This window comes from Streptomyces sp. NPDC093089 (assembly GCF_044754405.1).
Classification (GTDB): domain Bacteria; phylum Actinomycetota; class Actinomycetes; order Streptomycetales; family Streptomycetaceae; genus Streptomyces.
In genome coordinates this window covers 1-111,497 of sequence record NZ_JBIVPA010000019.1, presented here as the reverse complement: position 1 = coordinate 111,497, position 111,497 = coordinate 1, and the positions used below count along the sequence as shown (strand labels likewise).

The 111,497-nt window shown below is 72.3% G+C and carries 108 protein-coding genes, 2 tRNA genes, 1 pseudogene and 1 riboswitch (1 of these 112 running past the window's edge); of the genes and pseudogenes, 61 read left to right on the top strand and 50 right to left on the bottom strand.

Features of this window, described 5'->3' with window-relative positions; all coding sequences use genetic code 11:
- The 4 genes in view from ACIQFX_RS34710 to ACIQFX_RS34695 are tightly spaced (at most 35 nt apart) and all read left to right on the top strand, a layout consistent with a single transcriptional unit that may run on beyond the window.
- Nucleotides 1–74, top strand: the final stretch of a protein-coding gene (locus ACIQFX_RS34710; protein WP_402471528.1) for a UvrD-helicase domain-containing protein. The gene continues 3,484 nt to the left of window position 1, outside the view; 74 of the gene's 3,558 nt are visible here — the last part of the coding sequence; its start codon lies off the left edge, out of view; the stop codon is at nt 72–74.
- Nucleotides 75–84: 10 nt separating this feature from the next.
- Nucleotides 85–1,497 carry a dipeptidase gene (locus ACIQFX_RS34705; RefSeq protein ID WP_402471526.1) on the top strand — a complete coding sequence of 471 codons (1,413 nt, stop codon included), beginning with the start codon at nt 85–87 and terminating at the stop codon, nt 1,495–1,497.
- A 35-nt stretch (nt 1,498–1,532) separates the two neighbouring features.
- Nucleotides 1,533–2,480: an NAD(+) diphosphatase gene (nudC, locus tag ACIQFX_RS34700; RefSeq protein WP_402471523.1), complete on the top strand. Its 948-nt coding sequence runs from the start codon at nt 1,533–1,535 to the stop codon at nt 2,478–2,480.
- 23 nt (nt 2,481–2,503) lie between these two features.
- Complete coding sequence (locus ACIQFX_RS34695) at nt 2,504–3,274, top strand: class I SAM-dependent methyltransferase (protein ID WP_402471520.1); 771 nt, start codon at nt 2,504–2,506, stop codon at nt 3,272–3,274.
- A gap of 181 nt (nt 3,275–3,455) precedes the next feature.
- On the opposite strand, the gene ACIQFX_RS34690 is transcribed toward ACIQFX_RS34695, so the two are convergent.
- On the bottom strand, nt 3,456–3,698 hold the full coding sequence (locus ACIQFX_RS34690; protein WP_367822419.1) for a mycoredoxin: 243 nt from the start codon (nt 3,696–3,698) through the stop codon (nt 3,456–3,458).
- A 147-nt stretch (nt 3,699–3,845) separates the two neighbouring features.
- Here ACIQFX_RS34690 and ACIQFX_RS34685 point away from each other — a divergent pair, with 147 nt between their 5' ends.
- From ACIQFX_RS34685 to ACIQFX_RS34665, 5 genes are all read left to right on the top strand, one after another.
- Nucleotides 3,846–6,026, top strand: coding sequence for an ATP-dependent DNA helicase UvrD2 (locus ACIQFX_RS34685; protein ID WP_402471518.1), 2,181 nt, complete (start codon nt 3,846–3,848; stop codon nt 6,024–6,026).
- Nucleotides 6,027–6,196: 170 nt separating this feature from the next.
- Entirely contained in the window at nt 6,197–6,562 is a 366-nt protein-coding gene (locus ACIQFX_RS34680; protein WP_402471515.1) for a hypothetical protein, read from the top strand.
- A 171-nt stretch (nt 6,563–6,733) separates the two neighbouring features.
- A complete protein-coding gene (locus ACIQFX_RS34675; RefSeq protein ID WP_376490482.1) occupies nt 6,734–7,111 on the top strand; it encodes a WhiB family transcriptional regulator in 378 nt (125 codons plus the stop codon).
- Nucleotides 7,108–7,431, top strand: coding sequence for a hypothetical protein (locus tag ACIQFX_RS34670; protein ID WP_402471512.1), 324 nt, complete (start codon nt 7,108–7,110; stop codon nt 7,429–7,431). Before ACIQFX_RS34675 ends, ACIQFX_RS34670 begins: the two co-directional genes overlap by 4 nt.
- A gap of 193 nt (nt 7,432–7,624) precedes the next feature.
- A complete protein-coding gene (locus ACIQFX_RS34665) occupies nt 7,625–7,807 on the top strand; it encodes a hypothetical protein (protein ID WP_376490793.1) in 183 nt (60 codons plus the stop codon).
- Between the two features lie 443 nt (nt 7,808–8,250).
- Here ACIQFX_RS34665 and ACIQFX_RS34660 read toward each other — a convergent pair whose 3' ends face one another.
- Genes ACIQFX_RS34660 through ACIQFX_RS34650 form a run of 3 tightly spaced genes read right to left on the bottom strand, consistent with a single transcriptional unit; the run spans nt 8,251 to nt 10,842 of the window.
- Entirely contained in the window at nt 8,251–9,600 is a 1,350-nt protein-coding gene (locus ACIQFX_RS34660) for an ABC1 kinase family protein (RefSeq protein WP_402471509.1), read from the bottom strand.
- Between the two features lie 41 nt (nt 9,601–9,641).
- On the bottom strand, nt 9,642–10,124 hold the full coding sequence (locus ACIQFX_RS34655; RefSeq protein WP_402471507.1) for a TOMM precursor leader peptide-binding protein: 483 nt from the start codon (nt 10,122–10,124) through the stop codon (nt 9,642–9,644).
- Nucleotides 10,125–10,158: 34 nt separating this feature from the next.
- Complete coding sequence (locus tag ACIQFX_RS34650; RefSeq protein ID WP_402471504.1) at nt 10,159–10,842, bottom strand: ThiF family adenylyltransferase; 684 nt, start codon at nt 10,840–10,842, stop codon at nt 10,159–10,161.
- Nucleotides 10,843–11,061: 219 nt separating this feature from the next.
- Between ACIQFX_RS34650 and ACIQFX_RS34645 the strand changes: the two genes are divergently transcribed.
- From ACIQFX_RS34645 to ACIQFX_RS34630, 4 genes are all read left to right on the top strand, one after another.
- A complete protein-coding gene (locus tag ACIQFX_RS34645) occupies nt 11,062–11,637 on the top strand; it encodes a M48 family metallopeptidase (RefSeq protein ID WP_402471502.1) in 576 nt (191 codons plus the stop codon).
- Between the two features lie 186 nt (nt 11,638–11,823).
- A complete protein-coding gene (locus ACIQFX_RS34640) occupies nt 11,824–13,479 on the top strand; it encodes a TerD family protein (RefSeq protein WP_402471500.1) in 1,656 nt (551 codons plus the stop codon).
- A 14-nt stretch (nt 13,480–13,493) separates the two neighbouring features.
- Nucleotides 13,494–14,174 carry an AIM24 family protein gene (locus tag ACIQFX_RS34635; RefSeq protein ID WP_402471498.1) on the top strand — a complete coding sequence of 227 codons (681 nt, stop codon included), beginning with the start codon at nt 13,494–13,496 and terminating at the stop codon, nt 14,172–14,174.
- Nucleotides 14,175–14,193: 19 nt separating this feature from the next.
- Nucleotides 14,194–14,949 carry an AIM24 family protein gene (locus tag ACIQFX_RS34630; protein ID WP_402471496.1) on the top strand — a complete coding sequence of 252 codons (756 nt, stop codon included), beginning with the start codon at nt 14,194–14,196 and terminating at the stop codon, nt 14,947–14,949.
- Nucleotides 14,950–15,010: 61 nt separating this feature from the next.
- Here the strand turns inward: ACIQFX_RS34630 and ACIQFX_RS34625 are convergent, their stop codons facing one another.
- Together ACIQFX_RS34625 and ACIQFX_RS34620 are read right to left on the bottom strand one after the other, a co-directional pair.
- On the bottom strand, nt 15,011–15,535 hold the full coding sequence (locus ACIQFX_RS34625) for an NUDIX hydrolase (RefSeq protein WP_402471494.1): 525 nt from the start codon (nt 15,533–15,535) through the stop codon (nt 15,011–15,013).
- A complete protein-coding gene (locus tag ACIQFX_RS34620; RefSeq protein WP_402471492.1) occupies nt 15,532–16,968 on the bottom strand; it encodes a zinc-dependent metalloprotease in 1,437 nt (478 codons plus the stop codon). The genes ACIQFX_RS34625 and ACIQFX_RS34620 overlap by 4 nt, the downstream gene beginning before the upstream one ends.
- 212 nt (nt 16,969–17,180) lie before the next feature.
- On the opposite strand from ACIQFX_RS34620, the gene ACIQFX_RS34615 reads away from it, so the two are divergent.
- The 4 genes from ACIQFX_RS34615 (at nt 17,181) to ACIQFX_RS34600 (ending at nt 20,355) form a co-directional block, all read left to right on the top strand.
- Complete coding sequence (locus tag ACIQFX_RS34615; protein ID WP_402471489.1) at nt 17,181–18,290, top strand: SDR family oxidoreductase; 1,110 nt, start codon at nt 17,181–17,183, stop codon at nt 18,288–18,290.
- Nucleotides 18,291–18,368: 78 nt separating this feature from the next.
- Nucleotides 18,369–18,830 carry a molybdenum cofactor biosynthesis protein MoaE gene (locus ACIQFX_RS34610; protein WP_367827776.1) on the top strand — a complete coding sequence of 154 codons (462 nt, stop codon included), beginning with the start codon at nt 18,369–18,371 and terminating at the stop codon, nt 18,828–18,830.
- Between the two features lie 139 nt (nt 18,831–18,969).
- Nucleotides 18,970–19,200: a hypothetical protein gene (locus ACIQFX_RS34605; protein ID WP_402471485.1), complete on the top strand. Its 231-nt coding sequence runs from the start codon at nt 18,970–18,972 to the stop codon at nt 19,198–19,200.
- A 66-nt stretch (nt 19,201–19,266) separates the two neighbouring features.
- Entirely contained in the window at nt 19,267–20,355 is a 1,089-nt protein-coding gene (locus ACIQFX_RS34600) for a PDZ domain-containing protein (RefSeq protein WP_402471483.1), read from the top strand.
- Nucleotides 20,356–20,419: 64 nt separating this feature from the next.
- On the opposite strand, the gene ACIQFX_RS34595 is transcribed toward ACIQFX_RS34600, so the two are convergent.
- Entirely contained in the window at nt 20,420–20,971 is a 552-nt protein-coding gene (locus ACIQFX_RS34595; RefSeq protein ID WP_402471481.1) for a PPA1309 family protein, read from the bottom strand.
- Between the two features lie 135 nt (nt 20,972–21,106).
- On the opposite strand from ACIQFX_RS34595, the gene ACIQFX_RS34590 reads away from it, so the two are divergent.
- The 4 genes from ACIQFX_RS34590 to ACIQFX_RS34575 all read left to right on the top strand — a co-directional run bounded on the left by ACIQFX_RS34590 (nt 21,107) and on the right by ACIQFX_RS34575 (nt 26,439).
- Nucleotides 21,107–24,013, top strand: a complete 2,907-nt coding sequence (locus ACIQFX_RS34590) for a UPF0182 family protein (protein ID WP_402471621.1) — start codon at nt 21,107–21,109, stop codon at nt 24,011–24,013.
- 44 nt (nt 24,014–24,057) lie between these two features.
- Nucleotides 24,058–24,131, top strand: a tRNA-Met gene (locus tag ACIQFX_RS34585).
- A 204-nt stretch (nt 24,132–24,335) separates the two neighbouring features.
- Nucleotides 24,336–26,306 (top strand): sel1 repeat family protein, encoded by a 1,971-nt coding sequence (locus tag ACIQFX_RS34580; RefSeq protein WP_402471478.1) that lies wholly within the window; start codon nt 24,336–24,338, stop codon nt 26,304–26,306.
- Nucleotides 26,307–26,365: 59 nt separating this feature from the next.
- A tRNA-Met gene (locus ACIQFX_RS34575) sits at nt 26,366–26,439 on the top strand.
- A gap of 183 nt (nt 26,440–26,622) precedes the next feature.
- Here the strand turns inward: ACIQFX_RS34575 and ACIQFX_RS34570 are convergent.
- Nucleotides 26,623–27,042, bottom strand: coding sequence for a Fur family transcriptional regulator (locus ACIQFX_RS34570; protein ID WP_150266252.1), 420 nt, complete (start codon nt 27,040–27,042; stop codon nt 26,623–26,625).
- A 151-nt stretch (nt 27,043–27,193) separates the two neighbouring features.
- Here ACIQFX_RS34570 and ACIQFX_RS34565 point away from each other — a divergent pair, with 151 nt between their 5' ends.
- Nucleotides 27,194–28,663 carry a catalase gene (locus ACIQFX_RS34565; protein WP_402471474.1) on the top strand — a complete coding sequence of 490 codons (1,470 nt, stop codon included), beginning with the start codon at nt 27,194–27,196 and terminating at the stop codon, nt 28,661–28,663.
- An 80-nt stretch (nt 28,664–28,743) separates the two neighbouring features.
- Here the strand turns inward: ACIQFX_RS34565 and ACIQFX_RS34560 are convergent, their stop codons facing one another.
- Both ACIQFX_RS34560 and hisN read right to left on the bottom strand, forming a co-directional pair.
- A complete protein-coding gene (locus tag ACIQFX_RS34560) occupies nt 28,744–29,133 on the bottom strand; it encodes a cyclic nucleotide-binding/CBS domain-containing protein (protein WP_402471473.1) in 390 nt (129 codons plus the stop codon).
- Nucleotides 29,134–29,271: 138 nt separating this feature from the next.
- The gene (hisN, locus tag ACIQFX_RS34555) at nt 29,272–30,081 is read right to left on the bottom strand and encodes a histidinol-phosphatase (RefSeq protein ID WP_376487620.1); all 810 of its coding nucleotides are present in this window, start codon (nt 30,079–30,081) and stop codon (nt 29,272–29,274) included.
- A gap of 139 nt (nt 30,082–30,220) precedes the next feature.
- Between hisN and ACIQFX_RS34550 the strand changes: the two genes are divergently transcribed.
- On the top strand, nt 30,221–30,895 hold the full coding sequence (locus tag ACIQFX_RS34550) for a TetR/AcrR family transcriptional regulator (RefSeq protein ID WP_402471618.1): 675 nt from the start codon (nt 30,221–30,223) through the stop codon (nt 30,893–30,895).
- Here the strand turns inward: ACIQFX_RS34550 and ACIQFX_RS34545 are convergent.
- The 4 genes from ACIQFX_RS34545 to ACIQFX_RS34530 all read right to left on the bottom strand — a co-directional run bounded on the left by ACIQFX_RS34545 (nt 30,787) and on the right by ACIQFX_RS34530 (nt 34,258).
- Entirely contained in the window at nt 30,787–31,110 is a 324-nt protein-coding gene (locus tag ACIQFX_RS34545; protein WP_402471470.1) for a DMT family transporter, read from the bottom strand. The genes ACIQFX_RS34550 and ACIQFX_RS34545 overlap by 109 nt on opposite strands.
- Before the next feature lie 92 nt (nt 31,111–31,202).
- On the bottom strand, nt 31,203–32,216 hold the full coding sequence (rsgA, locus tag ACIQFX_RS34540) for a ribosome small subunit-dependent GTPase A (RefSeq protein WP_402471468.1): 1,014 nt from the start codon (nt 32,214–32,216) through the stop codon (nt 31,203–31,205).
- Between the two features lie 3 nt (nt 32,217–32,219).
- Nucleotides 32,220–33,551 carry a 3-phosphoshikimate 1-carboxyvinyltransferase gene (gene aroA, locus ACIQFX_RS34535; protein WP_402471465.1) on the bottom strand — a complete coding sequence of 444 codons (1,332 nt, stop codon included), beginning with the start codon at nt 33,549–33,551 and terminating at the stop codon, nt 32,220–32,222.
- Nucleotides 33,552–33,571: 20 nt separating this feature from the next.
- Entirely contained in the window at nt 33,572–34,258 is a 687-nt protein-coding gene (locus ACIQFX_RS34530; protein WP_402471463.1) for a M50 family metallopeptidase, read from the bottom strand.
- Between the two features lie 49 nt (nt 34,259–34,307).
- On the opposite strand from ACIQFX_RS34530, the gene ACIQFX_RS34525 reads away from it, so the two are divergent.
- The 8 genes from ACIQFX_RS34525 to def all read left to right on the top strand — a co-directional run bounded on the left by ACIQFX_RS34525 (nt 34,308) and on the right by def (nt 41,636).
- Complete coding sequence (locus ACIQFX_RS34525) at nt 34,308–35,123, top strand: SOS response-associated peptidase (protein WP_402471460.1); 816 nt, start codon at nt 34,308–34,310, stop codon at nt 35,121–35,123.
- 62 nt (nt 35,124–35,185) lie between these two features.
- On the top strand, nt 35,186–35,836 hold the full coding sequence (locus ACIQFX_RS34520; protein ID WP_402471458.1) for an alpha/beta family hydrolase: 651 nt from the start codon (nt 35,186–35,188) through the stop codon (nt 35,834–35,836).
- Between the two features lie 251 nt (nt 35,837–36,087).
- Entirely contained in the window at nt 36,088–36,744 is a 657-nt protein-coding gene (locus ACIQFX_RS34515) for a sigma-70 family RNA polymerase sigma factor (protein WP_352186978.1), read from the top strand.
- Nucleotides 36,741–37,058 carry a mycothiol system anti-sigma-R factor gene (rsrA, locus tag ACIQFX_RS34510; RefSeq protein WP_376487610.1) on the top strand — a complete coding sequence of 106 codons (318 nt, stop codon included), beginning with the start codon at nt 36,741–36,743 and terminating at the stop codon, nt 37,056–37,058. Before ACIQFX_RS34515 ends, rsrA begins: the two co-directional genes overlap by 4 nt.
- A 148-nt stretch (nt 37,059–37,206) precedes the next feature.
- On the top strand, nt 37,207–38,586 hold the full coding sequence (locus ACIQFX_RS34505; protein WP_402471617.1) for an HD-GYP domain-containing protein: 1,380 nt from the start codon (nt 37,207–37,209) through the stop codon (nt 38,584–38,586).
- A complete protein-coding gene (locus ACIQFX_RS34500) occupies nt 38,583–39,872 on the top strand; it encodes an HD-GYP domain-containing protein (RefSeq protein ID WP_402471455.1) in 1,290 nt (429 codons plus the stop codon). Before ACIQFX_RS34505 ends, ACIQFX_RS34500 begins: the two co-directional genes overlap by 4 nt.
- A 79-nt stretch (nt 39,873–39,951) precedes the next feature.
- Nucleotides 39,952–40,932: a tetratricopeptide repeat protein gene (locus ACIQFX_RS34495; protein WP_367827445.1), complete on the top strand. Its 981-nt coding sequence runs from the start codon at nt 39,952–39,954 to the stop codon at nt 40,930–40,932.
- 68 nt (nt 40,933–41,000) lie between these two features.
- A complete protein-coding gene (gene def, locus ACIQFX_RS34490; RefSeq protein ID WP_376487607.1) occupies nt 41,001–41,636 on the top strand; it encodes a peptide deformylase in 636 nt (211 codons plus the stop codon).
- A gap of 68 nt (nt 41,637–41,704) precedes the next feature.
- On the opposite strand, the gene ACIQFX_RS34485 is transcribed toward def, so the two are convergent.
- From ACIQFX_RS34485 to ACIQFX_RS34460, 6 genes are all read right to left on the bottom strand, one after another.
- Complete coding sequence (locus ACIQFX_RS34485; protein WP_402471452.1) at nt 41,705–42,721, bottom strand: ribonucleotide-diphosphate reductase subunit beta; 1,017 nt, start codon at nt 42,719–42,721, stop codon at nt 41,705–41,707.
- The gene (locus ACIQFX_RS34480) at nt 42,721–45,099 is read right to left on the bottom strand and encodes a ribonucleoside-diphosphate reductase subunit alpha (protein ID WP_402471450.1); all 2,379 of its coding nucleotides are present in this window, start codon (nt 45,097–45,099) and stop codon (nt 42,721–42,723) included. The genes ACIQFX_RS34485 and ACIQFX_RS34480 overlap by 1 nt, the downstream gene beginning before the upstream one ends.
- 130 nt (nt 45,100–45,229) lie before the next feature.
- A riboswitch (cobalamin riboswitch) is annotated at nt 45,230–45,394 on the bottom strand.
- A gap of 13 nt (nt 45,395–45,407) precedes the next feature.
- Nucleotides 45,408–45,908 (bottom strand): GNAT family N-acetyltransferase, encoded by a 501-nt coding sequence (locus ACIQFX_RS34475; protein WP_402471448.1) that lies wholly within the window; start codon nt 45,906–45,908, stop codon nt 45,408–45,410.
- Between the two features lie 74 nt (nt 45,909–45,982).
- Nucleotides 45,983–47,611, bottom strand: coding sequence for a monocarboxylate uptake permease MctP (mctP, locus tag ACIQFX_RS34470; protein WP_402471445.1), 1,629 nt, complete (start codon nt 47,609–47,611; stop codon nt 45,983–45,985).
- Complete coding sequence (locus ACIQFX_RS34465; RefSeq protein WP_402471443.1) at nt 47,608–47,862, bottom strand: DUF3311 domain-containing protein; 255 nt, start codon at nt 47,860–47,862, stop codon at nt 47,608–47,610. The genes mctP and ACIQFX_RS34465 overlap by 4 nt, the downstream gene beginning before the upstream one ends.
- A 261-nt stretch (nt 47,863–48,123) precedes the next feature.
- Nucleotides 48,124–48,888: a GntR family transcriptional regulator gene (locus tag ACIQFX_RS34460; RefSeq protein WP_402471615.1), complete on the bottom strand. Its 765-nt coding sequence runs from the start codon at nt 48,886–48,888 to the stop codon at nt 48,124–48,126.
- Nucleotides 48,889–49,340: 452 nt separating this feature from the next.
- Between ACIQFX_RS34460 and ACIQFX_RS34455 the strand changes: the two genes are divergently transcribed.
- The 4 genes from ACIQFX_RS34455 to ACIQFX_RS34440 all read left to right on the top strand — a co-directional run bounded on the left by ACIQFX_RS34455 (nt 49,341) and on the right by ACIQFX_RS34440 (nt 54,100).
- A complete protein-coding gene (locus tag ACIQFX_RS34455) occupies nt 49,341–50,618 on the top strand; it encodes an extracellular solute-binding protein (RefSeq protein WP_402471440.1) in 1,278 nt (425 codons plus the stop codon).
- Between the two features lie 75 nt (nt 50,619–50,693).
- The gene (locus ACIQFX_RS34450) at nt 50,694–51,686 is read left to right on the top strand and encodes a carbohydrate ABC transporter permease (RefSeq protein ID WP_402471439.1); all 993 of its coding nucleotides are present in this window, start codon (nt 50,694–50,696) and stop codon (nt 51,684–51,686) included.
- Complete coding sequence (locus ACIQFX_RS34445; protein WP_402471436.1) at nt 51,683–52,561, top strand: carbohydrate ABC transporter permease; 879 nt, start codon at nt 51,683–51,685, stop codon at nt 52,559–52,561. Before ACIQFX_RS34450 ends, ACIQFX_RS34445 begins: the two co-directional genes overlap by 4 nt.
- 9 nt (nt 52,562–52,570) lie before the next feature.
- Entirely contained in the window at nt 52,571–54,100 is a 1,530-nt protein-coding gene (locus ACIQFX_RS34440; protein ID WP_402471435.1) for a glycoside hydrolase family 3 protein, read from the top strand.
- A gap of 87 nt (nt 54,101–54,187) precedes the next feature.
- Here the strand turns inward: ACIQFX_RS34440 and nagB are convergent, their stop codons facing one another.
- On the bottom strand, nt 54,188–54,973 hold the full coding sequence (gene nagB / locus ACIQFX_RS34435) for a glucosamine-6-phosphate deaminase (RefSeq protein ID WP_402471612.1): 786 nt from the start codon (nt 54,971–54,973) through the stop codon (nt 54,188–54,190).
- Between the two features lie 671 nt (nt 54,974–55,644).
- Here nagB and ACIQFX_RS34430 point away from each other — a divergent pair.
- On the top strand, nt 55,645–57,111 hold the full coding sequence (locus tag ACIQFX_RS34430) for a sensor histidine kinase (RefSeq protein WP_402471433.1): 1,467 nt from the start codon (nt 55,645–55,647) through the stop codon (nt 57,109–57,111).
- A 150-nt stretch (nt 57,112–57,261) separates the two neighbouring features.
- Here ACIQFX_RS34430 and ACIQFX_RS34425 read toward each other — a convergent pair whose 3' ends face one another.
- Nucleotides 57,262–57,519: a WhiB family transcriptional regulator gene (locus ACIQFX_RS34425; protein ID WP_003953983.1), complete on the bottom strand. Its 258-nt coding sequence runs from the start codon at nt 57,517–57,519 to the stop codon at nt 57,262–57,264.
- Nucleotides 57,520–57,835: 316 nt separating this feature from the next.
- On the bottom strand, nt 57,836–58,804 hold the full coding sequence (locus ACIQFX_RS34420; protein WP_402471431.1) for a diacylglycerol/lipid kinase family protein: 969 nt from the start codon (nt 58,802–58,804) through the stop codon (nt 57,836–57,838).
- A gap of 300 nt (nt 58,805–59,104) precedes the next feature.
- Between ACIQFX_RS34420 and ACIQFX_RS34415 the strand changes: the two genes are divergently transcribed.
- On the top strand, nt 59,105–59,524 hold the full coding sequence (locus ACIQFX_RS34415) for a hypothetical protein (protein WP_402471429.1): 420 nt from the start codon (nt 59,105–59,107) through the stop codon (nt 59,522–59,524).
- An 11-nt stretch (nt 59,525–59,535) separates the two neighbouring features.
- Here the strand turns inward: ACIQFX_RS34415 and ACIQFX_RS34410 are convergent, their stop codons facing one another.
- The 3 genes from ACIQFX_RS34410 to ACIQFX_RS34400 form a co-directional block, all read right to left on the bottom strand.
- Entirely contained in the window at nt 59,536–60,555 is a 1,020-nt protein-coding gene (locus ACIQFX_RS34410; RefSeq protein WP_402471426.1) for an RNA polymerase sigma factor SigF, read from the bottom strand.
- Complete coding sequence (locus ACIQFX_RS34405) at nt 60,552–60,965, bottom strand: anti-sigma regulatory factor (RefSeq protein WP_019889334.1); 414 nt, start codon at nt 60,963–60,965, stop codon at nt 60,552–60,554. The genes ACIQFX_RS34410 and ACIQFX_RS34405 overlap by 4 nt, the downstream gene beginning before the upstream one ends.
- Before the next feature lie 374 nt (nt 60,966–61,339).
- A complete protein-coding gene (locus ACIQFX_RS34400; protein WP_402471424.1) occupies nt 61,340–61,600 on the bottom strand; it encodes a UBP-type zinc finger domain-containing protein in 261 nt (86 codons plus the stop codon).
- Between the two features lie 39 nt (nt 61,601–61,639).
- Here ACIQFX_RS34400 and ACIQFX_RS34395 point away from each other — a divergent pair, with 39 nt between their 5' ends.
- The gene (locus tag ACIQFX_RS34395; RefSeq protein WP_402471421.1) at nt 61,640–63,232 is read left to right on the top strand and encodes a Na+/H+ antiporter; all 1,593 of its coding nucleotides are present in this window, start codon (nt 61,640–61,642) and stop codon (nt 63,230–63,232) included.
- A gap of 151 nt (nt 63,233–63,383) precedes the next feature.
- On the opposite strand, the gene ACIQFX_RS34390 is transcribed toward ACIQFX_RS34395, so the two are convergent.
- Together ACIQFX_RS34390 and ACIQFX_RS34385 are read right to left on the bottom strand one after the other, a co-directional pair.
- Nucleotides 63,384–64,274: a 1-aminocyclopropane-1-carboxylate deaminase/D-cysteine desulfhydrase gene (locus ACIQFX_RS34390; RefSeq protein WP_402471419.1), complete on the bottom strand. Its 891-nt coding sequence runs from the start codon at nt 64,272–64,274 to the stop codon at nt 63,384–63,386.
- A gap of 65 nt (nt 64,275–64,339) precedes the next feature.
- Nucleotides 64,340–64,930, bottom strand: coding sequence for an N-acetylmuramoyl-L-alanine amidase (locus ACIQFX_RS34385; protein WP_402471417.1), 591 nt, complete (start codon nt 64,928–64,930; stop codon nt 64,340–64,342).
- Between the two features lie 253 nt (nt 64,931–65,183).
- Between ACIQFX_RS34385 and ACIQFX_RS34380 the strand changes: the two genes are divergently transcribed.
- Nucleotides 65,184–66,599 (top strand): family 2B encapsulin nanocompartment shell protein, encoded by a 1,416-nt coding sequence (locus ACIQFX_RS34380; protein WP_402471414.1) that lies wholly within the window; start codon nt 65,184–65,186, stop codon nt 66,597–66,599.
- A 91-nt stretch (nt 66,600–66,690) separates the two neighbouring features.
- Nucleotides 66,691–67,734, top strand: a complete 1,044-nt coding sequence (locus ACIQFX_RS34375) for a family 2 encapsulin nanocompartment cargo protein polyprenyl transferase (RefSeq protein ID WP_376487627.1) — start codon at nt 66,691–66,693, stop codon at nt 67,732–67,734.
- Nucleotides 67,735–67,794: 60 nt separating this feature from the next.
- Here the strand turns inward: ACIQFX_RS34375 and ACIQFX_RS34370 are convergent, their stop codons facing one another.
- A complete protein-coding gene (locus tag ACIQFX_RS34370) occupies nt 67,795–68,370 on the bottom strand; it encodes a TetR/AcrR family transcriptional regulator (protein WP_402471412.1) in 576 nt (191 codons plus the stop codon).
- Nucleotides 68,371–68,496: 126 nt separating this feature from the next.
- Here ACIQFX_RS34370 and ACIQFX_RS34365 point away from each other — a divergent pair, with 126 nt between their 5' ends.
- From ACIQFX_RS34365 to ACIQFX_RS34355, 3 genes are all read left to right on the top strand, one after another.
- Nucleotides 68,497–69,078, top strand: a complete 582-nt coding sequence (locus tag ACIQFX_RS34365; RefSeq protein WP_402471410.1) for a dihydrofolate reductase family protein — start codon at nt 68,497–68,499, stop codon at nt 69,076–69,078.
- 90 nt (nt 69,079–69,168) lie between these two features.
- A complete protein-coding gene (locus tag ACIQFX_RS34360) occupies nt 69,169–69,408 on the top strand; it encodes a hypothetical protein (RefSeq protein ID WP_402471408.1) in 240 nt (79 codons plus the stop codon).
- A gap of 42 nt (nt 69,409–69,450) precedes the next feature.
- On the top strand, nt 69,451–69,885 hold the full coding sequence (locus tag ACIQFX_RS34355; RefSeq protein WP_402471405.1) for a DUF6304 family protein: 435 nt from the start codon (nt 69,451–69,453) through the stop codon (nt 69,883–69,885).
- 86 nt (nt 69,886–69,971) lie between these two features.
- Here ACIQFX_RS34355 and snpA read toward each other — a convergent pair whose 3' ends face one another.
- A complete protein-coding gene (gene snpA / locus ACIQFX_RS34350) occupies nt 69,972–70,622 on the bottom strand; it encodes a snapalysin (protein ID WP_402471403.1) in 651 nt (216 codons plus the stop codon).
- Between the two features lie 185 nt (nt 70,623–70,807).
- Between snpA and ACIQFX_RS34345 the strand changes: the two genes are divergently transcribed.
- Both ACIQFX_RS34345 and ACIQFX_RS34340 read left to right on the top strand, forming a co-directional pair.
- Nucleotides 70,808–71,776 carry a LysR substrate-binding domain-containing protein gene (locus ACIQFX_RS34345; protein ID WP_402471401.1) on the top strand — a complete coding sequence of 323 codons (969 nt, stop codon included), beginning with the start codon at nt 70,808–70,810 and terminating at the stop codon, nt 71,774–71,776.
- Nucleotides 71,773–72,339, top strand: a complete 567-nt coding sequence (locus tag ACIQFX_RS34340; protein ID WP_402471399.1) for a GNAT family N-acetyltransferase — start codon at nt 71,773–71,775, stop codon at nt 72,337–72,339. The genes ACIQFX_RS34345 and ACIQFX_RS34340 overlap by 4 nt, the downstream gene beginning before the upstream one ends.
- Here the strand turns inward: ACIQFX_RS34340 and ACIQFX_RS34335 are convergent.
- Complete coding sequence (locus ACIQFX_RS34335) at nt 72,336–72,599, bottom strand: TetR-like C-terminal domain-containing protein (RefSeq protein ID WP_402471610.1); 264 nt, start codon at nt 72,597–72,599, stop codon at nt 72,336–72,338. The genes ACIQFX_RS34340 and ACIQFX_RS34335 overlap by 4 nt on opposite strands.
- 53 nt (nt 72,600–72,652) lie before the next feature.
- Nucleotides 72,653–73,048, bottom strand: a complete 396-nt coding sequence (gene sodN / locus ACIQFX_RS34330; RefSeq protein ID WP_017236240.1) for a superoxide dismutase, Ni — start codon at nt 73,046–73,048, stop codon at nt 72,653–72,655.
- 162 nt (nt 73,049–73,210) lie between these two features.
- Between sodN and sodX the strand changes: the two genes are divergently transcribed.
- Nucleotides 73,211–73,645 (top strand): nickel-type superoxide dismutase maturation protease, encoded by a 435-nt coding sequence (gene sodX, locus ACIQFX_RS34325; RefSeq protein WP_402471396.1) that lies wholly within the window; start codon nt 73,211–73,213, stop codon nt 73,643–73,645.
- Here sodX and ACIQFX_RS34320 read toward each other — a convergent pair.
- The gene (locus tag ACIQFX_RS34320) at nt 73,549–74,178 is read right to left on the bottom strand and encodes a CGNR zinc finger domain-containing protein (RefSeq protein ID WP_402471393.1); all 630 of its coding nucleotides are present in this window, start codon (nt 74,176–74,178) and stop codon (nt 73,549–73,551) included. The genes sodX and ACIQFX_RS34320 overlap by 97 nt on opposite strands.
- Before the next feature lie 97 nt (nt 74,179–74,275).
- Here ACIQFX_RS34320 and ACIQFX_RS34315 point away from each other — a divergent pair, with 97 nt between their 5' ends.
- Nucleotides 74,276–75,025: a class I SAM-dependent methyltransferase gene (locus ACIQFX_RS34315; RefSeq protein ID WP_402471391.1), complete on the top strand. Its 750-nt coding sequence runs from the start codon at nt 74,276–74,278 to the stop codon at nt 75,023–75,025.
- Between the two features lie 244 nt (nt 75,026–75,269).
- Here ACIQFX_RS34315 and ACIQFX_RS34310 read toward each other — a convergent pair whose 3' ends face one another.
- Genes ACIQFX_RS34310 through ACIQFX_RS34300 form a run of 3 tightly spaced genes read right to left on the bottom strand, consistent with a single transcriptional unit; the run spans nt 75,270 to nt 77,991 of the window.
- Nucleotides 75,270–76,031: an amino acid ABC transporter ATP-binding protein gene (locus ACIQFX_RS34310; protein ID WP_402471388.1), complete on the bottom strand. Its 762-nt coding sequence runs from the start codon at nt 76,029–76,031 to the stop codon at nt 75,270–75,272.
- Nucleotides 76,028–76,984 (bottom strand): amino acid ABC transporter permease, encoded by a 957-nt coding sequence (locus ACIQFX_RS34305; protein WP_402471385.1) that lies wholly within the window; start codon nt 76,982–76,984, stop codon nt 76,028–76,030. Before ACIQFX_RS34305 ends, ACIQFX_RS34310 begins: the two co-directional genes overlap by 4 nt.
- Nucleotides 76,985–77,013: 29 nt before the next feature.
- Complete coding sequence (locus tag ACIQFX_RS34300) at nt 77,014–77,991, bottom strand: ABC transporter substrate-binding protein (RefSeq protein WP_402471383.1); 978 nt, start codon at nt 77,989–77,991, stop codon at nt 77,014–77,016.
- A gap of 536 nt (nt 77,992–78,527) precedes the next feature.
- Between ACIQFX_RS34300 and ACIQFX_RS34295 the strand changes: the two genes are divergently transcribed.
- The 3 genes from ACIQFX_RS34295 (at nt 78,528) to ACIQFX_RS34285 (ending at nt 82,321) form a co-directional block, all read left to right on the top strand.
- The gene (locus ACIQFX_RS34295) at nt 78,528–79,739 is read left to right on the top strand and encodes an NADP-dependent malic enzyme (protein WP_402471380.1); all 1,212 of its coding nucleotides are present in this window, start codon (nt 78,528–78,530) and stop codon (nt 79,737–79,739) included.
- A 140-nt stretch (nt 79,740–79,879) separates the two neighbouring features.
- Nucleotides 79,880–80,845, top strand: a complete 966-nt coding sequence (locus tag ACIQFX_RS34290) for a zinc-binding dehydrogenase (protein ID WP_402471378.1) — start codon at nt 79,880–79,882, stop codon at nt 80,843–80,845.
- Nucleotides 80,846–80,923: 78 nt separating this feature from the next.
- Nucleotides 80,924–82,321, top strand: coding sequence for a cellulase family glycosylhydrolase (locus ACIQFX_RS34285; protein WP_402471376.1), 1,398 nt, complete (start codon nt 80,924–80,926; stop codon nt 82,319–82,321).
- Nucleotides 82,322–82,357: 36 nt separating this feature from the next.
- Here ACIQFX_RS34285 and ACIQFX_RS34280 read toward each other — a convergent pair whose 3' ends face one another.
- A complete protein-coding gene (locus tag ACIQFX_RS34280) occupies nt 82,358–83,257 on the bottom strand; it encodes a PadR family transcriptional regulator (protein ID WP_402471375.1) in 900 nt (299 codons plus the stop codon).
- 1 nt (nt 83,258) lies between these two features.
- Complete coding sequence (locus ACIQFX_RS34275; RefSeq protein WP_402471373.1) at nt 83,259–84,134, bottom strand: DUF4097 family beta strand repeat-containing protein; 876 nt, start codon at nt 84,132–84,134, stop codon at nt 83,259–83,261.
- Between the two features lie 149 nt (nt 84,135–84,283).
- On the opposite strand from ACIQFX_RS34275, the gene ACIQFX_RS34270 reads away from it, so the two are divergent.
- On the top strand, nt 84,284–85,135 hold the full coding sequence (locus ACIQFX_RS34270; RefSeq protein ID WP_402471371.1) for a hypothetical protein: 852 nt from the start codon (nt 84,284–84,286) through the stop codon (nt 85,133–85,135).
- Between the two features lie 43 nt (nt 85,136–85,178).
- On the opposite strand, the gene ACIQFX_RS34265 is transcribed toward ACIQFX_RS34270, so the two are convergent.
- From ACIQFX_RS34265 to ACIQFX_RS34235, 7 genes are all read right to left on the bottom strand, one after another.
- Nucleotides 85,179–85,361, bottom strand: a complete 183-nt coding sequence (locus ACIQFX_RS34265; RefSeq protein ID WP_019075209.1) for a DUF6104 family protein — start codon at nt 85,359–85,361, stop codon at nt 85,179–85,181.
- A 90-nt stretch (nt 85,362–85,451) separates the two neighbouring features.
- Nucleotides 85,452–89,225, bottom strand: coding sequence for a multifunctional oxoglutarate decarboxylase/oxoglutarate dehydrogenase thiamine pyrophosphate-binding subunit/dihydrolipoyllysine-residue succinyltransferase subunit (locus ACIQFX_RS34260; RefSeq protein ID WP_402471368.1), 3,774 nt, complete (start codon nt 89,223–89,225; stop codon nt 85,452–85,454).
- A 331-nt stretch (nt 89,226–89,556) separates the two neighbouring features.
- Nucleotides 89,557–90,648 (bottom strand): ATP-binding protein, encoded by a 1,092-nt coding sequence (locus tag ACIQFX_RS34255; protein WP_402471366.1) that lies wholly within the window; start codon nt 90,646–90,648, stop codon nt 89,557–89,559.
- 26 nt (nt 90,649–90,674) lie between these two features.
- Nucleotides 90,675–91,412, bottom strand: a complete 738-nt coding sequence (locus tag ACIQFX_RS34250; protein ID WP_402471365.1) for a response regulator transcription factor — start codon at nt 91,410–91,412, stop codon at nt 90,675–90,677.
- An 85-nt stretch (nt 91,413–91,497) separates the two neighbouring features.
- Nucleotides 91,498–92,169 (bottom strand): spermidine synthase, encoded by a 672-nt coding sequence (locus ACIQFX_RS34245; RefSeq protein WP_402471364.1) that lies wholly within the window; start codon nt 92,167–92,169, stop codon nt 91,498–91,500.
- A gap of 220 nt (nt 92,170–92,389) precedes the next feature.
- Nucleotides 92,390–93,466, bottom strand: coding sequence for a 5'/3'-nucleotidase SurE (surE, locus tag ACIQFX_RS34240; RefSeq protein ID WP_402471362.1), 1,077 nt, complete (start codon nt 93,464–93,466; stop codon nt 92,390–92,392).
- A gap of 276 nt (nt 93,467–93,742) precedes the next feature.
- Nucleotides 93,743–95,095 carry a glycoside hydrolase family 3 protein gene (locus ACIQFX_RS34235; RefSeq protein WP_402471359.1) on the bottom strand — a complete coding sequence of 451 codons (1,353 nt, stop codon included), beginning with the start codon at nt 95,093–95,095 and terminating at the stop codon, nt 93,743–93,745.
- Here ACIQFX_RS34235 and ACIQFX_RS34230 point away from each other — a divergent pair.
- Nucleotides 95,049–95,705 (top strand): TetR/AcrR family transcriptional regulator, encoded by a 657-nt coding sequence (locus tag ACIQFX_RS34230; RefSeq protein WP_402471357.1) that lies wholly within the window; start codon nt 95,049–95,051, stop codon nt 95,703–95,705. The genes ACIQFX_RS34235 and ACIQFX_RS34230 overlap by 47 nt on opposite strands.
- A 58-nt stretch (nt 95,706–95,763) precedes the next feature.
- Here ACIQFX_RS34230 and ACIQFX_RS34225 read toward each other — a convergent pair whose 3' ends face one another.
- A complete protein-coding gene (locus ACIQFX_RS34225) occupies nt 95,764–96,429 on the bottom strand; it encodes a hypothetical protein (RefSeq protein ID WP_402471354.1) in 666 nt (221 codons plus the stop codon).
- Between the two features lie 160 nt (nt 96,430–96,589).
- Nucleotides 96,590–97,228, bottom strand: a complete 639-nt coding sequence (locus ACIQFX_RS34220) for a GNAT family N-acetyltransferase (protein ID WP_402471352.1) — start codon at nt 97,226–97,228, stop codon at nt 96,590–96,592.
- A gap of 130 nt (nt 97,229–97,358) precedes the next feature.
- Between ACIQFX_RS34220 and lon the strand changes: the two genes are divergently transcribed.
- Both lon and ACIQFX_RS34210 read left to right on the top strand, forming a co-directional pair.
- Entirely contained in the window at nt 97,359–99,770 is a 2,412-nt protein-coding gene (lon, locus tag ACIQFX_RS34215) for an endopeptidase La (RefSeq protein WP_402471349.1), read from the top strand.
- 111 nt (nt 99,771–99,881) lie between these two features.
- The gene (locus tag ACIQFX_RS34210) at nt 99,882–100,466 is read left to right on the top strand and encodes a DUF4240 domain-containing protein (protein WP_402471346.1); all 585 of its coding nucleotides are present in this window, start codon (nt 99,882–99,884) and stop codon (nt 100,464–100,466) included.
- A gap of 91 nt (nt 100,467–100,557) precedes the next feature.
- On the opposite strand, the gene ACIQFX_RS34205 is transcribed toward ACIQFX_RS34210, so the two are convergent.
- Both ACIQFX_RS34205 and ACIQFX_RS34200 read right to left on the bottom strand, forming a co-directional pair.
- A complete protein-coding gene (locus ACIQFX_RS34205; protein WP_402471343.1) occupies nt 100,558–101,439 on the bottom strand; it encodes a lytic polysaccharide monooxygenase in 882 nt (293 codons plus the stop codon).
- Between the two features lie 207 nt (nt 101,440–101,646).
- The gene (locus ACIQFX_RS34200) at nt 101,647–102,480 is read right to left on the bottom strand and encodes a lysozyme (RefSeq protein WP_402471342.1); all 834 of its coding nucleotides are present in this window, start codon (nt 102,478–102,480) and stop codon (nt 101,647–101,649) included.
- Nucleotides 102,481–102,961: 481 nt separating this feature from the next.
- On the opposite strand from ACIQFX_RS34200, the gene ACIQFX_RS34195 reads away from it, so the two are divergent.
- Nucleotides 102,962–103,426 (top strand): MarR family winged helix-turn-helix transcriptional regulator, encoded by a 465-nt coding sequence (locus ACIQFX_RS34195; RefSeq protein WP_402471607.1) that lies wholly within the window; start codon nt 102,962–102,964, stop codon nt 103,424–103,426.
- Between the two features lie 91 nt (nt 103,427–103,517).
- Here the strand turns inward: ACIQFX_RS34195 and ACIQFX_RS34190 are convergent.
- Nucleotides 103,518–104,297: pseudogene (locus ACIQFX_RS34190) on the bottom strand (hypothetical protein); the annotation flags it as partial.
- Nucleotides 104,298–104,668: 371 nt separating this feature from the next.
- Between ACIQFX_RS34190 and ACIQFX_RS34185 the strand changes: the two are divergent.
- The 6 genes from ACIQFX_RS34185 (at nt 104,669) to ACIQFX_RS34160 (ending at nt 111,407) form a co-directional block, all read left to right on the top strand.
- Complete coding sequence (locus ACIQFX_RS34185) at nt 104,669–107,779, top strand: nitrate- and nitrite sensing domain-containing protein (RefSeq protein WP_402471340.1); 3,111 nt, start codon at nt 104,669–104,671, stop codon at nt 107,777–107,779.
- Nucleotides 107,776–108,267 (top strand): roadblock/LC7 domain-containing protein, encoded by a 492-nt coding sequence (locus tag ACIQFX_RS34180; RefSeq protein WP_402471338.1) that lies wholly within the window; start codon nt 107,776–107,778, stop codon nt 108,265–108,267. The genes ACIQFX_RS34185 and ACIQFX_RS34180 overlap by 4 nt, the downstream gene beginning before the upstream one ends.
- A complete protein-coding gene (locus ACIQFX_RS34175) occupies nt 108,264–108,686 on the top strand; it encodes a DUF742 domain-containing protein (RefSeq protein WP_376488911.1) in 423 nt (140 codons plus the stop codon). The genes ACIQFX_RS34180 and ACIQFX_RS34175 overlap by 4 nt, the downstream gene beginning before the upstream one ends.
- A 61-nt stretch (nt 108,687–108,747) precedes the next feature.
- Complete coding sequence (locus ACIQFX_RS34170; RefSeq protein WP_402471605.1) at nt 108,748–109,380, top strand: GTP-binding protein; 633 nt, start codon at nt 108,748–108,750, stop codon at nt 109,378–109,380.
- Nucleotides 109,381–109,417: 37 nt separating this feature from the next.
- Nucleotides 109,418–110,653 (top strand): styrene monooxygenase/indole monooxygenase family protein, encoded by a 1,236-nt coding sequence (locus ACIQFX_RS34165; RefSeq protein ID WP_402471335.1) that lies wholly within the window; start codon nt 109,418–109,420, stop codon nt 110,651–110,653.
- A gap of 178 nt (nt 110,654–110,831) precedes the next feature.
- Nucleotides 110,832–111,407, top strand: a complete 576-nt coding sequence (locus ACIQFX_RS34160) for a hypothetical protein (RefSeq protein WP_402471334.1) — start codon at nt 110,832–110,834, stop codon at nt 111,405–111,407.
- Nucleotides 111,408–111,497: the final 90 nt, after the last annotated feature.

Genomic DNA, 111,497 nt, shown 5'->3' with positions numbered 1-111,497 from the left:
GTCCCACCCGCCTGCCGGGCCGGGCCGAGCTGGAGGCCATCCTGCTGGGCGGGGCACCCCCGGACGCCGGATAGGCTCGGAGGCATGAGCGAGACCCCGGACAGCGCCGTCCACGCCGTACGCACGTACATCGACCAGCACCGTGCCGCCTTCCTCGACGACCTTGCCGAGTGGCTGCGCATCCCCTCGGTGTCGGCCCGGCCGGACCGGGCCGGGGACGTGCGGCGCAGCGCCGAGTGGCTCGCCGCCAAGCTCACGGAGACCGGCTTCACCACCGTCGAGGTGTGGGAGACCGACGGCGCCCCGGCGGTCTTCGCCGAGTGGCCCTCCGACGACCCGGACGCCCCGACCGTCCTCGTCTACGGCCACCACGACGTCCAGCCCGCGGCCCGCGAGGACGGCTGGCACACGGACCCCTTCGAGCCGACCGTGGTCGACGGCCGGATGTACGCGCGCGGGGCGGCCGACGACAAGGGCCAGGTGTTCTTCCACACACTCGGCGTCCGCGCCCACCTCGCCGTCACCGGCCGCACGGCCCCCGCCGTCAACCTGAAGCTGATCGTCGAGGGCGAGGAGGAGTCGGGCTCCCCGCACTTCCGCGCCCTGGTCGAGGAGCGCGCCGAGCGCCTCGCCGCCGACGCCGTGATCGTCTCCGACACCGGCATGTGGTCCGAGACGACCCCCACCGTGTGCACCGGCATGCGCGGGGTCGCCGACTGCGAGATCGAGCTGTACGGCCCCGACCAGGACATCCACTCCGGTTCCTTCGGCGGCGCCGTCCCGAACCCGGCCACCGTCGCGGGCCGGATCGTCGCCGCCCTCCACGACGAGCACGAGCACGTGGCGATCCCCGGCTTCTACGACGGGGTGACCGAGCTCTCCGACGCCGAGCGGGCCCTCGTCGCCGAGCTGCCCTTCGACGAGGCGGCCTGGCTGCGCACGGCCAAGTCCCACGGAACCCTCGGCGAAGCCGGCTTCTCCACCCTGGAGCGGGTCTGGGCCCGCCCCACCGCCGAGGTCAACGGCATCGGCGGCGGCTACCAGGGCCCCGGCGGCAAGACGATCGTCCCCGCCTCCGCCCACCTCAAGCTGTCCTTCCGGCTGGTCGCCGGCCAGGACCCGGCCAAGATCGAGCTCGCCGTACGGGACTGGCTCGCCGGACTCGTCCCGGCCGGCATCCGGTACGAGATCGTCTTCGGCGCCCCGACCCGCCCCTGCCTCACCCCCCTCGGCCACCCCGCCCTCAAGGCGGTCGCCGGGGCCATGAGCCGGGCCTTCGACGGCGCCAAGGTCCGCTACACCCGCGAGGGCGGGTCCGGACCGGCCGCCGACCTCCAGGACGTCCTGGAGGCACCCGTCCTGTTCCTCGGCATCTCCGTCCCGTCCGACGGCTGGCACGCCCCCAACGAGAAGATCGAGCTCGATCTCCTCATGAAGGGCGTCGAGACGACCGCTCACCTGTGGGGCGACCTGCCCGCCGCCCTCACCGAGCGCTGAACCCACACACCGATCCGGGGGAGTTGGAAGCACCTGTGAGCACCCTGAAGAACGCGTCCGCGGACCGCCCGATCTCGCTCACCGCCCCGAGCGGGATCGACCGGGCGGCCCACCACCGCCTCGACGAGGCGTGGCTCGCGGCGGCCTGGAGCCACCCCACGACCCGGGTCTTCGTGGTCTCCGGCGGCCAGGTGCTGATCGACGACCGGCCCGACGGCACGACCGAGCTGGTCATGACGCCGGCGTTCGAGGCCCCCGTCACCGAGACCCACCGCTACTTCCTGGGCACCGACGCCGACGGCGTCTCCTACTTCGCGCTCCAGAAGGACTCCCTGCCCGGCCGCATGGACCAGTCCGCCCGCCCCGCCGGGCTGCGTGAGGCCGGACTGCTGCTGTCGGACCGGGACGCGGGCCTGATGGTGCACGCCGTCGCCCTGGAGAACTGGCAGCGCCTCCACCGCTTCTGCTCGCGCTGCGGCGAGCGCACGGTCATCGCCGCCGCCGGCCACATCCGCCGCTGCCAGGCCTGCGGCGCCGAGCACTACCCGCGCACCGACCCCGCGGTGATCATGCTCGTCACCGACGACCAGGACCGGGCGCTGCTCGGCCGCCAGGTCCACTGGCCCGAGGGCCGCTTCTCCACGCTCGCCGGCTTCGTCGAGCCCGGCGAGTCCATCGAGCAGTCGGTCGTCCGCGAGGTCCTGGAGGAGGCCGGCGTCACGGTCGGCGAGGTCGAGTACATCGCCAGCCAGCCCTGGCCGTTCCCGTCCAGCCTGATGCTGGGCTTCTTCGCCCGGGCCACCTCCTCGGAGATCACCGTGGACGGCGAGGAGATACACGAGGCGCGCTGGTTCTCCCGCGACGACCTGGCCGCCGCCTTCGAGTCGGGCGAGGTGGTGCCCCCGTACGGCATCTCGATCGCGTCCCGGCTCATCGAGCGCTGGTACGGCAAGCCGCTGCCCAAGCCCGGTGACGTGGTCTGACCCCCTCTGGCACGATGCCGCTCATGACACGGGACAGGGCGTACGACGACGACCGGCTGGCGGGCGCGTACCAGCGGGGCAACGAGATGCCCGAGGCGTCGCTCCGTGACTGGACCCGGCTGATCGGGTCCTTCACGGACCGGCCGGCCCCCGCGATCGTGGACGTCGGCGCCGGCACCGGCGTCTTCTGCGCCGCCGCCGCCCGCTGGCTCGCGCCGTCGACGGTGGTCGGCGTCGACCCCTCCGCGGCGATGCTCGCCCAGGCCGTGCGCCACCACGGCCACCCCGGGGTGCGCTATCTGCGCGGCGACGCCGAGGCGCTGCCCCTCCGCTCCGGCGCGTTCGACCTCGCGCTGCTGTCCCGGGTGGTCCACCACCTGCCCGACCGTCCCCGCGCGGCCCGCGAACTGGCCCGGGTGCTGCGGCCCGGGGGAGTGGTGGTCGTCCGCACCACCTTCCGGGAGCGCCTGGACGCCCTGGTCTACGACTACTGGCCGCGGCTGCGCGAGCTCGACCGGGACCGCTTCCCCTCGGCGGACGGCCTCGCCGGGGACTTCGCCGGCGCCGGCTTCACGGTGCTGAAGGTCACGTCCTTCGCCCGCCCGGTCACCGAGGACCTGCGCACCTACCACGCGCGGCTGACCGCCCGCCCGCAGTCGAAATTCGGCCGCCTCAGCCCGGCGGAGTTCGAGGACGGACTCGACCACCTCGCCGCCGACGCCCGCCGCGAACGCGCCACCGGCCCGGTCCCCGTCGACGAGCGCTACGACCTGATGGTCCTGACCGCTCCCTGACCTCAGACCTCAGACCTCAGACCGCACGCCGACGGCCGGCCGCCCGCCGACGGTCCGCCGCGCCCCACCGGTCCACCGCGCCCCGACGACGACGAACCCCCGGCCGGGCGGTCGCCGGCCGGGGGTTCGGGTGCCCTGATCCGCTGTGTGGGATCCGGGTGTGCGCGGGGGGCAGCCCCGCTCAGACGCCGATCTTCTGCTTGACCTGCGCGAGCGACGGGTTCGTCAGCGTCGAGCCGTCCGGGAAGAGGACGGTCGGGACGGTCTGGTTGCCGCCGTTGGCCTTCTCGACGAACGTGGCCGAATCAGGGTCCTGCTCGATGTTGATCTCGGTGTACGCGATGCCCTCGCGGTCCATCTGGCTCTTCAGCCGACGGCAGTAGCCGCACCACGTGGTGCTGTACATCGTCACAGTGCCCTGCATGGCGAGGCGCTCCTCTTGTTCGCTGACGGGTGCCGAGAAGAAGAACGTACGCCCCCGCCCGCCCATTCCCGGAATTCGTATGATCGGAGCCACCTGCCTGTGGACGGTCCTCCGCACCGACCCCGCCGAACCTGGCAGCATGGCGGAGTGACAGCAGCAACGCACTCCACTCTCTTCCCGCAGGTCCCGGAGACGGCAGACGCGGTGCTCGACGGGCTCGACCCGGAGCAGCGCGAGGTCGCGCTGGCCCTGAGCGGTCCGGTGTGCGTCCTCGCGGGCGCCGGCACGGGCAAGACGCGGGCCATCACCCACCGGATCGCGTACGGGGTGCGAGCGGGCATACTCCAGCCCGCCAGCGTGCTGGCCGTCACCTTCACCAACCGGGCCGCGGGCGAGATGCGCGGGCGCCTCCGGGAGCTCGGCGCCGGCGGCGTCCAGGCCCGCACCTTCCACTCCGCGGCCCTCCGCCAGCTCCAGTTCTTCTGGCCGAAAGCAGTCGGTGGCGAGCTGCCCCGGCTCCTGGAGCGGAAGGTCCAGCTCGTCGCCGAGGCCGCCGCCCGCTGCCGCGTGCGCCTCGACCGGAACGAGCTCAGGGACGTCACCGGCGAGATCGAGTGGGCCAAGGTCACCCAGACCGTCCCCGCCGACTACCCCGCCGTCGTCGCCAAGTCCGTCAGGGACGCCCCCCGCGACCCGGCCGAGATCGGCCAGATCTATGCCATGTACGAGCAGCTGAAGCGCGACCGCTCGGTGATCGACTTCGAGGACGTGCTGCTGCTCACCGTCGGCATCCTCCAGGACCGGCACGACATCGCCGACCAGATCCGCCGCCAGTACCAGCACTTCGTGGTCGACGAGTACCAGGACGTCTCCCCGCTCCAGCAGCGCCTGCTCGACCTCTGGCTCGGCGACCGCGACAACCTCTGCGTCGTCGGCGACGCCAGCCAGACCATCTACTCCTTCACCGGCGCCACCCCCGACCACCTGCTGAACTTCCGCACCCGCCACCCCGGGGCCACGGTGGTCAAACTCGTCCGCGACTACCGCTCCACCCCGCAGGTCGTCCACCTGGCGAACGGCCTGCTCGGCCAGGCCCGCGGCCGGGCCGCCGAGCACCGCCTGGAGCTGATCTCCCAGCGCGACCCCGGCCCCGAACCGGCCTACACGGAGTACGCCGACGAGCCCGCCGAGGCCGAGGGCACCGCCCGCCGCATCCGCGACCTCATCGCCGCCGGCGTCCCCGCCGGCGAGATCGCCGTCCTCTACCGGATCAACGCCCAGTCCGAGGTGTACGAGCAGGCCCTCGCCGACGCCGGAGTGCCCTACCAGCTCCGCGGCGCCGAGCGCTTCTTCGAGCGCCAGGAGGTGCGGGAGGCGGGCGTCGCCCTGCGCGGCGCCGCCCGCGCCGGACGCAACGACTCCCTCCTCGACGACGCCGAGGACCTCCCCGCGCAGGTCAGGGCCGTGCTCTCCACCAAGGGCTGGACCGACAGGCCGCCCGCGGGCTCCGGCGCCGTCCGCGACCGCTGGGAGTCGCTGGCCGCCCTCGTCCGGCTCGCCGAGGACTTCGCCCGCGCCAGGCCCGGCGCCACCCTCTCCGACCTCGTCGCCGAACTCGACGAGCGGGCCGCCGCCCAGCACGCCCCGACCGTCCAGGGCGTCACCCTCGCCTCGCTCCACGCGGCGAAGGGCCTCGAATGGGACGCCGTCTTCCTGGTCGGCCTCACCGAGGGCATGATGCCGATCACGTACGCCAAGACCGACGAGCAGGTCGAGGAGGAGCGCCGCCTGCTGTACGTCGGCGTCACCCGCGCCCGGCTCCACCTCACGCTCTCCTGGGCGCTCTCCCGCTCCCCGGGCGGCCGGGCCTCCCGCCGCGCCAGCCGCTTCCTCAAGGGGCTGCGCCCCGGCTCCGGGACGCTCGGCTCCGCCTCCACCGCGGGCGGCGGCGGCATCGAGCGGGGCGCCGGCACCGGGCGGCGCAAGGTGCGCGGCCCCGTGCTCTGCCGGGTCTGCGGCGCGACCCTCACCGAAGCGGGCGCCATGAAACTCATGCGCTGCGAGGACTGCCCCTCGGACATGGACGAGGGCCTGTACGAGCGGCTGCGCGACTGGCGCGCCGAGCAGGCGCGGGAGCTGGCCCAGCCCGCCTACTGCGTCTTCACCGACAAGACGCTCATGGCCATCGCCGAGCGGGTGCCCGCCACCGACGGGGAGCTCGCCTCGATCTCCGGCGTCGGCGTCCGCAAGTTGGACCGCTTCGGAGCCGACGTCCTGGCCATCTGCGCAGGTGGGGAGGGAAGCGCGGGAGACGGCGAAGTCCGATGAAAACTCGTCGAGAAAATAGTTTGCGCCTGCCCCGTCAAGCGCCATAGGTTCTTAACCACGGAAACAGCGGCTTCTTCGAAGCCCTGTCTTCGTGCTGTACTTGTCCACATATACATACGAGGGTCCGGCTCACCCCGAGCCCTCCGAGACGCCGAGAGGAGGCGATTCCAGTGATCAGCAGCAACATTCAGACCAGCACCGCCAGCATCGTCAGCGCCGCCGGCGTCTTCGGCACGGCCAAAATGACCGATCGCTCGGTCGTCTCCGCCTGCACCCTCGGCCTCTCCGCCTCGGTTCTCATTGGCACCGGTCTGCCCGTCGCCGGCCTGCCCGTCACCGGTCTCTCCGGTCTCGGCACGGTCGCCGTGGAGCGGCGCAATGAGCGACCGACCAAGGCACTGGAAGCAGGAGCAGCAGGCAAGGCCACGGCGTATGGCTTTGCGGCGACCGGTGCCGGCACCCAGCAGCAGACGACGATGCACCACCACACGATGTGGGCCTTCCGTGGGCTCGAACCCTGGAGTGATCCAGTCTGATCCAGTATCAGACCGGCGCCTTCAGGGCCGCGGAACCCCACCCGGGATCCGCGGCCCTTCTGTTTGTCCCCGAACGGGGATGACGGAGCGAAGGGGCCTCGGGACAGAACACCCGGTACCAGCCGAAACCCCGGCCAACAGGCCGGAACGACCAGACGAGGAAAGACCACCGTGCAACTCGAAGCGCACGCCCCGTCCGTACCGCATTCCGATTCGATCCCCCTGCCCGGCCTCACGGAGGACCCCGCTTTGACCCCCGTCACCCCCCTCACCGCGCTCACCGCGCTCGACGACGCCATCGAGAACCTCGGCGTCCCGGTCCCCTGTCGCGCCTACGACCCCGAGGTCTTCTTCGCGGAGTCCCCGGCCGACGTCGAGTACGCGAAGTCCCTCTGCCAGACCTGCCCGCTCGTCGCCGCCTGCCTGGCCGGCGCCAAGGAGCGTCGCGAGCCCTGGGGCGTCTGGGGTGGCGAGCTCTTCGTCCAGGGCGTGGTCGTCGCCCGCAAGCGGCCCCGTGGCCGCCCGCGCAAGAACCCGGTCGCGGCATGAGCGCCACCGGAACCATCGACCGCCCCCTCACGCACGATCCCCAGAAGCAGGCCCCGATGACCTCGTCCGCAAGTGAGCCGTTCGGCTCCGCGACCCCAGCCTTCTCCCCCGCCGCCGCGCACACCGCGCGTCAGAACAGGACCCGTGAAATGCAACTCATCCCAGAAGCCCTGGCCCGTGCCCATATGCACGAGCGACAGCGTGAGGCCGAAGCGCAACGCCAGGCCGTGCGCCTGGTCGCCGCCCGGCGCATGCAGCGCCGCGCCGAGCGCGTCTCGCTGCGCGCCCGCCGCGCGCTCGCCATGGCCGTCATGCACTGAGGCATCCACCTGATGCCCACCCCACCGCGGGGGCCGGTCCGAACGGACCGGCCCCCGCGGTGCGTTGTCCGCGGTGCGTTGTCCGTGGCGTGGCTGCCTGCGGCATGGCTGCCTGCGGCATGGCTGTCCGCGGCGTGGCTGCCTGCGGTGCGTTGTCCGCGGTGCGTTGCCGTGCCGGGCTATCGTCGACAGGGTGAACGAAGCACCCGAGCCCGAGGAGCCCGTCTCCTGCGCCCGCTGCGGCCGGACCGCCGACGCCGTCCCCATGACCTGGACCTGCTCCGTCGAGAACGGCCGCCGCCAGTACTTCTGCGACGAGTGCGCCCGCGCCAACATCCGCGCCATCGAAGGCCGCCTAGACCCCTCCTGGTGGTAATCCCCCACCCCGTCGCTCCCCAACGGTCACCGCACCCCTGGCCGGCCCGGCTCGGTCCGGCCTACCTCGTTGTGGGCAACGGACGGCGCGCCCCTGTCCGGCTCGGCTCGGCCTGGCCCACCCCGTTGCGGACCCAACGGAAGTCGCACCCGCGCCCGCCTGGCCCACCCCGTTGTGGGCAACGGACGGCGCACCTCTGCCTGGCCCACCCCGTTGCGGACGCAACGGAAGTCGCACCCGCGCCCGCCTTGCCCACACGGAGATGGGCCGGCGGGCGCAGCCTGCACGGCGGGTGGCACGGGGCCAGGGTGCGGGCCGCACGAGGCGGCGGCCCGCACGGGGCGCGGGTATCGGGCGCGGGCCCGCACGGGCCGACAGCCCGCATGGGGACATGGGCCCGCACGGGCGGGCGGGCCCACATGGACCGGCGGGCCCGCAGGGGGTCAGGAGGGGGAGGGGGGTTCGAAGCCGGGGAGCCAGGTGGTGAGTTCGTCACGGAGCCGCACCGTCGCGTTGAGCTGACACAGCACCCCGATCGTGCTGAGGGTCACGCGGTGTATCAGCAGGTACGAGGGCGGGAGGTTGAGCTGCTTGCCGAGCTGGTGGGCGGGGGAGCGGGGGTCGGCGATCCGCGCGGCCTGCGCGCGCATCCAACCGCGGCTGAACTCGAACGCGTCGACCTCGGCGGGCTCGATGATCGGCAGCAGGTACTCCAGGACCGCGTCGGGGTCGAGGGCGACCGACTCCTTGACGAAGCCCTCGCCGCGCAGCAGGTCGTAGACGGTCTCGGCGTCGCCGTCGAGGGTCATGCGGAGACAGGTGCCGATCGTCTCGGGCAGTCCGCCCGGAAGGCGGTCGACGGTGCCGAAGTCGAGGACGCCGAGGCGCCAGGACTCGGGCCCGTCGTCCTCGCCGGTGCCGGGAAGCAGCCGGAAGTTGCCGGGGTGGGGGTCGGCGTGGAGGAGGCCGGTGCGGGCGGGGCCGGAGAAGAGGAAGCGGGCGAGGAGCTGGCCGGCCCGGTCCCGCTGGTCGGGCGTGCCGTCCGCGATCACCTCCGACAGCGGGATCCCGTCCATCCACTCGGTGACGAGGACCTGCTCCGCCCGGTGGACCACGGCGGGCACGACCACGCCGGGATCGTCGGCGAACTCCTCCGCGTGCTTCTGCTGGGCCTCCGCCTCCAGGGCGTAGTCCAGTTCCTCGGACACCCGGTCCCGCATCTCGGTGATCAGCGGTTTGATGTCCATCCCGGGGATCAGCGGGCCGAGGAGCCGGGCGAAGCGGCTCAGTTGTGCGAGGTCCGAGAGCAGGGCCTCGCCGGCGCCCGGGTACTGCACCTTGACCGCGACCTCGCGCCCGTCGTGCCAGACGGCCCGGTGCACCTGGCCGATCGAGGCGGCGGCCGCCGGCTTGTCCTCGAACTCCAGGAACAGCTCCCGCCACCGCGCGCCGAGCCGTTCCTCCAGGACGGCGTGCACGGTGCGGGTCGGCATGGGCGGCGCGGCGTCCTGAAGCTTGGTCAGCGCGGCCCGGTAGGGCCCGGCGACCTCCTCAGGGAGGGCGGACTCGAAGACGGACAGCGCCTGCCCGAACTTCATGGCCCCGCCCTTGAGCTCGCCGAGCACCTTGAACAGCTGCTCGGCCGTGCGCTGCTGGAGTTCGCGGGCGACGAGCTCCGCCGATCTCCCGCCGATCCGCTTGCCGAGCCCCCAGGTGGCCCGGCCCGCGAAGCCCAGCGGCAACGCGGCCAACTTGGCGGTCCGGGTGACCGCCTTCCGGGGAAGATCAGACATACGCCCCTCCAAAACCCAGACTGCCGTGCCGCGCAGGGCCGTTACCCCGCCATTGTGTCGTGCGTGCCTCCGGCTGCCGAGGCGCGCTCCCCCTCTTCGCCGCGCGCCGCCCCGCACGGGCAGGCCGGATGGGGTGTCAGCCGCTCCGCCCGCCACTCCAGCAGCGGCAGGGAGGTCTCCCAGCGGGTGCCCGTACTCGCCGGGAGGTCGCCGTCCAGGAAGGCCAGCGCGTGCGCGGCGGCGAGACCCGCCACCGCCGTCGCCAGGCCCACGTCGCAGGCGGGCAGCGGATGCGGGGCGCCGGAGCGCCACTGGGCGAGCAGCCGGGGCCAGACCGGCTCCCGGTCGGTCCGCTCCTCCTGGAGGCACCGCGCGCACGCCGTGCCGCCGGGCAGCACGAGCGGCCCGACCGTCCCGGTCGCCTCCAGGACCCCCGCGTACAGGTGGGGGGTGCCGGTGGCGATCCACTGCCCGGCCGGCACGGGATCGGGGACGTACGCCCCGAGGCCGTCCCTCGGGGTCACCACCACGAGCGAAAGGCCACCGCCACCGGCCTTTTCACCCCACCCCTCGGCGCCTTCCTCCCCTCCCCGCCCCCTCGCGGCCGTCCGGCGGGGCTCCTCCGCCCCGCCCCCTCCGGCCGCCCGGGGCGGCGCGGGCCCACCGGCCGACCAGGCGGCGGGCCGCCGTGGCCCGGCGCTCGCCGACGGTCTCGGGGGGCAGGCCGGACGGGGAGGTCTCCCAGGGTTCGACGCGGCCGGAGTCCAGCACGTCGACCGTGCCGACGCCGGCCGCGGCGAGCAGGGCGGCGACCGTCGTCCCCACCCGGCCCGCGCCCCTGACCTGGACGCGCAGGGAGCGCCGGGCCGTCAGTGTCCGTGTCGCACGGTCCGGTTCGGGGTGGACCACGGAGAGGGAGGCGAGGTCGGCGCGGAGCGGATCGAGGGCCCGGTCCACCGCGCCGGCGGGTGGCCCTGCGCGGCCCGGCCGCCCGGTCGCGGCGTCCGTGAGGAGCCCGGCCGACTCCAGCCGGCCGAGGAGTGCCCGCAGGTGGCCGTCCGGCAGGCCGAGCGCCCGTGCCTCTGCCCGGAGCAGCTCGGTCCCGCGGGTGCCGTCGAGCAGCCCGAGCACCGCTCCCGTGTCCTGGTCGACCGGGCCGAGTACCACCGCGTGGGCGGGGGTGACCCCGAACTGCACGCACTGGAGACCGCGCCAGGCCCGCCGCAGTGCCGGCTTCACCATCGGATGCATTTCCCCGCCCCCGCCCCGTGATCGCATTCATGATCGACAACGGCTCTTTCGCCGTCCGTGGTGAGAATGCCCCGCCGCCGTGACGGTCGCCGAAAGTTGTCCACAGGCCGGGGGAATAGTCATTCAAATGGTGCGGGGTGGGGTCGGAACGTTCCCGAAACCACTCCCGGGGCGGGACTTCCCGCGCCGCCTGCGGGTAACGTCGGGCCCGTGCCCGCCGACCCACAGCGCAGCGTGACCAGCAAGCCGCCCCGCGGCGCCGGAACGAGCGCGGTCGAGGTCCGCAGGAGCCCGCGGCGCAGCAGGACCGTGTCGGCGTACCGCGAGGGCGACCGGACCATCGTCCTGATCCCGGCCCGGATGTCGGAGGCGGAGGAGCGGCGCTGGGTCGGCGTGATGCTGGACAAACTCGCCGCCCAGGAGAACCGGAGCGTCCTCGGCGACCGCGAGCTGACCGAGCGGGCGACCCGCCTGTCGGAGCAGTACTTCGACGGCCGGGCCCGCCCAGGGTCGGTCCGCTGGGTGACCAACCAGAACACCCGCTGGGGCTCCTGCACGCCCTCGGAGGGCAGCATCCGGCTCTCCCACCGGCTCCAGGGCATGCCCGAGTACGTCGTCGACTACGTCCTCCTCCACGAGCTGGCCCACCTGCTCGTCCCCGGTCACGGCCCGGGCTTCTGGCGGCTCCTGGAGGCGTACCCCCGCACCGAGCGGGCGCGCGGCTACCTGGAGGGCGTGGTCGCCGCCGCCCGGTTGCCCCACCCCCCGGCCGGCCGCGAGGAGTGACGGCGCCCGGGAGGAGCGGCGCCGCACGCGAGGAGTGCCGCACGCGAGGAGTGACGACGGCGCCACGCACGTGTGCGCGTGTTTCCCGATTCCGTACCGAAAACGACCCGCCCTGTCTCAATGTCGCACTCAGCCGTTAGCCTGGCGCGAGCATTCGCCATTCGGGATGGGGGACGGTCGTTACGCATGGCCAGGGAATTCCAACGCGGCCACAAGGCCAAGATCAGTGATTTGACCGCGGGGACGGATCTGTACGTCGGCGTGCAGATCGCGGCGCCCGGACTGACCTTCGACATCAGCTGCTTCGGCCTCGACGCCGACGAGCGGCTCTCGGACGACCGCTACTTCGTCTTCTTCAACCAGCCGAAGACGCCCGAGGAGTCCGTCCAGCTGCTCGGGGCGCAGTCCGGTGACACCGAGTCCTTCCGCGTCACCCTCGACCGCATCCCCGCGAACATCCACAAGCTGTCGTTCACCGCGACGATCGACGGCACCGGCCAGATGTCCCAGATCGGCCCCGGCCACCTGCGGATCGTGGCGGGCGGCGAGGAGGTCGCCCGGTACGCGTTCACCGGCGCGGAGTTCTCCACCGAGCGCGCGGTGATGCTCGGCGACTTCTACCTCAAGGACGTGTGGCGGTTCGCCGCCGTCGGCCAGGGCTTCGACGGAGGCCTGGACGCGCTCCTGCGGAACTTCGGCGGCGAGGTCGCCGAGGACGAGCCCGCCGCGCCGCAGCAGCAGGCCGCGGCCCCGGGCTTCGCCCCGCCGCAGGCCGCGGCGCCCCCGGCCTTCGGCGCCCCCGCGCAGGCCCCCGCGCCCGCGTTCGGCGCGCCGCCGGCCCCGCAGGCTCCCGTGCCGCCCGCCCCCGCGCAGCCCGTCCACACGGCGCCGACGATGGTGGCGCCGATGGCGCCCGCCCCCGTCCCGCCGCCCGCACCGGCCCCCGCTCCGTACGGGCAGCCGCCGCAGCAGCCGCAGTACGGCCAGGTTCCGGGGCAGTACCCGGGACAGGTTCCGGGCCAGGCGCCCGGCCAGTACCCCGGCCAGGGCCAGCCGCCGCAGACGCCGCCCTACGGGCAGCCCGCGCCCGCCCCGTACGGGCAGCAGCCCCCGGCCTACGGCCAGCAGCCCGGCGCGTACGGGCAGCCCGGCGGCGTCCCGCAGGGCGTCCCGGCGACCGGCGCCGGACTCGCCGCCGCGCTCGCGCCGTACAAGGAGACCGCCACCGGCGCCCGCTGGACCCCGCAGAACCAGCAGCTCATGCGGGTCGACCTGGCCATGGGCGGCGTGCCCGTCCTCGCCCGGCAGGGCTCCATGGTCATGTACCAGGGCAAGGTCGACTTCGGCTACAAGGGCGCCGGCTTCGCGGGCCGGGTCGTCGGCAACGCCACCGGCCAGGAGATGCAGCTGATGCGCTGCACCGGCCGCGGCCAGGTCTTCCTCGCCGAGGACGGCGCCCACCTGCACCCGATCGAGCTCCAGGGCGACGGCATCTGCGTCTCCGCCGAGAACGTGCTCGCGTTCGACGAGACCCTCCAGTACGAGGTCCGCCGCATCGAGGGCCACGGCATCCCCGGCGGGGCCCTGTTCACCATGCAGTTCCAGGGCACCGGCACGGTCGTCGTGAAGACCCACGGCGTTCCCGTCGTGCTGCCGGTGACGCCGACGACCTTCGCCGACTGCCAGGCCGTCGTCGCCTGGTCGTCCGCGTCCCAGGTCATCCTCTCCAGCCAGGTGCGGCTCCGCCGCAACGCCTACCCCGGCCACAGCGGGGAGACCGTGAACCTGCAGTTCCGGGGCGCCCCCGGCAACTTCATCGTCGTCCAGCCCTACGAGGTCTGAGGGAGCCCGAAGTCATGAACCAGCAACTCGCGGGCTACGCCCCGACCCCCGTCGCGGCCCGGATGGAGAACCACGGCCGCACCATGCTGAAGGTCGCCATGGCCACCGGCCAGGACCTGTACGCCCGGACCGGCTCGATGGTCGCCTACGAGGGCTTCATCAGCTACGAGCCCAACCCGCCCGCCGTCCGCCAGGTCGCCCAGCAGTGGGCCACCGGCGAGGGCGCGCCGATCATGAAGTGCACCGGCGACGGGCTGCTCTACCTCGCCGACTACGGCGCTGACGTCGTCGTGATCAACCTCCAGAACGACTCGCTCTCGGTCAACGGCACCAACCTGCTCGCCTTCGACGCCCACCTCCAGTGGGGCGTCGAGCGGGTCAAGGGCCTCGCCAAGTTCGCCGGCCAGGGCCTGTTCAACGTGGAGATCGCCGGCACCGGCTGGGTCGCGCTCACCTCGCGCGGCACGCCGCTGGTCGTCGACTGCGGCCGCGGCGACGACGAGACGTACGTCGACCCCGACGCGCTCGTCGCCTGGTCGCCGGCGCTCAAGGTCAAGGGCAAGCGCAGCTTCAAGGCGTCCTCCCTCATCGGGCGGGGCAGCGGCGAGGCATACCAGATGGCCTTCTCGGGCCAGGGCATCGTCGTCGTACAGCCGAGCGAGGACAGCACCGACCGCCTGCGGGTCCGGGGCTGAGGGGGAGCGAGAACACACCATGCAGAGCCCGCTTTTCAACCACGCCGAGCAGCAGAGCCAGGAGCGGTACGTCATCCAGAACCCGCAGCTGCTGCGGGTCAGCCTCACCGGGCAGGACGACGTCCTCGCCCGCAAGGGCGCCATGGTCGCGTACCAGGGACTCGTCGACTTCGACGGCGAGTACAAGACCCCGAGCCAGCGGCGGGCCCAGGCCCGCACCGGTGAGGGCCTCGACCTGATGCGCTGCTCCGGCCAGGGCACGGTCTACCTCGCCAACCTCGCCCAGCACGTCCACATCGTGGAGGTCGAGCAGGAGGGCCTCACCGTCGACAGCTCCTACGTCCTGGCGCTCGACTCGACCCTCCACACCGAGGTCATCGCCGTCGACAGCCAGTACGGGATCTCCGGCTCCGGCAAGTACCAGCTCAACATCTCCGGCCGCGGCAAGGTCGCCCTGATGACCTCCGGCCAGCCGCTGATGATGCAGGTCACGCCCGAGAAGTACGTCAGCGTCGACGCCGACGCGATCGTCGCCTGGTCCACCGGGCTGCGCGTCCAGATGCAGGCGCAGACCACCAACTCCAGCATCCGCCGCCGCCGCGGCGACACCGGAGAGGGCTGGGAGCTCAGCTTCCTCGGCCAGGGCTTCGCGCTGGTCCAGCCGAGCGAGGTCATGCCCCCGCAGCACGCCGCCATCGGCCAGGGCGTCGCCGCCCAGTTCGGCGCCGGACAGCACGGCTCCCACGCCCAGAACCAGAACAACGCCTGGAACTGAGCACACGGGCACGCGAGAGGGGGCGGTCGCCGCGGCGACCGCCCCCACTTCCGTCCCTCGCCTACGGCAGGCGGGCCAGCGCGGCCTCCAGGAGGCGGACCACCGACGTGTCCGCCACGCCCGCCACCTCCTCGTACGCGAACCAGCGCAGGTCCAGCGACTCCTCGCTGATCTCCGCCACCGCGTCGACCGGCGCGAGCGCCGCGTACTGCACGTCCAGGTGCCAGTGGCAGGGCGCCGGGATCGGATGCCGGTCGAGCCGCACCGGACCGCCGGGCAGCAGCGTCAGGCCCGTGATCCCGGACTCCTCCGTCGCCTCGCGCAGCGCCGCCGCCTCCACCGTCGCGTCACCCGGCTCGCAGTGGCCGCCCATCTGCAGCCACATGCCGAGCTTCTTGTGGAGCGTCAGCAGCACCCGCCCCCGCGAGGGGTCGACCACCAGCGCGCTGGAGGTCAGGTGCCCGGCCCCGCAGGGCTTGTACATGCCGTCCGGGTGCTCGGCGAGATGGTCCAGGTAGACCTGCCGGAGCTCCTCCTGGTCCTCGTACTCCTTCAGTACGAGGACCGCGTCGTCGTGCAGGCTCACTTGGCGTCGTCGTCCTTGCCCTGGTCGTCGGAGCGGCCCTCCGCCGCCTCGCCGAGCATCTTGTCGAGCTCGGAGAAGTCGAGGTGCTCGCGGTGGACGAAGCCGTCGGGGTCGTCCAGGTCGGTCGCCGTGGGCAGCATGTCCGGGTGCTCCCACAGGCCGTCGCGGCCGTCCACGCCGCGCGCGTCGGTCAGCGAGGCCCACAGGCGCGCCGCGTCCCGCAGCCGCCGCGGACGCAGCTCCAGGCCGATCAGCGTCGCGAACGTCTGCTCGGCGGGACCGCCCGAGGCACGGCGCCGGCGCAGCGTCTCGCGCAGCGCGTCCGCCGACGTCAGCCGGGACTTCGCGGCCTCGTGGACCACCGCGTCCACCCAGCCCTCGACCAGCGCGAGCGCCGTCTCCAGACGGGCCAGGGCCGCCTTCTGCGCCGGAGTGTCCTCCGGCTGGAACATGCCCTGCTGGAGCGCCTCCTGCAGCTGCTCCGGGTGCGTCGGGTCGAGCTGGCCGACGGCCTCCTCCAGCTTCGAGGTGTCGACCTTGATGCCCCGCGCGTACCCCTCGACCGCACCGAACAGGTGGGCCCGCAGCCACGGCACGTGCGCGAAGAGCCGCTGGTGGGCGGCCTCGCGCAGGGCCAGGTAGAGCCGCACCTCGTCCGAGGGCACGCCCAGGTCCTTGCCGAAGGCCTCGATGTTCAGCGGCAGCAGCGCCGCGCGGCCCGCCGGGCCGAGCGGCAGACCCACGTCGGTCGAACCGACGACCTCGCCGGCGAGCGCGCCGACGGCCTGCCCGATCTGCTGGCCGAACATGGCGCCGCCCATCGAGCGCATCATGCCGATCAGCGGACCGGCCATGGCCTGCATCTCCTGCGGCAGGACGTCGCCCATCGCCGAGCCGACCCGCTCGGCGACCGGGTCTACCAGCTGCTGCCACGCCGGCAGGGTCGCCTCGACCCACTCGGCGCGGCTCCACGCCACCGCCGTACCGGCGCCGGAGGGGAGCGAGGTGACCTGGTCGAGCCACAGGTCGGCGAGGCGCAGGGCCTCCTCGACCGCGGACTTCTCGGCCGGGCCCACGCTGGCGTCCTTGGTGCCGTCGGCCGTGCCCTGCGCCACCACCTGGCGGGCGATCTGCTTGGCCATGTCCCAGTTCACGGGACCGCCCTCGTAGCTCAGCATCTGCCCGAGCTGCTGGAAGGCCGCCCCCAGGTCGTTGGGGTTCAGCGAGCCGAACATCGCGGCGAACGGGTTGTCCGCCCCGCCCGGGCCGCCCATGCCCGGCAGGCCGCCGAAGCCGAACGGGTTCGCCCCGAACGGGTTGCCGCCCTGGCCGCCGGACCCCTGGCCACCTCCGGCGGGGTCCTTCTTCTTGCCCTCGTCGCCGTTCTCCGGCTCCTCCGGCGGAAGGCCGAATCCGAATGGGGTGTCACTCACAGGTTTCCTCGGCTCGTAGGGCCGCCGGCCTCCTGCCGACGGCGACTGCCCGACCAGGCCTGTCAGACAGACCCGCACACCACCAGCGTAGACATCCGGGCCGGAAATGGGCTCGGTGCTCCGCCGGGGCGTGCCCTGCGGCAGGATGGACGCCACCTGGTCCGTACGCGTCATGCGGCGTACGTACTGAAGACAACCGCTGGAGACGCCCGGTGAGTTCCCCAGATCCTCAGGTTCGCGGAGCGCGAAACCCCTCAACCCGGTCCGCAGCGCGCGGCCCCGTCGTCGCGGTCACCGGCGCCGCCTCCGGCGTCGGCGACCTGCTGACCAGGAGCCTCGCCGCCTCCGAGGAGGTCAAGCGGGTCATCGCCATCGACGAGCGCCGGGGCGAGGTCGCCGAGGCGCAGTGGCACATCCTCGACGTGCGCGATCCGGCCATCGCCGAGAAGCTGCGCGGCGCCGACGTCGTCGTGCACCTCGCCGTCGACCTCGACCTGGAGACCGACCCCGCCGCCCGAACGGCCTACAACGTGCGCGGCACGCAGACCGTGCTCACCGCCGCCGCGGCCGCCGGCGTCCGCCGGGTGGTCCTGTGCACCTCCACGATGGTCTACGGCGCCCTGCCCGACAACGACATCCCGCTCTCCGAGGACGCCGAGCTCAATGCCACCGCCGAGGCCACCGGCGTCGGCGACATGCTGGAGATCGAGCGCCTCGGCCGCCGCGCGCCCCGCGCCCACCCCGGACTCAACGTCACCGTCGTCCGCCCGGCGGTCCTCGTCGGCGGTACGGACACGGCGCTGACCCGCTACTTCGAGTCGCCCCGGCTGCTCGTCGTCGCCGGGTCCCGGCCCACCTGGCAGTTCTGCCACGTCGACGACCTGGTGAGCGCCCTGGAGTACGCGGCCCTGGAGAAGGTCGACGGCGAGCTCGCGGTCGGCTGCGAGGGCTGGCTGGAGCAGGAGGAGGTCGAGGAGCTCTCCGGGATCCGGCGCATGGAGCTCCCCTCCGCCGTCGCCCTCGGCGCGGCGGCCCGCCTCCACCGGATCGGCCTCACCCCCTCCCCGGCGGGCGACCTCGCGTACACCATGCACCCCTGGGTGGTCAGCGTCGGACGGCTGCACGACGCCGGCTGGCGGCCGAAGTGGACCAACGACGAGGTCCTCGCCGCGCTGCTGGCCGAGGCCGAGGGCCGCCACACGGTCGCCGGACGCAGGCTGGGCCGCAAGGACGCCACGGCGGCGGGCGCCGCCGGTGCGACGGTCGCGCTGCTCGGCACGGCGGCGCTGGTCCGCCAGATGAGGAAGCGGCGCGGCTTGTAGGACCCTCCTAGGGAGGGTCCCGTCCACAGGTCGAAAGGTCTCTTACCGGATGTCGGCGGCGTACGGCACCATGGGCTCATGGCGCAGACGCACGACCACCCCGGTGAGCAGGCAGCGGACGACCCGATCAAGCTGCTCGCGATCCGTGACACCCCGCTCTCCGTCGACGAGGTCTTCCGGGCCGTCGGCGACGACGCCTCCGGTGGCACGACCCTCTTCGTCGGCACCGTGCGCAACCACGACGGCGGCGCGGACGTCGACGCGCTGGGCTACTCCTGCCACCCCACCGCCGAGGCGGAGCTGCGCCGCGTCGCGGAGAAGGTCGTCGCGAACTACCCGGTCCGCGCCCTCGCCGCGGTCCACCGGGTGGGCGACCTGCGCGTCGGCGACATCGCGGTCGTCGTCGCCGTCTCCTGCCCCCACCGCGGCGAGGCCTTCGAGGCCTGCCGCAAGCTCATCGACGACCTCAAGCACGAAGTCCCCATCTGGAAGCACCAGACCTTCTCGGACGGCACGGAGGAGTGGGTCGGCGCCTGCTGACCGTCCGCTGACATGGCAAGGCGACGCGCCGACAGGGCGTAGCCGAACGCCCGATTTGCGTAACCGCCCCCCAGGCGCGAGCGTTGACCTCACAGATGACAGAGTCTGCTGATCAACTCACTGGGGATGGGAGGTCGGGATGGCAGCGCTGGCCTGGTTGCTGATTCCGCTTTTCGCAGTCGTCGGCGCGGCGATATGGGGAAGCTGGGCTTCGAGGAACAAGACCACAGGTGACGTGGCCGAACTCGCCGGCTACGCACGCTTCAGGGACGCGATGGAACGCGCCCACCCCATGACCCCCGATTCCGCTCGGGCCGAACGCGAACCGGCCGCCGCGGCCGGCGGTGTCAGCACCTCGCCGTCGAGCTGACGTCCCGCGCCTCGTACGGACCCGCCCCAGGGGTGCACCCACAGGCGAGTCCCGTACTGTCGTTCCATGCCACGCCGCACCGCGACGATGCTCGCCTCCACCCTGGTCCTGATCTGTCTGCTCATCGCGGGCGTTCTGATCCCGGTGCCGTACGCGGAGATGAGCCCGGGGCCCACGGTCAACACCCTCGGTGAGGCCAGGGGAGAACCCGTCCTGCAGATCTCGGGACGGAAGACCTACCCGACCGACGGTCACCTGAACATGACGACGGTCCGCGTCACCAGCGCGGACTACAAGATGAACGCCGTCGAGGCGGTCTACGGCTGGCTCGCCCACGACAACGTGGTGGTGCCGCACGACACCCTCTATCCGGACGGGAAGACCGAGGAGGAGTCGACCCAGGAGAACGCCGAGGAGTTCAGCCAGTCCCAGGAGAGCGCCAAGGTGGCCGCCCTCGGGGAGCTGGGGATCCCGGTGGTCGCCCGGGTCGTCGTCGGCACCGTCGTGAAGGGCTCCCCGGCCGAGGGCAAGCTGCACGCCGGGGACGTGATCAAGGCCGTCGACGGCGTGCCGATCAAGGAGCAGGCGGACGTCGCCAAGCAGGTGACGAAGCGCAAGCCCGGCAAGGACGTCGAGTTCACGATCGTCCCCGCCGAGGAGGCGGCCGCCGCGGAGAAGGCGCGCCGGGAGCCGAAGGTCACCCAGAAGGTCGTCATCACGACCACCACCTCCGAGGAGGGGGACAGGGCCGTCGTCGGCATCCAGGCCGGCACCGACCACGTCTTCCCGTTCACGATCGACATCAACCTGGCGGACGTCGGCGGCCCCAGCGCCGGCCTGATGTTCGCCCTCGGCATCGTCGACAAGCTCACCCCGGAGAGCCTCACCGGCGGCAAGTTCGTCGCCGGCACCGGCACGATCGACGACAAGGGCGAGGTCGGCCCGATCGGCGGCATCGAGATGAAGCTGGTCGGCGCGCGCACCGCGGGCGCCGAGTACTTCCTCACCCCGGCCGACAACTGCGAGGCCGCCGCCTCGGACACGCCTGAGGGCCTCACCCTCGTCAAGGTGGACACCATCGACGACGCCACGAAGTCGCTGGAGAAGATCCGCAAGGGCGACACCGCGTCGCTCCCGAGCTGCTCGAAGAGCTGACGGCAAATACGCCGAAGGGGCGCCCGGTCGACACGACGGGCGCCCCTTCGGCGTATCGGGCGGGTCAGGACTCGAAGGTCGCCGCCAGTGCCTCGGCGAGGCCGGGCACCAGGTCGGGGCCGGTCAGCACCTCGGTCGCGGTGTCCTTCTCGCGCAGCCGGATCGCCGCCTCGCGACCGCCGCCGCGCAGCACCGCCACGGTCATCCGGACCTCCTGGCGGTCGGGGTGTCCGGCCACCCACTTGGCGAGCTGCTTCTCGCTCAGCCCCTGCGGCACCTGGGCCTCCGCCGACGGGGGCAGCATGAGCCGCTCCACGGTCAGGGCGCAGCCGGCCACGGCGTCGGGCCAGGCGATCGTGCCGAGGAACTCGTCGAGGGCCTTGCCGCGCGGCAGCTTGTCCTGCTCGATCGGGGTGTAGGCGGTGGCGTCGTCGCCGAGGCCGAGCTGGGAGGCGAGCCGGGGCTCGCTGGCGCGCAGCCGTGCGGTGTCGACCAGGGCGAACAGGCGGGCGGGCTGGTCCCAGCCGAGGCCCGACGCGTACTCGTCGATCTCGAGCACCGCGCGGGTGAGGGGGCTCGCGGCCATCGGGGGGCCGGAGGGGGAAACGTTGGACATGACCAATATCCTGCCTCGTCTTCCCCCGAAGACGGGAACTAGGTAAAGCCTCAGTAAGTTGCATCAGTGGGCTCTACGATCGCGGGGCCTGCTTTCAGACGCATCAACATCGAGGGGCGCACGTTGGCTTTCCAGATGCCGGACCGCGGCGGGAGCCCGTCCGGGCCAAGGATGAGAGTCGGCCGGCCGTCCCGGCGGGCCCGTACCCTGCTCATGACGCTCGGCGTGCTGGCCGTCCTGGCCATGGCGTTCGTCATGTTCGCCGGGTTCTGGACGGACTGGCTCTGGTACCGCTCGGTCAAGTACTCGTCCGTGTTCACGACCACGCTGTGGACCAAGATCGGTCTCTTCGCGGTGTTCGGTCTGCTCATGGGGCTCGCCGTCGGCCTGAACATCTGGCTGGCGTACCGCCTGCGGCCGCCGCTCAGCGCGATGTCCCTGGAGCAGCAGAGCCTCGACCGCTACCGGATGGGTCTCGCCCCGTTCAAGAAGTGGGTGCTCCTCGCGGTCACCGCCCTGGTGGCCCTGATCGCCGGCGCCTCCGCCTCCGGGCAGTGGCGGACCTGGCTGATGTGGGTCAACGGGGTGGAGTTCGGGCAGAAGGACCCGCAGTTCGACCTCGACGTGTCGTTCTACGCGTTCGACCTGCCCTGGTACCGCTTCCTCCTCGCCTTCGGCTTCGGCGCCGCCGTCCTGTCGCTGATCGCCGCCGCGCTCACCCACTACCTGTACGGCGGACTGCGGATCACCAGCCCCGGTGCCCGCGCGACCGCCGCCGCCACCGGCCACCTCTCGGTGCTCCTCGGCGTCTTCGTGTCGCTGAAGGCCGTGGCGTACTGGCTCGACCGGTACGGCCTGGCGGTGAAGTCCAGCGACTTCAAGGCGACCGGCAACTGGACGGGCCTGCGGTACGTCGACGCCAACGCGTACCTGCCGGCGAAGACGATCCTGTTCTGCATCGCCGCGATCTGCGCCGTGCTGTTCTTCGCGACGCTCTGGCGCCGCACCTGGCAGCTGCCGGTGATCGGCTTCGGTCTGATGGTCCTCTCCGCGATCCTGATCGGCGGCCTCTACCCGGCCATCGTGCAGAAGTTCCAGGTCCAGCCGAACGAGCAGGCCAAGGAAGCGCCGTACATCCAGAAGAACATCGACGCGACCCGCAAGGCGTACGCGATCGACTCGACGAAGCCCGAGAACTACTCGGGCAAGTCGACGGTCAAGGCCAAGGACCAGCTGCGCACGGACGCCGACACGGCGGCCGCCTACCGCATCCTCGACCCGAACATCGTGTCGCCGACGTTCCAGCAGCTGGAGCAGAAGCGGAAGTACTACCAGTTCCCGACGACCCTGGACGTGGACCGCTACCAGGGCAAGGACACCGTCGTCGGCCTGCGTGAGCTCAACATCAAGGGCATCCCGAAGCGGAACTGGATCAACGACCACTTCACCTACACCCACGGCTACGGCGCGATCATGGCCTCGGGTACGCAGACGGACGCCAACGGCTCCCCGGTCTTCACCGAGTCCGGACTGCCGACGACCGGCTCGCTCGGCACCTACCAGCAGCGGATCTACTACGGCGAGAAGACCGACCAGTACTCGATCGTGGGCGGCCCGCAGAAGGAGCTGGACTACGAGGAGACCGGCGAGAAGACCACCAGCTACAAGGAGAAGAGCGGCGTCAGCCTCTCCAGCACCTTCAACCGCGCCGCGTACGCGGTGGCCTTCAGCGAGCCGCAGATCCTCTACTCGGGTGCCATCGGCGAGGGCTCGCGGATCCTCTACAACCGCACGCCCAAGGAGCGCGTCGAGGCCGTCGCGCCGTGGCTGACCATCGACGGCGACGCCTACCCGGCGGTCGTCGACGGCCGGATCCAGTGGATCGTCGACGCCTACACGACGACCAACGGCTACCCGTACGCCTCGCGCACCACGCTCGGCGACACCACGGCCGACTCGCTGACCGTCGGCAACCAGCAGCGCACGGTCGTCGCCCAGCAGAACCAGGTCAACTACATCCGCAACTCGGTGAAGGCCACCGTCGACGCCTACGACGGCACGGTGAACCTCTACGAGTGGGACACCCAGGACCCGGTCCTGAAGACCTGGATGAAGGCCTTCCCGGACACGGTCAAGCCGAAGTCCGCCATCGAGGGCGACCTGATGGGGCACCTGCGCTACCCGCAGGACATGTTCAAGGTCCAGCGCGAGCTGCTGACCCGCTACCACGTCACCGACCCCGCGCAGTTCTACAGCGGCTCGGACGCCTGGCAGGTGCCGGACGACCCGACCAACAAGGACGGCAACGCGGTCCCGCCGTACTACCTGAGCATGAAGATGCCCGGGGACACGGCGCAGCGCTTCTCGCTGACGACGACGTTCACGCCGAACGGGCGGCCCAACCTGGGGGCGTTCATGGCCGTCGACGCCGACGCCACCAGCAAGGAGTACGGCAGGCTGAGGCTGCTGCGGGTCACCGAGGACGTGCCCGGCCCGGCGCAGGTGCAGAGCAAGCTCAACGGTCTGCCCTCCGTGGCCACCTTCGTCCGGGACATGAAGGGCGCCGACTCGGACATCCAGTACGGCAACCTGCTGACCGTCCCGCTCGACGGCGGCTTCCTGTACGTGGAGCCGGTGTACGCCCAGGGACGCAACGCGCTGTACCCGCTCCTGAAGAAGGTCGCGGTGTCGTACGTGGACGCGGACCAGCCGGACGGCGACACGACCAAGGACACCACGGTGTTCGAGGACAACCTCACCGCGGCGCTCAACGCGGTCTTCGGAGTGGAGGCGCCGACCCCGCCGACGACCCCGCCGGGCACCACCAAGCCGCCCGGGACCACCACCCCGCCGCCGGCGTCGAACGACGCCGCGCTCCAGCAGGCGATCTCCGACGCCCAGAAGGCGTACGACGCCGGCGAGGCCGCCCTGCAGAAGGGCGACTGGACCGCGTACGGCAAGGCGCAGGAGGACCTGCAGGAGGCCCTCCAGCGGGCCGCGGACGCCGGGGCGAAGCTCAAGACGAGCCCGTCGGGCGGCTGACCTGAGGGTTTCCACTCCGCGTCGTGATACTGTTGGTTCACCGACGCGGGGTGGAGCAGCTCGGTAGCTCGCTGGGCTCATAACCCAGAGGTCGCAGGTTCAAATCCTGTCCCCGCTACTCAGAGGACAAGGGCCCGGATCCATAAGGATCCGGGCCCTTGTCGTGTGTCGGCGTGCCGGGGGGTGCCGAAGAGCGGTAGGGAAGGGGCGAGTTGGCGTGAGGCGTGTTTGACTTGTCTCTCTGTGGGCATGTCGACAAAACGCTGAGTGACCTCACTGGCTGCGGTATACCAGGTGTGCTCGGGTTGCGGGTGGTGCGACGATGGTATTTATGGGGGACAGGGCAACTCTGTTGGAGACAGGGCGGTTTGTGCAGCGGCACGCCAGAAACGCCGCGGACGAGATCATCGAGGCAGTAGGAGCCGTCGATGCGGTCGTCGACACCACCGCCACGACCGGCGCCGGCACCACGGACGCCGAGAACGAGACCGAGACCGAGACCGAGGCCCGGCACCGGCGTGCCGCCGAGCGGGGCGACCTCCCCGCGATGAGCGCCCTCGGCGCGCTGCTGCTGCGCCGAGGCGACCTCGACGGCGCCGAGCCCTACCTGCGTGGCGCCACGGCCGAGGGCGACCGGGCCGCCGCCAACAACCTCGGCGTCCTGCTGCACCAGCGCGGGTACGCCGAGGAGGCCGCCGGCTGGTGGCGGGTCGCCGCCGTCGCCGGCTCCGCGCCCGCCGCCCACGCGCTCGGCCGCCACCACCGCGAGCGCGGCGACGAGCCGGCCGCCGAGTACTGGCTCCGCCAGGCCGCCGAACAGGGCCACGCCCTCGGCGCCTACGCCCTCGCCGACCTCCTGGAGCACCGCAGCGACGTCGGCGCCGAGCGCTGGCTGCGCGCCGCCGCCGAACAGGGCCACCGCGAGGCGGCCTACCGGCTCGCCCTCGCCCTGGAGCGCCGCGCCACCGAGACCGTCCGCGGCCCGCACGAGACCGGCACCCGCCTCCGGGTGCCCGCGGGCGCGGGCCCCGACGCGGTCGCCGGAGCCCCTCCGGCGGGGCCGGCCGTCGGCGAGCCCGGGGGAGAGCCGACCGAGGCCGAGCAGTGGTTCCGGCAGGCCGCCGCGCGCGGACACCGGCGGGCCGCGCTGCACCTCGGCGCGATCCTGGAGCACCGCGGCGAGCTCAAGGAGGCCGGCCGCTGGTACCTCAGCTCCGCCAAGGAGGGCGAGGCCAAGGCCGCCTGCGCCCTCGGCTTCCTGCTGCGCGACGCGGGCGACGAGGAGAGCGCCGCCGTGTGGTGGCTGCGCGCCGCCCAGGACGGCGACGGCAACGCCGCCAACGCCCTGGGCGCCCTGCACGCCGCCCGGGGCGAGCAGCAGACCGCCGAGCGCTGGTACAGGGCCGCCATGGACGCCGGCGACGTCAACGGCGCCTACAACCTCGGGCTGCTCTGCGCCGCCCAGGACCGCATCCCGCAGGCCGAGCAGTGGTACCGCCGGGCCGCCTACGCGGGCCACCGCGAGGCCGCCAACGCGCTCGCCGTCCTGCTGCTCCAGGCCGGCGACGCCAACGGCGCCGAGCCCTGGTTCTCCAAGGCCGCCGAAGCCGGCAGCGTGGACGCCGCCTTCAACCTGGGCATCCTCCACGCCGGCCGCGACGACGACCGCACGGCCCTGGTCTGGTACGAGCGGGCCGCCGCCGCCGGGCACACCGAGGCCGCCCTCCAGGTCGGCATCGCCGCGCTCCGGGACGGCGACGAGCGGACCGCCGAGCGGCACCTGCGCTGCGCGGCCGGCGGCGGCAGCGCCGAGGCCGCCTTCCGGCTCGCCTCGGTACTCGACGCGCGTCGCCCCGAGCCCGGCCCCGCCGTGCTCGGCGCGCCCCGCGAGGAGAAGTCCGAGTGCGAGGAGTGGTACGAGCGGGCCGCCCAGCAGGGGCACCGCCGCGCCCAGGTGCGGGTCGGGATGCTGGCCGCCGGGCGCGGCGACCTCGCCGAGGCCGACCGCTGGTATCGCGAGGCGGCGGAGGCGGGCAGCCGCAACGGCGCCTTCAACCTCGGCCTGCTCCTCGCCCGCGAGGGCAGCGAGCGGGAGGCCGCCCTCTGGTGGACCCGGGCCGCCCGGGCCGGCCACGGCCGCGCCGCGCTCCGGCTCGCGCTGCTCGCGGCGCGCCGCGGCGAGCTCACGGAGGGCCGCCACTGGTGCGCCCGCGCGGTGGAGCTGGGCCCGGCCGAGGTCGCCGAGCGGGCGGCCCGGCTCAGCGAGGCGCTGCACCAGGAGCTCACCGCGTAGCGCTTCGCCGTAATGAATTTGCGCTGGTGACGGGGGACCCGTAAGGTTGGGTTCACCGACGCGGGGTGGAGCAGCTCGGTAGCTCGCTGGGCTCATAACCCAGAGGTCGCAGGTTCAAATCCTGTCCCCGCTACTCAGTAGCAACGAAGGCCCGGATCCGATCACATCGGATCCGGGCCTTCGTCGTGTGTGCGCGTTCGCGTCTGCACGCGGGGGCGTGCGGCGTGCGTGCGGCCTGCGTGTGCGCCTGCCGCGCGTGCGGCGTGCGGACACGAAGGAAGCCCCCGCCGCGGCGGGGGCTTCCTTCGTGCGTGTGTCAGGCGGTGGTGGCGCAGCTGGGGCAGATGCCGCGGTAGGTGACCTCGACGTTCGAGATCGTGAAGCCGAAGCGCTCGGTGTCCGGGAGGTCGGCCATCGGGTCGCCGGCCGGGTGCACGTCGCGGATGGCACCGCACCGGCCGCAGACCAGGTGCTGGTGCGGCCGGTGGGCGTTGGGGTCGTACCGCTTGGCGCGTCCGTCGGTCGCGACCTCGATGACCTCACCGAGGGTGACCATCTCGCCCAGCGTGTTGTAGACGGTCGCGCGCGAGATCTCGGGCAGCCTCGTCACGGCACGTGCGTGGACCTCGTCGGCGGTCAGGTGCACATGGTCCCCGTCGAGGACTTCGGCCACGACACGCCGCTGCGCGGTCATCCGCCAGCCGCGTCCGCGCAGTCGTTCCAACAGGTCACTCATGAGGGCCAGCCTAACAGCCGGGGGAACGGATTCCCGAACGGGTGTGACTTTGGAAGTTCACTTGACTTAGACATTGTCCATTGTAGGATCGAAACCGGCATTGGCCAAGGGTCTCGACAGGGCTCCGGGCCGACGGACAGGACTCGCAGTAATGACGCAGGAGGCGCACGTGACGCAGGGACCGCTCACCACGGAGGCCGGCGCGCCGGTCGCCGACAACCAGAACAGCGAGACGGCGGGCGTCGGCGGTCCGGTCCTCGTCCAGGACCAGCTCCTGCTGGAGAAGCTCGCCCACTTCAACCGCGAGCGCATCCCGGAGCGCGTGGTCCACGCGCGCGGCGCGGGCGCCTACGGCACCTTCACGCTCACCCGCGACGTCTCGCAGTGGACGCGTGCCAAGTTCCTCTCCGAGGTCGGCAAGGAGACCGAGACCTTCCTGCGCTTCTCCACCGTCGCGGGCAACCTCGGCGCGGCCGACGCGGTGCGCGACCCCCGCGGCTGGGCGCTGAAGTTCTACACCGAGGAGGGCAACTACGACCTCGTCGGCAACAACACCCCGGTGTTCTTCATCAAGGACGCCATCAAGTTCCCCGACTTCATCCACACCCAGAAGCGCGACCCCTACTCGGGCTCGCAGGAGGCGGACAACGTCTGGGACTTCTGGGGCCTCTCCCCGGAGTCGACCCACCAGGTCACGTGGCTCTTCGGCGACCGCGGCATCCCCGCCTCGTACCGCCACATGAACGGCTACGGCTCGCACACGTTCCAGTGGAACAACGAGGCCGGCGAGGTCTTCTGGGTCAAGTACCACTTCAAGACCGACCAGGGCATCAAGAACCTCACCCAGGACGAGGCCAATCGCCTCGCCGGCGAGGACCCGGACTCGCACCAGCGCGACCTGCGCGAGGCCATCGAGCGCGGCGACTTCCCGACCTGGACCGTGCAGGTCCAGATCATGCCCGCGGCGGACGCGGCGAACTACCGCTTCAACCCGTTCGACCTCACCAAGGTGTGGCCGCACGAGGACTACCCGCCGATCGAGATCGGCAAGCTGGAGCTCAACCGCAACCCGGAGAACATCTTCGCCGAGGTCGAGCAGTCCATCTTCTCCCCGGCGCACTTCGTGCCCGGCATCGGCCCGTCGCCGGACAAGATGCTCCAGGGCCGCCTCTTCGCCTACGGCGACGCCCACCGCTACCGCGTCGGCATCAACGCCGACCACCTGCCGGTGAACCGCCCGCACGCCACCGAGGCGCGCACCCACTCGCGTGACGGCCACCTCTACGACGGCCGCCACAAGGGCGCGAAGAACTACGAGCCGAACAGCTTCGGCGGCCCGCACCAGACGGACCGGCCGCTGTGGCAGCCGACCGCCGTGTCCGGCGTCACCGGCGACCACGCCGCTCCCTCGCACGCCGAGGACGGCGACTTCGTCCAGGCGGGCAACCTCTACCGCCTGATGTCGGAGGACGAGAAGGGCCGCCTGGTCGCGAACCTGGCCGGCTTCATCGCCAAGGTCTCCCGCGACGACATCGCCGAGCGGGCGATCGACAACTTCCGCCAGGCGGACGGTGACTTCGGCAAGCGGCTCGACGCCGCGGTCCAGGCCCTGCGCGGCTGAGGGCGCTTGCCGTAGGCAGAGGGCGGGCCGGATCTCCGTACGGGGACCCGGCCCGCTCTCGTGTCATCCGGCGGGCCCGCTCACCCGGCCACGCTGTGCACCGGGATCCAGCAGCGGATGATGTCGCGGACGGAGACGATGCCGACCGGCCCCCGGTCGTCGAGGACCACCAGGTGGCGGAAGCCGCCGTGCGTCATGGCCTCGGCGGCCTCGGCCAGGGTCCAGGTCGGCGCGGCGAAGACGACGTCGCGCGTGGTGTGGGAGCCCGCGGTCTCGAGGTCGGGATCCTGGTCCAGGGCGAGGGAGTTGAGGATGTCGCGCTCGGTGAGGATCCCGAGCCCGCCGGCGTCGGTGTCGAGGACGACGGCCGCGCCGACGCGGCGCGCCGACATCAGCCGGGCCGCCTGTCGGAGGGTGTGTGCGGGGCCGATGGTGAGGACCACGGTGCTCATGGCGTCACGGACGAGCATGGACGGAGCCACCTCCTTGGTGAACCTTCAAGAAGAAGGGATTCACAAGTTCACAAGTGGGGGGACTCTCAGAGTGGCACCGGGGGAGAAGGCCGACAAGGGGGCGCGCGAGGCGCCCCCGGTGGTGCGGCGGCGCGATCAGTCCTGCGCGGCCTGCTGGTTGAGGTAGCTCAGGAGCTCGCCGTGGAGGAGGCCGTTGGACGCCGCGGCGTTGCCGCTGTGGGGGCCGTGCCGCCCGTCCAGGCCGGTGTAGGTGCCGCCGGCCTCCTGGACCACGATCGCCACCGCGGCCATGTCCCACAGGGAGAGCTCCGGTTCGGCGCAGATGTCCACGGAGCCCTCGGCGACCATCATGTACGGCCAGAAGTCGCCGTACGCGCGGGTCCGCCAGCACGCGCGCGTGAGGTCCAGGAAGCCGTCGAGCCGGCCCTGCTCCTCCCAGCCGCTGATCGAGGAGTACGCGAAGGAGGCGTCCTCCAGGGACGCGACCTTCGACACCCCGAGCCGGGTCGCCGAGGCGAGGCTGCGGCCCGTGTACGCGCCGCTGCCCTTCGCGGCCCACCAGCGACGGCCGAGCGCCGGGGCCGACACCACGCCGACGACGGGCTGGAAGCCGGTCTCCCCGGCCTCCATCAACGCGATCAGGGTCGCCCAGACGGGCACCCCGCGCACGTAGTTCTTCGTGCCGTCGATCGGGTCGATCACCCAGCGGCGCGGGCCCGAGCCCTCCACGCCGTACTCCTCGCCCAGGATCGCGTCACGGGGCCTGGCGCGCTGGAGCTGGCCGCGGATCAGCTCCTCCGCGGCCTTGTCGGCCTCGCTCACCGGGGTCATGTCCGGCTTGGTCTCGACCTGGAGGTCGAGTGCCTGGAATCGGTCCATGGTGGCCGCGTCGGCGGCATCCGCGAGGACGTGGGCGAGACGCAGATCATCGTGGTAATCGGCCATGGTCGGCACTCTATCCCCGCGGCGGGAACGCGCGGAGAACCGTCCACGGGGGCTCCGCGCCCGGCCCTCCCGAGCCCCTTGACAGGGGGTGGGCGGCTGTCGACGCTGGGCGGAGAACCGTTCCCTCCCGGAGGTGACGATGGCGCACGCCCGCGACGCCCTGCTCGACGCCGCACTGGCCGCGCTCACCGACCGGCCCTGGTCCGCGATCCGCATGGCCGACCTCGCCGCCGCCGCGCGGGTCTCCCGGCAGACGCTCTACAACGAGTTCGGCAGCAAGGAGGGGCTCGCCCGCGCGCTGGTGCGCCGGGAGGCCGACACCTACCTCCAGGGCGTCCGCGCGCTGCTCGCCGCCCCGGCCCCGCCCGGCCGGAACGTCGTCGCCGTCGCCGAGTGGATCGTCGCCAGGGCCGCCGTCCGCCCGCTCCTGCGGGCCCTGCTCACCGGCGCCTGGAACGAGCGGCTGCCCGAACCCCGGCCGGCCAGGCCCGGCGCCCGGCCCGCCCCCGTACCGGCCCAGCGGCGCGCCGACGCCGGGCCGCCCGCGCCCGGCGAACTCGTGGCGCAGACCGCGGCCTGCGCCGGGGAGCGCTGGGCGGCCGGCTGCGAACTCGCCGTACGGATCGCGCTCAGCCACGTCGTCGCACCGCCGCCGATGGACACCGGGGGCGCCGGGCCGGACGGGCGGAGCCGCGAGCGGGCGGGTCAGTGCGCCGAGCCGGAGAGCTGGAGCCCGATGACCCCCGCGATGACCAGGCTGATCGAGACGATCTTGAGCGTGGAGACCACGTCGCCCAGGAAGACCATGCCGTAGATCGCCGTCCCGGCGGCGCCGATCCCCGTCCACACCGCGTACGCCGGGCCCACGTCCAGCTTCCGCAGCGCGAGGGTGAGGAGGCCGAAGCTGCCGAGGGCGAACACCGCGAAGGCGATCGTCGGCCACAGCCGGGTGAAACCGTGCGAGAGCTTCAGGCAGACCGCGAAACCCGTCTCCAGGAGCCCCGCGACCACCACCAGCAGCCACGCCATCGTCAGTGCCTCCCACGCCGTCGGTGACTGCTTCGTCGGACTTGGTGCGATTATGCACTTACCGGCTGCGAGCAGGCGCAAACGCCGGGGGCTCAGTCGCCTTCGCGTCGCTCCCGGGTCGCGAGCAGCCGCCGCAGCGACACCAGCCGCGCCGGATCGGCGTGCCCCTCCGCCACGTACGCGTCGAGCGCGCAGTCCGGCTCGTCGTGGCTGCACGCGCGCGGGCAGTTCTCCGTGCCCGGCTCCAGGTCGGGGAAGGCGTGGATGACCCGCGACGGGTCGACGTGGTGCAGGCCGAAGGAGCGCACGCCCGGGGTGTCGATGACCCAGCCGCCCTCCTTGTCGTTGAGCGGCAGGGCGAGCGCCGAGGTGGTGGTGTGCCGGCCGCGGCCGGTGACCGCGTTGACCACGCCGGTCGTACGCCGCCGCTCCGGCGGGACCAGGGCGTTGACCAGGGTCGTCTTGCCGACGCCGGAGTGGCCCACGAACGCGGTCGTCCGGCCCTTGAGGTGCTCGTGGACCCGCTCGGCGGCCACCCCGTCGACGAACTCGTCGCGGGTGGTGACCACGTACGGCACGCCCAGCGCCCCGTACATCTCCAGGAGCGCGTCCGGCGGCGCCAGGTCCGACTTGGTCAGGACGAGGAGCGGGGAGAGCCCGCCGTCGTAGGCGGCGACCAGGCAGCGGTCGATCAGCCGGGGCCGCGGCTCGGGGTCGGCGAGCGCCGTGACGATCGCCAGCTGGTCGGCGTTGGCGACGACCACCCGCTCGTACGGGTCGTCGTCGTCGGCCGTGCGGCGGAGCACCGAGCTGCGCTCGCCGATCCGCACGATCCGGGCCAGGGTGTCCTTCTCGCCGGAGAGGTCGCCGACGATCGAGACCCGGTCGCCGACCACGGCGGCCTTGCGGCCCAGTTCGCGCGCCTTCATCGCCGTCACGATCCGGTCGTCGACCAGACAGGTCAGCCGGCCGCGGTCCACGGTGAGGACCATGCCCTCGACGGCGTCCTCGTGCTTGGGGCGGATGGTCGTGCGGGGACGGGTGCCCTTGCGGTTGGGCCGCTGGCGGATGTCGTCCTCGTCGGTGTGCTTGCCGTAACGCCGCATGACTCAGACCCCGAGCATTTCGGTCCACATCCCCGGGAAGTCCGGCAAGGTCTTCGCCGTCGTCGCCACGTCCTCGATCAGCACGCCCTCGACCGCGAGGCCGATGAGCGCGCCCGCCGTCGCCATGCGGTGGTCGTGGTACGTGTGGAAGACGCCGCCGCGCAGCGGGCGCGGGCGGATGTGGAGACCGTCCTCGGTCTCGGTCACGTCGCCGCCCAGCCCGTTGATCTCCTTGGTCAGGGCCGCCAGGCGGTCCGTCTCGTGGAGCCGCAGGTGGGCCACGCCGCGCAGGGTGGAGGGGGAGTCCGCGAGGGCCGCGAGCGCCGCGATGCCCGGGGTCAGCTCGCCGACCTCGCCGAGGTCGACGTCGATGCCGTGGATCCGGCCCGTGCCGGTGAAGGTCAGGCCCGCGGCGGTCAGCTCGCAGGAGCCACCCATCTCGGTGAAGATCCGGCGCAGCTCGTCACCCGGCTGGGTGGTCCGCTCCGGCCAGTCGGGGATCGTCACCCGGCCGCCGGTGACCAGCGCGGCCGCCAGGAACGGCTGCGCGTTCGACAGGTCCGGCTCGACGACCAGGTCCCGGCCGCGCAGCGCGGAGGGCGCCACCCGCCACACGTTCGGCTCGCCGCCGTGCTCGGGCTCGTCGACCTTGGCGCCGACCGCGCGCAGCATGTCGACGGTCATCCGGATGTGCGGGAGCGAGGGGAGCCGGTCGCCCACGTGCCGCACCTCGACGCCCTGGTTGAAGCGGGGCGCGGACAGCAGCAGCGCGCTGACGAACTGGGAGGACGAGGAGGCGTCGATCTCGACCGTGCCGCCGTCCAGGCCGCCGGCGCCGTGCACGGTCAGGGGCAGCGCGCCCCGGCCGTCGTCGTCGATCCGGGCGCCGAGCCCGCGGAGGGCGTCGATGACGCCGTGCAGCGGGCGCTCGTGGGAGCGGGGGTCGCCGTCGAAGCGCACCGGGCCGTCGGCGAGCGCCGCGACCGGGGGCAGGAAGCGCATGACCGTGCCGGCGTTGCCGACGTCGACGGCCGCGGGGCCGCGCAGCGGCGAGGGGATGATCCGCCAGGCCTCGCCCGACCCGTCGGGTCCCACCCCCTCCTCGATCTTCACGCCGAGGGTGCGGAGCGCCTCGGCCATCAGGAGGGTGTCGCGGGAGCGCAGCGGGCGGCGCAGCCAGCCGGGCTCGGAGGCGAGCGCGGCGAGCACCAGGGCCCGGTTGGTGACCGACTTCGATCCGGGCACGGTGACGGTCGCGTCGACGGCGCCGCGGGCGTACGGGGCGGGCCAGAGGTCGGCGGGCGGGTCGGTGTGCGCGGAAGCTGCTGCGGTCATGTCCTCACTGTACGGGGGTGTCAGAAGCGCACGAGCCAGCGGCAGCCGCCGATCAGGCAGCAGATCGAGACGGTGTGGAAGAAGAGGAGCCACACCCCGGCGGGCACGTGGGTGAGGCCCGCGAGCTGGTCCGCGTCCGAGTCGGGGGCGCCGCCGCGGCGCCGCTTCGCCTGGAGTTCGAAGGCCGGCCGGACGCCGCCGAGGAGCAGGAACCACACCACCGCGTAGGCGAAGACCGACTGGACGTCGGGGCCGGTCAGCCAGGAGACGAGGAGGAAGGCGGCGCCCGTCAGGACGACGGTGAGGATCCCGAACGCGTTGCGGACCATCACCAGCAGGGCGAGGAGCAGCGCGGTCGCCGCCCACAGCAGCAGCGTGACGTGGCCGGTGCCGAGCAGCGCGGCGCCGCCGAGGCCGAGCAGCGGGGCGGCCGGGTATCCGGCGGCCAGGGTGAGGACCACCCCGACGCCGGTCGGGCGGCCGCGGGTCACGGTCAGCCCGCTGGTGTCCGAGTGCAGCCGGATCGCCTCCAGGCGGCGGCCGGTGGCGAGGGCGACGAGTCCGTGGCCGCCCTCGTGGGCGATCGTGATCGCGTTGCGGGCCGGCAGCCACAGGGTGCGGAAGACGACCAGGGTCAGCGCGCAGGCGGCGGTGACCCAGACGATCCACTGGTCGGGGGCGGGCTGGGTGCCGAGGATTTCGGTCATTTGGCGGACGGCTCCTCGGTGGTGTGCGGATCGTGGCAGTGTGGCACGTATGTGCGGACGGTTTGCATCGAGTCGGCGGCCCGAGGACCTCGTCGGGCTCTTCGGGGTGGAGAAGTGGGAGCCGGAGGAGACTCTGGCGCCCGACTGGAACGTGGCGCCCACCAAACAGGTCTGGGCGGTCCTCGAACGCCCTGTGAAAGACGCGGGATCCCCGCGTCCGGTTCGCCAGCTGCGCGCGCTGAGATGGGGACTCGTGCCGTCCTGGGCGAAGTCGCCGGAGGGCGCGGCCCGGATGATCAACGCGCGGGCGGAGACCGTCCACGAGAAGCCGTCCTTCAGGCGCGCGTTCACGTCCCGCCGGTGCATCCTGCCCGCCGACGGCTACTACGAGTGGGTGACGGGCACGGCGGAGCGCGACCTGGAGGTGGAGGGGAAGAAGAAGCGGCCGCGCAAGCAGCCGTACTTCGTGACCCCGGCCGACGGCTCGGTCTTCGCGATGGCGGGGCTCTACGAGTTCTGGCGGGACGGTTCGCTGCCCGCCGAGCACCCGTCCGCCTGGTGGGCGACCTGCTCGGTGATCACCACCGAGGCCGAGACCGGACCGCTGGGCGTGGCGCCGGCCGAGGGCCCGCGCTCGCTCCACGACATCCACCCCCGGATGCCGCTGATGCTGACGGAGGAGCGCTGGGACGCCTGGCTCGACCCGGCGCGCACGGACCCGGAGGAGCTGCGGAGCCTGCTCGCCCCGCCGCCGGAGGGCCTGATGCGGGCCTACCCGGTCGCCACGGCCGTCAGCAACGTCCGCAACAACGGCCCCGAGCTCCTGGAGGAGCTGTCGGGGCCCGAGGTCGGCACGCTGTTCTGAGCGCGCCCCGGGACGCCTCCGGTGAGCGCCCCGGGACGCCCCCGGGACGGCAGGATGGGGGCGTGACCAAGGACGTGACACCGTACGAGCGCGAGACCGTTTCCACCGACGCCGGGGAGGCGCGCGTCACCTGGTACGAGGGGACGCGGCCGTGGACCGTCCTCGCCCTCGGCCACGGCGCGGGCGGCGGCGTCGAGGCCCGCGACCTCCAGGCGCTGGCGGGCGCGCTGCCCGCGCACGGGGTGACCGTCGCCCTCGTCGAGCAGCCGTGGCGGGTCGCCGGCAAGAAGGTCGCGCCCGCGCCGAAGACCCTCGACACCGGCTGGCGCGCCCTCTGGCCCGCCCTCGCCCGGCCCGGCCTCCCGGTGATCGCGGGCGGCCGCAGCGCCGGAGCCCGGGTCGTCTGCCGGACCGGGCGGGAGCTGGGCGCCACGGCCGTCCTCGCGCTGAGCTTCCCGCTGCACCCGCCGGGCAGGCCGGAGCGCTCCCGCGCCGACGAGCTCCTCGGCACCGGACTGCCCACCCTCGTCGTCCAGGGCGGCAACGACCCCTTCGGGCGGCCCGAGGAGTACCCGGACGGGCCGTACGAGCTCGTGGAGATCCCGTACGGGGACCACGGCTTCGCGCTGCCCAAGCGGGCGCCGCTCGGCCAGGAGGAGGCGCTCGCCCTGCTGGTGGACGGGGTCGCCGGGTGGATCGCGGGACTCCGCTGACCGCCGCCCGGAACCGGGAATGCCGAACGGGGGGCCGTGGTTGTTCGGTGCGTCGGTGTGAGAGCAAGGAAGAGGGAGTCCGTCGCATGGGTTCGACCATCTGCCCGGAGCGCGCGCAGGCCGCTGACCTCGACTGGACAGTGCTGCCCGCGCCCAAGGCCGCCCCGATTCGGGCGGCGGGCGGAGTGCTTCCTCGTCTATCCTCCGAAACGAGCGGGTCCGCCCCCGGGCTCGCCGCCGCGCTGGAGGAGGTGGGTCCGGTCACTGGGACCGACACAGGGACCGACGACGGCCCCGAGGAGACGACCGCGGAGCGCAACGCGCGCTTCGAGCGGGACGCCCTCGGCTACCTCGACCAGATGTACTCGGCCGCGCTGCGCATGACGCGCAACCCCGCGGACGCCGAGGACCTGGTGCAGGAGACCTACGCGAAGGCGTACGGATCCTTCCACCAGTTCCGCGAGGGCACGAACCTCAAGGCGTGGCTCTACCGGATCCTCACGAACACCTTCATCAACTCGTACCGCAAGAAGCAGCGTGAGCCCCAGCGCAGCGCCGCCGAGGAGATCGAGGACTGGCAGCTCGCCCGCGCCGAGTCGCACATGTCGACCGGTCTGCGCTCCGCCGAGTCGCAGGCGCTCGACCACCTGCCCGACTCCGACGTGAAGGAAGCGCTCCAGGCGATTCCCGAGGAGTTCCGCATCGCCGTCTATCTCGCCGACGTCGAGGGGTTTGCGTACAAGGAGATCGCGGACATCATGGGGACACCCATCGGTACGGTGATGTCCCGACTGCACCGGGGACGCCGCCAGCTGCGCGGCATGCTCGAGGACTACGCCCGCGACCGCGGGCTGGTACCCGCGGGCGCCGGAGAGTCGTCGAACGATCTGAAAGGCTCGGGCTCATGAGCTGCGGAGAGCCGCACGAGACGGATTGCTCAGAGGTCCTGGATCATCTCTACGAGTTCCTCGACAACGAGATGCCCGACAGCGACTGCACCAAGTTCGAGGTGCACTTCGAGGAGTGCTCCCCGTGCCTGGAGAAGTACGGCCTGGAGCAGGCGGTGAAGAAGCTCGTCAAGCGCTGCTGCGGCAGTGACGACGTCCCCACCGACCTGCGCGCCAAGGTCATGGGCCGGATCGACCTGATCCGCGCCGGGCACCTGGTGCCCGAGCAGGACGTCACGGCGAGCGCCCCGGCGACACCGGCCCCGCAGGAGTAGCGCTCCCGCACCACCGGGCACGAAGGCCGCCGCGACGCGCTCGCGGCGGCCTCACGCATATATCAGCTTGTATCACCCGATGGTGCGAATCACCCGCACCGCGCCGTCCGGCGCCGCCCGACTCGCTAGCGTGACGGGCGTGATGGGCGTGAAGGTCATTCCGCGAGCGGCACGCGTGTACATCGCCTGCGCCCTGCTCGGCGCCGGGGCGTGCGCCCTGCCCGCGCTGCGCCCCGGCGCGGCCGTCCCCTGGGGCACGGCCGCGCTCCTCGCCGCCCTGTACGCGCTCTGCGAGCTGCCCGCCCGCTGCCGGTTCCTCGGCCGCGCCCTCGGCGGCTCCGTCCCCGTGGGCACCGGCTCCTTCTTCCCCGTGCTCCTCGCCGCCGCGCTCCTCCTGCCGCCCGCCGCCGCGGCGCTCACCGCGCTGCCCGCCGGCCTCCTCGCCCGCGTCGAGGAACCCCCCGCGGGGCCGCGGCGCGCCTGGCGGACCGCCTCCACCGCCCTCGCCGCCTGGGCCGCCGCGGCCACCGCCGGCCTCCTCGGCGGCCCGGCGGCCCTCGGCCGCGGCCCGGACGCCCCCGACCTGCCGTACGCGCTGCTGCCCGCGGCCGCCGCCGCGCTCGCCTTCTGCCTGACCCTCACCGCCCTCGACGGCGGCATCAGGGCGACGGCCGACGGACTGCCCCTCCGGGCCGCCTGGCGCGGCCTCCTCGGCCGGGCGCTCGCCCCGCACCTCGTGCACGGGCTCGCCGGGCTGATGATGGCCGTCCTCTGGCGCAGCACCTACGGGGCGGTCGCGGCCCTGTTCGTGCTGCTCCCGATGTACATCTCCTGCTGGGTCTTCGCCCAGTACCACCGCGAGCGCGCCGCCCACCAGGCCACCATCCGCGCCCTCGTGCAGGCCGTCGACATCAAGGACCGGTACACCCGCGGCCACAGCGAACGGGTCGGCCACGCCTCCGTCCTGATCGCCCGTGAACTCGGCCTGGCCGAGGACCGGCTCGACGTCGTCCGCTTCGCCGGCATCCTGCACGACGTCGGGAAGCTCGGCGTGCCCACCCGCGTCCTCCGCAAGGACGGGCCCCTCACCCCCGAGGAGCGGCGGGTCATCGAACTCCACCCGGAGTACGGCCACGAGATGGTCCGGGGCATCGGCTTCCTCGGCGAGGCCCGGTCCGCGATCCTCCACCACCACGAACGCATGGACGGCAGCGGTTACCCGTACGGCCTGCACGGCGAGCAGATTCCCGAATTCGCCCGGGTGGTCGCCGTCGCCGACGCCTTCGACGCCATGACCTCCACCCGCTCCTACAGCAGGGCCCGACCGGTGCCGACCGCCGTCGCCGAACTGGAGCGGTGCGCCGGCACCCAGTTCGACCCCCGGATGGTCGCCGCCCTCGTCCGCGCCCTCGACCGGCACGGCTGGCAGCCCGCCGTCACCGCCGACGAGGCCCCGCAGCCGGACCGGGTCCCGCCGCCCCGCGAGGCGGACGCCCCCGTCACCGGCCGGCCGAAGGAGCGCGCGTGAGGCCGGGCGCCGCCACCGTCGGCGCCCTGTACGGCGCAGCGCTCCTGCTGAGCCTCGCCGGCCTCGCCTCCACCCTCTGGCACGGCGTCGACGAACCCGGCAACGCCCTCGCCTTCGGCACCCTCGTCGCCCTCGGCGAGCTCGCCCGCTGGGGACCCGCCCCCGGCCCCGGGACACCCTCCGCGGCCGACGGGACCCGGGAGCGGGAGCCCGCGCCGCTCGCCGCCGCCGGAGCCCTCGCGTACGCCCTGCTCGGGCAGAGCGCCGGCACCGCCACCACCCACGGCGTCCTCCAGATCGTCGCCGTCGTCGTCGCCGCCGGCCTCGCCGGGATCGTCCCCCACCTCGCCCGGGGTCACGACCCCGCCCTCGACCACCTCGCCCGCCGCGTCCTCACCGTCGGCTTCGCCGCCCTCTGCTTCCAGCCCCTCTACAACGCGGGCGTCGTCGTCGACCGCCTCGGCCAGGGCCCCTGGTACGCCCTCTTCCTGGTCCTCCTGCTCGTCCTCACCGCCCTGTGCGACGCCGTCCTCGCCGCCCTCGTGCTCCGCGCCCGCACCGGATTCCCGTACGGCCCCCTCCTCCGCGACGAACTGCGCGCCCTCCTCGGCATCGGATCCGCCGTCTGCGCCACCGGCACCGTCATGGCGCTCGGCGTGGCCGCCGCCGGGCCGTGGGCGCTGCCCGTGCTCGCCGTGCCCCTGCTGCTCACCCAGGTCTCCTTCCGGCGGTACGCGGCCGTGCGGACCGTCAACCGGCAGACCATCGCCTCCCTCGCCCGCGCCACCGAGATCGCCGGCTGCACCGCGCCCGGGCACGCCCGCCGGGTCGCCGCCCTCAGCACCGCCGTCGGGCGCGAGCTGGGCCTCTCCGGGCCCGAGCTGACCGTCCTCGAACACGCGGCGCTCATGCACGACATCGGACAGCTCTCGCTCGTCGACCCGGTCGCGGGCGGCGCCACCGCCCTGCTGCCCGCCGAGGAGCAGCGCCGGATCGCCCTCCTGGGCGGCGAGGTGGTCCGCAGGACCGGGGTCGCCGCCTCCGTCGCCGTGATCGTCGAGCGCCAGGCCGACCCCTACCGCGAGCAGCCGGTGCCCGCCCGGATCGTCCGCACCGTGAACGCCTACGACGATCTCGCCGGCGACGGGGCGGGCGCGGCCCTGGGCGCGCTCGAACGCCTCAGGCTCGGCACCGCCCGCGACTATCACCCGGATGTCGTCGAATGCCTGGCCAGGGTCCTGGCGCGGGGCGGAGCCGCTGGGGTGACCTCCGTCCCCCCGGGGTAACCCATGGGTAATGAGCGCGCGTCCGACCGGGCATGGTTGGATGCGAACAAGAGGGTGAAGCGACCGGCAGGCGGGAATCGTGAAGATCTTCGGGAAGGTACGGCATCGGCCCTCCGCCTCGTGGCGGCAGGCCACCGACCGGGCGTTCACGCTGATCGGCGACGGCCGGTACGAGGACGCGGGCGCACTCCTGACGCGCGCGGCGGATCTGGAGCCCTGGCTCTCCGAGTCCTGGTTCAACCTGGCGCTGCTGCACAAGTTCCGCCACGACTGGGAGCAGGCGCGGGCGGCCGGGCTGCGCGCCGTCGCGCTGCTCGACAAGGAGACCGGCGCCCCCGACTGGTGGAACGTCGGCATCGCCGCCACCGCGCTCCAGGACTGGCCGCTGGCCCGCCGGGCCTGGCAGGCCTACGGCCTCAAGGTGCCCGGAGCCGCCGCCGGCACCGGCGAGCCCGCCGGCATGGAGCTGGGCAGCGCCGCCGTCCGGCTCTCGCCCGAGGGCGAGGCAGAGGTCGTGTGGGGCCGCAGGCTCGACCCGGCCCGGATCGAGGTCCTCTCCATCCCGCTGCCGTCCTCCGGGCGCCGCTGGGGCGAGGTCGTCCTCCACGACGGCGTGCCGAACGGCGAGCGGACCACCACCGCCGGCCCGTCCTACCCGGTCTTCGACGAGATCGAGCTGTGGGCGCCGTCCCCCGTCCCCACCTGGGTGGTCCTCCTGGAGGCCGCCACCGAGGACGACCGGGACGCCCTGGAGCAGCTCGCCGCCGAGGCGGGCTTCGCGGCCGAGGACTGGTCGTCGTCCGTGCGGCTGCTCTGCCGTGCCTGCTCCGAGTCGACCATGCCGAGCGCCGAGGGCGAGGGCGAGCACTCCGACCCGCACGACCACAGCGAGCCGGGGCACCCCGGGCCGCTCGGCCACCGCTCGCCCGGCGAGCTGTGGGTGCCGGAGCGCGAGTGCGGCATCGCCGCCCCGGCGGGGCTCGTGCGCGGGCTCCTCGACGGCTGGGTGGCGGACAGCCCCGACAGCCGTGAGTGGCGGGATCTCGAAGAGGTCTGCTGAGGCCTGCGGCCACGGGCCCGTAGGCTGTCCCCCGACGGAATCGGGTTTTCAGAAGGGCGCGGCCGGACATGGCGCAGCAGGAGACGGACGAGCAGACGCAGATCAACGACGGGTTCGTCGTGGACACGGAGGACTGCGAGGCGCGCGAGCTCGCCTACCGCGAGCGCGGCACTGCCCGCCCGATCACGGTCGTCGGCAACCCGGTGCTCCACAAGGAGTGCAAGGACGTCACCGAGTTCGACGCCGGGCTCGCCCAGCTGATCGACGACATGTTCGCCAGCCAGAAGGCCGCCGAGGGCGTGGGCCTGGCCGCGAACCAGATCGGCGTGGACCTCAAGGTCTTCGTCTACGACTGCCCCGACGACGAGGGCGTCCGCCACACCGGTGTCGTGGTCAACCCGGTCCTCCAGGAGCTCCCGGCCGAGCTGCGCGTCCTGGACGAGTCCAACGAGGGCTGCCTGTCCGTGCCGACCGCCTACGCCGAGCTGGCCCGCCCCGACTACGCCGAGGTCCACGGCCAGGACGCCCAGGGCAACCCCATCAAGGTGCGCGGCACCGGCTACTTCGCCCGCTGCCTCCAGCACGAGACGGACCACCTGTACGGCTACCTGTACATCGACCGCCTCTCCAAGCGCGACCGCAAGGACGCCCTCCGCCAGATGGAAGAGGGCACCCCGCGCTACGAGACGGTGCCGAACGCCTGATCGCGCGACCGCACGGAGAAGGGCCCCGCACTCGCCGAGTGCGGGGCCCTTCTCCGTGCGGCCGTGGCCTAGAAGTCCTCGTCCAGGTCCACCGAGCCCTCGACGGCCACCTGGTAGGCGGACGGGCGGCGCTCGAAGAAGTTGGTGAGCTCCTGGACGCCCTGGAGCTCCATGAACGCGAAGGGGTTCTCGGAGCCGTACACCGGGGCGAAGCCGAGGCGCTGGAGGCGCTGGTCGGCGACGCACTGGAGGTACTCGCGCATGGACTCGGTGTTCATGCCGGGCAGGCCGTCGCCGCAGAGGTCGCGGCCGAACTGCAGCTCCGCCTCGACGGCTTCCCTGAGCATGTCGGTGACCTGCTGCTGGAGGGCGTCGTCGAAGAGCTCCGGCTCCTCCTTGCGGACGGTGTCCACGACCTCGAAGGCGAAGTTCATGTGCATCGTCTCGTCGCGGAAGACCCAGTTGGTGCCGGTGGCCAGGCCGTGCAGCAGACCGCGGGACCGGAACCAGTACACGTACGCGAAGGCGCCGTAGAAGAACAGGCCCTCGATGCACGCCGCGAAGCAGATGAGGTTGAGCAGGAAGCGGCGGCGGTCGGCGGCCGTCTCCAGCTTCTCGATCTTCTCGACCGAGTCCATCCACTTGAAGCAGAACTGCGCCTTCTCGCGGATGGAGGGGATCTCCTCGACCGCGTCGAACGCGGCGGCGCGGTCGTCCGGATCGGGCAGGTAGGTGTCGAGCAGCGTCAGGTAGAACTGGACGTGCACGGCCTCCTCGAACAGCTGGCGCGACAGGTACAGGCGCGCCTCCGGGGAGTTGATGTGCTTGTAGAGCGTCAGCACCAGGTTGTTCGACACGATCGAGTCGCCCGTCGCGAAGAACGCGACCAGACGGCCGATCATGTGCTGCTCACCGGGGGTGAGCTTGGCGAGGTCGGCGACGTCCGAGTGGAGGTCGACCTCCTCCACCGTCCACGTGTTCTTGATCGCGTCCCGGTACCGCTCGTAGAAGTCCGGGTACCGCATCGGACGGAGGGTCAGCTCGAAGCCCGGGTCGAGGAGGTTCTTGCGTTCGGTGGTGCTCATTACTGGCAGGCCTCGCAGGACTCGGGGTTTTCCAGGGAGCAGGCGAGGGCGTCCGCGTCGGAGACCGCCTGCTGGACGGGGATGGGGGCGGCGGTCGCCGTCGACGCCTGCGCGGCGCGGGCGATCCGGGTCGCCGGGCGGGAGCGCAGGTAGTACGTCGTCTTCAGACCCTGCTTCCAGGCGTACGCGTACATCGACGACAGCTTGCCGATCGTCGGCGTCTCCATGAACAGGTTCAGCGACTGCGACTGGTCCAGGAACGGGGTGCGGGCCGCCGCCATGTCGATCAGGCCGCGCTGCGGGATCTCCCACGCCGTGCGGTACAGCTCGCGCACCTCGGCCGGGATCCAGCCGAAGCCGGCCACCGAACCGCTGGCGTCGCGGAGCGCGTCCCGGGTCTGCGCGTCCCACACGCCGAGCTTCTTCAGCTCGTCGACGAGGTACGAGTTGACCTGGAGGAACTCGCCCGACAGCGTCTCGCGCTTGAAGAGGTTCGAGACCTGCGGCTCGATGCACTCGTACACGCCGGCGATCGAGGCGATCGTCGCGGTCGGCGCGATGGCCAGGAGCAGGCTGTTGCGCATGCCGACGGCGGCGATCCGCTCGCGCAGCGCGGCCCAGCGCTCCGGCCAGTTGAGCTCCACGTCGTAGTGGTCGGGGTGCAGCACGCCGCGGGCGGTGCGGGTCTGCTCCCAGGCCGGCAGCGGGCCGCTGCGCTCGGCGAGGTCGGCGGAGGCCTCGTACGCGGCGAGCATGATCCGCTCGGCGATACGGGTGGACAGCGCGCGCGCCTCGGCGGAGTCGAACGGCAGCCGCAGCTGGAAGAAGACGTCCTGGAGGCCCATCGCGCCCAGGCCGACCGGCCGCCAGCGGGCGTTGGAGCGCCCGGCCTGCTCGGTCGGGTAGAAGTTGATGTCGACGACCCGGTCGAGGAAGGTGACGGCCGTGCGGACGGTCTCGTCGAGGCGCTCCCAGTCGATGTCGCCGCCGGTGACGAACGCGCCCAGGTTCACCGAACCGAGGTTGCAGACGGCGGTCTCGCCGTCGTTCGTGACCTCGATGATCTCGGTGCAGAGGTTCGAGGAGTGGACGACGGTGCCGGGCTCGGCGGTCTGGTTCGCGGTCCGGTTGGACGCGTCCTTGAAGGTCATCCAGCCGTTGCCGGTCTGGGCCAGGGTCCGCATCATCCGGCCGTACAGGTCGCGGGCCGGCATCGTCTTGCGGGCCAGGCCCTTCGCCTCGGCGGCGCGGTAGGCGGCGTCGAACTCCTCGCCGTACAGGTCGACGAGCTCGGGCACGTCCGACGGCGAGAACAGCGACCAGTCGGCGTCCGCGTTGACGCGGCGCATGAACTCGTCCGGGATCCAGTGCGCCAGGTTCAGGTTGTGCGTGCGGCGCTGGTCCTCGCCCGTGTTGTCGCGGAGCTCCAGGAACTCCTCGATGTCCGCGTGCCAGGTCTCCAGGTAGACGGCGGCGGCACCCTTGCGGCGGCCGCCCTGGTTCACCGCGGCGACGGAGGCGTCGAGGGTCTTCAGGAACGGGACGATGCCGTTGGAGTGGCCGTTGGTGCCGCGGATCAGCGAACCGCGGGCGCGGATGCGGGAGTAGGAGAGCCCGATGCCGCCGGCGTGCTTCGACAGGCGCGCGACCTGGTGGTAGCGGCCGTAGATGGAGTCCAGCTCGTCCTGCGGGGAGTCCAGGAGGTAGCAGGAGGACATCTGCGGGTGGCGGGTGCCGGAGTTGAAGAGCGTGGGGGAGGACGGCAGGTAGTCCAGGCGGCTCATCAGCCCGTACAGCGCGGCGACCTCGTCGAGCGCGCGGACGCTGTCGTCCTCGGCCAGGCCGCTGGCGACGCGCAGCATGAAGTGCTGCGGGGTCTCGATCACCTTGCGGGTGATCGGGTGGCGCAGCAGGTAGCGCGAGTAGAGGGTGCGCAGGCCGAAGTAGCCGAAGCGGTCGTCGGCGTCCCGGTCGATCAGGGTGTCGAGCCGGTCCGCGTGCAGTGCGACGAAGGCGGCGGTGCGGTCGGCGATCAGGCCCTCGCGGTGACCGACGGCGACGGAGGCGGAGAAGGAGACCGCGCCCTGGTCGGCCGCCTCGTCGGCGATGGTGATCGTCAGGAGCCGGGCGGCGAGCCGGGAGTACGCCGGGTCCTCGGCGATCAGGCCCGCGGCCGCCTCGGTGGCCAGCTCGCGCAGTTCCGCCTCGTCCGACGCGGCGCTGCGGCCGCGCAGCGCGGCGGCGGCGATCTTGCCGGGGTCGGTGTCGGGGAGATCGGCGGTGAGGTCGGTCAGGGTCCGCAGCAGCACGGTCCCGGGGCCGTCGCTCTCGACCGCGGAAGCCTCGGCCGAAGCCGGATCGGCGGGCGCGATGGTCACGTGGGGGCTCTCCCTCGCTCGGCTCGGGGCCGCGACGGGGAAGGCGGGCAGGGGGGCGTCCGTCATGCCGGACGCGCCGTGTCCACCGGCCCACTCCGCGAGGCCCGGAAGTCAGTGGCACCCGGAACGGAAGGACCGGGCGCGCTGCCGCAGGTCCTCGGACTCACTCCGTACGAAACCGCACGAAGCACACCGTTGCGGGACAGTTCCGGATTCGCGCCGGATTCCCCTGCGTCGACAGCGAGGATGAGCATACATGTGGGGGGCACCGCTGACGGCACCCCCCACATGTTGTGTCGGTCGTGGGGCTACAGCTCCAGCGCGTACGTCCGCAGCGCGTGGCCGGGGATCGGCTCCCAGTCCCGATCGGGGGTGCGGACGAAGCCGAGCCGCTCGTAGATCCGGTGCGCCGCGACCATCTTCGCGTCCGTGGAGAGCACCAGCCGCGCGCAGCCGGGGAGGGCCCGCGCCCGGTCCGCGCAGGCGCGTACGAGCGCTTCTCCGACGCCCCTGCCGCGGGCCGCGGGCGCGACCACCAGCATCCGGAACTCGGCCTCGCCGGCGACCGCGATGTCCGCCCAGGTGGTGCCTCCGGCGGCGAAGGTCACCCCGCCGACGATGCCGCTCTCCGGGTCGGCGGCGACGAGCACCTCGCTCTCGCGGGCCCGCCGGGCCGTGTCGCGGAGCACGGCCAGGTAGAAGTCGTCCTCGCCGTGGAGCAGCAGCCCGTCGTTCAGATAGGTGAGTCCGGTGAGATCGCCGAGCTCCTCGTACTCCTCGGGCCGTACCGCCCTGATCACGATGTCCATGAGGGCAGTCTGCCCCCACCGCGCGCGAAAGGGGCCCGGGATCTCCCGGGCCCCTCCTGTGCGCGTGCGCGGGGTCAGTGCACCGAGGCGCCGACCTTCGCGCGGTCCGACGAGCCGGTCGCGGCGTCGCCGGCGTCCGCCGTGTAGTCCTCGGGCGAGGTCTCGTCGACGCCCTCGGGGGCCTTGACGGCCTTGAGGACGAAGGTCAGGACGACCGTGACGACGACGTTGAGGACGAAGGCGGTGAGGCCGATGTAGCCGATCTCGCCGATGCCGGGGATCTCGGCGGAGGAGCCGCCGAAGTGCTTCTGGGTCGGGCTGGCGACGCCGTACGCGGCGACGGTGCCGTAGACCATGCCGACGGCCCAGCCGGCGAGCAGCGCCCAGCGGTGGAACCAGCGGGTGAACAGGCCGCCGACGAGGGCCGGGAAGGTCTGCAGGATCCAGATGCCGCCGAGCAGCTGGAAGTTGATCGCGACCGTCTTGTCCATGGTGAGGACGAAGGCCAGCGCGCCGACCTTCACCAGGAGCGAGACCAGCTTGGAGACCTTGGTCTCCTGCGCCGGGGTCGCGTCCGGTTTGATGAAGTCCTTGTAGATGTTCCTGGTGAACAGGTTGGCCGCGGCGATCGACATGATCGCGGCCGGGACGAGCGCGCCGATGCCGATCGCGGCGAAGGCCACGCCCGCGAACCAGTCCGGGAACATGGTCTCGAAGAGCTGCGGGATGGCGAGCTGGCCGTTCTTGACCTTGATCCCGGCGGCGATGGCCATGAAACCGAGCAGCGCGAGCAGGCCCAGCATCAGGGAGTACAGCGGCAGGATCGTGGTGTTGCGGCGGATGACGTCGCGGCTCCTCGACGACAGCGTCGCCGTGATCGAGTGCGGGTACATGAAGAGCGCGAGCGCCGAGCCGAGCGCGAGCGTCGCGTACGTCCACTGGCCGGCCTCGCCGGGGACGAGCGTGCCGCGCGGCTTGCCGGTCGCCGGGTTGGTCTGCGCGTAGGCCTCGCCGGCCTTGGCGAAGATCTCGTCGAAGCCGCCGAGCTTGATCGGGATGTAGATGATGGCCACGGCGATGACGATGTAGATCAGGGTGTCCTTGACGAAGGCGATGAGCGCGGGCGCGCGGAGCCCCGAGGAGTACGTGTAGGCCGCGAGGACGCCGAAGGCGATGAGCAGCGGCAGGTCCTTGATGAACCAGTGGGTGGTCTCGCCGCCGCCGACGCCCATCACGTCCAGGACGGCCTGGATGCCGACGAGTTGGAGCGCGATGTACGGCATGGTGGCGAGGATGCCGGTGACCGCGACCGCCAGCGACAGGCCCTTGGAGCCGAAGCGGCCCCGGACGAAGTCGGAGGTGGTCACGTACCCGTGCTTGTGCGAGACCGACCACAGGCGCGGCAGGAACGTGAAGATCAGCGGGTACACCAGGATCGTGTACGGCACGGCGAAGAAGCCGGCCGCGCCCGCCGCGTAGATGGCCGCCGGGACGGCGACGAAGGTGTACGCGGTGTAGAGGTCGCCGCCGAGCAGGAACCAGGTCACCCAGGTGCCGAACGACCGTCCGCCCAGGCCCCATTCGTCGAGGCTGTGCTCGTTCTCGGCCTTGCGCCAGCGCGCGGCCAGGAAGCCCATGACCGTGACGGCCACGAAGAAGAAGACGAAGACGCCCAGCGCCACGCCGTTCACGCCGTCCTTCATCGCGCGTCACCTCCCTTGCGGGCGCGCTGGTCGCGCTGCCACAGCTGGTACGCGACCATGGTGAGCGCGGTGGAGACCAGTACCCAGAGCATCTGGTACCAGTAGAAGAACGGGATGCCGGCGAAGACCGGTTCGGCCTTCGCGTACGAACTCACCCAGAGCATCGCCACGAACGGGGCGAACAAGCAGAGCGCGATCACCACCCTCAAGGGGGTGATGGCCGGTTGTTTCCCTTGTGTCGCTTCTGGCACGGCGAATCGTCCCCTCGCTGATCACCTCGGTAATGGTGGGGAAATCTAGGGGACGCGTTCGCCGCAGGGAACCCCCGTCCGCATAACGGAGTCGATTCTTCGGGAATTCGTCACAACCGGCTGCCCCGGGCCGCCCGCGGTCTTCCGCGTCGCGTTCCGCACCGCCTTCCGCGCCGCGTTCCGACGCGGCACGGGGGATCGTCAGGGTCTAGACCAATGGTGGTGCGGTTGCGGTCCGTTCGGCCCGGGTGCCGGGTGGGATCAGCCGTTGGGGCGCTGGAGGCGGGCGACGAACTTGTACCGGTCGCCGCGGTACACCGAGCGCACCCACTCCACCGGCTCGCCCTGGCCGTCGAGGGAGTGGCGGGAGAGCATCAGCATCGGCAGGCCGACGTCCGTGCCGAGCAGCCCGGCCTCGCGCGGGGTGGCGAGGGAGGTCTCGATGGTCTCCTCCGCCTCGGCGAGGTGCACGTCGTACACCTCGGCGAGCGCGGTGTAGAGGGAGGTGTACTTCACCAGGGACCGGCGCAGCGCGGGGAAGCGCTTCGCCGACAGGTGGGTGGTCTCGATGGCCATCGGCTCGCCGCTCGCCAGCCGCAGCCGCTCGATGCGCAGGACGCGGCCGCCGGCGGAGATGTCGAGCAGGCCGGCGAGGGTGTCGTCCGCCGTCACGTACCCGATGTCGAGGAGCTGCGAGGTCGGCTCCAGGCCCTGGGCCCGCATGTCCTCGGTGTACGAGGTGAGTTGCAGGGCCTGGGAGACCTTGGGCTTGGCGACGAAGGTGCCCTTGCCCTGGATGCGCTCCAGGCGCCCCTCGACGACCAGCTCCTGAAGGGCCTGGCGCACGGTGGTCCGCGAGGTGTCGAACTCGGCGGCCAAGGTGCGCTCCGGCGGCACCGGCGTGCCGGGCGGGAGGGTCTCCGTCATGTCGAGCAGGTGACGCTTCAGCCGGTAGTACTTGGGCACGCGCGCGGTGCGGGTGACTGCCCCGCCCTCTGTCTCTGTGCCGCCCGCGTCCGTGGCCATGGCCTGCCTTCCCGACTCCTGTGCTGCTGCCGTCACCGGCTCCTCCGTCTGTCGCGGCTCACATGGTGGCACGGTTCGTGTGCCCTCACTGTTTCTCCTGCCGATATGTGCCGGTTCGGCGAGGAGGAGTCGTTCCCTGCCTCTTATACACCGAGGAGTCCCTCGTTGGTCTAGGCCATTCAGGCCGAGAGGTGCGAGCCTCTTTCCAGGGTCCTCCACCCGCCCTCCGCGCGCCGTCCCGGCTCTTCCGCGCGTCGCGCCGGGGGTGAGGTGTCGGTCCGATAACGGACGCCACTACCCGTCTTACACACTCTTGACACCCCAAAAGGTCTAGGCCAAGCTCCGGGTACTGGTCTAAACCATTAAAGACCAGGTCCCAGCCCCACGAGCACTACCCGACGTATGTCTTCGCGCGGTGGGCAGGGGTTGCAGGCATCCCTGAGGAGGGTGGCGTGAAGCGCAAGCTCATCGCGGCGATCGGCGTCGCGGGCATGATGGTTTCTATCGCGGCGTGTGGGGGCTCCGACAAGTCCGGAGACAACGCCGGCGGCGACGCCAAGGAGCTCACCGTCTGGCTGACGGTGGACGCCCAGAACAACTGGCCCGAGCTGGTCAAGGCCGCCGACGACGCGGTGACCAAGAAGCACCCGGGCATCAAGATCAAGCACGAGTACTACGGCTGGCCGGACAAGAACACCAAGCTCGACGCGGTGCTCGCCACGGACAAGGCCCCGGATGTTGTCGAAATGGGCAACACCGAGATGATCAGCTACATGGCCAAGGGTGCCTTCGCCGAGGTCGACGCGTCGAAGTTCGAGAACTCCGACAAGTGGCTCGACGCCCTCAAGGACTCGGTCACCTACAACGGCAAGACCTACGGCGTCCCCTACTACGCCGGTGGCCGCGTCGGCACCTGGCGCAAGGACGTCGCCGCCGAGGCGGGCGTCAAGGCCGCCCCGAAGACCTGGGCCGAGCTGACCGCCGCCCTCGACGCCATCCAGGCGAAGAAGGGCGACAAGTTCAGCGCCTGGTACCAGCCGTCGCCCGACTGGTACGCCGCGATGTCCTTCGTCTTCGACGCGGGCGGCTCCATCGCCAAGCAGGACGGCGAGACCTGGAAGGCGAACCTCTCCTCGCCCGAGTCCGTCAAGGGCCTCACCGAGTACAAGAACATCCTCGACAAGTACATGCACGGCGACAAGACGAAGGACGAGTCCGACCGTCCCGTCGTCTTCGGCCAGGGCAAGTCCGCCACGATCTTCGCCGCCGGCTGGGAAGGCGCCACCGCCGCCGACCCGAAGTCCGACAAGGTCGGCGGGCTGAAGGACAAGCTCGAGAACTTCGTGATGCCCGGCCCGTCCGGCAAGCCCCTCCCGGTCTTCCTCGGCGGCTCCGACCTGGCCATCCCGGTCAAGTCCAAGGCGCAGGGCGTCGCCGGCGAGTGGATCGCCGCCTTCACCGGCGCCGAGGGCCAGAAGGGCCTCATCGCCAAGGGCAACCTGCCGAACAACAAGGCCGACCTCGCCCCGCTGAAGAGCGACCCGGCCACCGCCGTCCCGGCCACCGCCGCCGAGTCGAGCTACTTCGTCCCGACCGCTCCGGGCTGGGGCCAGGTCGAGAAGGCCCAGATCCTCAAGACGATGCTCATCGACATCGCCAAGGGCAAGTCCGTCGAGGAGGCCGCCAAGGCCGCCGACACCGCGATCGACAAGGTCATCAACACCAAGTGACCTACGGGCAGGGCCCCGTCACCACGACGGGGCCCTGCCGCCCGTACCACGAGAGGGATCGCTGAGGAGCACGGGATGAGTGCCGCAGACACAACCACCGCGAAGGTGCCGCCGGTGCGGCAATCGCCACCCTCCGGCTCCACAGCCGGTGGCCCGGGGAAGCCCGGCAAGAAGTCGAACAGCGGGGCGGGCGTCCCATGGCTGCTCCTCGCGCCATGTCTCCTCGTCCTGCTCCTGGTGCTGGGCTACCCGCTGGTCCGCCTGGTCGCCCTCTCGTTCCAGAAGTTCGGCCAGCCCCAGCTGTGGGGCTTCCAGGAAGCGGAGTCGGCCGGCTTCGACAACTTCACCAAGATCCTCGGTGACGGCGAGTTCTGGGCCGTCGTCCTGCGCACCGTGATCTTCGCGGCCGGTGCCGTGATCGTCACCATGGTCCTCGGCATGATGATCGCCCTGCTGCTGCAGCGCGTCTCCGGCTGGGTCAAGGCGCTGATCAACATCGTGCTCGTGGCGAGCTGGGGCATGCCCATCATCGTCGCCACCGCCATCTTCAAGTGGCTCTTCGACGCCGACTACGGCGTGCTGAACTGGCTGCTCAGCCGCATACCCGGCGTCGACATGATCGGCCACAACTGGTTCGCCAGCGGCCCGCAGGGCCTCGCCGTGATCATGCTGCTCGTCGTCTGGGGCGCCGTCCCCTTCGTGGTGATCACCCTGAGCGCCGGCCTCACGCAGGTCCCCAAGGAGCTCGAAGAGGCCGCCCGTCTCGACGGAGCCGGCGCCTGGGGCGTCTTCCGCTTCGTCACCCTGCCCATCCTCAAGCCCATCATCGTCATGCTGACCACGCTGTCGGTGATCTGGGACATGGGTGTCTTCCCGCAGGTCTACGTGATGCGCAACGGCCACCCGGAACCCGAGTTCCAGCTGCTCACCACGTACTCCTTCGACCGGGCGTTCGTCGTCAACGACTACGGCACCGGCTCCGCGATCGCGCTCGTCACGGTCCTGCTGCTGCTCGGCGTCGTCGCCGTCTACATGCGCCAGATGCTCAAGATCGGAGACGTGGAGTGAGCGCCGCCAACGCCACGGCAGCCCCGGCCAAGTCGCCGGCGCCGGCCGTCACCCACCGCCGCAAGTCCAAGCTCGGCTGGAACCTCCTCGGCCTGCTCGTCGTCCTCACGGCCGGTTTCCCGGTCTACTGGATGATCAACACGGCCTTCAAGCCGGCCAAGGACGCGATCGACCCGGATCCGCACTTCTTCCCGTCGACCTTCACGCTGGAGAACTTCAAGCGTGCCCTGGAGATCGCCGACTTCTGGGGCCCGGTCCTCCGCAGCCTCGCCGTCTCGCTCGTCGTGGTCGTCATCGGCATCGCGGTCGGCCTGCTCGCCGCCCTCGCGATCTCCCGCTTCGCCTTCCGCGGCCGCAAGATCGTGATCGTCGGCATCCTCGCGGTCCAGATGGTCCCGCTGGTCGCCATGATCATCCCGGTCTTCCTGCTGCTCAACGACCTCGGCCAGTACGACCGGCTCAGCGGCCTGATCATCACCTACCTGACCTTCATCCTCCCCTTCACGGTGTGGACGCTGCGCGGCTTCATCGTCAACATCCCGAAGGAGCTGGAGGAGGCGGCCATGGTCGACGGCTGCACCCGCACCGGCGCCTTCGTCCGGGTCGTCTTCCCGCTGCTCGCGCCGGGCATGGTGGCCACCTCCGTCTACGGCTTCATCCAGGCGTGGAACGAGTACCTCTACGCCCTGATGCTGATGAGCCAGCAGAACCAGACGGCCACCGTCTGGCTCAGCAACTTCATCACCAAGAACGGCACCGAGTACGCCCCGATGATGGCCGGCTCCACCATGATGGCCGTCCCCATCGTGATCCTCTTCCTGCTCGTCCAGCGCAAGATGGCCGCCGGTCTGACCGCCGGCGCGGTGAAGGGATAACCGAGCCCCATGACCACTCTCGTACACGGCTCGGACACCCTGACGCGTGACGCGCTCACGGTCCTCCAGCCCGGCTTCGTCGGCACCACCGCACCCGACTGGCTGCTCCGCCGCATCGGCGAGGGCCTCTCGTCGGTCGGCCTCTTCGGCCGGAACATCGTCAGCCCCGGGCAGCTCGCGGCGCTCACGGCGCAGCTGAGGGCCGAGCGGGACGACGTCCTCGTCGCCATCGACGAGGAGGGCGGGGACGTCACCCGCCTGGAGGTCAAGGAAGGCTCGTCCTTCCCCGGCAACTACGCCCTGGGCAGCGTCGACGACGTCGAGCTCACCCGGGCCGTCGCCCGCGAGCTGGGCCGCAGGCTCGCCCGCTGCGGCGTCGACCTCAACTGGGCGCCCTCGGCGGACGTCAACTCCAACGTCGAGAACCCGGTCATCGGCGTCCGGTCCTTCGGGTCGGACCCCGACCTGGTCGCCCGGCACACCGTGGCGTACGTCGACGGCCTCCAGGGCGTCGGGGTCGCGGCCTGCACGAAGCACTTCCCCGGACACGGCGACACGAACGTGGATTCCCACGACGCCCTGCCCCGGATCGATGTGGACCTCGCCACACTGCACGTCCGTGAGCTGGTACCTTTCCGCGCCGCCATCGCCGCGGGTACCAAAGCGGTCATGAGCGCGCATATCCTGCTGTCCGCGCTCGACCCTCGCCGTCCGGCCACCCTGAGCCCGCAGATCCTCACCGGTCTGCTGCGCCAGGAGCTGGGCTTCGAGGGGCTGATCGTCACCGACGGCGTGGAGATGCAGGCCGTCGCCGCGACGTACGGCATCGAGCGTGGATCCGTCCTCGCGATCGCCGCGGGCGCCGACGCCATCTGCGTCGGCGGCGGGCTGTGCGACGAGGACACCGTGCTGCGGCTGCGCGACGCGCTGGTCGGTGCGGTACGGACCGGTGAACTGCCCGAGGAGCGGCTGGCCGACGCCGCGGCGCGCGTGCGCGCCCTGGCGGCCTGGACCCAGGCGCACCGGGCGAGGGGCGGGGCTGAGACGGTGTCGGGCGCGGCAGTGCAGGAGGGGACCGCGCCCGGCACCGACATCGGACTCGTCGCGGCCCGCCGGGCCCTCAAGGTGACCCGGGGGGAGCGGCCTCACACGCCGATGACCAGCGCTCCCTTCGTGGCCTCCTTCACGCCCGTCGCGAACTTCGCGGTCGGTGACGAGACGCCCTGGGGCATCGCGGCGGAGCTGGAGCGGCTGCTGCCCGGCACGGAGACCGGCTCGTACGACGAGTCCCGCGCCGTGGACGAGGTCCTCGCCGCCGCGGGGGAGCGGCGGATCGTGGCGGTCGTCCGGGACGTCCACCGGTACCCGTGGATGACCGCGGCCCTGGACGGCCTCCTCGCGGCCCGGCCCGACACCGTCGTGGTCGAGATGGGCCTCAACGAGGCGGAGCCCCGCGGGGCGCTGCACATCGCCACGCACGGTGCGGCCCGGGTCTGCGGCCGCGCGGCCGCAGAGGCCGTCGTGGGGACCGGCGCCTGACCGCCGGCTCCGACGCCCTGACGTGACGGGGGCCCGGCACCTGACCAGGTGCCGGGCCCCTTGCGCGCGACCGGGGAGCCGGGTGGCTCAGATGCCCTGCCAGTCGGGCTTGGCGGCGAAGGTCTGGCGGAAGTACTCCGCGAGCTTCAGCTTGGACGCGGCGGCCTCGTCGACGACGACCGTGGCGTGCGGGTGCAGCTGGAGGGCGGAGGCGGGCACGAGGGCCGACACCGGTCCCTCGACGGTCTGCGCGACGGCCTCGGCCTTGCCCTCGCCGGTGGCGAGCAGCACCAGGTGGCGGGCCTCCAGGATGGTGCCGATGCCCTGGGTGATGACGTGGTGCGGCACCTGCTCGATGTCGTCGTCGAAGAAGCGCGCGTTGTCCACCCGGGTCTGCTCGGTGAGCGTCTTGATCCGGGTGCGGGAGGCGAGCGAGGAGCACGGCTCGTTGAAGCCGATGTGTCCGTCGGTGCCGATCCCGAGGATCTGCAGGTCCACGCCGCCGGCCTCGGCCAGCGCCTTGTCGTAGGCCTCGCAGGCCGCCTGGACGTCCTCGGCGGAGCCGTCGGGGCCCATGAAGGCGTCCTGGGACAGGCCGAGCGGCTCGACGACCTGGCGGAGCACGGTGGAGCGGTACGACTCCGGGTGCCCGGCGGGCAGGCCGACGTACTCGTCCAGCTGGGCGATCCGGGCCCGCGAGGGGTCCACGGAGCCGGCCGCGACCCGGGCGACAAGGGCGTCGTAGATCGGGATCGGAGTCGAACCCGTGGCCACGCCGAGCAGCGCGTCGGGCTTGCGGCGCAGGAGGTCGGCGATGCCGTCCGCGATGAGCTCGCCGCCCGCCTTGGCGTCCTTGACGATGACAACTTCCACGCTGTGCCTGCCGATCTGGTGAGGGGCGCTGGTGAGGAGCCGTGTGGTATAGACCAATCTAAGTCCAAATCTAGCAGAGGAGAGCCCTTCTCCTCATGCCGTTCCGCCCCGCGGACGCCCGCCGACTCCATCGTCGACCGCACCCGACTCCCCAGCCACTCGGACCCCTCCCGCCCCACTGGCGACACCTCGGGGGCACCTCTGGCGGCAGGCCCGCGGCGGGGCGGCGGAGGGGAGGGCTCGCGGCGGGGGTGGAGGGGGAGGGCTCGCGGCGGAGGCGGAGGCGGCGCGGGCTCGGCCGGCGCGGGGCTGACGCGCGCCGCGGGGGAGCGGGGGCGGAAACGGCCCCAGAAACACCCGCGGGCCGCGGCGCCTGACGGGACCCTCAGCCCGTCCGGCACCGCAGCCCGGAGTTGCCCGGCCGGGGGTGTGCGGTCCCTCGGCCGTTGTGGGAGGTCTCGACGCAGTCAGGGCAGAGAGCGTCGGGTACCTCGTTCCATCCTCCTGTGCGGGGAGGATGGAGGCTCTGTTGCGTTCATTGTGGACTAGACCATTCTTGTCTGTCCATCCATGGGAACGCGGTGCTTCCGGGGCCATCCTCCAATACGAAGCCCCGGAGATCCAGGTTCATCGTCCCTGAATTCCGCGGGTACGCTCGCATCGTGCCCTCCATGAACGACCTCGTGCGCCAGCACACCGCCCTGAGCGACTCCGACCTCGAGTGGCTCCACCTGCTGGTGTCGGAGTGGCAGCTGCTCTCCGACCTCTCCTTCGCCGACCTCGTCCTCTGGGTTCCGACCCTCGACGGCACGCGGTACGTCTCCGTCGCGCAGATGCGGCCGAACACCGGCCCCACCTCCTACCAGGACGACATGGTCGGCCACCTGGTCCCGCGCGGCCGCCGCCCGCTGCTCGACGCCGCGCTCGACGAGGGCCGGATCGTCCGCGAGGGCGACCCCGAGTGGCGGGAGGAGGTCCCGGTGCGGGTCGAGTCCATCCCCGTCCGCCGCGAGGGCAGGGTCCTCGGCGTCATCGCCCGCAACACCAACCTGCTGACCGTCCGCACCCCCTCCCGCCTGGAGCTCACCTACCTCCAGTCGGCCTCCGACCTCGCCCAGATGATCGCGGCCGGGACCTTCCCCTTCCCGGGCGAGCAGGTCGACATGGACTCCTCGCCCCGGGCCGGCGACGGCCTCGTCCGCCTCGACGCGGAGGGCATCGTCCAGTACGCCTCGCCCAACGCCCTCTCCGCGTACCACCGGCTCGGCCTCGCCGCCGACCTCGTCGGCCAGCACCTCGGCCAGATCACCGCCGAACTCGCCCCTTCCCGGGGTCCGGTGGACGAGGCCCTGGTCACCCTGGCCTCCGGCTACGCGCCGCGCGAGTTCGAGGTCGAGGGCAACGGCGGGGTGATCCAGCTCCGGGCCATCCCCCTCAAGCCCAAGGGCACCCGCATCGGTTCGCTCGTCCTGCTCCGCGACGTCACGGAACTGCGCCGCCGCGAGCGCGAGTTGATCACCAAGGACGCCACCATCCGGGAGATCCACCACCGGGTGAAGAACAACCTCCAGACGGTGGCCGCCCTGCTGCGGCTCCAGTCCCGCCGGATGGACTCGGAAAGCGGCCGCGAGGCGCTCAACGAGGCCGTGCGGCGCGTCGGTTCGATCGCCATCGTCCATGAGACGCTGTCCCAGAACCTGGACGAGCGGGTGGAGTTCGACGAGATCGCCGACCGGGTGATCGCGATGGTCGCCGAGATCTCCCCGGGCAAGGTCACCTGCCGGCGCACCGGTCGCTTCGGCATCCTCGACGCCGAGGTCGCGACCCCGCTCTCGATGGTCCTCACCGAGATCCTGCAGAACGCGCTGGAGCACGCCTTCGCGCAGGGCGAGCAGGGCACCGTCGAGGTGGCCGCCGTGCGCGGCGAGCCCAGGGCCGATGCCCGGCTCCTCATCACGATCCAGGACGACGGCTGCGGCCTGCCCGAGGGCTTCGACCCGCAGCGGGCCGGCAACCTCGGCCTCCAGATCGTACGGACCCTGGTGGAAGGGGAGTTGGGCGGTTCCTTCGACATGCTCCCGGGTGTCGAGCGCGGCACGAAGGTGGTCCTCGACATTCCCGTGCAGCCGCAGAAGTAGCCGTACGCGCCCGCGAACAGCAGCGAGCCCCGGACCGAAGGGAATCGGTCCGGGGCTCGAATGCTGTGGGTTACTGCTGCGCGCTGCGGCTCAAGGGCGGTGATTGCATACGCGATGTATGCGCCGCCTGCCTCAGGCTGTCGGTGGGCGTCAGGCGCTGGCGTTACGCGCCCGGTTGCGAGCGGCACGGCGCTTCATCGCGCGGCGCTCGTCCTCGCTGAGGCCACCCCAGACGCCGGAGTCCTGGCCGGACTCGAGCGCCCACTGCAGGCACTGCTCCATGACGGGGCAGCGGCGGCAGACGGCCTTGGCTTCCTCGATCTGCAGCAGCGCAGGACCGGTGTTGCCGATGGGGAAGAACAGCTCGGGGTCTTCCTCACGACAAACGGCGTTGTGACGCCAGTCCATGGCTGCTACCTCTCTCAGTGTTACGTGCCAGTTGCTTGTGAATGTGAACGCTTTCACGAATCCCCCCGCAAGGGAAGGGCCGACTGCCAGGTGAACTGGTGTGGTCCTGTGGTGAGGAGGGGTTCTGGCTCTCAGTGGAGGCCGGTCTTGCGGGCCGTCCCGATCGCCAAGAAGAGACTCCCAAACCCCGGCAACGGATACAACCCCTTCCGGAAAGTTTTTTTTGATTCCTCGGTGTCGGCTAGGTCACAGCCGTACTTCTAAGGGGTGGATGCACGCCTAAACGTTCGAGTGAAAGGACTTTGGCCCCTTCCACTCACACAATCACACGCAGTGCACGGCGTACGCCTGTGAACGTCACGCTCGTACGCAGTCCCAGGTGGTCTCCGTCCATCTGCAGGGGGAGGGGGACCTTCGAATGCAAGGTGAAGTCGGTCAGGTCGTGCAGAGTCACGGCATGCTTGCCCCGCGGGCCCCGTTCCGGGGTCGAGGTGAGCAGCTGAGTGGCGTACCGGGCCACCGCCGGAGTGGACAGACGGCTCAGCCCGAGCACGTCGAGCGCGGTCTCGAAGGAAGCCTCCGGGGACGCGTACACCGGACGATTGCCCAGGTAGGTCCAGGGGGAGGTGTTGCAGATTATGGAGAGGACCAGGTCCTCGACCGGCTCCGCGCCGGGCCGCTCCAGGGTGATCGTCCCGTGCCGGCGGTGCGGATCCTCCAGGAACTGGCGGGCCACCTGGCGCAGATAGAGCGCGTGCGTGGACCGCTTCCCGCGCTCCCGCTGCTGTTCGACCCGGCCGACGACTCCCGCGTCGAACCCGAGCCCGGCGCAGAAGGTGAACCAGCGGGACGGCACCGACTCGTCCTCGGTGCCCGGCGTTCCCGAGGCCAGGCCGAGGCTCACCGTGCGTGCCCGGCGCTCGCGCAGCGCGTCGAGCAGGGCGCCGGTCGCCTCCACGGCGTCGTTCGGCAGTCCGAGCGCGCGGGCGAACACGTTCGTCGAGCCGCCCGGGACGACCGCGAGACCCGGCAGCCGGTCGGGGTCGGGCCCGCCGTGCAGCAACCCGTTCACCAGCTCGTTCACCGTGCCGTCGCCGCCGAGGGACACGACCAGGTCGACGTTCCCCGCGTCGGCGGCCTGCCTGGCCAGGTCCCGCGCGTGCCCGCGGTACTCGGTGGTGACCGCCTCCAGCTTCATCTCGCTCGCCAGCGCGTGGATCAGCACGTCACGGGTGCGGGCACTGGTGGTGGTGGCTGCCGGGTTGACCACGAGAAGTGCGCGCATGACCGCCAGCGTACCTACCCGGCGGTACCGGGCCCAGCCCAGCCGTGCCCCACCCACGACATCCGGGCCCGACCGGGGGCGCCTCGCCCACCGGGTCAGGGCACGGCCTGCCTGCCTCGCCCACTGTGCTCGGATCCGGCCAGGCGTGCCTCGGCCCCGCGTCCTGGCCCAGCCCGGCCCGGCCCAGCCCGTGCCTCGCCCGCCGCGTCCGGGCCGGCCGGGGATCGTCCGGAGGCGCGTCCGGAGGTGCGTGCACCCGGCCCGTCCGGCGTCGTACCCGCCCCGGCTACCCTGCCTTCCATGAGCAGCACGGAGCAGACCCCCCGCCCCACCCGTCTCGCCGCCGCGGCGGCCGTGGCCGGCATCGAGGCCCTCGGGCTCCTCGCCGGGGGCGTGTACATGCTGGTGCACGCCCTGACGGAGAAGTCCGGTGACCTCACCGGGGCGCTGACCGGCGCGGTGACGCTCGCCGCGCTCGGCCTGATCCCGCTCGCCGCGGCCCGCGGCCTCTGGCTGCGCCGCTCCTGGAGCCGCGGCCCGGCCGTCATCACCCAGATCCTGGCGCTGCCGGTCGCCTGGCAGATGCTCCAGGCGGACAGCGCGATGACCCCGGCCGGCGTCGTCCTCGCCGTCCTGGCGGTCACCGGGCTCGTCCTCCTGGTGAACCCGGCCACGACCGAGGCGCTCGGCATCCGGCGCCCCGGCCAGGACTCGGCCTAGATCCTTCGGCCCTACTCCTCGACGAGGAGCTTCTCCCGCAGCTGCGCCAGGGTCCGGGCCAGCAGGCGGGACACGTGCATCTGCGAGATGCCGACCTCCTGCGCGATCTGCGACTGGGTCATGTTCCCGAAGAAGCGCAGCAGCAGGATCCGCTTCTCCCGGGGCGGCAGGTCCTCGAGGAGCGGCTTGAGCGACTCGCGGTACTCGACCCCTTCGAGGGCCTCGTCCTCGGCGCCCAGGGTGTCCGCCACCGCCGGCGACTCGTCGTCCGTGTCGGGGACGTCCAGGGAGAGCGTCGAGTAGGCGTTCGCCGACTCCAGACCCTCCAGGACCTCCTCCTCCGAGATCCCGAGCCGCTCGGCCAGCTCGTGCACGGTCGGTGAGCGGCCGTGCTGCTGGGACAGCTCCGCCGTCGCCGTGGTCAGCGAGAGCCGCAGCTCCTGGAGCCGACGCGGCACCCGGACCGCCCAGCCCTTGTCGCGGAAATGGCGCTTGATCTCGCCGACGACCGTGGGCGTCGCGTACGTCGAGAACTCGACCCCGCGGTCCGGGTCGAACCGGTCGACCGACTTGATCAGGCCGATGGTCGCCACCTGGGTCAGGTCGTCCAGCGGCTCGCCGCGGTTGCGGAAGCGCCGGGCCAGGTGCTCCACCAGCGGCAGGTGCATCCGCACCAGGCGGTTGCGGAGCTCCGCCTTCTCGGGGGAGCCCTCCGGCAGCTCGCGGAGCTCGAAGAAGAGGGCGCGGGCGCCGCTCCGGTCGTGCGGGTCGGGGACGGCCGGGGCGTCCGGGAGGTCGTCGGCCTCGTCCGCATCGGCGGCCTGCTCGGCCTTCTCCGCGACCTCGGCCGCACCGCCGGCCTGCTCGCTGCTGGGCGCCCCGGGCGTCCCGGGGACCTCCGGGACGCCCGGGGTCCCGGGAACCTCGTGGTGCTGCTCGTGCTCGCTCATCTGGTCCGCCCGCTCCATAGCGACCTCATGCGGCCGCGCCTGCTGCTCAGGGATGCCGGCCGTCGCGTCCCCGCTCCTCACGCCGGGCCTGGCCCCGCGCCGCGCTGTTTGTAGAGGCTGATCGAGACCGTACGGTCATCGGCCACCGACGACTCCACCTTTCCGGCCAGTGCCGACAGCACCGTCCAGGCGAAGGTGTCGCGCTCGGGCGCCCGGCCGTCCGTGGTGGGGGCGGACACCGTCACGTCCAGGGAGTCGTCGACCAGCCGGAAGACACAGCTGAGGACGGACCCAGGCACGGCCTGCTGGAGCAGAATGGCGCAGGCCTCGTCGACCGCGATCCGCAAGTCCTCGATCTCGTCGAGGGTGAAGTCCAAGCGCGCCGCGAGGCCGGCCGTGGCCGTACGCAGCACGGACAGATAGGCACCCGCAGCGGGCAGCCGGACTTCCACGAAGTCCTGGGTCCCGGGCTCGCCTGCGATCTGGGACACCCTCACCTCCAAGGTGGCACAAGCTCATTCGGGGTCCGGGGGGAGAAGCCCCCGAACCGGGCGGTGCGCAGGGGGCTGCGCAGTCCGCCGTGACGCTATCGCGATCCGTCCCGCCGTGTCGCCGTGAGCCCCCCGTCCCCGATCACGCCCGTCACCCATGGTAGGGCCATGGGCGCGGACGGTGGGCAGAGGTCTGCGGGGGCCGAAAGCGAGCGACCGGCGGAGGGAGGACGTACCCACCCGCGGGGCGGTCGAACCGCCTCCGTACCGAACCATGTCCCCGGACCGAACAGCCTCCGTACCGAACCGTGTCCCCGGACGGGCCGGGTGCCGCGGAGGGCCGTGCCCCGGCGCCTCGCGACCCGGACGGGCCGTCAGACGATCGACCCGTCCACGAAGCACCAGCGCCAGGCCTCGCCCGGCTCGAAGGTCCGCATCACCGGGTGGCCGGTCGAGGAGAAGTGCCCCGTCGCGTGCCGCCCCGCCGAGGAGTCGCAGCAGCCGACGTGTCCGCAGCTCAGGCAGAGCCGCAGCTGGACCGGGTGCGTGCCGTCCGCCAGGCACTCGGGGCAGGTCTCGGCCTGTGGCACCGGCTCGGGGCGCGGCATTTCGGCAACGTGGGGGCACTCGCTCATGATGGCCAGGTTACGACGAGGCACGGGACGGGGTCGGGCATGGACGCACTGCAGCTGGTCGCACTGGTGGCGGCGAGCACAGCCATCGCGGGGTTCGCCCGCAGGACACCCGTGCCCGCCCCGCTGCTCCTGGTCGCGGTCGGCCTCGTCGCCTCCTACGTCCCGGGGATGCCGGACTACACGCTCGACCCGCACATCGTGCTGCCGCTGATCCTGCCCCCGCTGCTCTACACGGCCGCGCTGGACTCCTCGTACCTCGACCTGCGGGCCAACATCCGGCCGGTCGCCCTGCTCTCGGTCGGCTACGTCCTCTTCGCCACCGTGGCCGTGGGCTGGCTCGCGTACGTCCTCGTGCCCGACCTGCCGCTCACCGCGGCGCTGGTGCTCGGCGCGGTGATCGCCCCGCCGGACGCGGTGGCCGCCACCGCCATCGCCCGGCGGCTCGGCCTGCCGCACCGGATCACCACGATCCTCCAGGGCGAGTCCCTGGTGAACGACGCCACCGCGATCACCGCGTACAAGGTCGCCCTCGCGGCGGCCGTCGGCGAGGGCGTCAGCTGGGCGGGCGGCCTCGGGGAGTTCGCCCTGGCGGCGATCGGCGGCATCAGCGTCGGCCTCGTCCTCATGGTGCCGATCCACTGGCTCCGCTGCCGGCTCGGCGAGGCCCTCCTCCAGAACACCCTGTCCCTCCTCATCCCCTTCGTCGCCTACGCGGCGGCCGAGGAGGTCGGTGCCTCCGGGGTCCTCGCGGTCGTCGTGGTCGGCCTCTTCCTCGGCCACCGGGCGTACCAGGTCGACTTCGCGACCCGGCTCCAGGAGGAGGCCGTCTGGAAGATGGTCGCCTTCGTGCTGGAGTCCGCCGTCTTCGCCCTGATCGGCCTCCAGCTGCCGTACGTCGTCCAGGGTCTCGGGCAGTACGGCATCGGCGAGGCGGCCTGGTACGCGGCCGGGGTGTTCGTGGCCGTGGTCGTCGTCCGCTTCGTCTGGGTCTACCCGGCGACCTTCCTGCCCCGGTGGCTGTCGAGCCGGGTCCGGGAGCGGGAGCCGGAGGTGGACTGGAAGGCGCCCCTCGTCGTCGGCTGGGCCGGCATGCGCGGCGTGGTCTCCCTCGCCATCGCGTTCTCCATCCCCGTCGTCACCGACGGTGTGGAGTTCCCCGCCCGCAACCTCGTCCTCTTCCTCACCTTCACCACCGTCATCGGCACCCTGGTGGTGCAGGGCCTCACGCTGCCGCCCCTCATCCGGCTCCTGAAGCTCCCCGGCCGGGACGCGTACACCGAGACGCTGGCCGAGGCGCAGGCCCAGAGCGAGGCGTCCCGGGCCGCCGAGGAGCGCCTCGACGAGCTGCTCCGGGACGAGCGCAACGCCCTGCCGAAGCCCCTCGCCGACCGGCTGCGCACCGTCCTCGAACGGCGCCGCAACGCCGTGTGGGAGCGGCTCGGCGCCGTCAACGAGGTCACCGGCGAGAACGCCGACGACACCTACCGGCGGCTCTCGCGCGAGATGATCGACGCCGAGCGCGAGGTCTTCGTACAGCTGCGCGACGCACGCCGCATCGACGACGAGATGATGCGGACGCTGCTCCGCCGCCTCGACCTGGAGGAGGCGGCCGCCTACCGGGAGACGGACTAGCCGGGCCCGCCCGACCGTCCCCGACGCCGACCGTCCCCGACGCCGACCGCCTCCGACGCTGCCCGCCTCCGACGCTGTCCGTTTTCGGCGCCGCCCGCCCCTGTCCTGTGCGACCCGCCCCGACGCCGTCCGGCCGGGCCCCCGTCCGTCCTCAGGGCGCGCCCGTCACCACCGCGGCGAGCCGGGTGCCCGCGGGGAACGCGCCCTCCTCCGCGAGCGTCACGAGGCCGTACAGCATTTTGGCCACATACAGCCGCTCGACGGCGAGTCCGTGCCGCGCCTCGAAGTCCTGTGCGAACGCCTCCAGGGCGGGGGGCGTGCGCGCGTAGCCCCCGCAGTGGAAGCGCTCGTCGAGCGACCAGTCGCCGCGGGGGCCGCCGAACGCCGCCCGCTGGAGGGCGTCGACCTCGCCGCCCAGGAAGCCGCCCTTCAGGACCGGGACGCCCAGCGCCCGCTGCCCCGGGGCCAGCCCGGCCGCGAGCCCCGCCAGGGTGCCGCCCGTGCCGCAGGCGACCGCGACCGCGTCCACCACCCCGGAGAGCTCCCGCCCGAGCTCCTCGCACCCCTGGACGGCGAGCGCGTTGCTGCCGCCCTCCGGGACCACGTACGTGCCCGCGGGGGCACGCTCCAGGAGCGCCGCGAGGGTCGCCGGGTCGTTCTTCGCGCGGTACGTGGACCGGTCCACGAACTCCAGCCGCATCCCGTCCGCCGCGCACCGCGCGAGGGAGGGGTTGAGCGGGCGCCCGGCCAGCTCGTCGCCGCGCACGACGCCGACCGTGGGGAAGCCGAGCAGCCGGCCGGCGGCGGCCGTCGCCCGCAGGTGGTTGGAGTACGCGCCGCCGAAGGTCAGCACGGGCCGGCCGTCCGCGGCGCGCAGGTTGAGCGCGAGCTTGCGCCACTTGTTGCCCGGCAGGTCGGGGTGGATCAGGTCGTCGCGCTTGAGCAGCAGCGTCACCCCGTGCCGGGCGAAGCGCTCGTCCTCCACCGGCTCCAGGGGCGAGGGGAGCCGGGGCCGCAGGCGGGAGGGATCGAACGCGTTCACCCGGCCATTCTCGCTCCCGCGGGGTCAGCGCAGCAGGTCGGTCATTCTCGCCGCCCCCCGCGGGGTCAGCGCAGCAGCTCGGCGATCCGCTGCCGCATCGAGGCCATCGTAAAGCCGCGCGGGTCGACCTTCCCCGGCTGCCACTCCAGGTGCCCGATCACCGAGCGGTGCGTCCAGCCGTGCGCCCGGCACACGGCCGCCGCAGCCTTCGCGATGGCCTCCAGCTGGACCTTCGGCCACGGGTCCACGCCGTCCCCGAGGTTCTCGCACTCGAAGCCGTAGAAGTGGCGGTTGCCGTCCGTGGTGGCCTCGTCGTCCGGGGGCAGGCGCCGCTCCGCGATGACCGCTCGGAGCACCTCGTCGTCGCCGAGCCCCGCGTGGTTGGCGCGCCCGTAGCCGACGAGGTGGACCGTGCCGTCCTTGGCGATGACGCCGTGGCAGAGCGGTCCCGGCAGGGCCTGGTGGCCGTCCCGGCAGAGCCGTACGGTCGCGGCGGTGCCCCGGGTCACGGTGTGGTGGATCATCACGCCGTGCACCGGGCCCCAGGGGCCCTTGTGGTTGCGGTTGTGGGTGGACCAGTCGCCGACCTGGACGACCGTCAGGCCCTCGTGGCGCAGCGCGCCGAGGAACCTGCTCGCGGTCATGGGTGAGGCCATGGCGGACTCCCTTCCGGGGACGGATGAACTTCCGGAATACCGGACTCCGCCACTCCGCGGCCACCCGTTCGGACCGTGTGCGAGCCGATCCGGACAGGGGGTCAGGAGGCCCGTGGGGCTCCGCTGTTCGGATGGAAATCACGTGACATGCCCCGAAGATCGTCGAACAGTCCCACTCGAATGTGTAATGGCGCCGACACGCTCCGTCCTGGAAGGCTTCGTCTCGCAACTCAGTCATACGAGAGGGAGTTCCATGTCCGTTGGTTCGGTTGGCGACGACGTCCGCGCGGAGCAGCAGGCGCCGCAGCAGAGTCTCGGCACCGCCGCCGCGCGGAACCTCGCCACGACCACCAAGTCGGCCCCGCAGATGCAGGAGATCACCTCCCGGTGGCTCCTGCGCGCGCTGCCGTGGGTCCAGGTGCAGGGCGGCACGTACCGGGTGAACCGGAGGCTCAGCTACTCCGTGGGTGACGGCCGCGTCACCTTCGTCCAGACCGGGGAGCGCGTCGCGGTCATCCCCGCCGAGCTCGGCGAACTCCCGGCCCTGCGCGGCTACGAGGACGAGGCAGCCCTCACCGAACTGGCGGCCCGCTGCACCCAGCGGGAGTACGCGGCGGGCGAGGTCATCGCCACCGCCGGCGCCCCCGCCGACCGCGTGCACCTCCTCGCGCACGGCCGCATCGAGCAGATCGGCGAGGGGCCGTACGGCGACGAGGCCGTCCTCGGCGTCCTCGCCGACGGCGCCTACCTCGGCGAGGCCTCGCTGCTCGACGCGGACGCCACCTGGGGGTGGACCGCCCGCGCCGCCACGGCCTGCACGGTCCTCGAACTCACCCGGGACGACGTGCGCAACCTCGCCGACCGCGCCGTCTCCCTCGCCGCGCACCTCGCGACCGTCGCCGCCCTGCCCGACCAGCGCACCAACACCTACGGCGAGGCGGCCATCGACCTCTCCGCCGGCCACGTCGGCGAGGCCGTCGTCCCGCACACGTACGTCGACTACGACGCCTCGCCCCGCGAGTACGAACTGAGCGTCGCCCAGACGGTGCTGAAGGTCCACAGCCGCGTCGCCGACCTGTACAACCAGCCGATGAACCAGACCGAGCAGCAGTTGCGGCTCACGGTCGAGGCGCTCCGCGAGCGCCAGGAGTACGAGCTCATCAACCACAAGGAGTTCGGCCTCCTCTCCAACTGCGACTACGGGCAGCGGATCCAGCCGCACGACGGCGCCCCCAGCCCCGACGACATGGACGAGCTGCTCTCCCGCCGCCGGGGCTCCAAGCTCTTCCTCGCCCACCCGCGCGCCATCGCCGCCTTCGGCCGCGAGCTCAACAAGCGCGGCCTGGTGCCGGAGACCATCGACGTCAACGGCAACCGCATCCCGACCTGGCGCGGCGTCCCGATCTACCCGTGCAACAAGATCCCGGTGTCCGACGCCCGCACCACCTCGATCATCTGCATGCGTACGGGCGAGGCCGACCAGGGCGTGATCGGTCTGCACCAGACCGGCCTCCCCGACGAGATCGAGCCCAGCCTGTCCGTCCGCTTCATGGGCATCGACGAACAGGCGATCATCTCGTACCTGGTCACGGCCTACTACTCGGCCGCGGTGCTCGTCCCGGACGCGCTCGGCGTCCTGGAGAACGTCGAGGTCAGCCGCTGGCGCTGAGCCGGCGACGCCCGGGGCGGGGACCGAACCCTCCCGCCCCCGGCGTTCCGGGCCCACCGCCGCAAAGGATGCGAAGGAAGAGACCGTGACCATGACCAGCGCGGATGCCGTCACCGACGGTCAGGGGGCCGTGCGGCTCCTGGATCAGACGCGTACTGCTGTCCACCCCCAACTGCGCTCGACCGTCGAGTCCCTGCCGGGGTCCATACGGCGGGTGGCGATGTACCACTTCGGCTGGGAGCGGGCCGACGGCACCCCGGACGCCGGGCAGGCGGGCAAGGCGATCAGACCCGCGCTCGTCCTCGCCGCGGCGCGCGCCCTCGGCGCCGAGACGGCCCAGGCCGTGAAGGCCGCGGCCGCGGTGGAGCTCGCGCACAACTTCACCCTGCTCCACGACGACATCGTCGACGAGGACCCCACCCGCAGGCACCGGCCCACCGCGTGGACCGTCTTCGGGATCCCGGACGCCCTCATGGCCGGGGACGCGATGAGCGCGCTGGCCCTGCGGCTGCTCGCCGAGGACCCGCACCCCGCCTCCGCGGCCGCGTCCGCGCGGCTCGCCGCCTGCATCATCGAACTCTGCGCCGGCCAGCAGGCGGACTGCGCCTTCGAACAGCGCGGCCCTCGCGAGGTCTCCCTCGACGAGTGCCTGGCCATGGCCACCGCCAAGACCGGCGCCCTGCTCGGCTGCTCCTGCGCCCTCGGCGCGCTCTACGCGGGCGCGGGCGAGGAGGAGGTCGCGGCGATGGACGCCTTCGGCCGGGAGGCCGGACTCGCCTTCCAGCTGATCGACGACCTCATCGGCATCTGGGGCGACCCGGACCGCACGGGCAAGCCGGCCGGCGCCGACCTCGCCGCCCACAAGAAGTCGCTTCCCGTGGTCGCGGCGCTCACCTCGGGCACCCCGGCCGGGGACGAGCTGGCCGAGCTCTACTCCCGTCCGACCCTGGACGCGGCGGCGGTACGGGCCGCGGCGGACGCGGTGGAGCGGGCCGGCGGGCGCGACTGGGCGCAGGCCCAGGCGGCCGAGCGGATGGGCCGCGCGGTCGAGTACCTGGCCCAGGCGGTGCCGGACCTGGCGGCCGCCGGGGACCTGCTCGCCCTCGCGGAGTTCGTCACGCGGCGCACGCGCTGACCGCGCCGCGGCCGGTCGCGCCTCGGGCGACCGCGCCGGGGCCGGTCGTACCGCCGCCGGTCACGCCTCGGGGACGATCCGGGTGACCACGGTCTCGATCAGGTCGTCCAGGTCCCGGTCGCCGTGGAGCTCGGGGACCGTGAAGTGGTCGAGCAGCAGCCCGGTGAGCGCGAAGTAGAGCAGCCGGACCGTGTCCGCGTCCCCGGGCATCCCGGCGGCGAGGTGCCCGCGGATGTTCTCGTCGAGATCGGAGCGGAGCACCTTGGTGAGCTGGGTCCGCAGCTCCGGGCGGCGGACGGCTTCGAGCCTGAGCTCGAAGAGCCCGAGGTAGCAGGTGCGCTCGGCCGCGAGGCGCCGGGCGATCCAGCGCATCAGTTCGAGCACCAGTTCCCGGCTGGGCGCGGGCCGCAGGGCGGCTTCGGCGTCGCCCGGGGCCGGGGTCAGCCGGACGAAGATCCGGTCGCCGACCTGGGAGAGCAGCTGGTCCCGGTGGTGGAAGTAGTTGGACGAGGTGCCCGTGGGGACCCCCGCCCGGGCGTCGACCGCCCGGAAGGTCAGCCCGCGGGCACCTTCGTCCGCCAGCACCTCGATCGCGGCGTCGAGCAGTGCCGTACGGCGTTCCGGGTTTCTCGCCACGTCGGGCTCCCTCGTGTCCTGAATGCGTTCTCTTCGAAAATAGGCCTTGCGCAACCACTACAAGCGAAGCACTATAACTGTCGTGGTTGCGGACGCGGCCACGTCACCCACCCGAAGAGGACCGGTTTGCGCAAGCTCACGTACTACATCGCCTGCACCATCGACGGCTTCATCGGTGACCCCGAGGGGGACGCCACGTCGATGCACAAGTTCACCGAGGGCCCGTACATGCAGTGGATGGGCGCCGAGTACCCCGAGACCATCCCGACGCAGGGACGCGAGATGCTCGGGATCGACAGTGAGAACAGGCACTTCGACACCATCGTGCAGGGCAGGGCGTCGTATCAGCTCGCCCTGGACATCGGCGTCACCAGCCCGTACAGCCACCTGCGCGAGTTCGTCGCCACCCGCTCGCTGGCCGAGGCGCCCCACCCCGACGTGGAGCTGATCGCCGACGACCTCGTCGGCCGCGTCCGCGAGCTCAAGGCCGAGGACAGCCCCCTGGACATCTACCTCTGCGGCGGCTCCACCATCGCCGGCGAGCTCATCGAGGAGATCGACGAGCTGGTCATCAAGACGTACCCGCAGGTCTACGGCAGCGGCATGCCGATGTTCGGCGCCGGCTTCGAGCCCCGCGACTTCGAACTCGGCGACGTCCGCGCCTTCGAGAACGGCGTGCTCGTCCGTACGTACACCAGGAAGCGCTGACGGCGGGAGGCGCTGGCACCGGGAGGCGCTGACGGCGGGAAGCCCTGGCTGCGGGAAGCGCTCCGGCGCGGGGCGGCCTACCCTGGAGGCATGGGTGACGAGGTGCCTCGTACGACGCGGGACCCCCGGTCCGAGCCGAAGTGCCCGGCCTGCGGTCGGACGCGTGCCGTCATGGCCACCCGGCACAAGGTCCTCGGGGCCTGGGTGCCGGAGTGGGAAGTGCAGCCCTGCCGCAATCCCGACTGTGCGCTGTACGAGGGCGCGGAAGCCGCGAGCACGCACGTGACCGGCAAGAGCGACGAGATCGGGAGAAGTCCGGCCACCGGGTGACCGGACGAGCGCCGGAGCCGGTCGTACAGCTACAGTCCGCGCATGTCATCGGAGTCGACAGAAGTCTGGACCGGTTGGTACCGGGACCGCAGCGGCGCGGAAGCGATCGTCATCACGGCCGACGGGCGGCACGTCGCCACCCGGATCAGGGGGGTCGAATACACCGGCGAGAGCTTCGCCGTGCTGAGCGCCGCCGGCGAGGGCGCGGCCGACCGGAGCGGGCACGCCCTCACCGGGTGCGTCCTGGAGTGGGACCTTCCACTCCCCGTCCTCCTGGACGGCGCCACCCAGCAGGCCACCCTGGCCTGCCTCCTGACGCTCGGTGAGCGCGCGGACCTCAGCCTGACGCTGCACTACGGGGGCGCCGCCTTCGAGGCGTGCGTCGCCGGAGGCGACTTCGAAGGGGCGCTCGACCGGGTCAGGCGCCAGCTGCCGCCCGGCGCGGACTTCGGCCGCCGGCTCCTCCAGACGGCCTGACGGCGCCGGCGCACGGCGGAAGAACGGACGGAACGGCGGCGCCCCCCTCGCGGGGCGCCGCCGTCCGACGTTCAGGACCGGCCGGTTCAGGAGGCCTTGAACGCGGAAGCGAGGCCGTAGCGCCACAACTGGTCGACACGGGCCCGCTCCTGGGCGTTCGGCGTCGCGTTCTGGCACGACGTGCCGGGCCCGCCGCCCGACATCAACTCGCTGCACGGGCCGCTGTAGTGGTCCGGCAGGCCCAGCACGTGCCCGGTCTCGTGGGCCGTCACGCGAGTGGAGTTGTACTGCTGGTTCTGCCGGTAGTCGAGGAAGATGTAACCGCCGCCGTGGCCGTCGGTGCTGGCGTACGAGCCGCGGGAGTCGTTGCCCTCGTAGTACCGGAAGTCCGGGTTGCTGCCCTCGACCAGCCGGACGTTCACCACCGAGCTGTTCCATATCTGGGTCGAGCGGGCGATCTGGGTGCGGAAGCTCGGCGCGTTGGCGGCGCTGTAGACGACGGTGACGGCGGCCGCGCCCGGGGCGGCGGCCCGCTTCTTCGCCACCGACTTCACGACGGCGTCGAAGAAGGCCTTGTTGGCCTTGGCCTCCTCGGCCGAACCGGCGTACGCCGCGGTGGCGTTGCCGGCGGTCACGGCCGGCGCTGTGGCGGCCGCCGGGGCCGCACCGAGGGAGGCGGCGAGGCCGACGCCGAGAGTGGCGGTCAGCAGGGAGGTGAGGACCTTGGGGTGTCGCATGGGGGGCTCCTCCTGTTGGGGTCGGAGAGAGTCTCGGGGCAGCCGAGGTGCGCGGGGATGATGCCAACTCCCGATAACCCCAATGCATCACCCCCGTGTGAAGCCACAACTGCCTTGAAATACAAGGAGATTGAGTGGTTCCGGATGTCTGGTGCGACTCCCGTCCGCCGCCCTACCCTCGGGACATGGAGCTGGAGGTCAGACACCTGCGCGCGCTGTGCGCCATCGCGGACGCGGGCAGCCTGCACAAGGCCGCGCGGCAACTCGGCATGAGCCAGCCCTCGCTGACCACCCAACTGCGCCGGATCGAGAACTCCCTGGGCGCCGAACTCTTCTCCCGCGGCCGCACCGGCTGCCGCCCCACCCCCCTCGGCCGCACCCTGCTCAGCAGGGCCCGCCCCCTGGTCGCGGACATGGCCGCGCTCGTCACCGAGACCCGTGCCGCGGCCGCCCGCACCGACGGGCCGGGACTCCGCGTCGGCTCCACCGCCAGCCGGGCGCTCCCCGGCTGGCTGCGCCGGCTGCGCCAGCGGCTGCCCGGCACCGACGTCGGACTCCGGATGGACGTCTCCGCCGGCGCGCTGCTGCGTTCGGTCGCCGCCGGCCGGCTCGACGTCGCGTTCGTCCACGAGGTGGAGGGCTGCCCCTTACGGGTCCCCGACGGCCTCGACGGCCGGGTCCTCGTCGCCCGCGAACCGCAGTTCATCTCCATGGCCCGCGACCACCCGGCCGCCGACCGGCCCGTCGTCGACCTCGCCGACCTCGCCCACGACCACTGGATGGTCGACCCGACCGTCGACGGCGAATGGGACGGCCTCCGCCGGGTCCTCGGCGCCGCCGGCATCGACCCGCCCCTGCTGCACGGCGACTACCACACGGCCGCCTCGCTCATCGTCCTCGGCGAGGCCGTCGCCCCCTGCCAGCCCACCTCCGTCCCCCGCGAGGACATGGCCATCCGCCCCCTCCGCGGCGACCCCCTCGCCGTCCGCCTCCTCCTCTACGCGCGCCCCGGCGCCCCCCTCGACCTCCTCTACGCGGAACTCGCCTCCGCCTACCGCGAGGTCGCCCTCCGCGCGGCCCCCTACCGCGAGTGGCTCCGCGACCAGGGGACGGCCGCGGGCCTGTCCGTGGGGCCGTGCATGATGACCGCATGAACGCACGCGAGGACGGCCCCGCCCCGGCAGCCGTACGACGGGCACGCGAGGACGGTCGTGCTTCGGCAGCCGTACGGCGGGCACGCGAGGACGGTTCTGCCTCAGCAGTCGTGCGGCACGCGCGCCCCGAGGAACTGCCCCGGATCGTGGAACTGATCGTCGAGCACGCCGCGTACGAGAAGGCGCCCGCCCCGGCACCCGGCCTCGCCGAACGCCTCGCCCGGCTCCTCTTCGGCACCGCACCGCCCCGCCTCCGCTGCCTCGTCGCCGTCCTCCCCGACGGCGCCCTCGCCGGCTACGCCACCTGCGCCCCCGAACTCTCCACCTGGGACGGCGCCGAATACCTCCACATGGACTGCCTCTACCTCACCGAGGCCTCCCGCGGCCACGGCCTCGGCCCCCTCCTCACCGCCGCCGTCACGGCCGAGGCCCGCGCCCTCGGCCTCACCCAGGTCCAGTGGCAGACCCCCGTCTGGAACGAAGGTGCCATCCGCTTCTACGACCGCCTGGGTGCCACCTCCCGGCAGAAGCGCCGCTACACCCTCCCGACGGGCCCGGCCTAGGCCTGTCCCGGCCCGGGGGGTGTCCTGCCGGTCAGGCCGTCGAGGACGCGGTCGGCGTGGTGGGCGGCCTCGGCGGGGTCGAGCGGCGCGTGGCCGACGAGCAGGCGGTACCAGAACGTGCCGAAGACCTGGTCGGCGGCGAGCTCCAGATCGGCGCCGGCGGGCAGTTCGCCACGGTCGAGGCCGCGACCGCACCCGCCCCGTCTCCCCGAAGCCCTCCGCCTCGTCACCGACCTCCTCCCCGCCCGACCGGACAACACCAAGGGGCCCGACCGTCACGGCCGGGCCCCTTGGCGTATCGGGAGGAAGAAGGTCAGGCCTTCTTCGTCTCCCAGAAGATGCGGTCGATCTCGGCGATGAGTTCGAGGGCCTTCTCGCCGGTCTTCGGGTCGGTGGACGCCTTGGCGGCCGAGAGGGCCTTCAGGGTGTCGTTGACCAGCTGGTTGAGCTCGGGGTACTTCTCGAAGTGCGGGGCCTTGAAGTAGTCGCTCCAGAGCACCGAGACGTGGTGCTTGGCGAGCTCCGCGCGCTGCTCCTTGATGACCGTGGCGCGGGCGCGGAAGTGCGCGTCCTCGTTCGCCTGGTACTTCTCCTGAACAGCCTTGACCGACTCGGCCTCGATGCGGGCCTGGGCGGGGTCGTACACGCCGCAGGGGAGGTCGCAGTGGGCGCTGACCGTCACCTTGGGGGCAAACAGGCGGGAGAGCATTGAGCCGTCCTTCCTCGTGATCGTCTTCTCAGGTGGGACATTACTCGGTGAGAAGGGCGTTTTCGCGGGCGCCCCCTGGGGCTTAGGTCAAAAGTCCAGGGTCACCATGGGACTCGTGTACGAGTGGACGAGCGGATGCGCGGGCGGATCGGGAGGTGCCGGATGAGGGAGTCGGGGTGGGAGCAGGTGGCGGAGGCCGGGCCGCCGTTCGGGATCGCCGAGGTGACGGGGGTGTCGATGGTGCCGGCGCTGCTCCACGGCGACCGGCTGTTCGTGCACTACGGCGGGCGGCTGAAGCCCGGGTGCGTGGCGGTGCTGCGGCATCCGCTCCAGCAGGATCTGCTCATCGTGAAGCGGCTGATCGAGCGACGCGACGGCGGCTGGTGGGTGCTGGGGGACAACCCGGCCGCCGAGGGGGACAGCCGGGTCTTCGGGGCCGTGCCGCCCGAGCTGGTCCTCGGGCGGGTGCGGGCGCGGTACCGGCCGGTGACGCCGGGGCGTCAGCGGTCGGCCGCGGTGACGCTCTCCTGGCTCTTCTCGGCGGTCAGGCCCGTGTGGTCGGTCCGCTCGGCCTCCAGGCGCTTGCGGGCCCGGTAGGCGGCGACGTTGGCGCGGGTGGCGCAGCGGTCGGAGCAGTAGCGGCGGGAGCGGTTGGTGGAGGTGTCGAGGTAGGCGTTGCGGCAGGGCGGTGCCTGGCAGAGGCCGAGCCGGTCGGCGCCGAACTCGGTCAGGTGGAAGGCGAGGCCCATCGCCGCGATGGCCGCGTAGCCCGCGGTGGGGTTCGAGGGGTGGTCGGCGAGGTGCATGTGCCAGCGGGGGCGGCCGTCGTCGTCGAGGAGGTCGTGGCCGGAGATCTGGGGGCTGACGGGGAACTCCAGGAGGAGCGAGTTCAGCAGGTCGACGGCGCCCGTGTGGTTGCCCTCGTCGGCGGCGACGAAGACCGCCCGGAGCCGGGCGCGTACCGACCGGAACCGGCTGACGTCGGGGTCGGTGACCCGTCGGGCCATCTGGGTGGCCGGGCCGAAGAGCTCCCGGATGACCTCGACGGAGGTCAGGGTGTCCTTGTTGCGGGCCGGCTCCTCGGTGTTGACCAGACGCACGGCATAGTCCGAGTAATAGGCCAGTTCCACTTGTAGTCCTTACTCCGGCGGGCTAGGGTCTCGGTCGTGAGGGGTAATGGCTATGTCCCCTTCGAGGGTATTACGAAGGAGCGGGGAGGGTACGGCGATGACCGGAACCGACTGGGCGGCCTGGCAGCGGAGCTGGGACCGTCAGCAGGAGTGGTACATGCCGGACCGCGAGGAGCGGTTCCGCGTGATGCTCGACATGGTCGAAGCGGTCGTGGGACCGAAGCCCCGCGTGCTCGACCTCGCCTGCGGTACGGGAAGTATCACGGATCGGCTCCTCCGGAGGTTCCCCGATTCCACCAGTACTGGAGTGGATCTCGACCCGGCCCTCCTGGCGATCGCCGAAGGACACTTCGCCGGCGACCCGCGCGTCACCCTCGTGGCCGCCGACCTCAAGGACCCCGCCTGGGCGGCGGGGCTGCCCCACGACACGTACGACGCCGTCCTCACCGCCACCGCGCTCCACTGGCTCCACAGCGAGCCCCTGACGGCCCTCTACGGGCAGCTCGCCGGGCTCGTCCGGGAGGGCGGCGTCTTCCTCAACGCCGACCACATGATCGACGAGACCACCCCGCGCATCAACGCCGCCGAGCGCGCCCACCGCCACGCCGCCATGGACCGCGCCAAGGCCGCCGGGGCCCTGGACTGGGCCGAGTGGTGGGCCGCCGCCGCCGCGGACCCGGCCCTCGCCGGCCCCACCGCCCGCCGCTTCGAGATCTACGGCGAGCACGCCGACGGCGACACGCCCTCCGCCCGCTGGCACGCCGACACCCTCCTCGCCGCCGGCTTCGCCGAGGCGCGCCCGGTCTGGGCCTCGCCCTCGGACACCCTGCTCCTCGCGGTGAGGTAGCGGCCCCGCACCTCGCGGTGAGGTGGCAGCCCCGCTCCTCGCGGTGAGGTGGCAGCCCCGCACCTCGCGGTGAGGCGGCAGCCCTGCACCTCGCGGTGAGGCGGCCATCCTGCTCCTCGCGGTGAGGCGGCCACTCCGCAAGGCGGCCGCCCTGCTCCTCGTAGCGAGGTGGCCGTGCGCGGGACCCGTCGGAGACGGCGAAGGGGCGGTACGGGGGAACCCGTACCACCCCTTCGTACACGGGCTACAGCACCTTGGACAGGAACGCCTTGGTGCGGTCGTGCTGGGGGTTGGTCAGGACGTCGCGCGGGTTGCCCGACTCCACGACCACGCCGCCGTCCATGAAGACCAGCGAGTCGCCGACCTCACGGGCGAAGCCCATCTCGTGCGTGACGACGACCATCGTCATGCCCGACTCGGCCAGGTCCCGCATGACGTCGAGGACGTCGCCGACGAGCTCCGGGTCGAGCGCCGAGGTGGGCTCGTCGAAGAGCATCAGCTTCGGCTCCATGGCCAGCGCACGGGCGATGGCCACGCGCTGCTGCTGGCCGCCGGAGAGCTGCGAGGGGTAGTTCCCCGCCTTGTCGCCCAGGCCGACCCGGTCGAGCAGGCGCTCGGCGCGCTCGCGCGCCACCGCCTTGGTCTCGCCCTTGACCTGGATGGGCGCCTCCATGACGTTGGCCAGGGCCGTCATGTGCGGGAAGAGGTTGAAGCGCTGGAAGACCATGCCGATGTCGCGGCGCTGGGCGGCGATCTCGGCGTCCTTCAGCTCGTAGAGCTTGTCGCCCTTCTGGCGGTAGCCCACCAGCTCGCCGTCGACGTACAGCCGGCCGGCGTTGATCTGCTCCAGGTGGTTGATGCACCGGAGGAAGGTCGACTTGCCGGAACCGGACGGGCCGATCAGGCAGAACACCTCGCCGTTCTGCACCTCCAGGTCGATGCCCTTGAGGATGTGCGCGGCGCCGTACGACTTGTGGACGCCCTCGGCCTTCACCATGGCGGTCATCGGGTCACCGCCTCACGGTTGGAGAATCGGGAGAGGTTCGCCTTGACCTTCTGCCACGGGGTGGGCGGCAGGGAGCGCAGCGACCCGCGGGCGTAGTGCCGCTCCAGGTAGAACTGCCCGACGCTGAACACCGAGGTCAGGATCAGGTACCAGATCGAGGCGACGAAGAACATCTCCATCACCGCGAACGAGGTCGATGCGATGTCCTGGGCGGCCCGCAGCAGGTCGGGGTACTGCACGGCCACGACCAGGGACGAGGTCTTCAGCATGTTGATGAACTCGTTGCCCGTCGGCGGGATGATCACCCGCATCGACTGCGGCAGGATCACCCGGCGCATGGTCTTCGACTGCGACATGCCCAGGGCGTGCGCGGCCTCCGTCTGGCCCTCGTCGACGGACTGGATGCCCGCACGGACGATCTCCGCCATGTACGCGCCCTCGTTGAGGCCGAGACCCAGCAGGGCGGCCAGGAAGGGGGTCATGACGTCGGTCATCTCGTCCTTGTAGAACCCGATGTTGAAGATCGGGAAGATCAGGGCGAGGTTGAACCAGATCAGCAGCTGCACGTAGACCGGGGTGCCGCGGAAGATCCAGATGTAGAGCCAGGCGACGGTGCTCGTCACCGGGTTCTTGGACAGGCGCATGACGGCGAAGAGCACGCCGAGCACCAGACCCAGCGCCATCGAGGCGACGCTGATCAGGACCGTGTTCCCCAGGCCTTCGAGGATGCTGGGGTCGAACAGCTTCTCGGGGACGGTCGCCCAGCGGACATCGCCCTGGGAGAACGCCACGCCGAGCAGCACCAGCAGGGCCACCACGACGATGCCGGCGACCCAGCGACCGTAGTGGCGGACCGGAATGGCCTTGATGGCCTCCGGCGGGATCGCCGTCGGCGCGGGGGACGCGCCGGCGGGAACCTTGTCGACCTTGTCTTTGTCGAACTTGTCAGTCACAACGACTGCCCTTCAGTGGTGCCGGGAAGTCAGGAGCCGCCGTTGATCTGGGCCGCGGGGATCGCGCCGTCGCCCGCGTTCCACTTGTCGAGGGCGGCCTTGTAGGAGCCGTCCTTGATGGCGGCGTCCAGGGCTTCCTTCAGTGCATCACGGAGCTGGGTGTTCTTCTTGTCGACGGCGATGCCGAAGAGGCCGGCGTCGGTCTTGTTGGCGATGGCCTCGAAGTCGTTGCCGCCGCCCGCGGTCTGCGCGATGTACGCGGCGACCGGGGAGTCGTTCAGGTCGGCGACGGCGCCGCCCGCCTTGACGCGGGTCTGGGCCTCGGCGTCGGTCGGGAAGGACTCGAAGGTGAGGGCCGGCTTGCCGTCCTTCTTGCACTTCTCGGCCTGGTCCTTCGCGGCCTGCTCGTACGTGGTGCCGCGCTGGACCGCGAGCTTCTTGCCGCACAGGTCGTCGAGCGACTTGATGTTCTCGGGGTTGCCCTTCTTCACCAGGATGCCGGTGGAGGCGGTGAAGTAGTCGACGAAGTCGACGCCGGTGCCGGTCTTCTGGCCCTTGTCGTCCAGACCCTCCTGGCGGGCCTTGGTGTCGGTCATCGAGGACATGACGATGTCGGTGCGGCCGGTCGGCAGGGCCGTGAGCAGCGTGTCGAAGGTGCCGCTCTCGAACTGGAACTTCACGCCCAGCTGCTTGGAGAGCGCCGCGGCGATGTCGGGGTCGACACCGACGATCGTCGCTCCCTGCTTGAACTCCATCGGGGCGTAGGTGGCGTCCGTGCCGACCTTGATGACGCCGGCCTTCTGGATGTCCGCCGGCAGCTTGGCGAAGAGCGGGGCCGTGGAGGCGGCGCTCGACTTCGTACCGCCCTCGGGCGTCGAGCCGCCCTCGGTCTGGTCGCCGCAGGCGGTCAGCAGCATGGAGCCGGCGACCGCGATGGCGGCGACCGCGGCAAGACGGGACGTGCGGGTCTTGGCGGCGGTCGTACAGCGCGTGGAGCGTGCGGTCATGGTCGGGTTCCTCCGGCGTTGAGGGAGTTGCCAGTAGGTCGCGTACGCGTCTTCGAGTGCCGCGACCTCGTGTGATTACGGCATCTTGCCATTCGGACCGCCTCAAACCGACGGCCAGTGATGTCAAAATCGGGTAACGGGTGACCCCCGAATCACGACAGCCCGGTACATCAAGGCCGGACCATCTGCGGAATCCCTTCCCCTTCCCCGGAAAATCTGCGGTTCATCTCGCCATTCGGACGAGCTCAACTCGACCATTCGGGTGGGGTCTGCACCTATCGGGACATCGGGTGACGTGTCGTTCTCCGTCCGTGTCCGGATGCTCTCGGTATGAGTCGCGTCACCGAGAGGTTATGGACTCGTCTGCGGTGCCGTCTGTCCGGTAAGAAGGATCCTTACACCCCTCATCCGGGGCTCAGGGCGCGTTGTGCGGCGCGCCCGAGCGGCTGCCCGACAAGGCGGCCGCGGTGCCTCCCCACCCCTCCTCAACCAGGAGCGGCCACCCTCAAATGAAGCAGACTTAAGGGGTCAACCCAATGGCAGCGGAGATCGTCAATCCTCGCAATGACAGCGGTACCGAAGGAACTCCCGAAGAGCTCTTCGACCCTGTCTTCGCGCTCCACCGGGGCGGCAAGATGGCCGTGCAGGCCACCGTGCCCCTCCGGGACAAGGACGACCTGTCCCTCGCTTACACGCCCGGCGTCGCGAAGGTGTGCACCGCGATCGCCGAGCAGCCCGAGCTGGTCAACGACTACACCTGGAAGTCCCAGGTCGTCGCGGTCGTGACCGACGGCACCGCCGTCCTCGGCCTCGGTGACATCGGCCCGGAGGCCTCCCTCCCGGTCATGGAGGGGAAGGCCATCCTCTTCAAGCAGTTCGGCGGCGTGGACGCGGTCCCGATCGCCCTGGCCACCACCGACACCGACGAGATCGTCGAGACCGTCGTCCGGCTCGCCCCGTCCTTCGGCGGCGTCAACCTGGAGGACATCTCGGCCCCGCGGTGCTTCGAGATCGAGCGCAAGCTCCAGGAGCGCCTCGACATCCCGGTCTTCCACGACGACCAGCACGGCACCGCGATCGTCACGCTCGCGGCCCTGCGCAACGCGGCGAAGCTGACCGGCCGGACCCTGGGCGACCTCCGCGGCGTCATCTCCGGCGCGGGCGCGGCCGGCGTGGCCATCGCCAAGTTCCTGCTGGAGGCCGGCCTCGGCGACGTGGCGGTCGCCGACCGCAAGGGCATCGTCAGCCGGGACCGCGAGGACCTCACCGACGTCAAGCGCGAGATCGCCGAGCTCACCAACAAGGCGGGCCTGAGCGGCTCCCTGGAGACCGCCCTCGCCGGCGCCGACGTCTTCATCGGCGTCTCCGGCGGCACGGTCCCCGAGGAGGCCGTCGCCTCCATGGCTCCGAACGCCTTCGTGTTCGCCATGGCCAACCCGAACCCCGAGGTCCACCCCGACGTCGCGCACAAGTACGCGGCCGTCGTGGCGACCGGCCGTTCGGACTACCCGAACCAGATCAACAACGTCCTCGCGTTCCCGGGCATCTTCGCCGGCGCGCTCCAGGTCCGGGCCTCCCGGATCACCGAGGGCATGAAGATCGCCGCGGCGAACGCCATCGCGGACGTCGTCGGCGACCAGCTCGCCGCCGACTGCGTCATCCCGTCGCCGTTCGACGAGCGGGTCGCCCCGGCCGTCGCCGCCGCGGTCGCCGCCGCCGCCCGCGCCGAGGGCGTCGCGCGCCGCTGAGCCCACTCCTGGGCACCCTGAAGGGGCCCCGTTCCGCACCGCGCGGGACGGGGCCCCTTCAGGTGCGCGGGGCGACTGGGGGGTGTGTCACACGGGTGTGTGGTTCCGCCACGCACCCGTCGGACCCTAGGGTCGGGGCCATGTTCGCTGCCTACGCTGCCCGAATCGACCGTGACCAGCCGCTGAACGGCCTCGAGTTGGGGGAACGCCCCGAACCCGAGGTGCGGCCCGGATGGACCACCGTGACCGTGAAGGCGGCCTCGCTGAACCACCACGACCTGTGGTCGTTGCGTGGGGTGGGGCTGCCCGAGGGGAGGCTGCCGATGATCCTCGGCTGCGATGCCGCGGGCATCGACGAGGACGGGAACGAGGTCGTCCTGCACTCCGTGATCGGCCAGACCGGCCACGGCGTGGGGCCGGACGAGCCGCGGTCCATCCTCACCGAGCGGTACCAGGGGACGTTCGCCGAGCGGGTGACCGTGCCCCGCTGGAACGTGCTGCCCAAGCCGAAGGAGCTGTCCTTCGAGGAGGCCGCCTGCCTGCCCACGGCCTGGCTGACCGCCTACCGCATGCTCTTCACCAACGCCGGGGTGCGGCCCGGCGACTCGGTCCTCGTCCAGGGCGCGGGCGGCGGGGTCGCCACGGCGGCCATCGCCCTCGGGAAGGCGGCGGGCCTGCGGGTCTACGCCACCAGCCGGGACGAGGCGAAGCGGAAGCGGGCCGTCGAACTCGGGGCCGTCGAGGCGTACGAGCCGGGCGCGCGGCTTCCGCAGCGGGTGGACGCGGTCATCGAGACCGTCGGCGCCGCCACCTGGTCGCACTCGGTGAAGTCGCTGCGGCCGGGCGGCACGCTCGTCATCTCGGGTGCCACGAGCGGCGACCGGCCCGCCCACGCGGAGCTGACCCGGATCTTCTTCCTGGAGCTGAAGGTCGTCGGCTCGACGATGGGCTCCAAGGACGAGCTGGAGGACCTGCTGTCGTTCTGCTCGGCGACGGGCGTCCGGCCGCTCGTCGACGACGTGCTGCCGCTGGACCGGGCCCGGGAGGGCTTCGAGCGGATGGCCTCCGGTGAACTCTTCGGAAAGATCGTGCTGACGACCTCTTGATGACGCGTCAGTACACCTGATGAGATCTCCGGCACGAGAAACGTGAACATCACTCACCTTGTCGTGCCGGAGGTCCCCTTGCTGCGAACCACCCTCGCCGCGGCCGTCGCCGTCGCCGCGCTGCTCGCCCCGACGGCCGCCCACGCGGATCCGGTCGCTCCGGCGGGCCCGGCCGCCCCGGCGGCGAGGGGCATACCCGCCCTCACCGACGCGCACGGCCGCGTCCTCACCCTGCGCGGCTGGAACGTCGAGGACAAGGCCAACAGCGGCGACGCCGCCCTCTCCGCGATCACCGAGAAGCACTTCAGGGACATGCGGGCCAAGGGCTTCAACTTCGCCCGCCTGCTCGTCTTCTGGGACGACCTGGAGCCGCGGCCCGGCCAGTACAGCCAGGCCTACCTGCGGAAGATCGAACGGATCCTGGACTGGGCGCGGAAGCACGACGTCAAGGTCCTCGTCGACGCCCACCAGGACGTCTTCGGGCCCGCCTTCGGCCACCGGGGCGTGCCGGCCTGGGCGACCAGGACCGACGGACTGCCCTTCACCCCGCACCCGGACGACTGGTTCTCCGAGTACTTCGAGCCCGCCGTCCAGCGGGCGTTCACCCACCTCTACGAGGACGAGGACCTGCGGCGCGCCCAGGCCCGCATGTGGCGGGTGCTCGCCGACCGCTTCGCCGACCATCCGGCCGTCCTCGGCTACGACCTCATCAACGAGCCGATGGGCGAGCTGCGGGAGGGCGAGGACCTGCCGACGGCGGCCCGGCGCATCGAACGCGACCAGCTCACCCCGATGTACAACCGGCTGGCGGACGCGGTCCGCTCCGCCGACCGGGACGCCTGGGTGTTCGTCGAGCCCACCCCGATCGTCGGCGAGGGCGTGCCCACCGGACTCGGCCGGATCGACGACCCGAAGATCGTCTACGCCCCGCACTTCTACAACACCGGCATGGAGGCCGGCGCCGACTACGACCCCGCCGCCGGCTGGATCGAGAGCTACGAACGGGCCGTCACCCTGTACCCCCAGGAGTACGAGGTGCCCGTGGTGGTGGGGGAGTGGGGGCCGCTCAACAACTCCCTTCCGCAGATGAACGCCTTCTACCGCGACGCGATGGCCTCCCTCGGCCGCTACGGCTCCGGTTGGGCGGGCTACGTGTGGTGCTACGGCGGCGGTTACTGCGCGGTCGACGGCGCCGGCTCCTTCCGCACGAACAAGGAGCTGACCGCCGAGCCGTACGCCGAGGCGGTCGCGGGCGCGGTCCGCTCCAGCACCTACGATCCCGCGGCGGGCGTCTACCGCCTGTCGTACGACTCCGCCGGCCGACGCGGCCCCCGCGTCACCGAACTCTCCCTGCCGCCCGGCACCTGGCGCGTGACCGCCCGCGGCGGCGCCGTCGTCCTCCGCAAGGCCCCTGGCCGCGCCTGGGTCCTCGCGGCCCCGGGCGCCCGGGTGACGGTCACCGCCACCCGCGGCTGAACCCCGGCCGACCGGGGTTCGACCGCGGCCGGGAGGTCATGCCTCGGAACGCGGGCGCAGCAGGCCGGTGATGCGGATCGCGGCCGTCGAGAGGTGGTGGCGGGTCTCGGTCAGCTGCTCCTGGGTCACCCCGTGGTCGCGGGCCGCGTCGCGGATCTCGTCGCGGAAGCGGTCGAGCAGGCGGTCGAGGTCGCGGGCCGGGTCGCCGGACGGCTCGGTCTCCCCGGCCCACTCCGGAGCGTCCGCGGCCGGGGACTCCGCGAACGGCGGCTCCCGGTCGGCGGCCTTCGGGTGGGTCGTGCCCGCGACCAGGCCGCCGAGCTGGGCCGTGATGTCCGAGATCCCCTCCCAGACCCCCTTGGGCCAGTCGCCGCGCGAGAAGTGGTCCTGGACCTCCTCCTGCACCTGCTGGGCGATCCGCTGGAACTCCTTCGCCTGGCGGCGCGCGGATCTGGCCTCGGCGCGGGCCTCGCGGGCCTGCTCCTTCCACTCCTGCCCGACCCGGCGGAGCTCCTCCTTGGCGTCGGCGAAGGCGGAGAACTCCGCCGCCCGGGTCCGCCCCGCCTCCGCGCGCATCTCGCTGCGCACCCGGCCGGCCGCACCGCGCACGTCGTCCCGGATCTCCGCCGCCAGCTCGGAGACCGACTCGCGGATCTCCCGCTCCAGGTCCTCCAGTTCGGCGTCGCGCCCGGCCAGCTCGGCGCGGCCCGCGTCGGTGATCGAGTAGACCTTCCGGCCGCCCTCGCTGGCGTGGGTGACGAGGCCCTCGGCCTCCAGCTTGGCGAGCCGCGGGTAGACCGTGCCGGCCGACGGCGCGTAGAGCCCCTGGAAGCGCTCCTCCAGGAGGCGGATCACCTCGTAGCCGTGGCGGGGGGCCTCGTCGAGCAGCTTGAGCAGATAGAGGCGCAGGCGGCCGTGGGCGAAGACGGGGGGCATGTCAGAGCACCTTTCCGGTCGCGGAGGGGGCGGCGGGCGGGAGGGGGGCGGTGTCCTCGTCCGCCTCGGGGCGGCGGAGCAGGGCGATGGAGCCGGAGACGGTGGTCGCCTTGAGCGTGCCCCGGCCGGCGCCCAGGGTGCCGGTGATGGACTTGGCGCCCCACAGGCCGCCCACGCGCAGGTCCTCGAAGGCGTTCGACACGGAGCCGCTGGTGGTGCTCGCCTCGACCCGGGCGTCCGCCGGGTGCGGCAGCCGGATGGCGACCTCGCCGGAGACGCTGGTGAGCCGGATGTCCGCGGGCGGTCCGTCGAGCTCGGCCGGGTCGAGGTCGACGACCATGTCGCCGCTGACCGTGTCGGCCTTCACCGAGGCGCCCGAGCCCTCGATCACCGTGACGTCCCCGGTCACCGAGTTGACCCGCAGGGCACCCGTCACCGACTGTGCCGCCAGGTTGCCCGAGACGCTCTCGGCGCGGACCGGGCCCGAAAGCCCGAGGAGGGTGGTGTCGCCCGTGACGCCCCGCACCTCCGTACGTCCGCTGACGCCGGAGACGACGGCCTCGGCACCGACGACCCCCACCTCGACGTCGACGCCCGCGGGGACGGCGACGGAGACGACGGCGCGGCGCTTGAACTCCTTGCGGTCGAGCCACTTGAGGATGCTCTTCCACTGCAGGTCCTCGTAGCTCACGGTCAGCGTGGAGCCGTCCTGCGACACGATCAGGGGCGGGCCGTCGATCTCGGAGATCTCCACGCGGACGGAACTCTCGTCGGTCCCCACCACGTTCACCGCGCCGTTGACGATGCGGACCTGCAGGCGGGCGACGGGGCCGGCCGGCGCGAGTTTCACCGGCTCGGTGACGGACCACTGTGTCATGGTGCTGACCTCCCGTTCGGCAACGCAACATATCGCGTCTCTCGATAGACACGATATATCGCGGCCATGGGAAGTCAACCCTGACTCTCCCCTGACAGAGTGGGGTCAATTGCGTTCACATACGGACAAATTGGCCTAGCGTAGGGCCCATGAACGCGACATCCGGACCGAACCCCGTCGGGGCGCTGCTGCTCTGCCGTGCCGACCCCCCGGCGGTCCGCCCGCCCGCCGGCCTCCTCGGGGAACAGCTCCTCCTCGCCCCCGCGGGCACCGGCTGGACCGTGCTCGTACCGGAGGGGAAGCCCTGGCTGCACGGCGGGGAGCCGGTCGAGCAGGTCGTCACCGGCTGGGCCACCGCCCTCGCGGTCTCCGCCGCCACCTGGCCCGTCGTCGCACTGTGGTGGGACCGCGAGAGGGCCGGACTCACGCTCGCCGCCGGCTTCCGCCGGACCGTCGGCTACACCTGGCTCGCGGACGGCACCCCCGTCGGCGAGGACGAGGCCATGCGGACCTTCGCCGCCCGGCTCGCCCTCGACCCCGTCCTGGACGTCCAGGTCCTGGAACCGCTCACCGAGCCCGACCCGGAGGCCGACGCCCACAGCCGGCTCGTCGGCGTCGTCGCCGTCCTCGCCCGCGCCGGTCTCGCCCTGCCGGCCGGCCTCACCCCCGGCGAGCACGCCGACCGGCTCCGCTCCGTCGCCCTGGCCCAGGGCGCAGAACAGCTCGAAGGGCCGGGCCACGGGATCGCCCCCGCCCTCACGAAGCTGAAGGCCTGGGGAGGCGACGCCGTGCGCGCCGAACTCGACGCGGTGGCGGAGGGGCCCCTCGGCCGGTACGCGCACGGCCCCCTGGCGCGCGCCCTGAGCGGGGCCCAGCTGGCCGCCGGAGTGCCGCTGCTCGCCTGGGGCATCGCCCGGCGCAGCGGCGGCTGGGCGACGGCCGGGGCGCTGCTCGTCGCCCACGGGGTGCTCGGGCTAGCCTGCGAACGGCTGCGGGACTGACCCCTGACGGCCGCGGGACTGACCCCGCCGCCGGGCGCGCCTCCTACTCGTCGTCGTCCTCGTCGTCCAGACGCGCCAGCCAGGTCGCGAGGCGCTCGACCGGCACCTCGAAGTCGGGGTTGAGATCGACGAAGGTCCGCAGCTGCTCGGCGAGCCACTCGAAGGTGACCTCCTCCTCGCCGCGCCGCTTCTCCAGTTCCTCGATGCCACGGTCGGTGAAGTACATGCGACCAGAATAGGCAATCCGGAAACGCCGGAGGCCCGGCACCCCTCTCGGGATGCCGGGCCTCCTCCCGTACACGTACGGGGTGGTCGATCAGGCCTCGAAGACCTCGTTGACCAGCTGCTGCTGCTCCGCCTGGTGGCGCTTGGCCGAGCCGACCGCCGGGGAGGAGGAGTGCGGACGCGAGATCCGGCGCAGGCGCTCGCCCGCGGGGATGTCCGCACCGACCGCCAGGTCCAGGTGGTCGATCAGGTTGAGCGCGATGAACGGCCACGCACCCTGGTTCGCCGGCTCCTCCTGCGCCCAGATGTACTTCGCGGCGTTCGGGTACTTGGCGATCTCGGCCTGGAGCTCGGCACCCGGCAGCGGGTACAGGCGCTCCAGACGGATGATCGCGGTCTCCGTGTCACCGCGCTTCTGCCGCTCGGCCTCCAGGTCGTAGTAGACCTTGCCGGCGCAGAAGACGACCTTGCGGACGCCGGCCGGGTCGACCGTCGTGTCGCCGATCACCGGGCGGAAGCCGCCGGTGGTGAACTCCTCGACCTTCGACGCCGCCGCCTTCAGACGCAGCATCGACTTCGGGGTGAAGACGATGAGCGGCTTGTGGTGCGGGTTGTGAACCTGCCAGCGCAGCAGGTGGAAGTAGTTCGACGGCAGCGTCGGCATGGCGACCGTCATGTTGTCCTGGGCGCACATCTGGAGGAAGCGCTCCGGGCGCGCGGACGAGTGGTCCGGGCCCTGGCCCTCGTAGCCGTGCGGCAGGAGCAGCGTGACGCCGGAGGTCTGGCCCCACTTCTGCTCGGCCGAGGAGATGAACTCGTCGACGACGGTCTGCGCGCCGTTGACGAAGTCACCGAACTGGGCCTCCCAGATGACCAGGGCGTCCGGGCGCTCCAGGGAGTAGCCGTACTCGAAGCCCATCGCCGCGTACTCGCTGAGCAGCGAGTCGTAGACGTTGTAGTGGGCCTGCTCCTCGGTCAGGTAGAGCAGCGGGGTGTAGTCCTCGCCGGTCTCCTGGTCCACCAGGACCGCGTGGCGCTGGCCGAAGGTGCCGCGGCGGGAGTCCTGGCCGGAGAGGCGGACCGGGGTGCCCTCCATCAGCAGGGAGCCGATGGCGAGGGTCTCGCCGAAGCCCCAGTCGATGGTGCCGTCGTCGATGGAGGCGGCACGGCGCTGCATCTGCGGCAGCAGGCGCGGGTGGACCGTGATCCGCTCCGGGATGCTGACCTGCGACTCGGCGATCCGCTTCACGACCTCCTGGGAGACCGCGGTGGTGACGTCGACCGGGAAGGCGGCCTTGGCGTCCGGGACCGTCGTCGACGCCGGGGCGTTGGTGGCCTCGCGGACCTCCGCGAACACCTTCTCCAGCTGGCCCTGGAAGTCCTGGAGCGCCTGCTCCGCCTCTTCGAGGGTGATGTCGCCGCGACCGATGAGCGACTCGGTGTACAGCTTGCGCACCGAGCGCTTCTTGTCGATCAGGTTGTACATCTGCGGGTTGGTGAACTGCGGGTTGTCGCCCTCGTTGTGACCGCGGCGGCGGTAGCAGATGAGGTCGATCACGACGTCCTTGTTGAACGTCTGGCGGAACTCGAAGGCGAGCCGCGCGACGCGGACCACGGCCTCCGGGTCGTCGCCGTTCACGTGGAAGATCGGCGCCTCGATCATGCGGGCCACGTCGGTCGCGTACATCGAGGAACGCGAGGACTCCGGGGCGGCGGTGAAGCCGACCTGGTTGTTGATGACGATGTGGACCGTGCCGCCGGTGCGGTAGCCGCGCAGCTGCGACATGTTCAGCGTCTCGGCGACGACACCCTGGCCGGCGAAGGCCGCGTCACCGTGGAGGGCGACGGGCAGGACCGTGAAGTCCGTGCCGCCCTTGTTGATGACGTCCTGCTTGGCGCGGACGATGCCTTCCAGGACCGGGTCGACCGCCTCCAGGTGGGAGGGGTTGGCGGCCAGGGAGACCTTGATCTCCTCGCCGTCGAGGCCGACGAAGGTGCCCTCGGCGCCCAGGTGGTACTTGACGTCGCCGGAGCCGTGCATCGACTTCGGGTCGAGGTTGCCCTCGAACTCGCGGAAGATCTGCGCGTACGACTTGCCCACGATGTTCGCGAGGACGTTCAGGCGGCCGCGGTGGGCCATGCCGATGACGACCTCGTCGAGGCGCGACTCGGCGGCCGAGTCGATGACCGCGTCGAGCAGCGGGATGACGGACTCGCCGCCCTCCAGGGAGAAGCGCTTCTGGCCGACGTACTTCGTCTGCAGGAAGGTCTCGAAGGCCTCCGCCGCGTTCAGCCGGCGCAGGATCCGCAGCTGCTCCTCGCGCTCCACGCGGGAGTGCGGGCGCTCGACGCGGTCCTGGATCCACTTGCGCTGCTTCGGGTCCTGGATGTGCATGAACTCGACGCCGGTGGTGCGGCAGTACGAGTCGCGCAGCACGCCGAGGATGTCGCGGAGCTTCATCATCGACTTGCCGGCGAAGCCGCCGACGGCGAACTCGCGCTCCAGGTCCCACAGGGTGAGGCCGTGCTCGGTGATGTCCAGGTCGGGGTGCTTGCGCTGCTTGTACTCCAGCGGGTCGGTGTCGGCCATGACGTGGCCGCGGACCCGGTAGGAGTGGATCAGCTCGAAGACCCGCGCGGCCTTGGTGACGTCGTCGTCGTGCGACGCGTCGATGTCCTTGAGCCAGCGGACCGGCTCGTAGGGGATGCGCAGGGCCTTGAAGATGTCGTCGTAGAAGCCCTCCTCGCCGAGGAGGTAGTTGGCGACGACGCGCAGGAACTCGCCGGAGGCGGCGCCCTGGATGACCCGGTGGTCGTACGTCGAGGTCAGGGTCATGACCTTGGAGATGCCCAGCTTGTTCAGGGTGTCCTGGGAGGTGCCCTGGAACTCGGCCGGGTAGTCCATCGAGCCGACGCCCATGATGACCGACTGCCCGGGCATCAGGCGCGGCACGGAGTGGACGGTGCCGAGGCCGCCGGGGTTGGTCAGGGAGACCGTGACGCCGGTGAAGTCCTCCATCGTCAGCTTGCCCACGCGGGCGCGCTTGACGATGTCCTCGTACGCCTGCCAGAACTCGAAGAAGTTGAGCGTCTCGGCCTTCTTGATGCCCGCGACGACGAGCTGGCGGTCGCCGTTGGGCTTCACCAGGTCGATCGCGAGACCGAAGTTCACGTGCTCCGGCTTGACCAGGGTCGGCTTGCCGTCCTTCTCCGCGAAGGAGTAGTTCATCGACGGCATGGCCTTGATCGCCTGCACCATCGCGTAGCCGATGAGGTGCGTGAAGGAGATCTTCCCGCCCCGGGCGCGCTTCAGGTGGTTGTTGATCACGATCCGGTTGTCGAAGAGCAGCTTCACCGGGACGGCGCGGACGGACGTGGCCGTCGGCACCTCCAGGGAGGCGTTCATGTTCTTCGCGACCGCGGCGGCGGGGCCGCGCAGCGTGATCAGCTCCGGGCCCGCGGGGGCCTCGGCGGCCTTGGCCGGCGCCGGAGCGGCGGCGGGCTTCGCGGCGGCCGGCGCGGGGGCCGCGGCCGGCTTCACCGGGGCAGGGGTCGCGGCCGGGGCGGGCGCGGGGGCCGGGACGACCGCGGGGGCCGAAGGCGCGGCCTGTGCGGGGCCCGCCTGCGGCGCGGCGGACGCGCTCGGAGTGGTGGTGGCCGGTGCGGCCGGGGTCTCCGATGCGCCGGGCTTGTAGTCGGCGAAGAAGTCCCACCAGGCACGATCGACCGAATTCGGGTCCTGGAGGTACTGCTGGTAGATCTCGTCGACGAGCCACTCGTTGGCACCGAAGGCGGCGGCGGGGCTCACGCCCGGCCCGTCTTGGTCGGCCGGGGAGCTCGGGGTACTGGGGGACTGAGACGACACGGCGGCAACCGCCCTCTTCCGCTTCGCAAGGTGATGGACAGCGGAAATAAAGGCTACGCCTGTCCGGCCGAGAGGTGCAGGCCGGGCACTCCAACGTCGCGCAAGTCACACTTGACGGGGTGTTTCGGGGCCGTGAATGGCGGGAAACAACCCTGGTTCCGTCGGTGTGAGGGTACGGAAAAGCGCGGGCACGGCCCCCTTCGGCTGCATCCCTGATCGCGCAACGCTCACGTAGGTGCAGGTCCCGCTCACGTAGGCGCATGTCCGCTCACGTACAGGCAGGTCCCGTCCACGTACACGCAGAACGTACGCTTCCGGTTCGAACCCTACGTCAATCTCTTGAGCGAAGGCTGCCCGGAAGAGTGACTCTGATGCGGCAGCCGCGTGACGATTCGGCCACACCGATCCCGCCGCCGTGGAGATCCACCGCCCAGCGCGCGATCGCCAGGCCCAGACCCGTGCCGCCGTCGCTGCCCGGACCGGACCGGTGCGGCGCCGAGCCGCGGTTGAACCGCTCGAAGACCTTGTGCCGCTCCGACTCCGGGATGCCGGGACCCTCGTCCTCGACCTCCAGCTCCAGCGAGTCCGGATACGGGCCGCGCCGGGCCCGGACCGTGACCCGGCCGTGCGGCGGCGAGTGCTTCACCGCGTTGTCGATCAGGTTCGCCATCACCTGGTGCAGCCGCTCCGCGTCCGCGCGCGCGACCAGCTCGGGCGGCGACACGTCCAGGTGCAGGTGCACGTCCGTGCGGTTGTGCAGTCCCGAGGTCGAGGACAGCCCGCGCTGGGAGGCGGCGAGGTTCGCCTCCCGCAGCACCCCCGACAGATAGGGCCACACCTCGAAACGGCTCGCCCGCAGCGCCACGACACCGTTGTCAAGACGTGACAGGTCCAGCAGCGTCTCGACGAGCCGGCCGAGCCGCTCGGTCTGCTTCAGGGCCGACCGCATGGTCTCCGGATCGGCCTCGGAGACCCCGTCCACGACGTTCTCCAGGACCGCCCTCAGCGCGGCGATCGGGGTCCTGAGCTCGTGCGAGACGTTGGCCACCAGCTCCTTGCGGTGCCGGTCGACGGCCTCCAGGTCGTCCGCCATGCGGTTGATCGTCGACGCCAGGTCGCCCAGCTCGTCCCGCCGGTCCGCGCCCCGCACCCGGCGGCTGAAGTCGCCGCGCGAGATCGACCCCGCCACCGTCGTCATCTCGTCGAGGGGAGCCGTGAGGGACTGCGCCACGAACTGGGTGATCAGCAGGGTCGCGATCATCGCGAAGACCGTGATGTACCGGAACTCCGTGGACGTGCGGATCGCCACCAGGGCGAGGGCGGAGGTCAGCAGGACCGCCCCGACGACCAGGGCGCCCAGCTTCGTCTTGATCGAGATCACGATCCGGCGGGGCCTCCGCGGCCGGTGCGGTCCCTGTCCCACGTGCGGCCCTCCCGGCCCCGGCCGGCTCACAGCGCCGGGGTCTCCAGCGCGTAACCCACTCCGTGGACCGTGCGGATGCGCTCGGCTCCGATCTTTCGGCGCAGCGCCTTGATGTGGCTGTCCACGGTCCGGGTGCCCGAGGCGTCCGCCCAGTCCCAGACCTCGGCCAGGAGCTGCTCGCGGGAGAGCACCGCCCGCGGGGTGCCCGCCAGGCAGACCAGCAGGTCGAACTCGGTCGGGGTCAGGTGCACGTCCTCCGCGCGCACCCGGACCCGGCGCTGCGCGTGGTCGATCTCCAGCTCGCCCAGGCGCAGGATGCCGCTGCGCGGGGTCACCGCCGCCAGGGCGGCCCGCTCCACCCGGCGCAGCAGCACGTGCACCCGGGCGGCCAGCTCGCGCATCGAGAACGGCTTGGTCATGTAGTCGTCCGCGCCGACGCCGAGGCCGACCAGCATGTCGGTCTCGTCGTCGCGGGCGGTCAGCATGAGGACCGGGACGGGGCGCTGCGCCTGGACCCGGCGGCACACCTCCAGGCCGTCGAAGCCGGGCAGCATGATGTCGAGGACCATCAGGTCGGGCTGCCAGGCCTCGGCCGCGTCGACGGCCGCGGGACCGTCCGTGGCGGTCTGCACGAGGAAGCCCTCGGCGCGCAGCCGCGCGGAGATCGCCTCGACGATCGTGGCGTCGTCCTCGACCACCAGGACGCGCCGCTGGGCCCCCGGAGTGGCCGCCGCACCGTGGTGAGTGGTGTGTGTCTGCTCCATTGCCCCGCCTCGCGTCGCCGATGTCGGCTCAGCAGCCTAGAGGTACCGGCGGCGTCCCGGCTATCCAGGAGCGGTCCGGGCGCCCTCAGGGACGTACGGCGAGGTGGACCGCGTCGGGGACGCCCCGGGCAACCGGGATCTCTTCCGTCCGTACCCCGCTGAATCCGGCATTCCGCAACGACCCTTCGAAATCGGCGGACGGCCGGGCGGACCACACGGCGAGCACCCCGCCGGGTTTCAGGCGTGCGGCGCAGGCCGCCAATCCTTCGGCCGAGTAAAGGGATTCGTTGTCCTCGGTGACCGTCCAGTCGGGGCCGTTGTCGATGTCCAGGCAGAGGGCGTCGTACATGTCGGTGGTACCGCGGAGGTAGTCCATCAGGTCCGTGTGCAGGATCACGGTCCTCGGGTCGGCGAGCGCGGCCCCGGAGACGGTGGCGAGCGGGCCCTGCCGGTGCCAGTCGATGATCGCCTCCTCACGCTCGGCGACGACGATGCGCCCCCAGTGGGGGTCGGCGGCGGCGTGGGCGAGCGAGAAGCCGACGCCGAGGCCGCCGACGAGGACGGTGGCGCCGGAGCGCGAGCCGGCGGGGAGGGCGGCCAGGGCCGCGTCGATCAGGAGCCGCTCGGAGCGGCCGTCGGAGGTGTCCATGAGGAAGGTGCCGTTGGCGATGATCTCGAAGTGCTCGGCGCGGCGGCGCAGCACGATCTCTCCGTACGGTCCTTCGCGGCGGTCGAGGGTCAAGGGGGAGGACGTCATCGTTCTGTCCGCTCTCGTCTCGGCGGTCGGTCCCGGCCATCCTCGCGGTGCGGGGAAGCCGGGGCAAACACGTTTCGGAGTCGAGGCGTCACGGAGCGGACTCGTGGGGTCGTCCGCGGGGTGGATCCGCGGGGCCCGGTCCGCGGGGCGGACTCCCCGGGCCGGTCCGCGGGGCGGGAGCGTGCGGCCGGTCCCGCGCGGCGCGGGGTGCCGCGCGGGCTCAGGGGCGGGAGGCCTCGTGCTTCACGAAGTGCTCGACGCGGTTCAGCTCGCGGCGGGCGTCGACCGGGGTGCCGTAGGTGCGGTCCCAGGTGACCGGGGCGATCGTGACGTGGCCCTTGTCGAGCAGCCAGGTGGAGTCGGCGTCCTCGCGGCCCTCGGCGCACTCGCCCTCGCCGCTGCCGTCCAGCGGGCAGAGGCCGAGCGCGATGTCGAAGGTGTCGCCGTCCCCGCGCTGTTCGAAGGCGTGGTAGACGACGGCACCGTCGCCGACGCGGGTCCACACCGGGGCCTTGGCCTTCGCGCCCGCGCTGACGTCGGGGTAGTCGACCTTCAGGGCGAACTTCGGGGTCAGCAGTCCGCGCTGTTTCAGCCCGGCGACGAGGCGGGCGCCGAACTCGGCGTGCGCCCGGTGGTTGACGCGGGGGAAGTTCAGCTGGCTCTCGTCGCCCGAGGAGGAGAAGGCGAGCGCCGGGACGCCCTGCTCGATGGCGGCGACGGCCGCGCCGACCGTGCCGGAGTCGTCGACGCTGGCGGAGACGTTGGGGCCGGAGTTGATGCCGGTGAGGACGAGGTCGGGGGCCTCGGTCCAGCCGGCCTTCGCTCTGAGGCCGCCGCGCAGGGCGAGCTTCACGGTGTCGGCGGGGGTGGCGGACGGGGAGTCCTTGGCGCAGGGGCCGGCGGAGAGGCAGACGCCGTAGACCGCGCCGCCGGAGGGCGCCTGGGCGCAGTCGCTCTCGTGCCCGGCCGGCAGGGCGGTGCGGCGCTGCGCGGTGACGACGCCGCCGTTGGTGACGGCCGTGCCCTTGCCGGACCGGACCTGCCAGGGGGCCATGACGACGACGTCCGCCCCGGCGGCGCACATCGCGCGGCGGAGCTCGTAGAGGCCGAGGCCGTCGGAGTTGCTCGCCCTGGCGGCCTGCATCGAGTCGTCGTTGGAGATCAGGATCCGCATCCCGGCGAGCGGGCGGGCGGGGCCGGACGCGGCGGTGTCCGCCGTCGTGGCGTAGGCGGTGGCGCCCGCTCCGGCGAGTACGGCGGTGGCCGCGGACAGGGCGAGGTGGGTGCGCTTGCGCATGGGAGAACCCTTCAGGTGCATGACATGCGGGCAGGGGGGATCGATCCGGGGCCCGGCCCCCCCTCGGGAGGGCCCCGGATCGTGCGCGGAGTCGTTCAGGTACTCCGCGGTCTGGGGGTGCCGCGTCCGCGCCGGGGCCTCCGGCGGGACTGCGGCGGGTGTGCGCTGCGGGCTGCGGTGGCTGCGGGGCCGCGCGTGCCGGGCCGGGACTGCGGCGGGCCGCCGGCAGGGCTCCGGCAGGCCCGGGGCGGACCTCCGGCCCGGCCGGCGCGCGGCCTACAGCGACAGGCCGTGGCCGTACGGGAAGACCGGGTCCGCCGTGTCGTTCGGGACGTCGGGCCGCGAGGCCTCGACCGCGGCCATGGAGCGGGGCAGCTCGAAGGGAAGCCGCCCCTCGGCCCGCGCCCGGCCGAAGGCCACGTCGAGCAGGGCCTCGTCGCTCGCGCCGTAGTCGGCGATCAGCGCGGCCGCGCGCTCGGCGATCTCCGGCAGGGCGGCCGGCCGCTCCAGGTTGACGCAGACCAGCGTCGGCGCGGCGGCGAGCAGTCCGAGGATCCGGTTCAGCTCCCCGTCGGGGAAGGCGAGGGAGCCGGAGTGGAAGAAGGACTCGAAGAGGTCGGGCCGCTCCTCGTACGGGGTGCGCAGCCGCAGGACGGCGAGGTCGGCCTCCGCCGGGTCGGCGACCACCTCGCCGTACGCCGCCGCGACCGCCGGGTCGACGTTCTCCACGTACAGCCTCGGCCGGCCCGCCAGGGGGAGCGGTCCGTCGGTGAGGACGGTGAGGGAGCGGCGCTGGGCGGCGGCGCCCGCGGCCTTGAAGTCGGCGCGGCCGACGGTCTCCGCGGCCTCGTCGGGGTCGACGTACCGCCGCTCGTCGAAGAGTCCGAGGAGGAACTTCTCGCGCAGCAGGCGGCGTACGGAGTCGTCGACCCGCGACTCGGGGATCCGGCCCGACGCCATCAGCTCCACGATCACCTCGGGGCACTGCTCGCCGCCGAACTGGTCGACGCCCGCGTCGAGGGCCTTGGCCGCCCGCCCGGCGACGCTCAGGTGCTCGACGCCCCAGGCCCGCGCCTCGTGGGTCTCGCCGAAGACGACGGCGTCGGTGAGCAGGCCCCAGTCGGTGCAGACGATGCCGGTGAAGCCGAGCTCCCGGCGGAGGAGTCCGTCGATGACGCCCCGGTCGAAGCCGAAGCCGACCTCCTCCCAGTCGGTGCCGACGGGCTGACCGTAGTACGGCATCATCTGCGCGCAGCCGGCGGCGACGGCCGCCCTGAACGGCTCCAGGTGCAGGTCGCGCAGGCCGCCGGGGTAGACCTGCTCCTTGCCGTGGGGGAAGTGCGGGTCCTCGCCGTCCTTCTGCGGGCCGCCGCCGGGGAAGTGCTTGACCATGGCGGACACGGAGTCGGTGCCGAGGCGGTCGCCCTGGAGGCCGCGGACGTACGCCCCGACCAGTTCGGCCGTCAGCGCGGCGTCCGAGCCGAAGGTGCCGGACTGGCGGGACCAGCGGGGCTCGGTCGCGAGGCCGATCTGCGGGTGGAGCGCGGTGCGGAAGTCGACGGAGAGGTACTCGCGGCGGACGGTGTCGGCGAAGCGGAAGACCAGTTCCGGGTCGCCGACGCCCCGCAAGAGCGCAGGCCGGGGCAGTTACGCGTTCGGTGACGCGCGCCGACAGAAGATCCTCGACACCGCCGTCGACCACTTCGGGCGGTGGGGCTTCCACACCTCCTCGCTCGCCCGGATCGCCCACGACTGCGGCATCACCCAGGGCGGACTGCTGCACCACTTCCGCAGCAAGGAGGACCTGCTCCTCTCGGTCCTCGCGCAGAGCGAGCGGCACGACGTGGAGCGCCTGTTCGGCGAGGAGCCCGCGTCGTACAGGGCCTACCTCGACACCCTCGTCGCCCTGATCGAGGAGAACACCCGGCGCCCCGGCATCGTCCGCATGTTCAACGTCCTGGTGGGCGAGTCCGGCAACGTCGGCCACCCCGCCCACGACTACTTCAAGGAGCGCTACGCGCGCGTGCTCCGGCACACCGTCGACCTCCTGGAGGCGGCCGTCCGCCGCGGCGAACTCCGCCCCGACACCGACTGCCTCGCCGTCGCCCAGGAGCACCTCGCCGTCATGGACGGCCTCCAGATCCAGTGGGCCCTCGACCCGGCCTCCATGGACATGCCGACCCGCGTCGGCGGCTACCTGCGGCGCCAGTACGCGGCGCTCGCGGCGACCGGGGACTGACCCGGGGCCGCGAGCGGAAGGCCGGGCCGGAGTCGCGGGCCGCGGCCCGGGCCGGTGGTCACCGGCCCGTCGGCGGGCCGCCCTCCGGAAGGGCGGCGAAGACGCGCTGGAGGGCCGGGGGGCGTTCGCCGTCGCCCGCGACGACGAGGCGGTGCCGGTGGGTGACGCGGTACTCGAAGCCGTCCGGGATCGGGTTGCCGGTGGGCCGCGCGGGGACCCGGGCGTACGCGGGGTCCTCCAGGGCGGCGCGCAGTTCGGCGGTCGCGGCGGGGGCCATGTGCCCGGTGCGGGGCGGCTTCGTGCCGGAGGTGCTGGTCCAGGTGCCGTCGTAGCGGACGACGAGGCGGTTGTGGACACCGGCGAAGCCGCCGGTGACGACCACCTCGACGAGGACGTCGCCGGGGTGCGGGGTCTGCGGCGGAGTGGTCGGGGCCGGCGTCGGGCCGGTGGCCGGGGGGTCCGTCCGCGGCGCGGGGGGCGTGCTCGTGACCGGGGGCGTCGTGCCGGGCGGGGACGTGTCCGCCGGCGTGCCGCCGGGCGTGGTCGCCTCCGCCGGCGGCGCGGGGGGTGCGCTCGCGGTCGACGGCGGTCCGCCGGGCGCGGGCGCGGCGCCGGGCCCGCAGCCGCCCGTCCCGCCGACGGCCAGGACCGCCGCGAGCAGCAGGGTCCCGCACCACTTGCGCCGTACGCCTCGCGACCGCATGTCCCGTACGCCTCGCACCATGGATCGAGCATGCCCCTTGCGGGGGCCTCCGCGCAGCCGGACGGACGGGTCCGGGGTGGGCGCCGCCGTGTCGGACGCCCTCGCGTCGGACGCCCTCGCGTTGGACGTCGGCGCGTCGGACGCCCTCGCGTCGGACGCCCTCGCGTCGGACGTCGGCGCGTCAGGCGCCGTCGCGGACGACTCCGGTGAGCGGGCCCCGGTAGCGCCAGTCGAGCGAGTCGTAGAGGGCGAGGCCGTCGGTGGTCGCGGCGAGGATGCCGGTCGTGGCGCCGGCCTGGGCGGCGGCGGCCTCCAGGGTGCGCATGACGTTGGAGCCGAGGCCGCGGCGCCGGTGGGCGGGGTCGGTCTCGATCTGGTCGGCGACGGCGGTGGAGCCGGTCGGGGCGATCTGGCCGCGGGCGGCGAGGGTGCCGTCCTGGGCGAGGATCCGGACCCGGATGACGCCGTCCCGCGTCTCGGTGGTCCGCGCGTAGCCCTCGGGCGGCGCGGGCCTGGCGCCCGGGTCCAGGGGCTTGAGCATCATGAAGCCGGGGTCGTCGGGGACGGTCCAGCCCTCGGTGATCCAGGGGGCGACCTCCTCGGGGGGCGCCATCACCTTGAGCCAGCTGTACGGCTCGGTGAGCCGTGCGCAGAGCGCGCCGACGGAGGCCGCGTCGGGGGCGGGCAGGACGTGCCGTACGACATGGCGGGGCAGGCCGACGTCGATGCGGTGCCCCCAGGGCTCGGGGACGGCGGCGGGTGCGCCCCGGGAGACGGTCCAGCCCGCCACCCAAGCCGATGTAATGGCTGCAATATCCATGGAGGCATTACAGCCCGTGCCGCGCGCCCGCGGGAGGGTGATCGCTCAGAGCGAACGAGCGTGCGGGAACATTCCTGGGCTCAGACGAATTGAGTCGGTACAGCTCAACTTGAATGCCGAAGGGGAGATCATGGCTGCTGAGTCCATGCCGTCCGTGCCGCTCACTTTGCCCGTCCTGCCGCTCGACGACGAGGTCGTGCTGCCCGGCATGGTGGTGCCGCTCGACCTGTCCGACAACGACGTGCGCGCCGCCGTCGAGGCCGCCCAGGCCGCCGCGCGGCCCGGCGCCGGAAAGCCGCGGGTGCTCCTGGTGCCCCGCGTCGACGGGACCTACGCCGGAACCGGCGTCCTGGGCATCGTCGAGCAGGTGGGGCGGCTGTCCGACGGCGACCCCGGCGCGCTGATCCGCGGCATCGGCCGCGTCCGCATCGGTGCCGGCACGACCGGCCCCGGCGCGGCCCTGTGGGTCGAGGGCGGCACGGTCGAGGAGACCCTGCCCGACCCGCTGCCCGGCGCCGTGACCGAACTGGTCAAGGAGTACAAGGCGCTCGCCACGAGCTGGCTCAAGAAGCGCGGGGCCTGGCAGGTCGTCGACCGCGTCCAGCAGATCGACGGCGTCGGCGCCCTCGCCGACAACTCCGGATACTCGCCCTTCCTCACCGTCGAGCAGAAGGTCGCGCTCCTGGAGGCCGCCGACCCGGTCGCCCGCCTCCGGCTCGCCACCGCCCAGCTCCGCGAGCACCTCGCCGAGCAGGACGTCGCCGAGACCATCGCCAAGGACGTCCAGGAAGGCGTCGACAAGCAGCAGCGCGAGTTCCTGCTCCGCCGCCAGCTCGAAGCCGTCCGCAAGGAGCTCCGCGACCTCAACGGCGAGGCCGAGGGCGACGAGTCCGACGACTACCGCGCCCGCGTGGAGGCCGCCGACCTGCCCGAGAAGGTCCGCGAGGCCGCCCTCAAGGAGGTCGAGAAGCTGGAGCGGTCCAGCGACCAGTCCCCGGAGGGCTCCTGGATCCGCACCTGGCTCGACACCGTCCTCGAACTGCCGTGGAACGAGCGGACCGAGGACGCCTACGACATCCGCGGCGCCCGCGCCGTCCTCGACGCCGAGCACGCCGGCCTCGACGACGTGAAGGAGCGCATCACCGAGTACCTGGCCGTGCGCAAGCGGCGCTCCGACCGCGGCCTCGGCGTCGTCGGCGGCCGCCGCGGCGGAGCCGTGCTGGCCCTCGTCGGCCCGCCCGGCGTCGGCAAGACCTCCCTCGGCGAGTCCGTCGCCCACGCCATGGGCCGCGAGTTCGTCCGGGTCGCCCTCGGCGGCGTACGGGACGAGGCCGAGATCCGCGGCCACCGGCGCACCTACGTCGGCGCCCTGCCCGGCCGGATCGTGCGGGCCGTCAAGGAGGCCGGGTCCATGAACCCGGTGGTGCTGCTCGACGAGATCGACAAGGTCGGCTCCGACTTCCGGGGCGACCCGGCGGCGGCGCTCCTCGAAGTCCTCGACCCGGCGCAGAACCACACCTTCCGCGACCACTACCTGGAGGTCGAACTCGACCTCTCCGACGTCGTCTTCCTCGCCACGGCCAACGTCCTCGAAGCCATCCCCGAGGCGCTCCTGGACCGCATGGAGCTGGTCAGGCTCGACGGCTACACGGAGGACGAGAAGGTCGTCATCGCCCGCGACCACCTGCTCCCGCGCCAGCTGGAGCGGGCCGGTCTGGAGTCCGGCGAGGTCGTCCTGGAGGACGCCTCCCTGCGGAAGCTGGCCGGCGAGTACACCCGCGAGGCGGGCGTCCGCACCCTGGAGCGGTCGATCGCCCGGCTGCTGCGGAAGGTCGCGGCCCAGCACGAACTGGGCGACCGCGAGCTGCCGTTCACCGTCGCCCCGGAGGACCTGCGGGAGCTCATCGGACGACCGCGCCACGTGCCCGAGTCGGCGCAGGACCCGGCCGAGCGGCGCACGGCCGTGCCGGGCGTCGCCACCGGACTCGCCGTGACCGGGGCGGGCGGTGACGTGCTCTTCGTCGAGGCGTCGCTCGCCGACCCGGAGACCGGCGCCGCCGGTCTGACCCTCACCGGTCAGCTGGGCGACGTGATGAAGGAGTCGGCGCAGATCGCGCTCTCCTTCCTCCGCTCGCACGGCGCGGAGCTGGAGCTGCCCGTCACCGGCCTCAAGGACCGGGGCGTGCACATCCACTTCCCGGCGGGCGCCGTCCCCAAGGACGGCCCGAGCGCGGGCGTCACCATGACGACCGCCCTCGCGTCCCTGCTCAGCGGCCGTCTGGTCCGCACGGACGTGGCCATGACCGGCGAGGTCTCCCTCACCGGCCGGGTGCTCCCGATCGGCGGCGTGAAGCAGAAGCTCCTCGCCGCGCACCGGGCGGGCATCACCACGGTCGTGATCCCCAAGCGGAACGAGGCCGACCTGGACGACGTCCCGGCCGAGATCCTGGAGAAGCTGGAGGTCCACCCGGTGACGGACGTCCGGCAGGTCCTGGAGATCGCGCTCGCCCCGGCGGCGGTGCCGGTCGGCGTGGCCGCGTAACTCCCGGTCGAGAGCGGGGTGTCCGTCGGGGACACCCCGCTCCGGCGTGTCCGTCGGGGACACCCCCTCCGGCGTGTCCGGATGTCAGTCGGGGCTGGCATCCTCGTACACATGAACGACGACGCCTTCTGGGCCCTCATCGACGAGTTGAGCCGCCGCCCCGGTGACCGGGACGAGCGGCTGGAGTGGCTGCGGGCGGAGCTGATACGGCGTCCGGCCGCGGAGAGCGTGGCGTTCCAGGTGTGTCTCGAGGAGGCGTGCGAGGGCGCCGACACGCGCGCGGTGTGGACCGCGGCGAACCGGGTCGAGGGCGGCGCCTGCACCGACGACGGCTTCCACTACTTCACGCTCTGGCTGGTGGGGCAGGGGAGCGAGGTGTACGCGTCGGTGGTCGCCGACCCGGACGCGCTGGCCGACCTGCCCGGCGTGCGGAGCCTCGCGGGCCGGCACCCCGACACCTGGGACGACGACGAGTGGCCCGAGTGGGAGGAGCTCGACTACGTCGCGCAGGACGCGTTCGACGAGCTGACCGGCCAGGAGGACGACGAGGGGGACGAGTTCCTCGACGCGGTCGAGGAGCTCGCGGAGGAGAGGGGGGAGCGGGAAGAGGACGAGCTGCTCCGGGGGTCCCGGCCGGAGGGGTTGGCGATACCCCGGCTCACCGCCCTCTTCCCGCTCCGGTCGTCCGGCTCCTAGGAGACGCCGGGACGCCCGGGGGCGGCCGGGGGCGCCCGGTGACGGCCAGGCGTCCCTGGTGTCCCCGGTGTCCCCGGCGTCCCCGGGGGCGTCAGGAGGCGGACGGGTTCCGGCGGCGGCCCAGGAGCAGGCTGCCGGCCGCGAAGGCGGCGACGGCGCCCGCGCCCGCGAGGGCCAGGGGGAGCGGCGAGGAGGGGGTCGCGGCGGCCTCGGCGGAGAGGGCCGGGGTCTGCTCGTCGCCGCCGTGGCCCGCGTGGCTCACGGTGGACAGCTCGGCGCCCGCCGCGATCTTCGCCTCGGTCGGGGCCTTGGCCTGGGTGCCCGTGCCCGCCGCCGCGGCCGCGCCGAAGGTGACGTCCGAGCAGCTGTAGAAGGCCTCGGGGCTGTCGTTGCGCTGCCACACCTGGTAGACGATGTGGCGGCCGGTGCGGGCCGGCAGGTTGCCGGTGAAGTTGTAGTAGCCCTCGGTCGAGGTGCGGGTGGTGTTGAAGACGGCGACGGGGGTCGCGTCCAGGTCCGACCACTTGAGCGGCTGCGTCGGGTCGAAGCCGGCCTTGGTGATGTAGATCGTCATGGTGCCCGAGTGGGGCGCGGTCACGCGGACCTTGAAGTCGAAGGAGCCGGCGGCGACGGCCGTGGCCGGCCAGTCGGTGCGCGCCCAGTCCAGTGCGCGGTACTTGGCGCGGTTCGCCGAGCAGAGCTTGCCGTCCGGGATGAGGGCCTGGTGCTGTCCGTCGGCGTTGGCGATGTTGACCTCGTTCCAGTCGTACAGCGGCTGGGTGCCGGAGTCGGCGACGAGGTCCTTGCACACCTGTGACTTGGGCGTCTCGGGGCCCTCGGCGTAACAGGCGGCCACCCGGCTGACGGGGTTGAAGACCGCCCCGTGGGCGCCGGCCGTCGTGGGGGTGAGGGCGACGAGTGCGGCCGCGGACAGGGTGGCGGCGACGGCGGAGGTGCGGCGGTAGGAGGCCATGCGGGGGCTCTCTCTCGTGCGTGGGGGAGTACGGGACGAGCAACGCGCGCTGGGTGCGCGGAAGTTGCCTTCCGCACGACCGGCGTAGAGCTTCGCATTGGTCCATACCAATCGGCAAGGGAGTGGATCGAAAAAGCCGCGACGGCCCCCCGGGGTGCCGCACACCCGGGGAGCCGCCGCGGACCGGTCGACGCGTCGAAGGCCAGGTCAGCCGTTCGCCAGCGCCTGTACGCGCGAGTAGTCGCCGTTGAAGTGGTTGTGGTCGCCGACCGTCGGGCCGGACGACGTGTACTGCCAGATCGTGTAGTACGGCCAGCCGGCCGGGAGTTCGCCGACCTCCGCGGCGTACCGCGCGATCCACAGCGGGTTGGTGCTCGCGAAGGCCGCGGAGTTGCCGGTGCACTGCTTCCACCAGCTCGTCGCCGTGTAGATGACCGGGTCGCGGCCCGTCCGGTACTTGTACCGGTTCACGAAGTCCCGGATCCACGCGACCATCCCGGACTGCGTCTTCCCGTAGCAGGTCGCGCCGTACGGGTTCCACTCGATGTCGAGCACCCCCGGCAGCGTCTTCCCGTCCTTCGACCAGCCGCCCCCGTTGTTCACGAAGTAGTCGGCCTGGGCCGCGCCGCTCGTCGTGTCCGGGGTGGCGAAGTGGTACGTGCCCCGGATCATGCCGACGTTGTACGAGCCGTTGTACTGCTGCGTGAAGTAGGTGTTCTTGTAGTACGTGCCTTCCGTCGCCTTGACGTAGGCCCACTTGACCCCGCTGTTCCACAGCGTGGACCACGCCACGTTGCCGTTGTGGCTGGAGACGTCCACGCCTTCCGTCTGGGCGGCCAGCGTCGCCGCGCCTCCGCCGGGCTTCACGCCCTTCCCGTCGTGCGCGATCACGCCCATGCCCATGTAGGCCGAACCGCGCGCCGGCGCGACCCGGCTGCCCGGGTCCTGGGCGGCGCCGGCCGGACCGGCGAGGGGGAGGAGGAGTGCCAGGGCCGCGACCGCGGCACCGGCGAGGGTCGTTCCGGATCTGTGCACACGCATTGCGTGCCTCCGAAAGGCTCGGTGGGGGGAGCTCTGCAGGGAAGCGGACACGCGCCGCCGACACGTCATGGTGTGGACATGTCAGCCATCCGTCGCCGACGACGCTACGCACGTAGACCCCTCGGCGGAAGGGGATCCGGATGCCGCCGTTGGTCTACTCCTGCGAAATACTGAAGGAGCTGCGGCGATGGCCGCGGCGCGAAAGAAACTTTCAGCCGCCGGAAACCGGCGGCAGGGCCGCGGGGCGGCCACCGGGGAACACGCGGGAGGTGCTGACGTGCACGGAAGCGGTACGGGAAGTGAGGGCCGGACCTCCGGGGACGGCGCGCGGAACGCCCAGACGGGTGCGGCTCCCGGGAGCGATGCGCGAGGCGCCCGGGCGGGTGCGACTCCCGGAGGCGGTGTGCGAGATGCCCGGTACGGCGCCGCTCCCGGAGGCGCTGTGCGAGATGCCCGGGACGGCGCCGCTCCCGGCAGCGGCCTGCGAGACGCCCGGGTCGGCTCGGCCCCCGGGGTGGACCCCGAGTTCCTGGCGCTGGAGCGGGAACTGGCGGTCTTCCTGCGGCGGGCCAGGGCGCAGTCGGGCGAGATGGCGCGGGAGGTGCACCCCGAGCTGGAGCCCGCGGCCTACGGGCTGTTCGTGCGGCTCGACGAGGTGGGGCCGCAGCGCGCGACGGAGCTGTCCGGGTACTTCGGGGTCGGCAAGGCCACGATGAGCCGGCAGCTGCGCGCGCTGGAGGTGCTCGGCCTCGTCGTACGGGACCCCGACCCGGCCGACGGGCGCGCCTCGCTGGTGCGGCTCACGGAGGAGGGGCGGGACCGCTTCCGGCACGTGCGGGACGCCCGGCGGGAGCGGTACGTGCGGAAGCTGGTGGACTGGGACCGCGCGGAGGTCGCGGAACTGGCCCGGCTGCTGCACCACTTCAACGTGCGGTCGGAGGGCTGACCCCCTCCGGCGGGCCCGGCTCGACGTACGCCGCCGTGGCGGCTGCGCCACTTCGACGTACGGTCGGAAGGCTGAGCCCCTCCGGCGGACCCAGCTCGACGTACGCCGCCGTGGCGTCGTCGTGGCGCTTCCAGCGGTGGGAGCCACCGGTCTCCGCGTCGGCGGTCTCCAGCGCGCGCACCCGGCGGAGGAGTCCCGCGGGGCCCTCCTCGCGGAGGACGTTGAGGCAGTCCGTCCAGTCGCCGGCGCCGAAGAGCTCCACCCAGCGGCTCGCCCCGTCCGTGAGCGCGGCGAGGGACCGCACCCCGGTACGGGGGGTCGTGCCGGTCACCGCGCGCGCGGCGACCGCGGGATCGGCGGCGGCGGTGAAGAAACCGCCCTCCCGATTGCGAAGCCGGTCCGTCGCCGCGAGGGAGCGCCGCACCTCGTCCGGCACGCGGTCGAGCCGGTCGTCGAGCACCGCCCGGACCGTGCCGTCCGGTGCCTCCAGGAGGAGGGCGGAGTCCGAGAGGACGAGGTGCTCGACCGAGGCCGCGTCCCAACGCGCGAGGACCACGGTCGCCTGAGGCGTTCGCACGTGAGAAAGGTCACAGGTGTCGCGATGGGCGTCCGCGGTGCGCCGGATTGCCCGCGACAGGATCTCGGACAGGGGCATGTCCGGCCGGGAAGCGGACAGTTCGGTCAAAGCCCCCCCGAGGTGCGCGGTGAACCAGGGCACGGTGTGCACACAACCGTCATCACCCGCGGGGGGTGTGACGCCGTCGAGCAGGACGACGGTTCCCCCGCACCCCGCAGCGGGCAGAACAGCGGCCACCCAGTCCTCGTTGGGGCGTTCGGGGCTGCCGGGGAGGGTGGCGACGTCGCTGCGCATGAGGCCCAGTGTGCCCGCCCGCGATCCGGCGGCCGCGCGCTCCTTCACGGAACCCGCAAACGACCGGAAAAGGCCTGTACCAAAGGGCCGGGCGTGCCGCGCGGGGCGGAACGGACAGCTCCGCGGAGCTGCGGGCGGGCATCCTGCCAAAGCCCGCCCGGAAGATCCAACCGGGGGCCCGCGGGCGCCCGCGGGACACGCCCCCGGAAGTTGTTTGCCAACTCATGAGTGTTGTTCACTCGTTCGGGTGGCGGAGCGGCCGATGCGCGCCCCCTTCCCAGAAGCGCTGGAATGGTCGGAAGCCGTACCAGGGGTGGGGGCGCTCCATGTGACCGGTCGTCACCTCTGCTTTGTGGGCGGACGAGTCAAGAATGCGAGCACCGGTGCAGATGAAGCGGCCTCGGAGCAAGAACGGCACGCGGAGCCAGGCCCCCGGTGCGGAGCCGACCCCGGACGGCGTCGCCACGCCGACCGCACAGCCCAAGACCCCCGCGGGACGCTCCAAGCGCGTCCGCAACCGCCTGGTCGCCGGCGTCGCCCTCGTCGGCGTCACCGTCCTGGCCGCCGGGGCCCCCGCGGTCCTCACGGCCTCCGGCGAGCTGACCGACTCCCAGAACCTGGTCACGCTCGCCGAGCTCGACCGGCAGGCCGTCACCCTGGCCCACTCCCTCGCCGACGAGCGCGACGAGGTCGTCGCGTACGTCGCGGCCGGCCGCGACGCCCAGACCGGCGCCGCCAAGAACCGGCGCCAGATCACCGACACCCGCTCCACCCGCGTCGACCGGCAGATAGACGAGATCCGGCCCGCCGCCCCCACCGAACTCCGGCGGGACCTCGCGGGCGTGCCCTCCATCCGCCGTGCCGCCCTCACCGGCAAGGGCACGGCCCTGGAGGCCCACAAGGCGTACTCGGACGTCATCACGAAGCTCCAGGCCCTCGCCGACGAGCTCGCCGACAAGACCCCGGCCCGCGCCGCCGACGCCTCGCTCACCGAGGCCACCCGCGCCCCGGCCGCCCTCGGCCGCGCCGTCGAGCAGGCCTCCGCCACCCGCGGCCTGCTCCTCGCCGCGCTCGCCGTGCCGCAGCCCGAACCCACCGGGGAAGTCCACTACGACCCCACGACCGGCACCTACGTCCCCGACGAGCCCGAGGGTGCCGCGGAGGCCACCCGCGCCCGCGACGCCCTCACCGCCGCCGCCCAGCTGGCCCGCGTCCGCGAACTCGCCGCCCTCGGTGACTTCGACCAGGCCGCCGGGTCCGCCGCCCGCGACTCCCTCGCCGCCACCGTCACCGGCCCCGACGTGAAGAGCGCCGAACGCTCGCTCGCGGCCCTCACCGACCAGCCCCGCCTCACCGAGGCCGAGCGCGCGACCGACCTGCCCGGCCTGGACGCCGCCCTCTCCGCCCGCATCGAGCAGATGCGCGGCGTCGAGTCCGCCCTCGCCGCCGCGCGCGTCGAGCGGCTCGGCGGGCTCCGCGACGACGACGTCACCGCCCTCGAACTGCGCCTCGCCTACCTCGCCGGCTGCTTCCTGGTCGCGATCGGCATCTCCACCTACGTCGCCCGCACCCTCACCCGGCCCCTCGCCGTCCTCCGCATCGGCGCCGCCCGGCTCGCCGCCGCCCCGACGCCGCAGACGGAGGAGCCGGTCAGCTTCACCGGCCGCAACGACGAGTTCGCCCAGGTCGTGCGCTCCCTCAACACCCTGCACGGCAAGCTCGCGGGCCTCGCCGCGCACACCGAGCGGCTCACCGACGAGCGGGCCGACCTCACCGCGGCCAAGGAGGCCGTCGGCGCCGAGCTCGCCGCCCAGCGCGCCGACCTCCAGGGCCGCGTCGCACTCCTGACCGCCGACCTCGAACGGCTCCGGAGCACCGTCCACCACACCTTCGTCAACCTCTCGCTGCGCAGCCTCGGGCTCGTCGAGCGCCAGCTCGCCGTCATCGAGAAGCTGGAGGAGCGCGAGCAGGACCCGGACCGCCTCGGCACCCTGTTCAAGCTCGACCACCTGGCGACGGTCATGCGCCGCCACAGCGAGAACCTCCTGGTCCTCGCCGGCCACGAGCACGTCCACGGGCACGCGGGCCCCGTCCCGCTCGTCGACGTCCTGCGCGCCGCCGTCAGCGAGATCGAGCGGTACGAGCGGGTGACCATCCAGTCCCTGCCGCCGCACGCCCAGGTCGCCGGGTTCGCCGCGGACGACCTCAGCCACCTGGTCGCGGAGCTCCTGGAGAACGCCACCTCCTTCTCGCCGCCCGACGCCGAGGTCCAGCTCTCCGGCTGGCTCCTGGAGACCGGCGAGGTGATGCTCTCCGTGCAGGACGCGGGCATCGGCATGACCGCCTCCCGCTTCGCCGAGCTCAACGCCCGGCTGGCCGAGGCCGATCCGGACGCCTTCGACGGCGAGGGCCTCGGCATGCGGGTCATCGCCCTGCTCGCCGCCCGCCACGGCGTGCGCGTCGAGCTCCGCGAGCAGCAGTCGGGCGGCACGGCGGCCGTCGTGGTCCTCCCGCTGCCCCTGCTGCCCACCGCCCCGCCGGCCACCGTGTCCCATCCCGTACGGGTGGCGGGCACGGCGCCCACGATCCACCTCCCCGGCTCGGCCGCGGAGGCCAACTCCAACACCCTGCCGTCCCGCACCCGCGACCCCCTCGTCGAGGCCGCCGAGCGGGCCATCCTCGCGGCGGAGGCGGCGGGCGAGGTGACGGCCCGCACTTCCGAGCCGGAGCCGGAGTACAGCCCGGAGCCGGAGTACAGCCCGGAGGGTGAGTACGTCCCGGAGGGTCAGCACGCCTCCGAGCCGGAGTACGGCCCGGAGCGGGAGGACGCCTCCGCGCCGGAAGCCGAGCAGGAGTACGCCTCCGAGCCCGAGCCGGAGCCGGTGTACGCCTCCGAGCCCGATCCGGTGTACGCCCCGGAACCGGAGCCCGAGCCGGTGTACGCCCCCGAACCCGAGCAGCAGTACGAGCCCGAGCCCGCGTACGCCCCCCTCGGAGAGTCCGTCTCCGAGACCACGCTCCAGGTGCGGCTGCCCGACCCGCCGCCGGAGCCGGACGCCCACGAGCGCGCGGCCGAGCACGTCGAGGCCGCCCACCGGGTGGAAGCCCCGGCGGCCGTCGAGCCCGAGCCCGCGCCGGTGGCCGACCCCGCGATCGATCCGGTGACCGACCCCGTGATCGACCCGGCGGTGCCCGGGCCGCGCCCCGCGCAGTGGGAGCGGGTCACCGACAAGGGCCTGCCGAAGCGGACCCCGCAGGTGGTCCGTCAGCCCGGCACCGCCGCCACCACCCGTAAGAGCGGCGTGGACGCGGAGGCGCTGCGACGGCGCCTCGGTGGCTTCCACCAGGGAGCCAAGGCCGGACGACGCGACGTGGAGGTCGAGTTGGGCACGGAGCGGATGGACACGGCGGGGACCGAGGCCATAAGGACTGCACGTACAGGGGAGACGGCGGGGGACACAGTCGAGGAGGCACGCAGTTGACCGCGACGGGAACGTTCGGACTGAGCACGGAGGCCCGCAACCTGCAATGGCTGCTGGGCAATCTGGTCGAGGAGGTGCCCGGCGTCCGCTCGGTCGCCGTGGTCTCCTCCGACGGCCTCCTGCTGCTGTCGTCCGACCCGGCAGTCCAGGAGGCCACGGCGGCCGCCGACGAACCCGCCCGCCCGGGCGGGCCGCGCGGCTCCAGCGCCGACCTGGCCACCATCGTCTCCGGCATCGGCAGCCTGACCATCGGCGCCGCCCGGCTGATGGACGGCGGCGGGGTCAAGCAGACGATGGTGGCGATGGAGGACGGCAGCGTCTTCGTGATGTCGATCAGCGACGGCTCGCTGCTCGGCGTGCACGCCACGCCCGACTGCGACATGAGCGTCGTGGCGTACCACATGGCGCTCTTCGTGGGCCGCGCCGGACACGTCCTCACCCCCGAAGTCCGCAGCGAGCTGCGCAAGTCGATGGAGAGCCCCCGATGACGTCCATGTCCTCGGCCCATCACGCCCACAGGCTGCCGGTACGGGGGGAGGGGCGGCGCCCCGCGCGCGTGCGCCCCTACTCGCTGACCGGCGGCCGGACCCGCTTCGGGCACATCCTGCTCGTCGAAACCTTCGTGGCGGCGCTCGAAGCGCCCGCCGCCCGCAAGGTCCTGACGGACGGCGGGCCCCTGGCCCGCGGTCTGATGCCGGAGATGCGGGCGATCGTCGAGATCTGCCGCCGGATGCGGACGGTCGCGGAGATCTCGGCGCTTCTCAAGATGCCGTTGGGGGTCGTCCGGGTGCTGCTCAGCGACCTGGCCGACCAGGGAAAGATCCGTGTGTACGGGACCGGTCACGGCACCGGCCAGCCCGACCGCGCGCTCCTCGAAAGGGTGCTGAGTGGACTCCGTCGTCTCTGACGCCTCCGCCGTCTCCGAATCACCGGCGGTCGCGGGCATTCCCGCGCAGCCCCAGGCCGACCTGTTCGCCCCCGGTGCCCGTGAACCGGGCATAGCCGGGCCGGACGCCGAGGACGGCGCCCAGGACTGGCAGCTCGACCACACCCGCGCCCCGATCGCGACGAAGATCGTCGTCGCGGGCGGCTTCGGGGTCGGCAAGACCACCTTCGTCCGCGCGGTCTCGGAGATCACCCCGCTCCAGACCGAGGCGCTGATGACCCGGGCGAGCGAGGACACCGACGACCTCACGGCGACACCGGACAAGCTCACCACCACGGTCGCGATGGACTTCGGCCGGATCACGCTCGACGACGACCTGGTGCTGTACGTCTTCGGCACGCCGGGGCAGCAGCGCTTCTGGTTCATGTGGGACGACCTGGTGCGCGGTGCGATCGGCGCGATCGTGCTGGCCGACACCCGCCGGCTCACGGACTGCTTCCCGGCCCTCGACTACTTCGAGAGCTGCGGACTGCCGTACATCGTGGCCGTCAACCACTTCGAGGGCACCGAGGCGTTCGAGCCGGAGGACGTCAGGGAGGCCCTGACCGTCTCCGCGGACGTGCCTGTGGTGATCATGGACGCGCGCAAGCGCTACAGCGTCGTCGAGAGCCTGCTCGCGATGGTCGCGCACGCGCTCGAAGCCACCCCCGAATAGCCGTCCCCGTCGGTCACAGTCGCCAGGAGCACCAGCCATGCGGAAGATACTCATAGTGGGCGCGGGCCAGTCCGGCCTGCAGCTCGCCCTCGGACTCCAGTCGCAGGGGTACGAGGTCACCCTCATGTCCAACCGGACGGCGGACGAGATCCGGTCCGGCCGCGTCATGTCCACCCAGTGCATGTTCGACACCGCGCTCCAGCACGAGCGGGACCTGGGGATCAACTTCTGGGAGTCCCAGGCGCCGCGCATCGAGGGCCTCGGCGTCTCCGTCGCCGGCCCCGACTCCGCCCGGCTGATCGACTGGGTCGGGAAGCTGGACGGGTACGCCCAGTCCGTCGACCAGCGCGTGAAGATGGCCGGCTGGATGGAGACCTTCGCCCAGCGCGGCGGCCAGCTGGTGATCCACGGCGTGGCCGTCGGCGACCTGGACTACTTCTCCCGCAGCTACGACCTGGTGCTCGTCGCCGCGGGCAAGGGCGAGCTGGTCTCCATGTTCGGCCGGGACGCGTCCCGTTCGCCGTACTCCGAGCCCCAGCGGGCGCTGGCCGTCGCGTACGTCCACGGCCTCGGCCCGCGTCCCGAGCACCCCGACTTCGACGCGGTCCGCTGCAACGTGGTGCCGGGCGTCGGCGAGCTCTTCGTCATGCCGACCCTCACCACCGGCGGCCGCGCCGACATTCTCTTCTGGGAGGGCGTCCCCGGTGGTCCGCTCGACGCCTTCCAGGGCGTCAAGGACCCCTCCGAGCACCTGGCGCTCACGCTGGAGCTGATGGAGAAGTTCACACCGTGGGAGTACGCCCGTGCCACCAAGGTCGAGCTGACCGACGGGGGCGGCACCCTCGCCGGCCGCTACGCGCCGACGGTCCGCAACCCGATCGGCCGGCTCCCCGGCGGCGGCCTGGTCCTCGGCGTCGCGGACGTCGTCGTCGCCAACGACCCGATCACCGGCCAGGGCTCCAACTCGGCGTCCAAGTGCGCCGCCGCCTACCTCGCCGCCATCGTCGAGCAGGGCGACAAGCCCTTCGACGAGGAGTGGATGCAGGGCGCCTTCGACCGCTACTGGCAGACCGCCCAGCACGTCACCAAGTGGACGAACGCCATGCTGTCCCCGCCGCCGGAGCACGTCCTCAACCTCCTCGGCGCCGCCGGCCAGCTCCAGCCCGTCGCCGACCGCTTCGCCAACGGCTTCAACGACCCCTCCGACTTCGAGGACTTCTTCTACGACCCCGAGAAGACCTCCGCCTACCTGGCGTCGGTCTCTGGAGCCTGACAAGCCCCCGACCTGCTGTTCAGGGGGTGCCGTCGGTGGTTGTCGGTCACCGGCGGCACCCCTTTGACGACCCGGGGACGGCCCGGGGACAAGCCTCCCCAATGGGTCACGAGACGACACCGTCCCGCTACCGGATCGAGGACGTGAGCGCAGCCGCGGCCCCACCCCCGCCGACGCAGTGAACGCAACTCTGCCCGCACCGGTCGAGGACGTCGACGGCGGCGCCCTCGTCGAGGTGCGCACCATCACCAAGCCCTGGATCGAGAGGTACCGGCACAGGGCCAAGCGGGTCGTGCTCGGCTATCTGGGCGCGATCCTCGCCGTGGCCGTGATCACCGCCATCGTGGGCCACGAGCGCACCGCCACGGCCGGCGCGGTGTTCACCGTGTGGCTCGGTGCCATGGCTGCCGTGCCCTTGCGGTTCGGCGCGATGGATCTTGGTTCGTGGTTCCACGAGACTCGCCTGCGCAGGCACGGTGTGACCGTCGTCGCGATGCGGGCGGACGCCCCCATGCGCCACCAGTGCGCGGACAGCAGCGGCACCACGCGTGTCATCTCCGCCCCGAGCCATGCCCCGTCCGTCCACATCGCCTACGACCCGCAGGACCCGTCGAAGGTGGCCGTACTCCGGGACCGAGCTCCGCGACTCCTCGAAATCACCCTGGGCCCCGGTGGCATCCTCCTCCGGCTCGGCGGGATTGCGTTCGTGCTGTACCTGGCCCGCATGGCGATCCTCGGCGAAACGCTCTCCTAGTGCTTTGACCGGTAAGGTTCGCCGGGTCGGCGGCCTGTTGGGTGACATGCGGTGACATGGTGGCGGCGATTCGCGCTATAGGATCTTGAG

Bases quoted from the DNA above. Each gene is read 5' to 3' on its own strand.
- hisN (WP_376487620.1), bottom strand. From the start codon at position 30,081: ATGGCCGATTACCACGATGATCTGCGTCTCGCCCACGTCCTCGCGGAT.
- ACIQFX_RS34340 (WP_402471399.1), top strand. From the start codon at position 71,773: ATGAACGCACGCGAGGACGGCCCCGCCCCGGCAGCCGTACGACGGGCA.
- ACIQFX_RS34375 (WP_376487627.1), top strand. From the start codon at position 66,691: ATGACCAGCGCGGATGCCGTCACCGACGGTCAGGGGGCCGTGCGGCTC.
- ACIQFX_RS34690 (WP_367822419.1), bottom strand. From the start codon at position 3,698: ATGCAGGGCACTGTGACGATGTACAGCACCACGTGGTGCGGCTACTGC.
- ACIQFX_RS34380 (WP_402471414.1), top strand. From the start codon at position 65,184: ATGTCCGTTGGTTCGGTTGGCGACGACGTCCGCGCGGAGCAGCAGGCG.
- ACIQFX_RS34245 (WP_402471364.1), bottom strand. From the start codon at position 92,169: ATGACGTCCTCCCCCTTGACCCTCGACCGCCGCGAAGGACCGTACGGA.
- rsgA (WP_402471468.1), bottom strand. From the start codon at position 32,216: ATGCGGCGTTACGGCAAGCACACCGACGAGGACGACATCCGCCAGCGG.
- ACIQFX_RS34525 (WP_402471460.1), top strand. From the start codon at position 34,308: ATGTGCGGACGGTTTGCATCGAGTCGGCGGCCCGAGGACCTCGTCGGG.
- ACIQFX_RS34395 (WP_402471421.1), top strand. From the start codon at position 61,640: ATGGACGCACTGCAGCTGGTCGCACTGGTGGCGGCGAGCACAGCCATC.
- rsrA (WP_376487610.1), top strand. From the start codon at position 36,741: ATGAGCTGCGGAGAGCCGCACGAGACGGATTGCTCAGAGGTCCTGGAT.
- ACIQFX_RS34295 (WP_402471380.1), top strand. From the start codon at position 78,528: ATGGCAGCGGAGATCGTCAATCCTCGCAATGACAGCGGTACCGAAGGA.
- ACIQFX_RS34175 (WP_376488911.1), top strand. From the start codon at position 108,264: ATGACGTCCATGTCCTCGGCCCATCACGCCCACAGGCTGCCGGTACGG.
- surE (WP_402471362.1), bottom strand. From the start codon at position 93,466: ATGCGCAAGCGCACCCACCTCGCCCTGTCCGCGGCCACCGCCGTACTC.
- ACIQFX_RS34595 (WP_402471481.1), bottom strand. From the start codon at position 20,971: ATGTCCAACGTTTCCCCCTCCGGCCCCCCGATGGCCGCGAGCCCCCTC.
- ACIQFX_RS34360 (WP_402471408.1), top strand. From the start codon at position 69,169: ATGGGTGACGAGGTGCCTCGTACGACGCGGGACCCCCGGTCCGAGCCG.
- def (WP_376487607.1), top strand. From the start codon at position 41,001: ATGGCGCAGCAGGAGACGGACGAGCAGACGCAGATCAACGACGGGTTC.
- ACIQFX_RS34670 (WP_402471512.1), top strand. From the start codon at position 7,108: ATGAGCGCCACCGGAACCATCGACCGCCCCCTCACGCACGATCCCCAG.
- ACIQFX_RS34565 (WP_402471474.1), top strand. From the start codon at position 27,194: ATGACGCAGGAGGCGCACGTGACGCAGGGACCGCTCACCACGGAGGCC.
- ACIQFX_RS34205 (WP_402471343.1), bottom strand. From the start codon at position 101,439: ATGGCCTCCTACCGCCGCACCTCCGCCGTCGCCGCCACCCTGTCCGCG.
- ACIQFX_RS34660 (WP_402471509.1), bottom strand. From the start codon at position 9,600: ATGTCTGATCTTCCCCGGAAGGCGGTCACCCGGACCGCCAAGTTGGCC.
- ACIQFX_RS34315 (WP_402471391.1), top strand. From the start codon at position 74,276: ATGACCGGAACCGACTGGGCGGCCTGGCAGCGGAGCTGGGACCGTCAG.
- ACIQFX_RS34460 (WP_402471615.1), bottom strand. From the start codon at position 48,888: ATGGCCACGGACGCGGGCGGCACAGAGACAGAGGGCGGGGCAGTCACC.
- ACIQFX_RS34225 (WP_402471354.1), bottom strand. From the start codon at position 96,429: ATGGTGCGAGGCGTACGGGACATGCGGTCGCGAGGCGTACGGCGCAAG.
- ACIQFX_RS34400 (WP_402471424.1), bottom strand. From the start codon at position 61,600: ATGAGCGAGTGCCCCCACGTTGCCGAAATGCCGCGCCCCGAGCCGGTG.
- sodN (WP_017236240.1), bottom strand. From the start codon at position 73,048: ATGCTCTCCCGCCTGTTTGCCCCCAAGGTGACGGTCAGCGCCCACTGC.
- ACIQFX_RS34590 (WP_402471621.1), top strand. From the start codon at position 21,107: ATGCCGGACCGCGGCGGGAGCCCGTCCGGGCCAAGGATGAGAGTCGGC.
- ACIQFX_RS34485 (WP_402471452.1), bottom strand. From the start codon at position 42,721: ATGAGCACCACCGAACGCAAGAACCTCCTCGACCCGGGCTTCGAGCTG.
- ACIQFX_RS34630 (WP_402471496.1), top strand. From the start codon at position 14,194: ATGCAGAGCCCGCTTTTCAACCACGCCGAGCAGCAGAGCCAGGAGCGG.
- ACIQFX_RS34600 (WP_402471483.1), top strand. From the start codon at position 19,267: ATGCCACGCCGCACCGCGACGATGCTCGCCTCCACCCTGGTCCTGATC.
- ACIQFX_RS34270 (WP_402471371.1), top strand. From the start codon at position 84,284: ATGAACGCGACATCCGGACCGAACCCCGTCGGGGCGCTGCTGCTCTGC.
- ACIQFX_RS34440 (WP_402471435.1), top strand. From the start codon at position 52,571: ATGACCACTCTCGTACACGGCTCGGACACCCTGACGCGTGACGCGCTC.
- ACIQFX_RS34420 (WP_402471431.1), bottom strand. From the start codon at position 58,804: ATGCGCGCACTTCTCGTGGTCAACCCGGCAGCCACCACCACCAGTGCC.
- ACIQFX_RS34310 (WP_402471388.1), bottom strand. From the start codon at position 76,031: ATGACCGCCATGGTGAAGGCCGAGGGCGTCCACAAGTCGTACGGCGCC.
- ACIQFX_RS34290 (WP_402471378.1), top strand. From the start codon at position 79,880: ATGTTCGCTGCCTACGCTGCCCGAATCGACCGTGACCAGCCGCTGAAC.
- ACIQFX_RS34450 (WP_402471439.1), top strand. From the start codon at position 50,694: ATGAGTGCCGCAGACACAACCACCGCGAAGGTGCCGCCGGTGCGGCAA.
- ACIQFX_RS34475 (WP_402471448.1), bottom strand. From the start codon at position 45,908: ATGGACATCGTGATCAGGGCGGTACGGCCCGAGGAGTACGAGGAGCTC.
- ACIQFX_RS34200 (WP_402471342.1), bottom strand. From the start codon at position 102,480: ATGCGTGTGCACAGATCCGGAACGACCCTCGCCGGTGCCGCGGTCGCG.
- ACIQFX_RS34605 (WP_402471485.1), top strand. From the start codon at position 18,970: ATGGCAGCGCTGGCCTGGTTGCTGATTCCGCTTTTCGCAGTCGTCGGC.
- mctP (WP_402471445.1), bottom strand. From the start codon at position 47,611: ATGAAGGACGGCGTGAACGGCGTGGCGCTGGGCGTCTTCGTCTTCTTC.
- ACIQFX_RS34165 (WP_402471335.1), top strand. From the start codon at position 109,418: ATGCGGAAGATACTCATAGTGGGCGCGGGCCAGTCCGGCCTGCAGCTC.
- ACIQFX_RS34580 (WP_402471478.1), top strand. From the start codon at position 24,336: ATGGTATTTATGGGGGACAGGGCAACTCTGTTGGAGACAGGGCGGTTT.
- ACIQFX_RS34385 (WP_402471417.1), bottom strand. From the start codon at position 64,930: ATGGCCTCACCCATGACCGCGAGCAGGTTCCTCGGCGCGCTGCGCCAC.
- ACIQFX_RS34300 (WP_402471383.1), bottom strand. From the start codon at position 77,991: ATGACCGCACGCTCCACGCGCTGTACGACCGCCGCCAAGACCCGCACG.
- ACIQFX_RS34550 (WP_402471618.1), top strand. From the start codon at position 30,221: ATGGCGCACGCCCGCGACGCCCTGCTCGACGCCGCACTGGCCGCGCTC.
- ACIQFX_RS34610 (WP_367827776.1), top strand. From the start codon at position 18,369: ATGGCGCAGACGCACGACCACCCCGGTGAGCAGGCAGCGGACGACCCG.
- ACIQFX_RS34545 (WP_402471470.1), bottom strand. From the start codon at position 31,110: ATGGCGTGGCTGCTGGTGGTGGTCGCGGGGCTCCTGGAGACGGGTTTC.
- ACIQFX_RS34185 (WP_402471340.1), top strand. From the start codon at position 104,669: ATGCGAGCACCGGTGCAGATGAAGCGGCCTCGGAGCAAGAACGGCACG.
- ACIQFX_RS34415 (WP_402471429.1), top strand. From the start codon at position 59,105: ATGAGCAGCACGGAGCAGACCCCCCGCCCCACCCGTCTCGCCGCCGCG.
- ACIQFX_RS34530 (WP_402471463.1), bottom strand. From the start codon at position 34,258: ATGACCGAAATCCTCGGCACCCAGCCCGCCCCCGACCAGTGGATCGTC.
- ACIQFX_RS34635 (WP_402471498.1), top strand. From the start codon at position 13,494: ATGAACCAGCAACTCGCGGGCTACGCCCCGACCCCCGTCGCGGCCCGG.
- ACIQFX_RS34570 (WP_150266252.1), bottom strand. From the start codon at position 27,042: ATGAGTGACCTGTTGGAACGACTGCGCGGACGCGGCTGGCGGATGACC.
- ACIQFX_RS34640 (WP_402471500.1), top strand. From the start codon at position 11,824: ATGGCCAGGGAATTCCAACGCGGCCACAAGGCCAAGATCAGTGATTTG.
- ACIQFX_RS34250 (WP_402471365.1), bottom strand. From the start codon at position 91,412: ATGGAGCAGACACACACCACTCACCACGGTGCGGCGGCCACTCCGGGG.
- ACIQFX_RS34345 (WP_402471401.1), top strand. From the start codon at position 70,808: ATGGAGCTGGAGGTCAGACACCTGCGCGCGCTGTGCGCCATCGCGGAC.
- lon (WP_402471349.1), top strand. From the start codon at position 97,359: ATGGCTGCTGAGTCCATGCCGTCCGTGCCGCTCACTTTGCCCGTCCTG.
- ACIQFX_RS34705 (WP_402471526.1), top strand. From the start codon at position 85: ATGAGCGAGACCCCGGACAGCGCCGTCCACGCCGTACGCACGTACATC.
- ACIQFX_RS34430 (WP_402471433.1), top strand. From the start codon at position 55,645: ATGAACGACCTCGTGCGCCAGCACACCGCCCTGAGCGACTCCGACCTC.
- sodX (WP_402471396.1), top strand. From the start codon at position 73,211: ATGAGGGAGTCGGGGTGGGAGCAGGTGGCGGAGGCCGGGCCGCCGTTC.
- snpA (WP_402471403.1), bottom strand. From the start codon at position 70,622: ATGCGACACCCCAAGGTCCTCACCTCCCTGCTGACCGCCACTCTCGGC.
- ACIQFX_RS34280 (WP_402471375.1), bottom strand. From the start codon at position 83,257: ATGCCCCCCGTCTTCGCCCACGGCCGCCTGCGCCTCTATCTGCTCAAG.
- ACIQFX_RS34210 (WP_402471346.1), top strand. From the start codon at position 99,882: ATGAACGACGACGCCTTCTGGGCCCTCATCGACGAGTTGAGCCGCCGC.
- ACIQFX_RS34695 (WP_402471520.1), top strand. From the start codon at position 2,504: ATGACACGGGACAGGGCGTACGACGACGACCGGCTGGCGGGCGCGTAC.
- ACIQFX_RS34560 (WP_402471473.1), bottom strand. From the start codon at position 29,133: ATGCTCGTCCGTGACGCCATGAGCACCGTGGTCCTCACCATCGGCCCC.
- ACIQFX_RS34650 (WP_402471504.1), bottom strand. From the start codon at position 10,842: ATGGTGAAGCCGGCACTGCGGCGGGCCTGGCGCGGTCTCCAGTGCGTG.
- ACIQFX_RS34220 (WP_402471352.1), bottom strand. From the start codon at position 97,228: ATGGATATTGCAGCCATTACATCGGCTTGGGTGGCGGGCTGGACCGTC.
- ACIQFX_RS34355 (WP_402471405.1), top strand. From the start codon at position 69,451: ATGTCATCGGAGTCGACAGAAGTCTGGACCGGTTGGTACCGGGACCGC.
- ACIQFX_RS34275 (WP_402471373.1), bottom strand. From the start codon at position 84,134: ATGACACAGTGGTCCGTCACCGAGCCGGTGAAACTCGCGCCGGCCGGC.
- aroA (WP_402471465.1), bottom strand. From the start codon at position 33,551: ATGACCGCAGCAGCTTCCGCGCACACCGACCCGCCCGCCGACCTCTGG.
- ACIQFX_RS34265 (WP_019075209.1), bottom strand. From the start codon at position 85,361: ATGTACTTCACCGACCGTGGCATCGAGGAACTGGAGAAGCGGCGCGGC.
- ACIQFX_RS34425 (WP_003953983.1), bottom strand. From the start codon at position 57,519: ATGGACTGGCGTCACAACGCCGTTTGTCGTGAGGAAGACCCCGAGCTG.